The sequence below is a fragment of the Acinetobacter sp. V116_7 genome, assembly GCF_056735735.1.
The window spans coordinates 172,877-288,219 of the sequence record NZ_JBWZIF010000011.1 but is presented as its reverse complement, the minus strand read 5'-3'; the positions used below and the strand labels follow the sequence as shown (position 1 = coordinate 288,219).

At 37.3% G+C, this 115,343-nt stretch carries 110 protein-coding genes and 1 pseudogene (2 of these 111 running past the window's edge); 72 read left to right on the top strand and 39 right to left on the bottom strand.

Features of this window, described 5'->3' with window-relative positions:
- The 3 genes in view from kdpC to AC1PJP_RS02060 are tightly spaced (at most 38 nt apart) and all read left to right on the top strand, a layout consistent with a single transcriptional unit that may run on beyond the window.
- On the top strand, nt 1-366 hold the 3' portion of the coding sequence (gene kdpC, locus AC1PJP_RS02070; protein ID WP_479766444.1) for a potassium-transporting ATPase subunit KdpC. Its footprint begins 240 nt before the window's first position; 366 of the gene's 606 nt are visible here — the last part of the coding sequence; the start codon falls outside the window, past its left edge; the stop codon is at nt 364-366.
- A gap of 38 nt (nt 367-404) precedes the next feature.
- Nucleotides 405-3,059: an ATP-binding protein gene (locus tag AC1PJP_RS02065; RefSeq protein ID WP_479766443.1), complete on the top strand. Its 2,655-nt coding sequence runs from the start codon at nt 405-407 to the stop codon at nt 3,057-3,059.
- Between the two features lie 11 nt (nt 3,060-3,070).
- Nucleotides 3,071-3,787 carry a response regulator gene (locus tag AC1PJP_RS02060; protein ID WP_479766442.1) on the top strand — a complete coding sequence of 239 codons (717 nt, stop codon included), beginning with the start codon at nt 3,071-3,073 and terminating at the stop codon, nt 3,785-3,787.
- 74 nt (nt 3,788-3,861) lie between these two features.
- On the opposite strand, the gene AC1PJP_RS02055 is transcribed toward AC1PJP_RS02060, so the two are convergent.
- Entirely contained in the window at nt 3,862-5,286 is a 1,425-nt protein-coding gene (locus AC1PJP_RS02055) for a glutamine synthetase family protein (RefSeq protein ID WP_151988548.1), read from the bottom strand.
- Between the two features lie 406 nt (nt 5,287-5,692).
- Between AC1PJP_RS02055 and AC1PJP_RS02050 the strand changes: the two genes are divergently transcribed.
- On the top strand, nt 5,693-6,241 hold the full coding sequence (locus AC1PJP_RS02050) for a DUF2799 domain-containing protein (RefSeq protein ID WP_151988549.1): 549 nt from the start codon (nt 5,693-5,695) through the stop codon (nt 6,239-6,241).
- A 44-nt stretch (nt 6,242-6,285) separates the two neighbouring features.
- Here the strand turns inward: AC1PJP_RS02050 and coq7 are convergent, their stop codons facing one another.
- Together coq7 and AC1PJP_RS02040 are read right to left on the bottom strand one after the other, a co-directional pair.
- The gene (gene coq7, locus AC1PJP_RS02045) at nt 6,286-6,921 is read right to left on the bottom strand and encodes a 2-polyprenyl-3-methyl-6-methoxy-1,4-benzoquinone monooxygenase (RefSeq protein ID WP_479766441.1); all 636 of its coding nucleotides are present in this window, start codon (nt 6,919-6,921) and stop codon (nt 6,286-6,288) included.
- 3 nt (nt 6,922-6,924) lie between these two features.
- Nucleotides 6,925-8,247, bottom strand: coding sequence for an MFS transporter (locus AC1PJP_RS02040; protein ID WP_081402187.1), 1,323 nt, complete (start codon nt 8,245-8,247; stop codon nt 6,925-6,927).
- A 166-nt stretch (nt 8,248-8,413) separates the two neighbouring features.
- On the opposite strand from AC1PJP_RS02040, the gene AC1PJP_RS02035 reads away from it, so the two are divergent.
- The 6 genes from AC1PJP_RS02035 (at nt 8,414) to AC1PJP_RS02010 (ending at nt 21,252) form a co-directional block, all read left to right on the top strand.
- Nucleotides 8,414-11,146, top strand: coding sequence for an autotransporter assembly complex protein TamA (locus AC1PJP_RS02035; RefSeq protein WP_479766440.1), 2,733 nt, complete (start codon nt 8,414-8,416; stop codon nt 11,144-11,146).
- Nucleotides 11,147-11,172: 26 nt separating this feature from the next.
- Complete coding sequence (locus AC1PJP_RS02030; protein WP_049836994.1) at nt 11,173-15,678, top strand: translocation/assembly module TamB domain-containing protein; 4,506 nt, start codon at nt 11,173-11,175, stop codon at nt 15,676-15,678.
- 321 nt (nt 15,679-15,999) lie between these two features.
- Nucleotides 16,000-17,235, top strand: a complete 1,236-nt coding sequence (locus AC1PJP_RS02025; RefSeq protein ID WP_479766439.1) for a lactonase family protein — start codon at nt 16,000-16,002, stop codon at nt 17,233-17,235.
- Nucleotides 17,236-17,363: 128 nt separating this feature from the next.
- Nucleotides 17,364-17,726, top strand: a complete 363-nt coding sequence (locus tag AC1PJP_RS02020; RefSeq protein ID WP_004791531.1) for a hypothetical protein — start codon at nt 17,364-17,366, stop codon at nt 17,724-17,726.
- Between the two features lie 251 nt (nt 17,727-17,977).
- Entirely contained in the window at nt 17,978-20,617 is a 2,640-nt protein-coding gene (locus AC1PJP_RS02015; protein ID WP_004791533.1) for a bifunctional aconitate hydratase 2/2-methylisocitrate dehydratase, read from the top strand.
- 53 nt (nt 20,618-20,670) lie between these two features.
- Nucleotides 20,671-21,252, top strand: a complete 582-nt coding sequence (locus tag AC1PJP_RS02010) for a hypothetical protein (RefSeq protein WP_151988553.1) — start codon at nt 20,671-20,673, stop codon at nt 21,250-21,252.
- Between the two features lie 125 nt (nt 21,253-21,377).
- Here the strand turns inward: AC1PJP_RS02010 and AC1PJP_RS02005 are convergent, their stop codons facing one another.
- Nucleotides 21,378-22,835 (bottom strand): DASS family sodium-coupled anion symporter, encoded by a 1,458-nt coding sequence (locus AC1PJP_RS02005; RefSeq protein WP_151768799.1) that lies wholly within the window; start codon nt 22,833-22,835, stop codon nt 21,378-21,380.
- 661 nt (nt 22,836-23,496) lie between these two features.
- On the opposite strand from AC1PJP_RS02005, the gene AC1PJP_RS02000 reads away from it, so the two are divergent.
- Together AC1PJP_RS02000 and AC1PJP_RS01995 are read left to right on the top strand one after the other, a co-directional pair.
- Nucleotides 23,497-23,931: a hypothetical protein gene (locus AC1PJP_RS02000; RefSeq protein WP_198308631.1), complete on the top strand. Its 435-nt coding sequence runs from the start codon at nt 23,497-23,499 to the stop codon at nt 23,929-23,931.
- 119 nt (nt 23,932-24,050) lie between these two features.
- The gene (locus tag AC1PJP_RS01995) at nt 24,051-25,034 is read left to right on the top strand and encodes an ion transporter (protein WP_479766438.1); all 984 of its coding nucleotides are present in this window, start codon (nt 24,051-24,053) and stop codon (nt 25,032-25,034) included.
- Between the two features lie 32 nt (nt 25,035-25,066).
- Here the strand turns inward: AC1PJP_RS01995 and AC1PJP_RS01990 are convergent, their stop codons facing one another.
- Nucleotides 25,067-26,260, bottom strand: coding sequence for an MFS transporter (locus AC1PJP_RS01990; protein WP_447500031.1), 1,194 nt, complete (start codon nt 26,258-26,260; stop codon nt 25,067-25,069).
- A gap of 242 nt (nt 26,261-26,502) precedes the next feature.
- On the opposite strand from AC1PJP_RS01990, the gene AC1PJP_RS01985 reads away from it, so the two are divergent.
- Both AC1PJP_RS01985 and AC1PJP_RS01980 read left to right on the top strand, forming a co-directional pair.
- Nucleotides 26,503-27,300 (top strand): DUF4198 domain-containing protein, encoded by a 798-nt coding sequence (locus AC1PJP_RS01985; protein WP_479766437.1) that lies wholly within the window; start codon nt 26,503-26,505, stop codon nt 27,298-27,300.
- Nucleotides 27,301-27,586: 286 nt separating this feature from the next.
- Nucleotides 27,587-28,507 (top strand): LysR family transcriptional regulator, encoded by a 921-nt coding sequence (locus AC1PJP_RS01980; RefSeq protein WP_002122195.1) that lies wholly within the window; start codon nt 27,587-27,589, stop codon nt 28,505-28,507.
- Nucleotides 28,508-28,569: 62 nt separating this feature from the next.
- On the opposite strand, the gene AC1PJP_RS01975 is transcribed toward AC1PJP_RS01980, so the two are convergent.
- Nucleotides 28,570-29,022 (bottom strand): DUF441 domain-containing protein, encoded by a 453-nt coding sequence (locus AC1PJP_RS01975; RefSeq protein WP_479766436.1) that lies wholly within the window; start codon nt 29,020-29,022, stop codon nt 28,570-28,572.
- Nucleotides 29,023-29,273: 251 nt separating this feature from the next.
- Between AC1PJP_RS01975 and AC1PJP_RS01970 the strand changes: the two genes are divergently transcribed.
- On the top strand, nt 29,274-29,492 hold the full coding sequence (locus AC1PJP_RS01970; RefSeq protein ID WP_004791556.1) for a hypothetical protein: 219 nt from the start codon (nt 29,274-29,276) through the stop codon (nt 29,490-29,492).
- Between the two features lie 101 nt (nt 29,493-29,593).
- Nucleotides 29,594-30,298: a pseudouridine synthase gene (locus AC1PJP_RS01965; RefSeq protein ID WP_151988557.1), complete on the top strand. Its 705-nt coding sequence runs from the start codon at nt 29,594-29,596 to the stop codon at nt 30,296-30,298.
- On the opposite strand, the gene AC1PJP_RS01960 is transcribed toward AC1PJP_RS01965, so the two are convergent.
- The 3 genes from AC1PJP_RS01960 to AC1PJP_RS01950 form a co-directional block, all read right to left on the bottom strand.
- Nucleotides 30,291-30,734 (bottom strand): GNAT family N-acetyltransferase, encoded by a 444-nt coding sequence (locus AC1PJP_RS01960; protein ID WP_002122286.1) that lies wholly within the window; start codon nt 30,732-30,734, stop codon nt 30,291-30,293. The two genes, AC1PJP_RS01965 and AC1PJP_RS01960, sit on opposite strands and share 8 nt — an antisense overlap.
- 98 nt (nt 30,735-30,832) lie before the next feature.
- Entirely contained in the window at nt 30,833-31,141 is a 309-nt protein-coding gene (locus tag AC1PJP_RS01955; protein ID WP_004791563.1) for a type II toxin-antitoxin system RelB/DinJ family antitoxin, read from the bottom strand.
- A gap of 111 nt (nt 31,142-31,252) precedes the next feature.
- Nucleotides 31,253-32,161: a pseudouridine synthase gene (locus AC1PJP_RS01950; protein WP_216070601.1), complete on the bottom strand. Its 909-nt coding sequence runs from the start codon at nt 32,159-32,161 to the stop codon at nt 31,253-31,255.
- Between the two features lie 120 nt (nt 32,162-32,281).
- Between AC1PJP_RS01950 and tsaE the strand changes: the two genes are divergently transcribed.
- The 5 genes from tsaE to AC1PJP_RS01925 all read left to right on the top strand — a co-directional run bounded on the left by tsaE (nt 32,282) and on the right by AC1PJP_RS01925 (nt 37,265).
- On the top strand, nt 32,282-32,755 hold the full coding sequence (gene tsaE / locus AC1PJP_RS01945; protein WP_049836984.1) for a tRNA (adenosine(37)-N6)-threonylcarbamoyltransferase complex ATPase subunit type 1 TsaE: 474 nt from the start codon (nt 32,282-32,284) through the stop codon (nt 32,753-32,755).
- On the top strand, nt 32,748-34,697 hold the full coding sequence (gene mutL, locus AC1PJP_RS01940) for a DNA mismatch repair endonuclease MutL (protein ID WP_479766435.1): 1,950 nt from the start codon (nt 32,748-32,750) through the stop codon (nt 34,695-34,697). The genes tsaE and mutL overlap by 8 nt, the downstream gene beginning before the upstream one ends.
- A 6-nt stretch (nt 34,698-34,703) precedes the next feature.
- Nucleotides 34,704-35,648, top strand: a complete 945-nt coding sequence (miaA, locus tag AC1PJP_RS01935) for a tRNA (adenosine(37)-N6)-dimethylallyltransferase MiaA (protein WP_250375464.1) — start codon at nt 34,704-34,706, stop codon at nt 35,646-35,648.
- Between the two features lie 93 nt (nt 35,649-35,741).
- Nucleotides 35,742-36,263 carry an RNA chaperone Hfq gene (hfq, locus tag AC1PJP_RS01930; RefSeq protein ID WP_004791573.1) on the top strand — a complete coding sequence of 174 codons (522 nt, stop codon included), beginning with the start codon at nt 35,742-35,744 and terminating at the stop codon, nt 36,261-36,263.
- Between the two features lie 141 nt (nt 36,264-36,404).
- Entirely contained in the window at nt 36,405-37,265 is an 861-nt protein-coding gene (locus tag AC1PJP_RS01925; RefSeq protein ID WP_199944428.1) for a DMT family transporter, read from the top strand.
- A gap of 35 nt (nt 37,266-37,300) precedes the next feature.
- Here the strand turns inward: AC1PJP_RS01925 and nfsB are convergent, their stop codons facing one another.
- Complete coding sequence (gene nfsB / locus AC1PJP_RS01920) at nt 37,301-37,954, bottom strand: oxygen-insensitive NAD(P)H nitroreductase (RefSeq protein WP_238611603.1); 654 nt, start codon at nt 37,952-37,954, stop codon at nt 37,301-37,303.
- 139 nt (nt 37,955-38,093) lie between these two features.
- Between nfsB and AC1PJP_RS01915 the strand changes: the two genes are divergently transcribed.
- The gene (locus AC1PJP_RS01915) at nt 38,094-38,324 is read left to right on the top strand and encodes a hypothetical protein (protein ID WP_202724243.1); all 231 of its coding nucleotides are present in this window, start codon (nt 38,094-38,096) and stop codon (nt 38,322-38,324) included.
- Between the two features lie 7 nt (nt 38,325-38,331).
- Here AC1PJP_RS01915 and AC1PJP_RS01910 read toward each other — a convergent pair whose 3' ends face one another.
- Nucleotides 38,332-39,051 (bottom strand): UDP-2,3-diacylglucosamine diphosphatase, encoded by a 720-nt coding sequence (locus AC1PJP_RS01910; RefSeq protein ID WP_416696358.1) that lies wholly within the window; start codon nt 39,049-39,051, stop codon nt 38,332-38,334.
- Between the two features lie 15 nt (nt 39,052-39,066).
- Nucleotides 39,067-39,576: a peptidylprolyl isomerase gene (locus AC1PJP_RS01905; protein WP_004791583.1), complete on the bottom strand. Its 510-nt coding sequence runs from the start codon at nt 39,574-39,576 to the stop codon at nt 39,067-39,069.
- A gap of 168 nt (nt 39,577-39,744) precedes the next feature.
- Between AC1PJP_RS01905 and AC1PJP_RS01900 the strand changes: the two genes are divergently transcribed.
- Nucleotides 39,745-41,472, top strand: a complete 1,728-nt coding sequence (locus tag AC1PJP_RS01900; protein WP_479766434.1) for a glutamine--tRNA ligase/YqeY domain fusion protein — start codon at nt 39,745-39,747, stop codon at nt 41,470-41,472.
- Between the two features lie 114 nt (nt 41,473-41,586).
- Here AC1PJP_RS01900 and AC1PJP_RS01895 read toward each other — a convergent pair whose 3' ends face one another.
- The 6 genes from AC1PJP_RS01895 to exaC form a co-directional block, all read right to left on the bottom strand.
- On the bottom strand, nt 41,587-41,700 hold the full coding sequence (locus AC1PJP_RS01895; protein WP_081399129.1) for a hypothetical protein: 114 nt from the start codon (nt 41,698-41,700) through the stop codon (nt 41,587-41,589).
- A 159-nt stretch (nt 41,701-41,859) separates the two neighbouring features.
- Nucleotides 41,860-42,582 (bottom strand): glutamine amidotransferase, encoded by a 723-nt coding sequence (locus AC1PJP_RS01890; protein ID WP_151822627.1) that lies wholly within the window; start codon nt 42,580-42,582, stop codon nt 41,860-41,862.
- A gap of 166 nt (nt 42,583-42,748) precedes the next feature.
- A complete protein-coding gene (gene eutC, locus AC1PJP_RS01885; protein ID WP_479766433.1) occupies nt 42,749-43,564 on the bottom strand; it encodes an ethanolamine ammonia-lyase subunit EutC in 816 nt (271 codons plus the stop codon).
- Between the two features lie 10 nt (nt 43,565-43,574).
- Nucleotides 43,575-44,960 carry an ethanolamine ammonia-lyase subunit EutB gene (locus AC1PJP_RS01880; RefSeq protein WP_479766432.1) on the bottom strand — a complete coding sequence of 462 codons (1,386 nt, stop codon included), beginning with the start codon at nt 44,958-44,960 and terminating at the stop codon, nt 43,575-43,577.
- 14 nt (nt 44,961-44,974) lie between these two features.
- Nucleotides 44,975-46,411 (bottom strand): ethanolamine permease, encoded by a 1,437-nt coding sequence (eat, locus tag AC1PJP_RS01875; protein WP_479766431.1) that lies wholly within the window; start codon nt 46,409-46,411, stop codon nt 44,975-44,977.
- Between the two features lie 221 nt (nt 46,412-46,632).
- Nucleotides 46,633-48,144: an acetaldehyde dehydrogenase ExaC gene (gene exaC / locus AC1PJP_RS01870; protein ID WP_004791594.1), complete on the bottom strand. Its 1,512-nt coding sequence runs from the start codon at nt 48,142-48,144 to the stop codon at nt 46,633-46,635.
- A gap of 142 nt (nt 48,145-48,286) precedes the next feature.
- On the opposite strand from exaC, the gene AC1PJP_RS01865 reads away from it, so the two are divergent.
- Complete coding sequence (locus tag AC1PJP_RS01865; RefSeq protein ID WP_111854217.1) at nt 48,287-49,477, top strand: helix-turn-helix domain-containing protein; 1,191 nt, start codon at nt 48,287-48,289, stop codon at nt 49,475-49,477.
- On the opposite strand, the gene AC1PJP_RS01860 is transcribed toward AC1PJP_RS01865, so the two are convergent.
- Together AC1PJP_RS01860 and mdh are read right to left on the bottom strand one after the other, a co-directional pair.
- A complete protein-coding gene (locus tag AC1PJP_RS01860; protein ID WP_199942685.1) occupies nt 49,474-50,442 on the bottom strand; it encodes an alpha/beta hydrolase in 969 nt (322 codons plus the stop codon). The genes AC1PJP_RS01865 and AC1PJP_RS01860 overlap by 4 nt on opposite strands.
- Nucleotides 50,443-50,637: 195 nt before the next feature.
- Entirely contained in the window at nt 50,638-51,810 is a 1,173-nt protein-coding gene (gene mdh, locus AC1PJP_RS01855) for an iron-dependent methanol dehydrogenase (protein WP_479766430.1), read from the bottom strand.
- A gap of 230 nt (nt 51,811-52,040) precedes the next feature.
- Between mdh and AC1PJP_RS01850 the strand changes: the two genes are divergently transcribed.
- From AC1PJP_RS01850 to AC1PJP_RS01840, 3 genes are all read left to right on the top strand, one after another.
- Entirely contained in the window at nt 52,041-53,753 is a 1,713-nt protein-coding gene (locus AC1PJP_RS01850) for an AAA family ATPase (RefSeq protein ID WP_479766429.1), read from the top strand.
- A 43-nt stretch (nt 53,754-53,796) separates the two neighbouring features.
- Entirely contained in the window at nt 53,797-54,156 is a 360-nt protein-coding gene (locus AC1PJP_RS01845; RefSeq protein ID WP_005306564.1) for a 5-carboxymethyl-2-hydroxymuconate Delta-isomerase, read from the top strand.
- Between the two features lie 81 nt (nt 54,157-54,237).
- Nucleotides 54,238-55,089: an AraC family transcriptional regulator gene (locus AC1PJP_RS01840; protein ID WP_479766482.1), complete on the top strand. Its 852-nt coding sequence runs from the start codon at nt 54,238-54,240 to the stop codon at nt 55,087-55,089.
- 29 nt (nt 55,090-55,118) lie between these two features.
- On the opposite strand, the gene thiM is transcribed toward AC1PJP_RS01840, so the two are convergent.
- The 3 genes from thiM to AC1PJP_RS01825 all read right to left on the bottom strand — a co-directional run bounded on the left by thiM (nt 55,119) and on the right by AC1PJP_RS01825 (nt 57,548).
- Nucleotides 55,119-55,946, bottom strand: a complete 828-nt coding sequence (gene thiM, locus AC1PJP_RS01835) for a hydroxyethylthiazole kinase (protein ID WP_479754161.1) — start codon at nt 55,944-55,946, stop codon at nt 55,119-55,121.
- Nucleotides 55,947-55,980: 34 nt separating this feature from the next.
- Complete coding sequence (locus tag AC1PJP_RS01830; RefSeq protein ID WP_199944433.1) at nt 55,981-57,138, bottom strand: hypothetical protein; 1,158 nt, start codon at nt 57,136-57,138, stop codon at nt 55,981-55,983.
- A gap of 152 nt (nt 57,139-57,290) precedes the next feature.
- A complete protein-coding gene (locus tag AC1PJP_RS01825; RefSeq protein ID WP_013197392.1) occupies nt 57,291-57,548 on the bottom strand; it encodes a hypothetical protein in 258 nt (85 codons plus the stop codon).
- A gap of 319 nt (nt 57,549-57,867) precedes the next feature.
- Here AC1PJP_RS01825 and pepN point away from each other — a divergent pair, with 319 nt between their 5' ends.
- The 10 genes from pepN (at nt 57,868) to AC1PJP_RS01775 (ending at nt 69,990) form a co-directional block, all read left to right on the top strand.
- Nucleotides 57,868-60,474 (top strand): aminopeptidase N, encoded by a 2,607-nt coding sequence (gene pepN / locus AC1PJP_RS01820; protein ID WP_479766428.1) that lies wholly within the window; start codon nt 57,868-57,870, stop codon nt 60,472-60,474.
- Between the two features lie 585 nt (nt 60,475-61,059).
- Nucleotides 61,060-61,590: a Csu type fimbrial protein gene (locus tag AC1PJP_RS01815; protein WP_192454053.1), complete on the top strand. Its 531-nt coding sequence runs from the start codon at nt 61,060-61,062 to the stop codon at nt 61,588-61,590.
- A 73-nt stretch (nt 61,591-61,663) separates the two neighbouring features.
- Nucleotides 61,664-62,368, top strand: coding sequence for a fimbrial biogenesis chaperone (locus AC1PJP_RS01810; RefSeq protein ID WP_479766427.1), 705 nt, complete (start codon nt 61,664-61,666; stop codon nt 62,366-62,368).
- Between the two features lie 9 nt (nt 62,369-62,377).
- Nucleotides 62,378-64,837, top strand: coding sequence for a fimbria/pilus outer membrane usher protein (locus AC1PJP_RS01805; RefSeq protein ID WP_479766426.1), 2,460 nt, complete (start codon nt 62,378-62,380; stop codon nt 64,835-64,837).
- Nucleotides 64,828-65,850, top strand: a complete 1,023-nt coding sequence (locus AC1PJP_RS01800) for a Csu type fimbrial protein (RefSeq protein WP_151768637.1) — start codon at nt 64,828-64,830, stop codon at nt 65,848-65,850. Before AC1PJP_RS01805 ends, AC1PJP_RS01800 begins: the two co-directional genes overlap by 10 nt.
- Nucleotides 65,851-66,077: 227 nt before the next feature.
- On the top strand, nt 66,078-66,764 hold the full coding sequence (locus tag AC1PJP_RS01795) for a glutathione S-transferase family protein (RefSeq protein WP_192454050.1): 687 nt from the start codon (nt 66,078-66,080) through the stop codon (nt 66,762-66,764).
- Between the two features lie 7 nt (nt 66,765-66,771).
- A complete protein-coding gene (locus tag AC1PJP_RS01790) occupies nt 66,772-67,533 on the top strand; it encodes an SDR family NAD(P)-dependent oxidoreductase (protein WP_416684281.1) in 762 nt (253 codons plus the stop codon).
- 11 nt (nt 67,534-67,544) lie between these two features.
- Nucleotides 67,545-68,228: an SDR family NAD(P)-dependent oxidoreductase gene (locus AC1PJP_RS01785; RefSeq protein WP_479766425.1), complete on the top strand. Its 684-nt coding sequence runs from the start codon at nt 67,545-67,547 to the stop codon at nt 68,226-68,228.
- Between the two features lie 78 nt (nt 68,229-68,306).
- Nucleotides 68,307-68,864 (top strand): chorismate mutase, encoded by a 558-nt coding sequence (locus tag AC1PJP_RS01780; protein WP_479766424.1) that lies wholly within the window; start codon nt 68,307-68,309, stop codon nt 68,862-68,864.
- Between the two features lie 571 nt (nt 68,865-69,435).
- Complete coding sequence (locus AC1PJP_RS01775; RefSeq protein WP_479766423.1) at nt 69,436-69,990, top strand: TetR/AcrR family transcriptional regulator; 555 nt, start codon at nt 69,436-69,438, stop codon at nt 69,988-69,990.
- Nucleotides 69,991-70,059: 69 nt separating this feature from the next.
- Here the strand turns inward: AC1PJP_RS01775 and AC1PJP_RS01770 are convergent, their stop codons facing one another.
- Entirely contained in the window at nt 70,060-72,249 is a 2,190-nt protein-coding gene (locus tag AC1PJP_RS01770; RefSeq protein ID WP_311083745.1) for a TonB-dependent receptor family protein, read from the bottom strand.
- A gap of 497 nt (nt 72,250-72,746) precedes the next feature.
- Between AC1PJP_RS01770 and AC1PJP_RS01765 the strand changes: the two genes are divergently transcribed.
- Both AC1PJP_RS01765 and AC1PJP_RS01760 read left to right on the top strand, forming a co-directional pair.
- On the top strand, nt 72,747-74,981 hold the full coding sequence (locus AC1PJP_RS01765; RefSeq protein WP_479766422.1) for a TonB-dependent receptor: 2,235 nt from the start codon (nt 72,747-72,749) through the stop codon (nt 74,979-74,981).
- 94 nt (nt 74,982-75,075) lie between these two features.
- Nucleotides 75,076-75,759: a Fe2+-dependent dioxygenase gene (locus AC1PJP_RS01760; RefSeq protein ID WP_479766421.1), complete on the top strand. Its 684-nt coding sequence runs from the start codon at nt 75,076-75,078 to the stop codon at nt 75,757-75,759.
- Between the two features lie 41 nt (nt 75,760-75,800).
- On the opposite strand, the gene AC1PJP_RS01755 is transcribed toward AC1PJP_RS01760, so the two are convergent.
- Nucleotides 75,801-76,196, bottom strand: a complete 396-nt coding sequence (locus AC1PJP_RS01755; protein ID WP_416706705.1) for a Fur family transcriptional regulator — start codon at nt 76,194-76,196, stop codon at nt 75,801-75,803.
- Between the two features lie 287 nt (nt 76,197-76,483).
- The gene (pdxR, locus tag AC1PJP_RS01750) at nt 76,484-77,899 is read right to left on the bottom strand and encodes a MocR-like pyridoxine biosynthesis transcription factor PdxR (protein WP_479766420.1); all 1,416 of its coding nucleotides are present in this window, start codon (nt 77,897-77,899) and stop codon (nt 76,484-76,486) included.
- 98 nt (nt 77,900-77,997) lie between these two features.
- Between pdxR and AC1PJP_RS01745 the strand changes: the two genes are divergently transcribed.
- Together AC1PJP_RS01745 and AC1PJP_RS01740 are read left to right on the top strand one after the other, a co-directional pair.
- Entirely contained in the window at nt 77,998-78,414 is a 417-nt protein-coding gene (locus AC1PJP_RS01745; protein ID WP_479766419.1) for a cupin domain-containing protein, read from the top strand.
- A 23-nt stretch (nt 78,415-78,437) separates the two neighbouring features.
- On the top strand, nt 78,438-78,887 hold the full coding sequence (locus AC1PJP_RS01740) for a carboxymuconolactone decarboxylase family protein (RefSeq protein ID WP_479766418.1): 450 nt from the start codon (nt 78,438-78,440) through the stop codon (nt 78,885-78,887).
- A gap of 33 nt (nt 78,888-78,920) precedes the next feature.
- Here AC1PJP_RS01740 and AC1PJP_RS01735 read toward each other — a convergent pair whose 3' ends face one another.
- Both AC1PJP_RS01735 and AC1PJP_RS01730 read right to left on the bottom strand, forming a co-directional pair.
- Nucleotides 78,921-79,442 (bottom strand): hypothetical protein, encoded by a 522-nt coding sequence (locus AC1PJP_RS01735; RefSeq protein WP_322904811.1) that lies wholly within the window; start codon nt 79,440-79,442, stop codon nt 78,921-78,923.
- 114 nt (nt 79,443-79,556) lie between these two features.
- Nucleotides 79,557-80,279 carry a type 1 glutamine amidotransferase gene (locus AC1PJP_RS01730; RefSeq protein WP_479766417.1) on the bottom strand — a complete coding sequence of 241 codons (723 nt, stop codon included), beginning with the start codon at nt 80,277-80,279 and terminating at the stop codon, nt 79,557-79,559.
- A 268-nt stretch (nt 80,280-80,547) separates the two neighbouring features.
- Between AC1PJP_RS01730 and AC1PJP_RS01725 the strand changes: the two genes are divergently transcribed.
- From AC1PJP_RS01725 to AC1PJP_RS01700, 6 genes are all read left to right on the top strand, one after another.
- On the top strand, nt 80,548-80,772 hold the full coding sequence (locus AC1PJP_RS01725; protein WP_004791641.1) for a hypothetical protein: 225 nt from the start codon (nt 80,548-80,550) through the stop codon (nt 80,770-80,772).
- 149 nt (nt 80,773-80,921) lie between these two features.
- Entirely contained in the window at nt 80,922-81,296 is a 375-nt protein-coding gene (locus AC1PJP_RS01720) for a TonB C-terminal domain-containing protein (RefSeq protein WP_151988587.1), read from the top strand.
- 290 nt (nt 81,297-81,586) lie between these two features.
- Nucleotides 81,587-81,856 (top strand): hypothetical protein, encoded by a 270-nt coding sequence (locus AC1PJP_RS01715; RefSeq protein ID WP_005306505.1) that lies wholly within the window; start codon nt 81,587-81,589, stop codon nt 81,854-81,856.
- Between the two features lie 107 nt (nt 81,857-81,963).
- Nucleotides 81,964-82,164 carry a hypothetical protein gene (locus AC1PJP_RS01710; RefSeq protein WP_004791647.1) on the top strand — a complete coding sequence of 67 codons (201 nt, stop codon included), beginning with the start codon at nt 81,964-81,966 and terminating at the stop codon, nt 82,162-82,164.
- Between the two features lie 184 nt (nt 82,165-82,348).
- Nucleotides 82,349-82,858: a hotdog fold domain-containing protein gene (locus AC1PJP_RS01705; protein ID WP_479766416.1), complete on the top strand. Its 510-nt coding sequence runs from the start codon at nt 82,349-82,351 to the stop codon at nt 82,856-82,858.
- Between the two features lie 15 nt (nt 82,859-82,873).
- On the top strand, nt 82,874-83,446 hold the full coding sequence (locus AC1PJP_RS01700; RefSeq protein ID WP_479766415.1) for a lysozyme: 573 nt from the start codon (nt 82,874-82,876) through the stop codon (nt 83,444-83,446).
- 85 nt (nt 83,447-83,531) lie between these two features.
- Here AC1PJP_RS01700 and AC1PJP_RS01695 read toward each other — a convergent pair whose 3' ends face one another.
- A complete protein-coding gene (locus tag AC1PJP_RS01695; RefSeq protein WP_151988590.1) occupies nt 83,532-83,948 on the bottom strand; it encodes a carboxymuconolactone decarboxylase family protein in 417 nt (138 codons plus the stop codon).
- A gap of 110 nt (nt 83,949-84,058) precedes the next feature.
- Here AC1PJP_RS01695 and AC1PJP_RS01690 point away from each other — a divergent pair, with 110 nt between their 5' ends.
- From AC1PJP_RS01690 to AC1PJP_RS01680, 3 genes are all read left to right on the top strand, one after another.
- Complete coding sequence (locus AC1PJP_RS01690) at nt 84,059-84,373, top strand: winged helix-turn-helix transcriptional regulator (RefSeq protein WP_004791654.1); 315 nt, start codon at nt 84,059-84,061, stop codon at nt 84,371-84,373.
- 611 nt (nt 84,374-84,984) lie between these two features.
- Nucleotides 84,985-85,227: a hypothetical protein gene (locus tag AC1PJP_RS01685; RefSeq protein ID WP_192836952.1), complete on the top strand. Its 243-nt coding sequence runs from the start codon at nt 84,985-84,987 to the stop codon at nt 85,225-85,227.
- Between the two features lie 177 nt (nt 85,228-85,404).
- Nucleotides 85,405-85,668 (top strand): hypothetical protein, encoded by a 264-nt coding sequence (locus tag AC1PJP_RS01680; protein WP_192835162.1) that lies wholly within the window; start codon nt 85,405-85,407, stop codon nt 85,666-85,668.
- A 53-nt stretch (nt 85,669-85,721) separates the two neighbouring features.
- Here the strand turns inward: AC1PJP_RS01680 and AC1PJP_RS01675 are convergent, their stop codons facing one another.
- Nucleotides 85,722-86,576 carry a DMT family transporter gene (locus AC1PJP_RS01675; protein ID WP_199987717.1) on the bottom strand — a complete coding sequence of 285 codons (855 nt, stop codon included), beginning with the start codon at nt 86,574-86,576 and terminating at the stop codon, nt 85,722-85,724.
- A gap of 226 nt (nt 86,577-86,802) precedes the next feature.
- On the opposite strand from AC1PJP_RS01675, the gene AC1PJP_RS01670 reads away from it, so the two are divergent.
- The 5 genes from AC1PJP_RS01670 (at nt 86,803) to AC1PJP_RS01650 (ending at nt 89,504) form a co-directional block, all read left to right on the top strand.
- A complete protein-coding gene (locus AC1PJP_RS01670; RefSeq protein ID WP_004791662.1) occupies nt 86,803-87,672 on the top strand; it encodes a LysR family transcriptional regulator in 870 nt (289 codons plus the stop codon).
- Between the two features lie 152 nt (nt 87,673-87,824).
- A complete protein-coding gene (locus tag AC1PJP_RS01665; protein WP_004643213.1) occupies nt 87,825-87,956 on the top strand; it encodes a hypothetical protein in 132 nt (43 codons plus the stop codon).
- Between the two features lie 269 nt (nt 87,957-88,225).
- Nucleotides 88,226-88,513, top strand: a complete 288-nt coding sequence (locus tag AC1PJP_RS01660) for a hypothetical protein (RefSeq protein ID WP_005306484.1) — start codon at nt 88,226-88,228, stop codon at nt 88,511-88,513.
- An 87-nt stretch (nt 88,514-88,600) separates the two neighbouring features.
- On the top strand, nt 88,601-89,032 hold the full coding sequence (alaE, locus tag AC1PJP_RS01655; RefSeq protein WP_151828397.1) for an L-alanine exporter AlaE: 432 nt from the start codon (nt 88,601-88,603) through the stop codon (nt 89,030-89,032).
- A gap of 109 nt (nt 89,033-89,141) precedes the next feature.
- Complete coding sequence (locus tag AC1PJP_RS01650; RefSeq protein WP_192836950.1) at nt 89,142-89,504, top strand: NirD/YgiW/YdeI family stress tolerance protein; 363 nt, start codon at nt 89,142-89,144, stop codon at nt 89,502-89,504.
- A gap of 87 nt (nt 89,505-89,591) precedes the next feature.
- Here the strand turns inward: AC1PJP_RS01650 and AC1PJP_RS01645 are convergent, their stop codons facing one another.
- The gene (locus AC1PJP_RS01645) at nt 89,592-90,098 is read right to left on the bottom strand and encodes a GNAT family N-acetyltransferase (protein ID WP_151822971.1); all 507 of its coding nucleotides are present in this window, start codon (nt 90,096-90,098) and stop codon (nt 89,592-89,594) included.
- Between the two features lie 382 nt (nt 90,099-90,480).
- On the opposite strand from AC1PJP_RS01645, the gene AC1PJP_RS01640 reads away from it, so the two are divergent.
- The 3 genes and pseudogenes from AC1PJP_RS01640 to AC1PJP_RS01630 all read left to right on the top strand — a co-directional run bounded on the left by AC1PJP_RS01640 (nt 90,481) and on the right by AC1PJP_RS01630 (nt 92,192).
- Complete coding sequence (locus tag AC1PJP_RS01640) at nt 90,481-91,593, top strand: OmpW/AlkL family protein (RefSeq protein WP_479766414.1); 1,113 nt, start codon at nt 90,481-90,483, stop codon at nt 91,591-91,593.
- Between the two features lie 47 nt (nt 91,594-91,640).
- A pseudogene (locus AC1PJP_RS01635) lies at nt 91,641-91,727 on the top strand (hypothetical protein); the annotation flags it as partial.
- 36 nt (nt 91,728-91,763) lie between these two features.
- Entirely contained in the window at nt 91,764-92,192 is a 429-nt protein-coding gene (locus AC1PJP_RS01630; RefSeq protein ID WP_151768752.1) for a DNA breaking-rejoining protein, read from the top strand.
- Nucleotides 92,193-92,257: 65 nt separating this feature from the next.
- Here AC1PJP_RS01630 and AC1PJP_RS01625 read toward each other — a convergent pair whose 3' ends face one another.
- Both AC1PJP_RS01625 and AC1PJP_RS01620 read right to left on the bottom strand, forming a co-directional pair.
- Nucleotides 92,258-93,844, bottom strand: a complete 1,587-nt coding sequence (locus tag AC1PJP_RS01625) for an ATP-binding cassette domain-containing protein (RefSeq protein ID WP_192836949.1) — start codon at nt 93,842-93,844, stop codon at nt 92,258-92,260.
- Nucleotides 93,845-94,104: 260 nt separating this feature from the next.
- Nucleotides 94,105-94,548: a universal stress protein gene (locus AC1PJP_RS01620; protein WP_002115225.1), complete on the bottom strand. Its 444-nt coding sequence runs from the start codon at nt 94,546-94,548 to the stop codon at nt 94,105-94,107.
- Nucleotides 94,549-94,838: 290 nt separating this feature from the next.
- Here AC1PJP_RS01620 and AC1PJP_RS01615 point away from each other — a divergent pair, with 290 nt between their 5' ends.
- The 3 genes from AC1PJP_RS01615 to AC1PJP_RS01605 all read left to right on the top strand — a co-directional run bounded on the left by AC1PJP_RS01615 (nt 94,839) and on the right by AC1PJP_RS01605 (nt 96,122).
- Entirely contained in the window at nt 94,839-95,066 is a 228-nt protein-coding gene (locus tag AC1PJP_RS01615; RefSeq protein ID WP_004791683.1) for a hypothetical protein, read from the top strand.
- A 176-nt stretch (nt 95,067-95,242) separates the two neighbouring features.
- Nucleotides 95,243-95,416 (top strand): hypothetical protein, encoded by a 174-nt coding sequence (locus tag AC1PJP_RS01610; RefSeq protein WP_005306470.1) that lies wholly within the window; start codon nt 95,243-95,245, stop codon nt 95,414-95,416.
- Nucleotides 95,417-95,678: 262 nt separating this feature from the next.
- Nucleotides 95,679-96,122, top strand: coding sequence for an RDD family protein (locus tag AC1PJP_RS01605; protein WP_479766413.1), 444 nt, complete (start codon nt 95,679-95,681; stop codon nt 96,120-96,122).
- A gap of 55 nt (nt 96,123-96,177) precedes the next feature.
- Here the strand turns inward: AC1PJP_RS01605 and AC1PJP_RS01600 are convergent, their stop codons facing one another.
- Nucleotides 96,178-97,353 carry a benzoate/H(+) symporter BenE family transporter gene (locus AC1PJP_RS01600; protein ID WP_479766412.1) on the bottom strand — a complete coding sequence of 392 codons (1,176 nt, stop codon included), beginning with the start codon at nt 97,351-97,353 and terminating at the stop codon, nt 96,178-96,180.
- Between the two features lie 186 nt (nt 97,354-97,539).
- Between AC1PJP_RS01600 and AC1PJP_RS01595 the strand changes: the two genes are divergently transcribed.
- Nucleotides 97,540-98,013, top strand: coding sequence for an Lrp/AsnC family transcriptional regulator (locus AC1PJP_RS01595; RefSeq protein WP_004791690.1), 474 nt, complete (start codon nt 97,540-97,542; stop codon nt 98,011-98,013).
- 51 nt (nt 98,014-98,064) lie between these two features.
- Here AC1PJP_RS01595 and leuE read toward each other — a convergent pair whose 3' ends face one another.
- The 3 genes from leuE to aceR form a co-directional block, all read right to left on the bottom strand.
- Nucleotides 98,065-98,715: a leucine efflux protein LeuE gene (gene leuE, locus AC1PJP_RS01590; protein WP_049837344.1), complete on the bottom strand. Its 651-nt coding sequence runs from the start codon at nt 98,713-98,715 to the stop codon at nt 98,065-98,067.
- A 73-nt stretch (nt 98,716-98,788) separates the two neighbouring features.
- Nucleotides 98,789-99,778, bottom strand: coding sequence for a transaldolase (gene tal, locus AC1PJP_RS01585; protein WP_060466578.1), 990 nt, complete (start codon nt 99,776-99,778; stop codon nt 98,789-98,791).
- Nucleotides 99,779-99,909: 131 nt separating this feature from the next.
- The gene (aceR, locus tag AC1PJP_RS01580) at nt 99,910-100,803 is read right to left on the bottom strand and encodes an HTH-type transcriptional regulator AceR (RefSeq protein WP_479766411.1); all 894 of its coding nucleotides are present in this window, start codon (nt 100,801-100,803) and stop codon (nt 99,910-99,912) included.
- 90 nt (nt 100,804-100,893) lie between these two features.
- Between aceR and aceI the strand changes: the two genes are divergently transcribed.
- Entirely contained in the window at nt 100,894-101,328 is a 435-nt protein-coding gene (gene aceI, locus AC1PJP_RS01575; RefSeq protein ID WP_005073799.1) for a chlorhexidine efflux PACE transporter AceI, read from the top strand.
- Nucleotides 101,329-101,391: 63 nt separating this feature from the next.
- Here the strand turns inward: aceI and AC1PJP_RS01570 are convergent, their stop codons facing one another.
- Nucleotides 101,392-102,963: an acetyl-CoA C-acetyltransferase gene (locus AC1PJP_RS01570; RefSeq protein ID WP_199987710.1), complete on the bottom strand. Its 1,572-nt coding sequence runs from the start codon at nt 102,961-102,963 to the stop codon at nt 101,392-101,394.
- Nucleotides 102,964-103,198: 235 nt separating this feature from the next.
- Between AC1PJP_RS01570 and AC1PJP_RS01565 the strand changes: the two genes are divergently transcribed.
- The 3 genes from AC1PJP_RS01565 (at nt 103,199) to AC1PJP_RS01555 (ending at nt 106,850) form a co-directional block, all read left to right on the top strand.
- Nucleotides 103,199-104,590 (top strand): 3-oxoacyl-ACP reductase, encoded by a 1,392-nt coding sequence (locus AC1PJP_RS01565; protein WP_060466581.1) that lies wholly within the window; start codon nt 103,199-103,201, stop codon nt 104,588-104,590.
- A 74-nt stretch (nt 104,591-104,664) separates the two neighbouring features.
- Nucleotides 104,665-105,519 carry a MaoC family dehydratase gene (locus tag AC1PJP_RS01560; protein WP_005306450.1) on the top strand — a complete coding sequence of 285 codons (855 nt, stop codon included), beginning with the start codon at nt 104,665-104,667 and terminating at the stop codon, nt 105,517-105,519.
- A gap of 71 nt (nt 105,520-105,590) precedes the next feature.
- Entirely contained in the window at nt 105,591-106,850 is a 1,260-nt protein-coding gene (locus AC1PJP_RS01555) for a serine hydrolase domain-containing protein (RefSeq protein WP_479766410.1), read from the top strand.
- A gap of 47 nt (nt 106,851-106,897) precedes the next feature.
- Here AC1PJP_RS01555 and AC1PJP_RS01550 read toward each other — a convergent pair whose 3' ends face one another.
- Nucleotides 106,898-107,476, bottom strand: a complete 579-nt coding sequence (locus tag AC1PJP_RS01550) for a TetR family transcriptional regulator (protein WP_004791707.1) — start codon at nt 107,474-107,476, stop codon at nt 106,898-106,900.
- 125 nt (nt 107,477-107,601) lie between these two features.
- Between AC1PJP_RS01550 and amvA the strand changes: the two genes are divergently transcribed.
- From amvA to AC1PJP_RS01520, 6 genes are all read left to right on the top strand, one after another.
- The gene (gene amvA, locus AC1PJP_RS01545; RefSeq protein ID WP_479766409.1) at nt 107,602-109,080 is read left to right on the top strand and encodes a multidrug efflux MFS transporter AmvA; all 1,479 of its coding nucleotides are present in this window, start codon (nt 107,602-107,604) and stop codon (nt 109,078-109,080) included.
- 266 nt (nt 109,081-109,346) lie between these two features.
- Nucleotides 109,347-111,128, top strand: a complete 1,782-nt coding sequence (cpaA, locus tag AC1PJP_RS01540; RefSeq protein WP_479766408.1) for a metalloendopeptidase CpaA — start codon at nt 109,347-109,349, stop codon at nt 111,126-111,128.
- A gap of 22 nt (nt 111,129-111,150) precedes the next feature.
- Complete coding sequence (cpaB, locus tag AC1PJP_RS01535) at nt 111,151-111,783, top strand: metalloprotease secretion chaperone CpaB (RefSeq protein ID WP_479766407.1); 633 nt, start codon at nt 111,151-111,153, stop codon at nt 111,781-111,783.
- A gap of 123 nt (nt 111,784-111,906) precedes the next feature.
- Nucleotides 111,907-113,973 (top strand): DNA polymerase III subunit gamma/tau, encoded by a 2,067-nt coding sequence (locus AC1PJP_RS01530; RefSeq protein ID WP_479766406.1) that lies wholly within the window; start codon nt 111,907-111,909, stop codon nt 113,971-113,973.
- Between the two features lie 145 nt (nt 113,974-114,118).
- The gene (locus AC1PJP_RS01525) at nt 114,119-114,271 is read left to right on the top strand and encodes a hypothetical protein (protein WP_437118636.1); all 153 of its coding nucleotides are present in this window, start codon (nt 114,119-114,121) and stop codon (nt 114,269-114,271) included.
- A 26-nt stretch (nt 114,272-114,297) separates the two neighbouring features.
- A protein-coding gene (locus AC1PJP_RS01520; protein WP_479766405.1) for a phosphocholine-specific phospholipase C crosses the window boundary here: on the top strand, nt 114,298-115,343 show its 5' end (the start). The gene runs 1,183 nt beyond the window's last position; the window shows 1,046 of its 2,229 coding nt (coding positions 1-1,046); its start codon is at nt 114,298-114,300; its stop codon lies beyond the right edge, outside the window.

Sequence of the window (115,343 nt, the reverse complement as noted above, 5' to 3'; positions counted from 1 at the left end):
CCTTCAGCAGTTGCTTATGACCCAATGTCTATGGGCGCCACAAACTTAGCCCTTACCAATCCAGAGCTTCAAAAACAAATTGATGCTCAGATTCTTGCGGTAAAAAAACAAGACCATACGGGCAATACAGCTATTCCAAGTGATTTGGTGACTAAATCAGGTAGTGGTATCGATCCGCATATTAGTCCTGAATCTGCTCAGTTACAGGTTGCTCGAGTGGCTCAAGCGCGTCATTTAGATTCTAAAATTGTTGAAGAGTTATTACAAAAGCATATTGAACCGAAGCAGTTTGGTGTATTGGGGCAAGCTCGTGTTAATGTATTAGAACTCAATATTGCTTTAGATCAATTACAATCTACACATTAACTTAAAAATAAAGTTGTTAGTTTACCGGATGATATCAAGTGCAAAGCAATCGCGAAAATCAGGCTGAGGCCTTATTAAATCATGTCAACAGATATCAAGCCGGTCGACTAACAGTCTTTTTAGGTGCGGCACCTGGTGTTGGAAAAACCTATGCCATGCTTGCCCGCGCCAAAGAATTATTTCAACAGGGCACAGATGTTGTTGTGGGTATAGTTGAAACCCACGGAAGAATAGAAACACTAAAAATTTTGGAAGGCTTACCTGAAATTGCTAGAAAGGAAATGCAATATCAGGGGCATACATTAGAAGAAATGGACTTGGATGCTATTCTGCTTCGGCATCCAGAAATTGTTTTGGTCGATGAGTTGGCTCATCGCAACGTCCCAAATAGTCGTCATGAACGACGTTGGCAAGATGTCAATGAATTGCTAGATGCAGGTATTGATGTATTTACCACCATTAATATTCAGCATTTAGAAAGCCTAAATGATGTGGTCTACCAGATTACGGGGATTCGAGTAAATGAAACGGTACCAGATCGGGTGTTTGATCGTATTCGAGACATTCGCTTAATTGATTTACCCGTCAGTGAACTGATTGAAAGGCTCCATCAAGGGAAAGTTTATGTGCCAGAGCAAGCGAATCTGGCATTGCAAGGCTTTTTTAGCATTTCAAATTTAACAGCATTACGTGAACTGGCAATGCAATGCGTTGCAGAGCATGTCGATTCAGATTTAAAAGAGAGCTATGCCTCTAAAGGTTTGAAGTCTATCTCACTGCAAAACGAACTGATGATTGCGATAGATGGACAAGGTTCTTCTGAATATTTAGTACGGGCAGGTTGTCGGCTAGCTGAACGCTATGGGGCAACATGGACTGTAGTGAATGTTGCTAAAAGTTTGAACTTTGGACAGAGTTCAGGAAACTCATATAAAAAAGAATATATTGAGATTGATCGTGCATTTGAATTGGCTCGGCAACTCGGTGGTCGAACAGAGGTTTTATATGGCCATCGAGTTGCGTCAGTATTAATGGATGCCGCCGTTGATCGAGGTATTTCCAATCTAGTCATTGGTAAAAGTATTTCGCCGTGGTGGTTAAAGTTATTTAAGAAAAATTTAGCTCAGCAATTATTAAATCAAGAAAACTCGATTGCTTTAACGATTTTGCATCCAGAACAGGGCACTAAAAAGACAACTCAACTTGAAAAGCCATCATTTTTATCATTAAAAGAAAGTATTTTTGTTTTAGCAGTTACATGTGCCAGTATTTTTATCGCTCACTTTGCCGAAGTTCTATTAGGTATTGAAGACTTTTCCGTCATTTTCATTATTTCAGTTTTAATTGTAGCAACGAAAACGAGAATGCTCGCTGCGGTAGTAGCTGCTCTTATTTGTTTCTTGGCCTATAATTTTTTCTTTATTGCTCCACGTTTTACCCTACAAATTTCAGCACACCAAGGTGTAGTTACTGTTGTGGCTTTTTTTGCGGCAGCTTTAATCGCTGGGCGTTTGGCCTCTCAATTACGTCAACAGGTTTTATCTTTAAAAGCTGCAAATGCTTACACTACAGTAATGCAAGATTTAGCGCGTAAGCTTTCTAGTGCAGTAAACCTTGAGGAAGTTATGCAAACAGGCCGAATGACTTTAGAAACCCAACTTCAAACTAAGGTGTGGATTTCTATTCAAGATAGAGTCATTTCATCTGATATAGAGCTAAGCGATAAAGAAAAAGTCGCGGCAGATTGGTGCTTAAAACACAGGCAGCCGTGCGGACGTTTTACCGATACTCTTAGTCAATCGAACTGGTGGTTTTTACCACTTCTAGAGCAGAAAAATAGCCTAGGTATTGTGGGGATTTACTTTAAGGATGATGTGGTTTCTCTAAATTTTGAGCAAAAGAAACTGACGGAAAGTGTAATTGAGTATATTGCACAAGCAGCACTGCGAACTCAATTGGTCAATGAACTTGAACAAGCAAAAGTCACCAGTGAAACAGAGCGATTACGTTCTGCTTTATTATCTTCGGTATCGCATGATTTACGTTCACCGCTTGCTTCTATTATTGGTGCAGCAGACACACTTGCCCATTTTAAAGCTGATATGTCAGAACAAGACCAACAGGATTTACTCGAAACCATTCATTTAGAAGGCGAACGCTTAGATCGTTATATTCAAAACCTACTTGATATGACACGTTTGGGGCATGAAGGTCTATCTTTAAAAAGAGACTGGATTGGTGTGGATGAATTAATTGGTTCTGCAACCCGCCGTTTAAAGCGCTATAAACCAGATACTCAAGTGTCGGTTGAATTACCTGAACAAGCGATTAGTTTATATGTACACCCAGCACTGGTAGAGCAAGCTATTTTTAATGTTTTAGAAAATGCGGCAAACTTTTCACCTCCAGATGAACCAGTCATGATTCGTGCTCATCTTTCATCAGAAGATGAAGTAAAAATAGAAATTGAAGATAGGGGGGCAGGAATACCTGAAGACGAAAGAAACCGTATTTTTGATATGTTTTACACCATGGAGCGCGGAGACCGTGGAAAATTTGGTACAGGTTTAGGGCTTACAATCGTAAAAGCGATTATTGGTGCTCATATGGGTGCAATAGAAGCATTTTCAGGGCGCCAAAATAAAGGTACTTTAATTCAAATCAGATTACCCATTCATCCAGTAAAAGAATAAGTTGTAAAGTCATGATAAGTTCAGAAACATCACCTGTTGAAACACGTATTGTGATTATTGATGATGAGCCTCAAATCCGTAAATTTTTAGACATCGCTTTAAGAACACAAAAATACAAAACCACGCTCTGTGAGACAGGTTACAAAGGCCTAGAAACTTTGGCGACACAAGGTGCCGACTTGGTTATTTTAGACTTAGGCTTACCCGATTTAGACGGGAAAGAAGTACTCCAAGAATTACGTAGCTGGTCGAATGTACCTGTTATTGTGTTATCTGTACGTGCCGATGAGTATGAAAAAGTTGCTCTGCTCGATGCTGGCGCAAATGATTACATGACCAAGCCTTTTAGTGTGCAAGAGCTTTTGGCGCGCATTCGTGTCATTTTAAGAAACCAACCGATTCAGCAAGAAGTACATGTATATGACGATGGTTATCTCAAAGTTGATGTTACGCAACGTTTAGTGTGGGTTGAGCAACAGCCAATTACGTTAACTCGAAAAGAATTTCAACTTTTGACACTATTAATGCGCTACCAAGGTCAGCTTTTAACACAGCCACAACTTTTAAAAGAATTATGGGGGCCAACCCATCAGGAAGATACTCACTATTTACGTATTTTGGTGGGTAAGTTGCGAAGCAAACTAGGGGATAACGCGATTCAGCCACGTTATATTGCTACTGAGCCGGGTGTTGGGTTACGTTTTTTAGCTCAACAGAAAAATCATTAATGAGATATAAAAAACCTTAGGGTATTTCTCCCTAAGGGTTTGCAAAGTGATTTATAGTTTTTTGCTTTTTTTATTTAAATATCCCAATGTTGTTCTGCTTCAGTCATTTGGCTGTAAATATTTTGATATTCAGCTTGTTTCACTGTGTACCAATGCTCTACAAAGTCGGCCCCTAAATATCCTTTTAAAATAAGACTTCCTTTAAATATTTTTAAGGCTTCTGGTTGGTTGTTGGCTAATAAAATATGCTCGTCTTGAAATTTTAAAAGATGTGCAGGTTTTGGCAGCGGTAACTTATGAGATAAGCCATAAGACACGCCAGCTAAAATAGTCGCTGTAACCAGATAGGGGTTACAGTCGGCTCCAGCAACCCGATATTCTAAACGTTGATTCTGTACATCTGAGCATGGAATTCGGATTGCGACATTACGATTATTGGTATCCCAATTGGCTTCTAATGGCACATGATGACCAATTTTAAAACGTCTATAAGAATTAATATTAGGCGCTAAAATCGCCATAGATGCAGGCATTAACTCAATGAGTCCACTAATCGCGTTTAGTAATTTGACGGAAAGCTCATCTTTTTCTACTTCTGAGCTAAATATATTTTCATGGTATTGATTAAGCAGACTCATATGAAAATGCATGCCACTGCCAGCCTTTGCTAAGTTGGGCTTTGCCATGAAACAAGCAGTTAAGTCATGCTTTCTTGCGACTTGCTTTACAATTCTTTTTAAAGCATTAATTTGATCGCAGAGCTTTAAAATATCATGACTATGTTGGAGGTTTAATTCATATTGTCCAGGTGATGACTCCGCAACAATAGCGGTAATTTCAATAGATTGAAGTAGGGCTGCTTTCTCAACTTCATCTAGGACCTGCTGATAGTTATTCGGCGCATCAATATCGAAACATTGGTTTTCTATGCAGGTTTCAGACTGATGCTGAGGTGAGAAAAGATAAAACTCTAGTTCGGCAGCCATGACAGGAAAATAATTGGTAGCCTGTAACTGATTTAATAGTTTTTTTAATATATTGCGTGGTTCATAGGGACAATCTGAACCATCTTCTTCTTGCATGGATAGGTAAAGCTGAGCATTCAATTCAGGAAATAATGCACTGGGTTGTAAGCTGCCTAAAATGGGCAGGCAAAGTCTGTCTGGTTCACCAATATATTTTCCTAAACCTGTCTCTTCAATCACTTTTCCATCAAGGCTCATAGCGTAAACAGAAAGTGGAAAATAGCATCCATTAGAGAGATTCTTTAAACTTTTAACATCAATTCGTTTACCACGAATATGTCCGTTTAAGTCGTGCAGACAAATATCAATGTGTTGGGTATGAGGATATAAATTTAAATATTCATCAACCTCTTTTAAAAAAAGCTCGGAATTGAAAATATGAGGTTGTGTTGGAGGAATAAAATCATCTGATATTTTAAATGCCTTAAAGTGAGGATTTTGTAAGTTTAAACTTGGGTAAATATGCGTACTCATTATAAAAAACCTTGCTGGTTATTTAGCTAAAATCCTACCTTAGCCTTGAAAGTTAATCGCGTAAAAAAAGAGTAAAATGATTAAACAGTAACTTATGAGTGGTTTTAGTTTTTTATTTTAATAATCATAAACTTGTAATTAATTTTTGAAGTAATTGTTTTAAGTAAAATTAGTGTATAAAAGTCGTTTAAGAGTGAGCAAATTTCTGCGAATTTGCTTTTTTAAATTAAACAATATTAACAATTATGACCTTTCAATTTGGTGAGAGGGTCAAACTGATTTAAACTTAAGACTTATCCAGTGAATCACTTATTTTTGAAGTTTTGAATAGAGCAGGACCTTTTAGGGTGTTTACTGGAATTTTATTTTTGCGTTTTTTTAAATTTATTTTTTGAGTTCTCTTAATATGAAAAATATCGGTTTAGCCATTCTAGCAATCAGCCTTTCAGGTTGTGCTGCAATGAGCGTAGAAGAATGTAAGACTGCGAATTGGTCATTAGTGGGTGAGAAAGATGGTTCGAAAGGTTCATCACCACGTTTAGATCAATATTATAAAGCGTGCGGAAAAGCTAACGTTGTTCCAGATCAAAAGTCATATGAACGTGGATATAAAGAAGGTCTAAGGTATTATTGCCAGCCAACAAATATTTTTTATAGCGCTTTAGAGGGTAGTGGCAATATCAATGTGTGCCCAGTTGAGCAGCGTAATCGTTTAAGACCTTATTATCAGGCAGCTTCCGACTACTATAATGCAAAAAATGAATATGATCGTTATGACGAAAAGTTTAAGCAATATTCTGAGAGTGCTTATAACGAAAAATTAAAGCCAGAAGACCGTGAACGTTATCGTAAGCTTTTAAGAGAATTACAAAATGATCGTGACCGTATTAATCGAAACTATTGGAACTCAATTCGAGATATTGAACGTTTTAAATACGATCATGGCTTAAAATAATATTTAAAAAAGGATTGATCCGAATTAGATCAATCCTTTGTTTTTTAAAGGTAATAACTAGTTTTTGTCATTAGCTTTGAAATCGCAGTCATCGTAATTTTTACTGCATATGGTAATTCAACACCACCTGCTTCAAGCGCTGTATGGCGATGATGTAATTCATCTTCATTCATTTGCTCTAAAATTTTACGAGAACGATCATCTTGAGCAGGTAACTGGTTTAAATGATCTTGTAAATGAAGGCTGACTTGACGTTCAGTTTCGGCCACAAAACCTAAGCTATATTTGTCACCCGCAATACCAGCAAGTGCGCCCATGCCATACGAAAGCCCATACCAAATTGGGTTTAATAAACTGGTATGACTATTTAGCTCTTTTAAACGAACTTCACACCACGCTAAATGATCTTGTTCTTCAATTGCTGCTTGTTGCATTTCTTTGCGTACATGTGGCAATTTCGCCGTTAATGCTTGTCCATGATAAAGGGCTTGTGCGCACACTTCACCACTATGGTTAACACGCATTAAGCCTGCAACATGACGAGCATCTTCTACACCTAGTTTTGCTTCAACCGATTCGGCCGGATTTTGGCGCTGTGCTGCTGTTGCACCCGGAACAAGACTACGTAATGCTTGATCAAAAGAGTTAATGAGCTGATCAATTCCAGTATAGTGGCGCATAAATTAGTCCTCCAAAGAAAGATGTGCTGTGGCAAGCATTGGTTTTAGACGTGCTAGAAGCCAAATACTAAAGATTGCACTAAGTACAGCTGTAATAATAAATAGTATTTTAATATCAATTTTTAAAACACTTAAGATTAAGATTGAAAAAATTGCAGATGAAACCATAAAAACGGCATTTAAAATGTTGTTTGCTGCTACAACACGAGCACGATGTGAACGTGGTGAATAAGCCTGCATCATGGCATATAAAGGAACAATATAAAAACCACCGCTAATTCCCAGTAAAGTCACCGCTAACATGACGTGATAGTAAACCCAACCTTGGGTAAAAATATCTTTTAACGTGAGTAATGCGCCAGTTCTTTCAGGTACAAAAGCTAAACTGGCAGCAAGGTAAAGCGCAAAAAGGGTAAGGCCAATCGCACCAATTGGTACCATTTTAATATTAATTTCTGAGCCACCAATTTTACGGCAAAGAAGAGACCCGACGCCAATACCGACTGAAAAGAAAGTCAGCAGAAGGCTAACAACATTTTCTGATGCATGCAGATTTTGTTGGGTAAGCTGTGGAATTTGCGTTAAATAAGTAGCGCCATAAAACCAGTACCACGAGTTACCTAACAAAATGGTGAACACTAACGGTAAGCTTTTAGCATATTTAATCGTTTGAAAACTTGTGCGAAGAAAATTCCAATCAATCTTTAAATCGGGAGCAGCAACTTTCTGTGGCAAGATGAAGCGACTACATAAATAGCCAATGCAAGCAATAATTACAACAGTAAGACTAATCCACAATAAGTTCCCATGCGATGATGCAATTACAGCACCACCTAAAATCATCCCGAATAAAATTGCCATTGATGTGCCTGACTGAAACAGAGCATTACCAGACATTAATTCTTGTGGTTTTAAAATTTCAGGCAAAATTGCGTACTTGATAGGACCAAAGAACGTTGAATGTGTCCCCATCAAAAATAAGGCAAAAAGAAGTAACCATAAGTGCCCCAACAGGAAACCCGCAGTACCGATGAGCATAATAATAATTTCTAAAATTTTTATGCCACGGACGAGTTGAGAGCGCTCATATTTATCTGCAATTTGTCCAGCAGTGGCCGAAAAAAAGAAATAGGGCAAAATAAACAAGAGAGCTGCTAAATTATTGAGAGTACTTACAGGGGCAGATTGCTGTTGAATCAAGCCATAAGTAATCACTAATAATAAAGCTTGCTTAAAAACGTTATCATTTAATGCGCCAAAAAACTGGGTAAAAAACATCGGTACGAACCGACGTGATGTCATCAGGTGCTCATCTTGTTTCATCATGTGCAAACTTCATTGTGTTTTATAAAAAAATGTGACCGATTGTTAATTTGCATCGAAAACCATGTATGATATTTTTAACGCTTGATTAAATGAAAAATCAATGGTTTTGAGTGAGTTTTACACTTACCTTGGTGCGTTTTATTAAAAAATAAGTCTAGAGTTTTCTATGCCTTCTAAAATTAAGTTTAAACAGTCAACTCTCTCTCATTCTATGCATTTAATTTTAAAAATGCAGGGGATTCCTAAACTTATTTGTAGCAGCTTGTTGTTCACAGTTTGTGTAACACAAAGTTTTGCTCAAACTTCAGTTGATAGTGACACTTCAACTTTAAATCAAACGGTGCCTGATGCATCAACTGAACAATCAGTTCCAGTGAATCAGCAAACAACTGCTCCAATCACAGATATTGCTACTCTTGTGACCCAAGCTCAGCAACAACAAGATAGCTTGGCTATATTGCAACAACAAGAACAATTTCCAAATCAAATTGATGAATTTAAGCCAATTACGCTTGATAATCTTGATGATTTACCGGACATGCCTGTTGATCAAAACATGGCAAACGAAATTTATAAAGTCGCTGAAGAAGCTAAAAGTGAGGCGCAAAACTTCCAAAATGGTACTCAGAAGCTACCCGAAGTTACAGTCAGTGATGCAACTCAGTCTGAATTAAATCAGATTAATCAAGCGCCTGTAAATATTGATCAGCTTATGCAAGAGATTAAATCTGATAGTCAGATTGTAGTCGAAGCCAATGAAACTGGAAAAACTTTACCTGAGTTAACTCCGGAGGCTGAGCAGCCACCTGAGCAAGCTGGTTTCTTTAAACGTATTTTAAATAAAGTGCGCCCGCCACGTGCAATTCCGATGGAGCAAGTGCCGCGTATTAGTGCAGATGTGGAAGGTGCTTCAGATGCACTGGCTAAAAATATTAAAGGGAAACTATCAACCTTCACCCAAGAATCATTCGAAGATTTTAATGCAGCTTTACCTCAGCTCAGAACATTAAGTAATCAGGCAGCTCAAGCAGTTGGTTATTATAATGCTGAGTTTAAATTTGAAAAATTAAGTCCGAGCCGAGTTCGCGTTAAGGTTACTCCAAATGAACCAGTGCGAATTAATGAGCAAAATATCGAATTTACTGGTGCTGGTGAAAAACGCCCTCAGTTTCAGGTTATTCGCTTAATTCCTGATCAGGATGTTGGGGATATCTTTAATCATGGTTTATATGAAACCACGAAAACCCGAATTGTTAACGCAGCCACTGATAACGGTTATTTTGATGCTTATTGGCGACTGCACGATGTGAAAGTGAGTCAGCCAGAAAACAAGGCTGATATCAATTTGCGCTATGAAACAGGTGAGCGCTATAAATTAGATAAGGTTGAGTTTCGCATGAGCGATCCATCGAAACCCTTGCCTTTGAACCAAAATATTTTAGAAAGTATGGCGCCTTGGAAAGAGGGTGATGACTATGCATTTTGGCGTGTAAATACTTTAGCAAATAACTTAACCAACTCTCGTTATTTTAACTACACCTTAGTTGATAGCATTAAACCCGATCCAATTGAAAAACCACTTGAACTACCACCAGATTTGCAAGCTTTAGTCGATGAGCAAAATATAGATGTGGATGAGTCTAATTTACTTTCACCTGAAGAAAGACAACTTGCTAAAGCACGTCAATTAGCCACATCTAATAAAGAAGTTACACAAAACGTAGTAGATGAAAAACAGTTTGCTGGAACACAAAAAGTAAAAGAGGGAGAACCTCAAACAGCAATGTTGCAAAGTGCTCCAAGTCAGCAAGATGATAAAGAAACTGAACAAGATCGTTTACAAGCTCAAGCACGTGAAACGAAAAGAATTCCAGTTATTGTGACTTTAAATGCAGATAAGCTAAATAGTTTAGAAACGGGTATTGGTTATGGGACCGATACAGGTGCACGTTTACGTAGTCAGTATCGCCGCTCTATTGTCAATAAATATGGTCATTCTTTTGATGCCAACTTAGAAGTCTCACAAATTCGTCAATCTATTGATGGCCGATATAGTATTCCCTATAAACATCCGTTAAATGACTATTTTAACATCGTGGGCGGTTATGAGCGTGAAACTCGTGATGACATTGGTCCAGATGTAAGTTTGCTTACTGAATCCGCTGTTGTTGGTGGTGAGCGAATCATTAAGCGTCCACTAGGGAACTGGCAACATACTTTTGGTGTCCGCTACCGTTTAGACCGTTTAACCCAACAGGGTAATGTTGATATTTCTGAGCTACCAGATGCATTTAAAACTGCGGCATCAGAGCAAGAAGCATTATTATTTAGTTATGAAACATCTAAAACTTCGAGTAATACACGGTTAAACCCAACGAAAGCTTTTAAACAAACCTATAAATTAGAATTAGGTAGTGAGAGTTTACTGTCCGATGCCAATATGGCTATCGCAAGTGCAGGTTGGAGGTTTATTTATTCTCTTGGTGAAAATGATGATCATCAATTCGTTGGAAGATCTGACCTTAGCTACATTTTTACCGACGATTTTGACAAAGTTCCGTACAATCTTCGATTCTTTACTGGTGGTGACCAGACAATTCGTGGTTTTGACTATAAGAGTCTTTCCCCAGAAGTAGATGGATATAAAATTGGGGGACAAGCTTTGGCTGTAGGTTCTTTAGAATATAACTATCAGTTTAAGGACGGTTGGCGAGCCGCTGTTTTCTCAGACTTTGGTAATGCCTATGATAAAGACTTTAATAATCCAGCAGCTTATAGCGTTGGGGTTGGAATTCGCTGGAAGTCTCCAATCGGACCAATCCGTTTAGATGTCGCTTCGGGTATTTCAGATGAAAACCATCCGATTCGTTTACATTTCTTTATAGGCCCACAACTTTAAAAATAAAATTTTATTAGGTTTATTTTATGGCGGATGTAGAACAGCAGCCAACTTCGGCACCTCGCTCACCTAAGAAGCGGCGCATTTTGCGTAGTTTCCTGCTGACGATATTGATCATATTTTTATTATTAGCGTCTTCGTTAGTCATCATGATGTCAACAGATCGCGGAAGTCGTTTTTTATTAGATCGGGTTTTAGAAGCTCAGAAAATAATTAAATATGAATACGAAGGCGGAAACTTACTGCGCGGAATTATTCTTAAGAATGTTTTGGTGCAATTAACGGAAGTTGATGTTTCATTAGACAGAGCTGACGTAGGCTTAGGTTGGCGCTCTTTATTATTAGAAAAAGAAGTGCATTTAAGCCATGCAGATGTGCGTAATTTACGTATTATTAATAAAACTCCGCCTTCTGGTAAGGCATTCGAATTTAAGCCAATTAAATTACCATTTGTTCTACGTGTCGATGAAGCTGATGTTGATCATTTAGAAATTAAGCTAGCAACCTCAGATGTAAATTTTCATGATGTACATTTGCAAGATGCACTTTGGTCAGAGACTAAACTGGAATTTGAAAAATCCAGTATGGATATGGGGTATCTTTCAGTCCACAATGCTACAGGAAAAATGGATTTCAGTGGTAAATATCCATTAGATGCTACAGCAGATTTAAGAATCCCATCTTTAAAAAGTTTAAATATTCAAAATATTAAAGTCGTAGCACGCGGAAGTTTAGATACTTTAAAAGCTGGGGTTGCAACAACAACTCCCGATTTGTTAACGGGTTGGGTGGTATTGCATCCTGTTCGTGATGAAGTTCCAATGCAAGGTGAGTTACTACTAAAAAATTACCACTTACCTTTATTGGTTGAACAAAAGCTATTTGCCAAAAATGGTGTGATCAAGTTTCAAGGTGATATTAAACAACTTAATTTGGCCGTTGATACAGATTTAAAAGGTGAGAATTTACCTGAAGGTCAATACAACGCTTTAATGAATACTGATTTGGTTCATCAGTTAAATATCACTGATTTTAATGGCCAAGTCATGAAAGGCGCTGTTAACCTGAAAGGTTTAGTCAGCTGGAAAGATCATGTTACTTGGGATATCAAAGGCCGTTTAGACCATATTAATCCGAAGGACAAAGCCATTCCTCAGGTTGTACAAGACTTTTTACCGCCAAGTTTAGATGCTGCTGTTGCCTCAACTGGTTCTTTGGAAAAAGGTACTGAAGTATTTGCTAACGTTGATTTTGACCGTTATGAGTCTTGGAAGCTTAAGTTTAATCAGGCCCCTGAAAAAAATAATAAACCTCAACCGATGCTCATGAATGTAGCTTGGACGAAAATAGATCGTGCAATGCCTTATATTGGGTGGTTAAGTAGTGACAGTGGTCAGGTCGATTTAACGTTACGTGATGGTCAGCAAGATATTAAAGTTGCAACAAAAGTATATCAGCATGAAAAAACTTTATTGCCAGCAGGACAATATCTAGCCAATCTGAATGTTAAAGATAATATTTTAAATGTTCCTAATTTTAGTTTTGCTGCTGAAAAAGGTAGCTTAACTGGTCAGGCTAAAGTGTTTCTTCCGACTGAAAAACGTCAGTTGGTTTGGAATGCATTATTAAATGCAAAAGATTTTAATCCACAAAGTATTCATGCGGCAGCACCTGTTAATCTTTTAAATGGTTCGATTAAAGCGAATGGTTTTGCTAAACCAAATCAGCAAATCATTCAATTTGAGAAAATTGATTTAACTGGTCGACTGGCTCAAGCAGGTCAAGAGACTGTTAGTTTGGGTGGGAAAAGTACTGCAGCACTATTATTCCATGATGTAAAAGCTGGTGGTGGCTTTAAAGGTTTTGCAGTTAATTATGATGGATCTTTAAAAGCCCTAAAACAGGCAAATGGTTTATTGAAGTTTTCTATAGCGGGCACACCAGATTTTATTCGAATTAACCAGTTACAGCATGATGGTGTCGCTGGGAAAATCTATGCAACAGGTTCTGTAAATTTGAAAGATCGCATTGCATGGGATATTAATAGTTCGTTGGTGCGCTTTAAACCTCAATATTTTACCTCAGCTGTAAAAGGTGAAATTTCAGGTAATCTGAAAACTCAAGGGGTTTGGTCAGATCATTTAAAACGAATTAATATTCAACAACTGAATCTTGCTGGCTTTATAAATAATAAGCCTGTTAGAGGTAAGGGGAATCTATCTTTATTGATGGACTCTAACCAAAACGGCTTTTTACCTCAGCAATTTGAAGCAAATAATTTATTTTTAGTGTATGGCCAGAATCAGCTACAAGCGACAGGTAATGCTCAAAATCTAAAAATCAAGCTCAATGCACCAGCACTTTACGAGTTATACCCAGGATTACGCGGTCGAGCTTATGGTGATCTGAATGTACAATCACAGCCACGTTTAAAAGCAACAGCAAATATTGCCGTAGATGATTTTGCTTTTAATACTTTAGTGAGCGTGAAGAGATTGAGTATTCAGGGTGAACTTCCAACATCGGAAACAACGCCAACTCAATTAACCGCAAAATTAGATAATTTACGTAGTGGAAATAGACAAATTCAGTCCGCTGAAGTGAATCTGACAGGAACAAGAAAAGCGCATTTATTGAAAGTACTTGGCAATAATAGTATTTCTAAGTTCTATGTTCAGTTAGCAGGTGGGTTTAACCAGAACAATGATTGGTTAGGTCAAATCCAAAAAGGTAGTTTTGATTCAAGACGTATTCGTCTTGCACAAAATCAAAATGCTCCGGTGATTTATTCTTCTGCAAGATCTGAGCTATATGTAGGTCAACATTGTTGGCAAAGTGCGAATAGCCAGCTCTGCTTTGATCAGCCAGTACGAGTAAGTAAGGCTCGCGGTAATATTTCGTTTGTAACCCAAAACATGGATTTAAGTGACTTCGCGGCATTTATGCCAGAAGGCTTGGCGATGACTGGGCAATTAAATGGTTATGCTAAGGCTGCGTGGGTAAATGGTGGACATCCAAAACTTGATGCACGTTTAATTACGCGTAAAGGTGAAATTGGTTTGGCTGCTGAAGATCCACAAGATCCTGCAACCACGCTGGCTTATGATGAGCTGGGTGTTATTGCAAAAAGTGTATCTGAAGGACTGTTATTCCGTGTTGATGTGAAAACACCTGATATTGGTACGGGTTATGCGAACGTCATTATCAATCCATTCCAGCCATCAATGCCAATGCATGGTGAAGTCGCATTTAATGATGTTCAATTAAAAGTCTTAAAACCATTTATTCAAGATGTCCGAAAGCTGAGTGGTACCTTAGCTTTAGCAGGTAAAGTCAACGGTACATTAACTCAGCCACAATTTACTGGTGAAATGCGTTTGAAAAATGGCGCAATCAGTATGATTTCGCTTCCAGTTAATTTAACGAATGTTCAGGTTTACTCATCAATTCGTCAGGACATGGCAACAATTGATGGTGCGTTTAACAGCGGTCAAGGTGTAGGGCTTTTAAAAGGTAGTTTTGAATGGAAAGATTCGCCACGTCTTCAATTAAACCTCAAAGGTGATAATTTACTTGTACGTCAGGCTCCGTTAATTACTGCAATTGCTAATCCAAACCTTACACTTGATATGTATCCTTTCGATAAGCGTTTAAGCTTAAAAGGATCGGTAGATGTTCCTCGTGCACGTATTTCAATGCCAGAAACAACTGCTCCAGTCATTAACACCTCATCAGATGTTCGCATAGTTCGACAAGGCCAAGATCCGCTTGCAATTTTACGAGCTGCTAAACCTTGGGATATTCGAGCTGATATTGCTGTTAATATTGGAAACCAAGTGATATTTCAAGGCTTCAATAGTAATATTCCATTAGTTGGTCGTTTAAATTTAAGCCAACGTGGCTACGAGACTGCAATGCGAGCGAATGGAGCAATTGGTGTCAGCCAAAAAGTGAAAATCGAAGCCTATGGACAAAGTCTAGATTTGAATCGAGCAATTGCGCGTTTTAATGGTCCATTGGCAAATCCGACTTTAGATATCGATGCAAACAAAAATGTTCAGGGTAGTATGGTTGGGGTACGTGTTACAGGTACTGCAACATCGCCGAACATTCAGGTTTACAATGATGCCGGACTATCTGAGCAAGAAGCATTGAACGCACTCGTTACGGGTCGTATTAATGAAGGTTCAAGTGGTTTAAGTAATGCAGAAGGATTTAAGTCCGATGTAAATAACACCATTGCTGCTGCAGGGATTAGTATGGGCTTGGGTGGTACACGTGCTTTAACGAATCAGATTGGACGTACTTTCGGTTTGAGTGGCTTAGCTCTAGATGCACAAGGTACGGGTGAAGATACGCAGGTGAGCTTAACGGGTTATATCACACCTGATCTATTTATTCGTTATGGTGTTGGCGTATTCACTCCAGTGAACAAACTGACTTTACGTTATCAAATGAATCGACGTTTATACTTAGAAGCAAGTCAGTCTTTAGAAAGAGCGATCGATCTTTTCTATAACTGGCGTTTCTAGTAGATGGAAATTAAACATTAGAAAGTACCTTTGTACCTATAATGATTTGATTAGTCTCAAGTAATAATGAAATAAAAGCTCACTTCTTAGTGGGCTTTTATTTTAAACATTTCTATAGGATTTAAAAAAAATTGAATATTTATCGATATAGAATATCGATTCTCTTAAAAAGAACCAAAGCTTGCAGAGGCTTTTAATTAAAGAAAACTCACTTGAAAATTACTATTTTATAAATTAGTTTTCAGAATCATTAAATGAAACTAAATTGATAATACCTTGCTGATAAGTGCAAATAAGGTGGTTTTTCCCAAGGATATAGCAGTGAAAATAGATACTTCTGTTGAAATTAAATATGACAAGGAAAACGATACAAATATTAAATATCGTGGGTTAATTCAAAAACTAACAGCAACATTGTCGATGACGCTTTTGTCATTTGGATGGGGCTCTACCGTAAATGCTGCACAACAACAAATTGCTTTGGTAGGAACATGGACATCGATCCCTAACGCACCACTTGCGCAAAAACCAAAACAAGCCAGTGAAGGTTTGTACCAGCTTAAAGTGAATAGCGACGGAACCTTAACTCCTGTTAGTGTCTTGAAAATGAAAAGCCCTTCTTGGATTGTGAAATCGAAAGATGGCCGCTTTGCCTATACCACTAATGAAGAAAATGAAGGGGCGGTGACTGCATTATCAATTCAAAATGGAAAGGTGGATGTGTTGAACACAGTGGATAGCCATGGTGGACATCCAACACATGCATCAATCAGTTTAGATGGTAAATTCCTATTTGTGTCGAACTATTCAGCATTTGATAAAGGTCGTGGTGGGGTAGCTGTTTTTCCAATTTTGCCAAACGGCCATTTAGGTGAAAAAGTACAAAATATTGTTTTTAGCGAGGGTTCTGGTCACGTCAAAGGTCGGCAGGACAGTGGTCATGCGCATTCGACCACATTTAGTCCAGATGGTAAGTATCTATATGCAAGCGATCTTGGAAATGACAAAGTCTATACTTTTCACTATAACCCGAATAAACCTCAACCACTCCAAGCAGACAATAGCCGAGATGTGACTTTTAGGCATGGTTCTGGCCCACGTCATATGGTCTTTTCACCAAATGGCAAACATGCGTACGTTACCGCAGAAATGCGAAGCGAAATTGTGACATTTAATGTGCAAGATGGTCATTTGAAAAAAGTGGCTGAGTTAAAACTAATTCATGAAGATAAAACACCTGAATTTAAGAGCGCGAGTGGAATTATTCTTAGTCCAAATGGCAAATATGTGATTGCTGCTAACAGAGGGGCAGACAATAAACTTTTGGTATTTAAAATTCAGCAGAATGGATTACTAGCTAAACCAGTAGTTTATAAGGCCAATGGTATTGAACCACGTGCTTTTTCATTCGATGCATCGGGTAAATATCTGTATGTAACCAATGTTTATAGTAATAATATTAGCTTGTTCCGTTTTGATGCCAACAAAGGCACCTTAAAACCCGCTGGTGATGCAGCAAAAATATCAACACCGACTGATATCAAATTTTTTAATTAACTCAAACTCGCATTTCTAATGCTTGATATAAAAAAAGACCGAGGGGAAATCATCTCGGTTTTTTTGACTGTTTTTGCAAAAATGATGATTTTCCGTATGATATGGGCAGCAATAATTAGTGTAGTGAAATGATGAAAAAGATTTTATTGATTGCAGTGAGTTTATTTTTTGTTGGTTGTTCAGAGAAGAAGCCATTAACACCTGAAGAGCAATGGCATGGCTTTTGTACTAGCGTAGGAAATGCGGCTAGAAGCATTGTTTTTGATCGTCAGCAAGCAATTGAAAAAACTCAGGCCGTTGAGCATGCAAATAAAATTGAAGATGACATTACCAAAAAGTTCATTCTTAATATTATTGACAAAGTCTATGCGATTCCAAAAGAAGAATTAACTCAAGATTCTCAAGCACTCCAAGAAAAAGTTAGAAAGCAAGCGATGGATGAATGTTTGATAACGCCTCATGACAAAATGCCAAAATATAAATCGTTCTAATTGTGTAAGGTTATTGAATTTCCTCTCTTGAGGGGTGTTTTTGCTCAAAAACAATCCAAATTTGGCTAATTTGTTCGTTATTTATACATGGGTATTTAGATACAAAATAATGGGCATCACGGAGAAACACCCCGTTTTCATTAACTTTTACCTTGAACTCTAGTAAACTTTTGTAGTCCATATTACTTGTGAAGCTTTTTAAGAAAGCTGGAATTTGCAAGTAATTTTTCAAAAAAAGAGGAATGAACACCGTGCTAGAAGCTTACCGCCAACACGTTGAAGAACGTGCCGCACTCGGAGTCCCACCGAAGCCACTTGATGATGCTCAAACAGCTCAGCTTGTTGAACTATTAAAAAATCCACCAGCAGGCGAAGAAGCGTTCTTGGTTGATTTGCTTGAAAACCGTGTTCCTGCAGGTGTTGACCAAGCAGCTTACGTAAAGGCAGCGTTCTTGGCAGCGATTGCAAAAGGCGAAGCAACTTCACCACTCGTTTCTAAAGAACGTGCAGTTTACTTACTTGGTACAATGCTTGGTGGTTACAACGTAGCACCACTTGTTGAGCTTCTTGACGATGCTGAACTTGCAAACCTAGCTGCTGAAGCATTAAAGAAAACACTTCTTGTATTTGATGCATTCCATGACGTAGCAGATAAAGCAAAAGCTGGTAACGCTGCAGCTAAAGCTGTTTTACAATCTTGGGCAGAAGCAGAATGGTTCACTAGCCGTCCTGATGTTCCAGAAGAAATCAAAATCACTGTGTTCAAAGTAACTGGTGAAACAAATACTGATGACTTGTCTCCAGCTCAAGATGCTTGGAGCCGTCCAGATATCCCATTACATGCAAATGCAATGTTGAAAAACGAGCGTGATGGTATCAACCCTGAAAAACCAGGTGAAGTTGGTCCATTAAGCCAAATCAAAGAACTCATCGCGAAAGGCAACCAAGTTGCTTATGTTGGTGACGTTGTTGGTACAGGTTCTTCTCGTAAATCTGCAACTAACTCTGTACTTTGGTTCTTCGGTGACGAACTTCCACATATTCCAAACAAAAAAGATGGTGGTGTGTGCTTAGGTTCTAAAATCGCTCCAATTTTCTTTAATACAATGGAAGACGCAGGTGCATTACCTGTAGAAATCGACGTTGCTAACATGAACATGGGCGACGAAGTTGTATTGAAAATTGACCACGCTGCTGCAAAAGTTACTGCTTTTAAAGATGGCGTACAAATTTCAGAAGCAGAACTTAAAACTCCAGTACTTTTAGACGAAGTACGTGCTGGTGGTCGTATTAACTTGATCATTGGTCGTGGTTTGACAACTAAAGCACGTGAAGAATTAGGTCTTGCACCTTCTACATTGTTCCGTACACCTGTACAACCTGCTGACACTGGCAAAGGCTTCACGCAAGCTCAGAAAATGGTTGGTCGTGCATGTGGTTTAGCTGAAGGTCAAGGTATCCGTCCGGGTACTTACTGTGAACCTAAGATGACTACAGTTGGTTCTCAAGATACAACTGGTCCTATGACTCGTGACGAGTTAAAAGACTTAGCTTGCTTGGGCTTCTCTGCTGACTTGGTAATGCAGTCTTTCTGTCACACTGCTGCGTATCCAAAACCAGTTGACGTAACAACTCACCATACATTACCTGACTTCATCATGAACCGTGGTGGTGTATCTTTACGTCCAGGTGACGGTATTATCCACTCTTGGTTAAACCGTATGTTACTTCCAGATACAGTAGGTACTGGTGGTGACTCACATACTCGTTTCCCAATCGGTATTTCTTTCCCAGCGGGTTCTGGTCTTGTTGCGTTCGCAGCTGCAACTGGTGTTATGCCACTTGACATGCCAGAGTCTGTACTTGTTAAGTTCAAAGGTAAAATGCAACCTGGTATCACTTTACGTGACCTTGTACATGCAATTCCTTACTACGCAATTCAAGCGGGTGACTTAACTGTAGAGAAGAAAGGTAAGAAAAACATCTTCTCTGGTCGTATCCTTGAGATCGATTTGTCAGAAATGGAAAATGACTTGACTGTTGAGCAAGCATTCGAACTTTCTGATGCATCTGCTGAACGTTCTGCTGCTGGCTGTTCAATCACACTTTCTGAAGAGAAAGTTGCTGAATACTTACGTTCTAACATCACCATGTTAAAGTGGATGATCGCAGAAGGTTATGGCGATGCTCGTACAATGGCGCGCCGTGCTGAAAACATGCAGAAGTGGTTAGACAACCCAAGCTTGTTAAAAGCTGATGCTGATGCAGAATACTTAAAAGTTTACGAAATCGATCTTGCTGACATCAAAGAACCAATTCTTTGCTGCCCGAACGATCCAGACGACGCGAAACTTCTTTCTGACGTTCAAGGCGACAAAATTGATGAAGTATTCATCGGTTCTTGTATGACGAACATCGGTCACTTCCGTGCAGCTGGTCAGTTACTAGATAAAGTACCTGGTGGTTCATTGTCTACTCGTTTATGGTTGGCTCCACCAACTCGTATGGACGAGCACCAATTAATGGAAGAAGGCTTGTATAACATCTATGGTCGTGCTGGTGCGCGTACAGAGATGCCAGGCTGTTCATTATGTATGGGTAACCAAGCACGTGTAGCGCCGAACACAACATGTGTATCGACTTCTACTCGTAACTTCCCGAACCGTTTAGGTCAAGGTGCAAACGTTTACTTAGCGTCTGCTGAGCTTGCATCAGTAGCTGCGGTTCTTGGTAAATTGCCAAGCCCAGAAGAATATCAACAGTACGCGTCGCAAATCGACAGCGCTTCTGCTGACATCTACAAATACTTAAACTTCGACAAGATGAGCGAATATACTAAAGAAGCTGATCAAGTTGATACTAAGAAAATCCAAGCTGCTCAATTGACTTAATTTGTTGATTTAGCTAAAAATAAGGGCTGATTAATCAGCCCTTATTTTTTATAATGAAAAGCATTTTAAATATAGAAAAAAATATTTTTGAATTAGAAAATATTTTGAATAAAAAACAAAAAATTGAAGAGTTGGAAAGCTCAATTCAGCAATTATTCTCCATAATATTAAAAGATTACCCTTATCTAAAATTACCGACGTTTTCAATAATTCCAACAAGGGCTCTAGAGTTTATTGTTTGGTATCAAGACCCAAATGCCATTACTGAAACCTTATTAATTAAGCAAAATAGTTTTACTGCCTATTTATGGAGATGTGATGATGGAAAATGGTATTTAGATGATTTATATTCTGAACCGCGCGAAATCGCCTCTAAATTAATCAAAAATATACCTGTCTTTTATTCAATTCCTGAGAATCCTAAAGAGGTGAAGCATTTACTTGAAATTGGAATAATGCATTTTAACGAGATTTTATTTCCCATTTTTTCAAACAGAACATTAGAGGACAGTAGAGAAGTATTGACATGGGATGATCACTTTTTATTAGTGGGTACCCAATTGACCAATCTTAAACTTTATAGTCATGAAGAGTGGAATGCCTTGATCGATAGAGAGAATTCTTATTTAAATTAAAATTAGGCAAAAGATTTTTAAGATTAAGAGATATCTATACTGATGGTAATATTATTTATACATTGGCATTTAAATTTAGAGAAACATTCCTATTAACATAACAATGTTCCTCCATATTTATAAAATCACCAATAACCCAACACTTTCCACCAAAGTCCGCCAATCACCACAAAGATGATGATATTAACCACGCTCATGACAAAGCCAGCTTTCCACCATTCACCAAGTGTGGTGTAGCCTGAGCCAAACACAACAGGGGAAGTGCCAGTCGCATAATGGGTTAAGGTCATCATGATGCTAGAAGCTGCTGCCATCATTAAAGCAAAGAGCATTGGCGGTGCACCAAGTGCAAGTCCTGCCGTATAAAAGGCTGCAAACATAGCGGTAATATGCGCCGTGGTGCTAGCAAACATATAATGTGCATACAGATAAGCAAGCATTAATAATAGACAAGCAGGCATCCAGCTTAGACCTAAATGACCAATACTAGTTTCTAAAACACTCGAGAACCACGTGATTAAACCAAGCTTATTTAAATAAGTTGCCATCATGACTAATGCTGCGAACCAAGTAATTGTATCCCATGCGTTCTTTTGCGTAAGAATATCATCCCAAGTTAAAACACCTGTAAGTAGCAATAATCCTAAACCAATAAAAGCAGTCGTCGTTGGGTCAACAGCCCAAGCAGAGCCCAAAATCATGGCGGGAATCCCTGCCCATAGCATCAATAAAATACCGAATACACCAAGCATGATGATTTCATTTTTACTGACTGGGCCCATTTCTTTTAATTTAGTTTTAGCAAATTGAGCTGCATTAGGCGTTTCTTTGACTTCGGGTGGATACATCAAATACATAATCAAAGGCATAATAATTAAAGCAATCAAACCAGGTAATAACATCGCCAATGCCCAAGTGCTCCAACTTAATGAAATTTCACTATTGGTCGCCTTTGCCACTAAATCAACTACTAATGGGTTAGGGGCAGTTGCCGTAATAAACATTGCAGAGGTAATCGGGTTGGCTTGGTAGTTAACCAATGACAGATATTTTCCCATCCGACCTTCGGTACCTTTAGCAGGATCAGAATCATAACTAGTAGAAATTGCCAGTACAATCGGATGAATTATTCCACCACCACGAGCCGTATTGCTTGGAGTTACAGGGGCGAGAATGAGTTCTGAAAGTACCATGCTATAGCCAATCCCAATGGTTTTCTTGCCCCAAACTGCGATAAATAAATAGCCTAACCTTGCACCCAATCCAGTTTTTTGCAAACCTTTAGAGATCATAATGGAGATACCAATCAACCAGATGAGTGGGTTAGCAAAGCTACTAAGAGCATCTTGAATTGCACCGCTTGGGCTCGTGTTAGTCACACCAGTAATAGCGACTAAAGTGATTGCAATAATGGCAATGGCACCAATTGGCATCGCTTTACCGATGATTGCGGCAATTACACCGACAAACATCGCTAACAAATGCCAAGCATCAGGATCAACACCATTTGGTACAGGAATAACGAACCAGATTAACAATGTAATAAATAAAGAAATAAGTGTAGGGAGGGCTTTAAATCCCATGTAATTTCCCCTTGTTTTCGTATGATTAAAAATTAAAGTTCTTTATGAGTAAATCGCTAAAGACATAAGTATTAAAGTTCTATTATCGATTAAATGATTCAAGAATTCAAAAAATCACAAGCAATAAGTACTAGCCTTCATTTCTATGAAAAACGTCATTCTTTTAAGTTAAATATTTCTTAATTTAAACCTAAATTATTAAGTTTTACTGAACTTTTAACTCTGAAATGGATGTCAGAATGATAAATTCTCTGTATAGATATCAGTCTAATAAATAGTACTTAGTATGGTTAATTTTAAAAAAAGCTATAAAGATATCTAATTAAATTAATATATTCTAATACTAATTTTTAGAAAATATTAAAGATCAAAAAATAAATTATATATCTAGATTAAGATATAACTGATGTAAAAAATTATTAAATAAAATAACTTAGATATAATATTGGATAAAAATTGGTCTTTCTGAGTTGTTGATTTTATTGAAAGCGTGAAATGAGTCATGAGTTTGTTTAAAAACGTTAAATATATCATTTTAAAATTTGATATATATAAAATTGAATATAGTAGTAGTAATTAACTGGTTTTTTGTTTTAAAATAATTAAACGAACTTAAAAATAATTAAAAAAAATATGGGTGTTTTATATAGGGAATTTGAGAATGCTAAAGACAATAGTTGAATTTAAATTTGATGATTATCAACTATATGAACAAAAAATACACTCCAACGAAGGAGGAGTTTTAGTTCAAAAAACTGAAGACATCGCGCAATATATTTTTAGTATATTGAGAAATAGATATCATTTAAATGTAGAACTATATAGTGAAAATTGGGGATGGCAAATTGAAATTCCATTGCCTGAAATAACGATGTATCTGGGAATAAGTGTCTATGAAGAATATAGAAATGGATTCGCAATTTTTATTTCACCGAATACACCTATTTTAAGAAAGTTTTTATTTCGAAAAATTGATATTACCCATCATATTATGGTGCTGCAAAATTATATAAATATTATCTTAAAATCACATCCAGGAATCTATGATGTGATGTGGTGGAAAGAAAATGAATTCCGATGTGTAGCGGCGAGCTAAAGTAGAAAAATATAAAATTTTAATTACCGAAGCGTGTTAAGGAAAATTTATTAAAGACTATATTGGTGAATAGACAGTGAGAGCTTACTATATCTTCAATATCAAGTGGTCAGATCAATATGCAAAATTCAGCGTTGAAGGGATTGCGTAAGTTTTTCTATAATAATCTTCATAATCATGACTATGAAACTACGGTAAGTAGATGTATTAATTATTTTTTAGTTGTTTTAATTGTTGGTAATGTTGCTGCCGTTTTATTAGAAACAGTAAATGATTTGTACACAAGCTATCGTGTTTGGTTCGACTATTTTGAAGTTATTTCAATTGCAATTTTTAGTATTGAATATTTATTAAGATTGTGGAGTGTTGCAGATCGAGATACGACACAATCTGCATGGAAAATTCGCTTGAACTGGATGAAAAGCGGGGAGGCAATTATTGATTTGATGGCAATTTTACCTGCCTATCTCAATTTCTTTGTACGAATTGATCTTCGTATGCTCAGAATCTTACGTTTACTACGCTTATTAAAATTAACGCGGTATTTTATCTCACTACAGATATTGTTATGCGTGATCAAACGTGAGAAAGGTTCTTTTCAGGCTGTTATCTTTATTTTAATCATTATGATTATTATGACCGCTTCTGGAATTTATGTGGTTGAAAACAAGGCTCAGCCAGAAGCTTTTAGTTCAATACCTAAATCTATGTGGTGGGCTGTAGTGACTTTAACCACAGTGGGTTATGGCGATGTAACACCAGTGACAAGTTTAGGAAAGTTATTGGGGGCACTCATTACAATTTTGGGTGTTGGTATTGCAGCTTTACCAGCTGGTATTTTGGCATCGGGGCTTGCAAATGAACTTAACCAGCGTAATCAACGTCTAGAGCAAGAATTTCGTGAATTACTTCAAGTACGAGGTATTGATATTTTACATGATGAAGTTGAAATAGAACGAATCCGTCAAAAAGTAGGTCTACCCAAAGAGCAAGCGCATAACCTGATTGTTCAAATTATGCGAGAAAAAGTATTAGAGCAAGAAGAGTTCGTTAGAGAGAAAAAATGTTATTGCCCACACTGTGGCGGAAAGCTAACTGATTAGAAATAACAAGTTAGCATCTTCTTTGATTAAATTTACTTACTGGCTTTTTCAACAGCAAATGCAATAAGTAAAATGATAAGACCACCGAGACTCAAAACAAAACCTACCCAGATTGGCGCGATCCAACCCATTTGGTGGCTGAGTACCCATCCACCTAAAAATGCACCTAATGCATTGGCCATATTAAAGGCAGAGTGGTTAAGTGATGCTGCTAATGTTTGGGCATCGCCTGCAACATCCATTAGGCGGGTTTGCAAAGCTCCGCCTAATCCCATTACAGTGAGACCAATCAAAAATAATGAAGCAATAGCACTATAGATATTACTCATTAAGAAACTAGCAACAACAAAAGCGATTGCTGAACTAATTAATACACCTACAATCGTTTTGTTTAGGTTTTTATCTGCAAGCCATCCTGCTGCTAAGCCACCAATAACCATACCGATACCCCAGATAGCTAAAGCGATAGGGACAATTTGGATATTAACTTTTGTATATTCAGTCAAAATTGGTGAGACATAGCTATAAACAGAAAACATGCCTCCAAAACCGATAGCACCTACCGCTAGTGTTAACCACATATTGATATTTTTAAGACCAGCTAATTCTGTTTTTATACTCGCAGTAGCTTGGACTGGAATATTGGGTACAAAGAAACCGACAGCAATTAAAGTAACGAATGCAATGGTTGCTGAAAACTCAAAACCAGCTCTCCAGCCAAAATTTTGACCTAACCACGTTGCGAGAGGAACACCAATTACAGTTGCCACTGTAAGACCCATCATCATTTGGGCAACCGCAGAAGCTCTTCTTGATGGACCCGCTAGTTCTGCTGCAACTAAGGCACCGACTCCAAAATATGCTCCGTGTGGTAAACCTGCAATGAAACGTGAGATTAAGACAGTTTCAGGTGTATGAGCTAAAGCAGTACAGGCATTAGCTACACCATAAAAAAGCATTAAGCCGAGTAATAAAGTTTTTCTCGGAACTTTGGCTCCGAGAATAGCAATGATAGGAGCACCAATAACTACACCCAATGCATAGGCACTAATAAAATGGCCAGCTTCAGGTACTGTAATATTTAAATTATTTGCAATTTCCTGAATCAGTCCCATTGCGACGAATTCGGTAGTTCCAATACAAAAACCACCTACAGCGAGTGAGAAAATTGCTAAAAAGAGAGAATAGTGTTGATGTGTAGAAAGGGGAGATTGCGGGGACGCCATAATAAGTTAAGGGGAAACTCAAAAAAGGGAAGTATAAGGGAAAAGAGAACAAAATAATAAAAAACTGAAATATTGAGAAAATGATTACGTATTTAAATGAGGTAAATTTAAGCCTTCACGTTTTGGTTTATAAATAATAAAAAATAACGAATGATAATAAGAATTATTTTTATTTGTGTATACTGTATTCGCTTATATTTTGTCTGATTTTTTCACTTTGCATACAACAGGATTTTGTAATAATGAATAGATTTCTAATGACGTCACTTGCATTGATATGTACAACGGGCTTTGCTCATGAACCTTATGTAGCGCCTGTAGCTTATAAAACTGACCAGACTCAAGTACCTGTAATTGCTGGTTATGCTGAAGAAGCATTAAATAGTGAATATCCTTTAAAGGATGCCAAGCTTACTGTAATTACACCTAAAAATGAGCTTAAAACCGTTAACTCAGAAGCTGTGCATAAGTCTGTAACTGTTTTTGATATAGATCTACCTGAAGAAGGTACATACATTGTTCAAACTCAGACGAGTTACCCTTTAAAATATGTATTTGACCAAAAAGAATGGCATCTATTTTTTGATATGCCAGCTGATAAAGCTCCACCGAAAGCAGAACGTGAATATTTGATTCCGACTGACCTTAAAACAAAAACAATTAAAACAGAACAAGTAACACGTGAGTGGATATTGCAGAGTTATCTTTCTAAGGGAAAAATTTCAGATATTCAGCTTCCTAATACACCGATTAAAGTTAGTTTTTCTGTGCATCCAAACCAGATTAAAGCTGCTCAACCAGTTAAATTAGCTATAACTGAAAAGGGCCAGCCTTTAGCTTATGCTGAAGTTAATGTAAGAGAAAAAGGTGCAACTGACAAACAAGTGCAGCAGTTTAAGGCTGAAAAGAATGGTCAGGTTGAGCTTAGATTTCCAAAGGCTGGAGAGTACTTAGTAGAAGTAACAGCTCCCCTAAACTTGAAAGTAAAACCTAAAAACCAGAGTTATACGATTATTAGCTTAAATGTATTAGCACAATAGTTTTTAGTTTTTTATAAAAATAGACCTAATAAAGGTCTATTTTTGTCTTATGCTTTTTAACCACTTTAAAAACTTTATGAAATCGTTTTAATTTCCCTTCATTTTTGAAGATACCTAAATTCATCCCATGTAAAAATAGTGAAATAAAATTCATGTTGAGACAAACTAACTAATTTTGTGTTAAAGTGAATAAAATTCATTAATGAAGATTTGTCGAAAATTTTATGGAAAAGCAAACATGAGCTTTACCCATTTATAGATAAATCTCTTTTTTAGGCTTGGGCCCATGTTAGAAATACGCCACCTTAAAACTCTAGTTGCTTTACGCGAGCATGGTTCATTAGTTTCGGCAGCAAATGACCTTTGTTTAACGCCATCTGCCATTTCCCATCAATTAAAAGAATTAGATCATTGGTATGGGGTAGAGGTTGTTAATCGTCGAAGCAGACCTGTTAGTTTTTCTAATGTTGGACAGCGCTTATTAAAGTTAGCCGATGATGTTTTGCCCCAAATTCAGATTACCCACAGTGATATCACGCGTATTGTGCATGGACAGACAGGCAGAATTATTTTTTCATCGGAATGCCATAGTTGTTTTGACTGGTTAATGCCTTTATTAAATCAGTATCGCCAGCAATACCCAGATGTCGATTTAGACTTCGCTTCAGGTTTTGAAGCCAATCCGCATGAACTCTTACAAAATGCAGAATTTGATTTACTGATTACAGCTGACCCAATTGCTTTAAAAGGAATTGAGTATTTTCCAATTTTCGAATACGAATCACGTTTAGTCTTATCAAATACGCATCCTTTGGTACGAGCTGAAAATATTACAGTTCAAGAGTTGGCCGAAGAAGTTTTAATTACTTATCCGGTTGATAAGCACCGTTTAGATATTATGTCTAAACTTTTCATTCCTGCGAATATTCAGCCTAAACAAATACGAACAACAGATTTAACCCAAATGCTTATTCAACTTGTTGCAAGTGGACGAGGTATTGCTGCTTTACCTGATTGGGTGGTAAATGAATATGAACAAAAGGGCTGGGTCACAAGCCGTCGTTTAGATTGTGTTTCTCCTACAGGTTTAAGACGTACTTTATATGCGGGTTATCGAACTGAAGAAAAAGAGAAAAGTTATTTTGAAGGATTTTTAAAGCAGTTAGAAAAGTTCTCTTTAAAACGAAATGCCTATTATTCTGGCTAAAAATAAAAATTTAGCCTAAGTGTTAGAAAGGTGCTTAATTGCACCTTTTTTATATCGACTTCTTATTTACCAATAAATAAAGAGAGTAAGCCTGCTGCAATCAGAGGACCGACTGGTACACCACGCAGTAAAGCAACACCAGCAACCGTACCAATCAGTAAACCTGCCACCACATCAGGTTCGCTTGACATTAGTTTTACTCCACGACCACCCAACCAAGCGACTAATAAGCCAATTGCAATAGCCAAAAGTGATTTAAAACTAACAAATGACTTTAAAATACTCTCCCCACTGAGCTTCCCACTGGCAATGGGAGTAAGTACACCAATCGTTAAAATAAGAATTCCTAAATTAAGACCGTGAGCTTGAATATAGGGGAAAAACTCATTTAAAGGCGTAATTTTAACGACAATGAGCACACCAGCTGCAATCGTTACAGCTGCATTTTGACTTAATAAGCCGCAAATTAAGAGAACGAGTAGAACAACTAAATTAACATCAAATTGGGCAAGCATGGGGAGTGCGGAGGAAGTAAATAAATGGAATTGTATAATATTTAAGACAGGTAATGTGAACGCTTTAAAAGATATAGCCGATTTTAAATCTTATTTTTAAGAATAAATGATTGTATATCTCTCAATCCTAAAGAGTTTTAATTTCTGGTTACGCTTGGAAACAATGTTATATAAATTAACAAGTTAAAAATTTTAGTTTTTAAAAATTGTGATATAAAAATAGTCATTACTCATGAGTACAGGATAGATTTATGGACATTATAGATATCAAAATCAAAGATCAGTTTGATCAGATTCATGATGCAAAAGCGCAACTAAAGAAAAATTTAGTTGAACATGAGAATGAATCGTTAAAGCTGAGCCAACGTATTGAACATATTATTGTTGATAATGAAATTATTTTGCCTACTACCGAATTATTATTTGAAAGTGAACAGAATGAAAATATTTATCGAGTAGTCGAAGAATAGTGTGCGAGTTACATGAAGTAAATGTAAAGAGCTGCTCGTAGCGTTTAGTAAAAAGTGGAAACTACGTTAAAATAACAGCTTAGTTCTAATGAGAAAACTTCATGCTGCTGGAAAAAATTTTACAATCACAAGGGTTTGGTTCACGTAAATATTGTCAGCAGTTAATAAAAAACGGATCTGTAAGTATTGATGGGGAGGTTGCAGATGATCTCAAAAAGCAATTCTCTCCAGAAAATTTAGAGTTTTCTCTCTTTGGTGAAACTTATCAATATCGAGAAAAAGTTTACCTTGCTCTAAAAAAACCAAAAGGTTTTGAGTGTTCACACCAGCCCCATCATCATCAAAGCGTATTTAGCCTTTTACCAGAAATCCTGATTCAACGTGGTGTGCAGGCTATTGGTCGCTTAGATCAAGACACAACCGGCTTACTTTTACTTACTGATGACGGTAAATATCTTCAAGCTTTAACTCATCCTCGTAAACATGTACCAAAGGTGTATCATGTTACGACTATAGATCCGGTTACACCTGAGCAAATTGAAATGTTGAGCCAAGGCGTAAACTTGCATCAAGAAAAAGGTGTTTTTGCTGCAACAGATGTGGAGATATTAGAAACGCATCAATTAACCATGACGATTCATCAAGGTGTTTATCATCAAGTAAAAAGAATGATTGCAGCTGTAGGAAATAAGGTAGAAGCATTACATCGCCATCAAGTAGGGCAATTGGTTTTACCTGAACTTGAAGATGGTGAGTGGGTTTATTTATCTGAACAACAAAAACAGCTCGCTCAAAATATTATTTGAGAAAACAATGGAAGGTTTGGAACTCACTATCTCGAATAAATCCCATTTGTTCATATAAACGATGAGATTCATGGTTGTTACTTTGAGTTTCCAAACTAATCCGCAAAGCATTTTCTTGTTTTGCAAATAAGATTGCTGTATCGATTAGCTGTTTAGCAGAACCTTGACGGCGGAAAACGGGTGTAACATATACATCATCTAAAATATAATAAGTTGAACAGGCAACTGAAGAAAAACCTAAATAGAGTAAAATAAAACCCGTGATTTTATCGTCTTTAATATGAATGAAGAACACACTTTCTCTATTCTCAAAACGTTGTTTAAGGAAGTGAAGTGATTCATTAAAATTAGAAGAGGCCCCATAAAATTGGCGATATTCATCAAATAAAACGGCGAGTTGCTCTAAATCTTCAAAAGTCGCTCGTCTAACGATCATTTGGCACTCCTTGTAACTTATCATTATGTTTTTACAAAGAGAGCATAACGAAAAAAAGAGCTTTTTGACGTTAAAACTTGTTTATAAATGCAACAGTGTTAAGTTTTGTCGCTTTCACCAAGAAGTGCATTAAGTTCTTCAAATAAATCTTCATGGTCATCATCTTCAGTTAAAGTTGATGGATTTTGGTTCAATGAAGATGCTTTTGCTTTTCTCAGCTTTAATAATTGTTCCATATTAATATTCTGATTTTCGATAGCAAAAGGAATAGATTTAGTTAATACGACCTGTTTAAAAAAAAGTCGTACTGCTTGGGCAGGGGTAATTCCCAGTTGTTTAAAAACAGCAAAAGCCTGCTTTTTTTCTTGGGAGTCAAGTCGAACCTGATAAACTTCTGTTTTTCGCATGAATAACAAAACCAAATGATTTTTAATTTTTAGGAATTTATTTTAAACCATCGCAATGTAATTTCAATGCTTTTTGGCATAAAAAATAATCTTTTTGTCATTACGGCTACATTACAATGTCAATTCAAACTCAGAATTAAAAGACATTCCCTCTTTTGTGAGGGGGTCTATAAATGAAATGTGCTTAGCTAGTAGCTGTAATGGTTCCGAGAAATCATCTTCTGCCTTGTGTTGAACTACTGGATAAAATGGGTCATTTTTAATCGGAATTTCTAAGTAATTAAGATGCACGCGAAGTTGGTGCTGTTTGCCCGTTGTCGGTGTTAAGCGATATTTGGCCCAAATCTGGTTATGCTCGATGAGTTCAATATAGGTCTCGGTATTTGTTTTTGCATTTTCTATAACCCGCATGGTGTAAAAAGGATGACCTTTATCTAAATGTAAATGTAGTGTCTGAGGAAAATTTAAATCTTTTTTATAAGGTGCAATAGCGTGATAAATTTTATTGACTTGGCGCTCTGCAAATAATTGTTGGTATATACCACGCGACTCAACCCGTTTGCAAAATAGAACAACACCAGCAGTTTCACGATCTAGACGATGAATAGGGGTTAAAAATTCATTGCCTGTTTGTTTTTTTAGTCGGACTAAAAGCGTTTCTTGAACATATTGTCCAGTCGGGCTAATCGTTAAAAAATGGGGTTTATCGACTACCAGTAAATCATCATTCTCAAATAAAATCCGATGTTCAAATGGAACATGTGGTTCATAAGCCAGAAATCGATAATAAAAAATATGGGTATTACTTTGGTATGGACTGTCTAATGTTAGTTTTTGTCCATTTGCCCCATAAATAAGACCATCCTGAAATCGTTGTTGCCACTCTTGCACTTTAATATGTTGGAAATGTTGGCATAGATACTCATAAATAGTTTGAGTATTCGTGTGTGCAGGAAGATAGACTTGGCTTGCGCTCACACCATCAATCATAGGTGGCAAAAAATCGTTCGGACTAGACATAAAAAAATGTAAATATGTAAGGAAATTGATATAAAAAAAGCCAACTTCTAGGGCTTAAGTAGGCTTTTAAGGCAGGGCAATGTTATCATATCGATTATTTCGAATCATGTTATGTGTGCTATGTCGTATTCATTGAAATTGGTCTTAAATCATGAAGAAGATACTGAGCGTTTAGCTCAAGCTTTGGCGCAGCATGTTCAGTCGGGTGTAATTTATTTAATTGGGGATCTAGGTGCGGGTAAAACCACACTTACGCGCTATTTCTTACAGGCTTTGGGCCACAAGGGCTCTGTTAAAAGTCCAACTTATACACTCGTTGAACCCTATAAAATTAATGATAAAGAAATTTTTCATTTTGACTTATATCGTCTGAATGATCCGTATGAACTTGAATTAATGGGAATCCGTGATTATTTAGATATCACAGACGCATTATTTTTATTTGAATGGCCATCAAAAGGTGGCGATGAAATTCCAGAGGCCGATATCATTATTGATATTCAAAAGTCAGATGATGAGTTGAGCCGTTTAGTAACTCTAACTTTACCTACAGAACATTTGTATCAGACTTTGCAGGAACAGCTTCATGACTGATGAAAAGCTAACACAACGTCGTATCCATACATTAGACGCAGCGTTAGCCAACCAGATTGCTGCTGGTGAGGTAATTGAGCGTCCCTCATCTGTTGTTAAAGAATTATTAGAAAACTCTATCGATGCCGGTGCAACTGAACTCATTGTGCGAATTGCTCACGGTGGTTCGACCCTAATAGAAATTATTGATAATGGGCATGGTATTCATTCTGAAGATTTAGCATTAGCGGTCATGCGTCATGCCACAAGTAAAATTAAAACGGCAGAAGATTTACACGCTATTGTAAGTTTAGGATTTCGTGGGGAGGCACTTGCTTCGATTGCTGCTGTTTCAAGATTGACATTGACCAGTAGCCAAGATGAAAGTGGGATCGGCCATCAGGTTGAAGTAAACGGCACAGCATTTGATCATCAAGAAGTACAAGCTGTTGCTGCTCAAAAGGGAACCCATATACGTGTTCAGGACTTATTTTTTAATGTTCCTGCACGGCGTAAATTCTTAAAAAAACCAACCACTGAATTTGGCCATATCGAAGAGATTGTTCGCCGTCTGGCCCTAACACATTTCGATATACGTTTTGTGCTTGAGCATAATGATAATATTAGAATTAATTTACCTATAGCGGATAGCGGCGAGCTCCGTTTTCAGCGAGTTCAACAATTATTAGGTTCGCAATTTGTACAAAATGCATATTGGATGGATGCTGAAAGTATTAGCATGCGTTTATCGGGTTGGCTCGGCCATCCTTCTGATGCACGTGCGCAGGCTGATATGCAATATGTCTATGTAAATGGACGTATTGTAAAAGATAAAACAATTTCGCATGCGTTACGCATGGCATATGACGGTATTTTACATGGTCATCAACATTCATCTTATCTACTCTTCTTAGAAGTCGATCCTGAAAATATTGATGTCAATGTTCATCCTACAAAACATGAAATTCGCTTTTTAAATCAAAGAGAAGTGCATGAGTTTGTAAGGCATTATGCAAAAGAAACTCTATCGCAATTTCAGACAGCGAGTGCTGATTTAGCTCAAGCGATGAAAGTAGATGAACAATCAGATTATTCAGTACAGCCGCAGCCGAAATATCAAGAACAATTTTTATTGCACCGAGCAAATGAAACTTTAAATGCAGATAGTGAGCCACAGACTCAGCACGCACCAACAGAGTTATTAACCGATTTTAATGCTAGTCGTCCGCAAGCTGTTCACTATGCAGATCAAACACCAAAATATAATGGTTCTGCTCAATTAAATAATGCGTTAAAGACATACTTGGCACCTCTACGTGACCAACCTGCTACTTTTTCATTAAATGAAAATATTGAACCATTAACTAAAGTTGATGAATTTCCTTTAGGTATCGCAATTGCTCAACTTCATGGAATTTATATTCTAGCGCAGAATACCGAAGGGCTTATTATTGTTGATATGCATGCGGCACATGAGCGTATTTTATTACAACAAATGAAAAATGCTTGGGATAAACCTGAATTTTGGACATCTCAGCAGTTACTTATACCTAAAGTCATTTCTATTAGCCGTATGCAGGCTGTTAGGGTAGAGGAGTTAAAACCTCAACTTGAGCGCTTAGGTTTGGAAATTGATTTATATGGCGATGAGCAAGTTATTGTTCGTGGTGTGCCTGCCATATTACAAAAAGCAGATTTTGAAAATCTTATTCCAGAACTTTTAAATGATTTAGATCCAAATGATGAAGCCCAAGGGTTACTTCAAAAAAGAGACGAGTTATTAGCTGGAATGGCATGTCATGGGGCAGTACGTGCACATCGACAACTCAGCCTTTCAGAAATGAATGCTTTACTTCGTCAAATGGAACAAACTGAATTTGCGAGCCAATGTAACCATGGACGGCCAACTTGGCGTGCGTTTCCATTATCTCAATTAGATAAATTATTTGCTCGAGGAGAGTAGTTTTACATGTCAAATCAATTGCCCGTCATCAATTTAATGGGACCAACTGCGAGCGGAAAAACCGCTTTGGCATGTGAATTATACGAGCGTGGAAATTTTGAGCTAATTTCTGTTGATTCTGCACTCGTCTATAAAGATATGGATATCGGCACGGCTAAACCAACGCGTGAAGAGCAAGCGCTCTATCCTCATCATCTGATTGATATTATTACGCCTCTTGAAGTTTATTCAGCTGCTCAGTTTGTTGAAGATGCATGTAAGTTAATTGATGATATGCATTCACGTGGTAAAACTCCTATTTTGGTAGGAGGCACGATGTTGTACTTTAAAGCATTATTAGAAGGGTTGTCTGGTAATTTACCGAGTGCGGATGCAAATGTCCGTGCAGCAATTGAAGAAAAAGCTTTAAATGAAGGGTGGAAGGCCGTTTATGATGAATTGGTTTCTGTAGATCCTGCTGCTGCTATAAAATTTAATGTGACTGATAAGCAAAGGATTATTCGAGCATTAGAAGTTTATAAGATTACGGGCGAACCAATTACTAAATTGCAGGCAGAACAACCAAAAAACGTACCATATCGATACATATTTCATAATTATGCTTTACTTCCAGATCGGGTAGAATTACATAAACGCATTGAGCAAAGATTAAGCAAAATGTGGGATATCGGTTTTTTGAGTGAAGTTGAAGCTCTAATTGAAAAATACGATTTAGATGAAAATTTACCCTCAATGCGTTCAGTGGGTTATCGACAAGCACTAGAATTTCTATTAAAAAGTGACTTAAGTCTCAAAAGTAAACGTGAAATGGAGGATAAAGCTTTATTTGCAACACGACAACTTGCCAAACGTCAATATACGTGGTTACGTTCTTTGCAAGAAATACACGATTTTAAAACTTACTTGACGATAAAGCAGGCGAAAGAAGACTTGCGAAACTCTTATGGATAAAGCAAAATTTGCACACTGTCTTTTTATAATTTTTAGTTGAAAAATAAAGATAGTTTTTTTGCGCTGATTTAAAAATTTTTTTTGGAGTTAAAAATGTCTAAAGGTCAAACTTTACAAGATCCGTTCTTAAATTCTCTCCGTAAAGAACGTATCCCTGTTTCTATTTTCCTTGTGAACGGTATTAAATTACAGGGTCATATTGAATCTTTTGACCAATATGTTGTTTTATTAAAAAATACAGTAAGTCAAATGGTTTACAAACACGCTATTTCAACTGTTGTTCCAGCACGTAACCCACGCCCAGCAGGCGCGCAAGGTACAGGCTTCCCAGCACAAGGTGGCACACAAGGCGGCTTCGGTGGTCAACCTACTGGTGGTTTCGGTGGCGGTCAAGGCGGTGGCTTTGGTGGCGGTCAAGGCGGTGGCTTTGGTGGTAGTCAAGGCGGCTTCGGCGGTCAAGGCGGCTTCGGTGGTCAAGGCGGAGGCTTCGGTGGTCAAGGTGGCTTCGGTGGTCAAGGCGGTTTTGGTGGTCAAGGCGGTTTCGGTGGTCATCAAGGTGGTTTTGACAACGATACTAAATTTGAAGATGGTCAAGAAGACGAAAATAATCGTTAATTGGAATCTAAAAAGAAGCCAGTCAGATAATGACTGGCTTTTTTTATGTTTATTTATAAATTAATTTAAAATATTTAATTCAACAGCAGTCGTAATGTGATCATTATGGCTGATATATCTAAATAAATAGAGTTTTAATCGATGCTATTAATATTAGCTGCTGCTTTAAGCAGTGTTTTGGTGTCCATCCTATTAAAAAACTTAAAGAAAAAAGGTTACCAGCCGCTACAAATGATTGCATGGAATTATGCGAGTGCAAGTCTTCTTTGCTTTTGGTGGTTTCAGCCGGATATTCAACATATTTCAATAGAAAAGACGCCTTGGTGGTTAATTGTTGCACTAGGAATGATTTTGCCCAGTATTTTTCTATGTTTAGCTAAATCATTAGAATATGCAGGAATTGTTAAAACTGAGGTTGCACAACGACTTTCCGTGGTACTTTCTTTACTCGCCGCTTATTTCATTTTTAATGAGCAATTTAATGCATTAAAGCTGTGGGGAATAGGTCTAGGAGTTTTTGCAGTCTTACTCGTCTTATTTGGACAAATGAATACTTCTTCGAATCATCAATCTCGAAAAGCAATTGTTGCTCTATTAAGTGTTTGGTGTGGATATGCCGCGGTAGACATTCTCTTAAAATATACGAGTAGTTTAGGTCTTCAATTTACACTCACGTTGAATCTTATTTTTATTACATCTTTTATATTATCAATTTCATATTTATTGGTGCAGAAAACCCAAAAATGGCAGCTTAAAAGTGCTATAGCTGGTTTAGTATTAGGTGTGATTAATTTTTCAAATATTGCTTTATATGTGAAAGCTCATATCCTTTTAAAGGATTCACCTGCAATTGTTTTTGCAAGTATGAATATTCTCGTTGTGTTATTAGGAATTGCAAGTGGCGTTATTTTATATAAAGAAAAATTAAAATGGCCTACCACTTTGGGTATTTTATTGGGGATCAGTGGTGTAATTTGTTTAGCTAGGGCAATGAGTTTATAGTTCAAGAGAGTTGAATCTCTTGAACTATTTTCATTTTATAAATAGGTAAAAATAACTTCATCTGGTAGGCGCGATTTAGGAAGTTTTGCATTGAAATCGTTTTCACTGCGATAACCTAGAGAAACAATGACTGAACTACGCAGGCCTTTTTCAGTTAACCCAAGCTCAGTATTTAAAATATCTTCATCAAAGCCGCCCATTGGTGTTGCATCAATTCCTTCTAAACCCGCAGCAAAAAGTAGTTGCCCTAAAGCGATGAATGTTTGATTTTCCATCCACCCAAATAAATTTTTCTGCTCATTTCGATAGAATTCAACATAGCCATGGCGAGTATCTTTTTGGCCGAGCTTTGCTTTTTCATCTTTAAAACGACCGCTTAAATCATCTTGTTCAAGTAATTGATTTAAGTATTCAGCTGAAATATCTGTTCTTGTGCAAAAGATAAGTGTGTGTGATGACTCGAGTACTTTTGGAGCGTTGTAGGCATATTTACCTGTTAAGGCTTTTGCAATTCGTTCTTTAGCTGCCTCATTATCTGCAACTACGAAATGCCAAGGCTGAATATTTACTGAAGAAGGGGTAAAACGTAAAATTTCTAATAATTTATTAAATTTTTCTTGAGGAATTTTCTTTTCAGAATCATATGCTTTTGTTGTATAGCGACTTTTAACAGAATTCAATAGGTCCATAGGTGTGCTCCATATCAATCTTATGGCAATTGAGAGAATTTAATCTTTGCCATCATACGCTATTTTATTCAAAAACATTTCGTATGTAATTCGATAAAGAAATATAATGTTTATATAAAATTTTAGTAATTTATTGAAAATGATTGATTTACTGCCAACAGATGCAAAGAGTAAGCTGCGAGAAATTAGAATTGTTAAAGCCTTTATCATTCTTATATTTGTATTGAGTCTTCTTATTTTATACATTGATTATCACGATCATGCACATATAAACTGGAAATTTATATTTATTGCCAGCATGTGTGTGATTTACGATTCTGATTTAAATAAAAAAATTAAAGAATTGAAAGTTGAAATAAAAAGTGACTAATTTCTAGTTAATAATTCCAGACAATCAATTCGAGCTGTTGAGTATTTGAGGATGGATCAATTTCCAAAATATAAGCCTGATCTTCACGCCAATCGCCAAGAACAATTCGTTGTTTAGCTTGTACCTGATGAATTGAAGGGCGGTGAGTATGTCCATGAATTAGTATATCTACATTTTCTAAAGCAGAATTAACAGCTTGTTCATTTACATCCATAATTTCATAGCTTTTTTGCTGTTTATCAGCGGAACTTCTTTTGCGAAAGCCATTCACTAGTTTAGTGCGAAAACTGAGAGGAGTTCGGCGTAAAAGAGCAACTAAGAGCGGATTTCGAATAATCCTTTTAAATCTTTGATAAGAAATATCATCTGTACATAATGCATCGCCGTGTTCTAGACGATATTGATGTCCTGCGATATTGAGGGAATAAATGTCAGGGAGTAAGACGCCATTAAATTTATTGAGGAAAACCTGATTAAGCGCAAAATCACGATTACCGACTTGAAAGTAAACCCGATTCCCTTTTTGATTAAAGTTTTTTAAGGCCTCAACAATTTCATCAAGCCATGGTGCTGAATAGTCATCTCCAATCCAGGCATTAAACCAGTCGCCTAAGATGTAGAGTTGAGTATTTTTATGCTGGTAATGCACCAATAAGTCTAAAAACCCTCGAACGAGTCGAGGGTGTTCAGGTGACAAATGTAAATCTGAGATAAACAGATAAGTCACAGCTTTATCCTAAAATTATTCAGAAATAATTTTAGCAGATTCGATTACTACATTTTCTAAAGGAACGTCAGCGTGATAACCGCGGTTGCCAGTACGAACACCTTTGATCGCTTCAACAACATCTAAACCTTCAACAACTTTACCAAATACAGCATAACCCCAACCTTGAGCAGTTTTAGAAGTATGGTTCAAGAAAGAGTTATTTTTTACATTGATGAAGAATTGAGCAGATGCTGAGTGAGGAGCTTGAGTACGCGCCATTGCAATCGTACCTTCGTCATTGCTTAAACCGTTATCAGCTTCGTTTTCAATTGAATCGCGTGTCGCTTTTTCTTTGAAGTTTTCATCCATACCGCCACCTTGGATCATGAAACCATCAATGACGCGGTGGAAAATAACGCCGTCATAAAAACCGTCACGTACATATTCTAAAAAGTTTGCTACTGTTTTAGGTGCTTTTTCAGCATTCAGTTCAAGAACAATACGACCTTTATTGGTGTTTAATTCGACTTGAGGAAAACTCATTACATTAATCTCCTAAACATGGGCTTATGACCATGGGTTTTTGGTTGAGAGAAGCATAAGCAAACTGTAAACTACAAGGCAAGTAAAAAACGTTAAAATCTTTGTGAAAAATGAAGATAGCGTTTAAATTTTTCGAAATTTTATCTACAAAGAAGTGATTGATACACTATGAAGCCTAATGATGTTGTCTCGAGCCTGCCAAATAACCCGACACCGAATACTCATGCCTCTGTCGATTCTGCGCAGCAAGAACAACAGGCTGGCTTAGATTTCGTTCGCCAAGTCATTACTGAAGACTTGGCTGCTGGGCGTGCAAAGCAGATCGTAACGCGTTTTCCACCAGAACCAAATGGCTATTTACATATTGGTCATGTAAAAGCAATTTGCCTAAACTTTGGTGTGGCTGAAGAATTTGATGGGTTATGTAATTTACGTTTTGACGATACAAACCCTGATGCTGAAGAACAAGAGTATGTTGACGGTATTGCTAATGATGTGAAATGGCTTGGTTTTAACTGGAATGGTGAACCACGCTATGCATCGGGTTATTTTGATCAATTATATGCATGGGCTGTTCAACTCATTGAGCAAGGCGATGCTTATGTTGATTTACAATCTCCAGAAGAAATTAAGTTAAACCGCGGTAGTTTTGTTGAACCTGGTAAAAATTCACCATACCGTGATGCATCTGTTGAAGAGAACCTTGCGCGTTTTGAAAAAATGCGAAGTGGCGAATTTAAAGAGGGTGAAGCGGTTTTACGTGCCAAAATTGATATGGCAAGTCCAAACGTACACATGCGTGATCCAATTTTATACCGTGTATTGCATTCAGAACATCACCAAACAGGTGATAAATGGAAAATCTATCCAATGTATGACTATGCTCATCCATTGTCTGATGCGATCGAGGGGATTACTCATTCACTTTGTACATTAGAGTTCCAAGATCACCGTCCGTTTTATGACTGGATTGTAGAAAAGGTAAAATCTCCAGCGGTTCCACATCAATATGAATCTTCACGTTTAAACGTGGACTACACCATTACATCAAAACGTAAATTACGTAAATTGGTGGAAGGTGGTCATGTGAATGGTTGGGATGACCCGCGTATGCCGACTGTAGTGGGTATGCGTCGTCGCGGTTTCACACCTGAAGGCTTACGTGAGTTTTGTAAGCGTGTAGGTGTATCAAAAACTGACGGTATTGTAGATGTTGCAATGCTTGAGTTCTGTATTCGTCAATCTTTGGAAAATACAGCTGCGCGTGGAATGGCTGTTTTAAGTCCACTTAAAGTGACTTTAACTAATTTACCAGAAGATATGGATCTTAAACATGCTCGCCATCCTAACGTGGATATGGGTGACCGTGTGATTCCTTTAACTAAGGAAATCTATATTGACCGTAAAGACTTTGAAGAAGTACCACCAAAAGGCTTCAAGCGTTTAGTTCCTGATGGTGAAGTGCGTTTACGCCATGCTTATGTCATTAAATGTGATGAAGTTATTAAGGATGCTAATGGTGAAGTCATTGAGCTTAAATGTTCAATTGACCCAGAAACCTTAGGTAAAAACCCTGAAGGCCGTAAAGTGAAAGGCGTAATTCACTGGGTATCTGCAACAAAAGGTATTCCTGCTGAAGTACGTATTTATGATCGTTTATTTACAGAAGCAGATCCTGAAACAGGTGATGACTTCTTGGCGAACTTAAATCCGGATTCATTACAAGTGTTAGAAGCTGTAATTGAACCTGCTTTGGCACAAGCGAGTCCAGAAGATCGTTTCCAGTTTGAACGCGAAGGTTATTTTGTTGCTGATCAACACGATCACTCACCTGAAAAACCAGTGTTTAACCGTATTCTCGATTTAAAAGATAGCTTTAAGCCTGAGAAAAAGTAAGACGCATAAAATGTTTTTGAGCAAATAGCAGATATAAAAAAGCCCAACTTAGTTGGGCTTTTTTATATCTATTTTCTTACATATATTATGCTTTATAGTGCTTTTGCAAATAAGCTAAGCTGGATTAACCACGTAGAAATAAAGAACAATGATGATAAGAAGAATAGATGCTAGCGTTAAATAAGTGTTCACTGTATTAAAGCTTTTAAGAAATTTCAGGATTTCCATAGTAAATCAGCGTTTATTTTATGTTACAAAGTTAATAAATTAATAATACACGGAAATTAATTATAAAGGTTCCCAAAGACAGATTAATAATCGATCTTTGGGTGAAAAATAAGCATTTAGTTTTATGGATATACTTTAACTAATATATTGAATTAAAGATTAACCACTATATCCAATTCGTTTAAGGAATTTTTGAATAACATCAAAAGCAGCATGTTCGAGGTTTTGAGCATATTGCTGATTTTCTTTGCGAAGTTTTGGAATTGAAATATTTGCATGGCGAAGTTCACATGTATGACCAATGAGCCATTTTTCAAAATGTTCTTCAGTCGTTTCAATGTGGAACTGCAAGGCAAGAATATTATTACCGACTTCAAATGCCTGATTGGTATAAACATCGGAACTTGCTAAAAGCACAGCATTTTCAGGAAGATCGAAAGTGTCGCCATGCCAATGTAGAACATGAACATTGTTAAGCAAACCAGATAAAACCTGATTGGCACGTAAGCTTAAGCTGAGTGGACCCCATCCAATTTCTTTTTGATGTCCTGCATATACTTTTGCGCCAAGTGCATGAGCAATAAGCTGTGCACCTAGGCAAATACCAAGTGTAGGCTTGTCAGCTGCTAAACGTTGTTTGAGTAAAGCGATTTCATCTTTTAAGAATGGATAATCATCAGTTTCATAAACTCCGATTGGACCGCCTAAAATAATAGTTAAACCTTCATGTGAAAAAGCAGGGGTTAAATCATCAACACCTGCCTCAAAATAACGGACGCGAAATCCGAGTTGATAAAAGACATCTTCTAATGAACCTAAGTCTTCGAAAGCAAGATGCTGAATGGCATAAATAGTTTTTGGGAAGGCGTTTGTTGTGCTCATACAAATGATTCATAGAAGATCAATAGGTGGAGTATAGCGATAAATATAAAGAAGAAAATATCTGTATAAATCGTCAATACCTGAAAATTGATATTTTTCGTTAAAATGATGTTGTTATGCAAAGGATTATCTATTTATGAATAAATCCCTAAACATATTTTACTGTTTAAAATAATAGCTTTTGAGTTCCCTCAAGACCTATATCTGAAAGTTGATGCTCATCTTTTAAATTAACTCCTGAAAAGCCGAGCTGTTTTGATTTTTTCATTAATGTCATTAAACGTTGTACCGCAACAGGAATACTTAAGCCTGCAGACCGGACATTAGAAATACAATTACGTTTAGCATCAAGACAGCCTGAATATGCATTCCACGTGTAGTAAATTCCCATACTGTCAGGAGAGCTTAGACCAGGGCGCTCACCGATGAGCATCACTAGCATGGGTGCCTTAAAGATCTCAGCAACCTCATCACCTAAAGCAACCCGACTGCCTGTCGCCAGTGCAATAGGCGCAAGAGTCCAGTTTTCTTGCTGAACTTGCTCACTTAGCGCGGTAATGAATGGGATAGCATTCGCTTCAATTGCTCTTGCAGAGAGCCCATCACCGATCACAATACAAACATCGTATTGTTGAATGTCTTCTGCATACTTCTTAATTAAGACATCTTTTGATTGATCTGAAAGCTGACGTCCTAAATCAGGACGTTTAAGATAGACTTCCTTATTAGAGGCGTTGCTTTGAACATGAAGACTTTGCAGCTGTCTTTGCGCTAATTGCTCAGATAAATAGGTAACATCCATGTCTTGATAAACCGCATCTTTTGCTTGTGCATGCGACAACTGAAATTCAAGTAAGGCTTGTGTTGGGATGCTACAACCTGCACGGCCCAGAGCAATACGAGCATCAGTAAACTGTTTAAGTTTTTCCCACTGGTCTTGATGAGTAAAAGATGGATATTGAATATCACGGTTCAGTTTCATAGCGTTCTCCCTAGTTCATGAGCAGACGAGAGAATTGGTCAGGCATGTGGTCTGCCCAACAGATTTGAGAGTTTTGCTGTTTAAAAATACCTTGCTGTTCAAGCCAAGCTGAAAACTCAGGAGCGGGTTTTAAACCGAGGAGTTGTCTTAAATAGAGGGCATCATGGAATGAAGTGGTTTGATAGTTGAGCATGACATCGTCTGAACCCGGAATTCCCATAATAAAGTTAATGCCCGCAGCACCAAACAGAGTAAGGAGAACATCCATATCATTTTGGTCAGCATCGGCATGGTTGGTGTAACAAATGTCGCAGCCCATTGGGACACCAAGCAACTTACCGCAAAAGTGGTCTTCTAGTCCCGCACGTATAATTTGTTTGCCGTTAAAAAGATATTCGGGACCAATAAAGCCAACGACTGTGTTCACTAAAAGCGGATTGTATTTACGGGCTACCGCATAGGCACGAGTTTCCAATGTTTGCTGATCAACGCCGTGATGTGCATTGCTGGATAAGGCACTGCCTTGACCCGTTTCAAAGTACATAACATTTTGTCCAATGGTTCCGCGTTTAAGTGCGAGCGTGGCTTCATATCCTTCTTGTAGTAAATCGAGTGAAATTCCAAATCCTTCATTTGCCAGTTGGGTGCCAGCGATTGATTGAAACATTAAATCAATTGGCACATTTTTTTCTGCCAGTTGAATGCCTGAGCTGATATGGGTAAGTACACAAGATTGTGTTGGAATTTGATATTCCTGAATGACATGATCAAGTAGTTTTAGTAGCTCTGACAAATTATGTAGGTTATCCGTCGCTGGATTGATACCAATCACGGCATCACCATTACCATACATCAAACCATCTAAAATACTGGCAGAAATACCGAGTACATCATCGGTAGGGTGATTAGGTTGTAAACGGGTAGAAAGATGACCTTTTAAACCAATGGTGTTACGAAACTGGGTAACTACTTCACATTTACTTGCAACATAAATTAAATCTTGATTGCGCATAATTTTGCTGACAGCAGCCACCATTTCTGGAGTTAAACCTAACGCTAATGCTTTTAAGCTTTGGGCAGTGGCTTCTTCTCCAAGTAACCAATTTCGAAAATCACCTACTGTAAAGTGTGAAATAGGGGCAAAGGCTGCTAGATCATGTTCATCAATAATTAGTCGTGTAATTTCATCAGTTTCATAATCGACCACAACTTCGTTCAAAAAGGTTTTAAGTGGTACATCGGCCAAAGTCATTTGTGCCGCAACATGTTCGGTTGCGTCTCTGGCCGCTACACCTGCTAATTCATCGCCAGAACGTAACGGCGTTGCTTTTGCCATCAAGGTCTTCAAGTCAGCAAAGTGATACTGTTGATTGGCGACAATATTGCGATAACTCATAGTTCCATCCTTTTTTATAGTTCTTGTTCTGCGGCTTTAATATTTGCAAACTCTTCTTCTGGTGTACCTTTAACTAAATGATAACGACTATAGAATAAAAAGTAAGCAATAAATACGACATAAATAGCGGCAGCAATAAACCAAACTTTTGGATTAACAACAAAGCCTGCGACCACAGCAGCGACTGCTAGAACTAAGGCAATACTTGAAGTAACGATTCCTCCAGGAGTTTTATAAGGACGAGGCATGTCGGGTTTAGATAGGCGTAGTTTGATATGGGATAAAAGAATCAACACATAAGAAATGGTGGCACCAAAAACCGCGATTAAAATCAGTGAATCACCTTCTTTGGTAAGTGAAAGCAAGAACCCAATAATGCCCGGAATAATAATTGCGAGATAAGGGGCTTTGTTTTTATTAGTTAACGAGAGTGAAGTAGGTAAGTAGCCAGCACGAGAGAGTGCAAAAATTTGACGGGAATAAGCATAGATAATTGAAAAGAAACTCGCGATTAAACCTGCTAAACCAACAAAGTTAACAAAAGTCGCAAGCCAAGTGTTGGTTCCATAAACTTTAACCAGAGCATCGACGAGGGGAGCGCCAGAGTTTTGTAAAGTACTTGCACCTGCTGCGCCCGCACCCAAGAATAAAATGAGCATAGCAAATGCCGTTAAGATGAGCATTGCACCGATTAAACCGCGTGGGAGAGATTTCGCTGGATCTTTTGCTTCTTCGGCGGCTAATGGCACACCTTCAACTGCAAGGAAAAACCAGATTGCAAAAGGAACAGCGGCCCAAATGCCTAAATAGCCATGAGGTAGAAAACGACTTGCGCCAGCTGCTGCTCCAACAGGAATATCTAACAAATTTTGTGCATTAAAGTGTGGAATCATTGCCACAATAAACACAACCAGAGCAACAGCTGCGACAAGTGTAATTGCGAACATAATTTTTAAGGCTTCACCAGCACCTTTCAGATGTATGCCCATAAAAATGGCGTAGCAGGCGAGATAAATCATCCAGCCATTAATGCCAAATAGAGATTCGCAATAACCGCCAATAAATACTGCAATCGCCGCAGGGGCAATTGCGTATTCAATTAAAATGGCTGTTCCTGTTAAATAGCCCCCAAAAGGACCAAAGGCAGCACGCGCAAAACTATAACCGCCACCTGCTGTCGGCATCATGGTGGACATTTCTGACATAGAAAGACATAGGCACAGATACATGATTGCGGCAAGGGCAGTGGCAATAAATATACCACCCCAGCCGCCTTGGGCTATGCCAAAGTTCCAGCCAGCAAAATCACCCGATATCACATAAGCTACGCCTAAACCAATCAGGAGTAACCAACCAACCGTACCTTGTTTGAGTTGACGCTGAGCAAAATATTCTGCTGATGAGACTTCTGTACTTGAAGAAATGACGGAAGCTGTTTCTGGTTGATTCATACAATACTCCTGCGAGTGGGTTTGTATGAATCAATGCAAAAGCAATGCCTAAATGAAGCACTTCAGAGAGTAGATGGAGTTTTTTTTATTCTAAATGATAAAAATTCAAGCTTAACAATCGTAAATAAAGAAGCCAGCAATCTAAATTACTGGCTTCTTATATAATTAGTCATCTTACTTCTTTCTAGTGTTGATAGTTTGGTATCAACTTGGTGCGAAACTTAGAAGAAGCCCATTGGCTTAGTTGAATAACTCACCAACAAGTTTTTAGTTTGTTGATAATGATCTAGCATCATCTTATGGTTTTCGCGGCCAATACCAGACTTCTTGTAACCACCAAATGCAGCATGTGCCGGGTAGATGTTATAGCAGTTTGTCCAAACACGGCCAGCTTCAATAGCACGACCAGCACGATAAGAAATGTGAGCTGAACGTGACCATACACCTGCACCTAAACCATACATGGTGTCATTGGCAATTTTAATTGCATCGTCAAAGTCTTTGAACGTTGTCACAGCAAGTACAGGTCCAAAAATTTCTTCTTGGAAAACTTGCATGCCGTTGTGACCTTTAAAAATAGTCGGATCGACATAGTAACCATCGCCTACTTCTTTACGACCACTACCGCCTAGTAAGAGTTCTGCACCTTCTTCCCGACCAGTGTTAATACAACGTAAGATTTTCTCTTGTTGTTGTAGAGATGCTTGAGCACCAATCATCGTTTCAGTATCAAGTGGATGACCAGTTTTAATACGTTTTACACGCTCGACGGCCATTTCCAAGAACTGATCAGCAATGCTTTCTTGTACTAAAGCACGAGAAGGGCAAGTACATACTTCACCTTGGTTTAAGGCAAACATGGCGAAACCTTCAAGCGTTTTTTCTAAGAAGTCATCTTCTTTATCCATGATATCTTCAAAGAAAAGGTTTGGTGACTTACCACCAAGTTCTAAGGTGACTGGAATAATATTTTCAGTCGCATATTGCATCACCATTTGTCCAGTTTGAGTTGAACCTGTGAACGCGATTTTTGCAATACGTGGGTTTGTCGCTAAAGGACGGCCGACTTCTGAACCGAAACCATTGACAATATTAAGGACACCCGGTGGTAAAATATCTTGGATCAGTTCAGCCACTAACAAAATACCGACTGGAGTTTGCTCAGCTGGCTTAATCACAACACAGTTACCAGCTGCTAAAGCAGGTGCAAGTTTCCATGCTGCCATCAAAATCGGGAAGTTCCATGGAATAATTTGGCCCACTACACCGAGTGGTTCGTGGAAATGATACGCAATGGTATCTTCATCAATTTCAGAGATGCCACCTTCTTGAGCACGAATACATCCAGCGAAATAACGGAAATGGTCAATCGCAAGTGGAAGGTCGGCTGCTAAAGTTTCACGCACTGCTTTACCGTTATCCCAAGTTTCTGCAACAGCAAGCATTTCAAGATTTGCTTCTAAACGATCAGCAATTTTTAAAAGGATATTCGAGCGTACTGTTGGTGATGCTTTATTCCATGTTGCTTTCGCTTTGTGCGCTGCATCTAGAGCGAGTTCAATATCTTCGGCACTAGAGCGTGGAATACGTGTAAAAGCTTTTCCGTCAACAGGAGATACATTGTCAAAATACGCACCCTTTACAGGTGCAACCCATTCACCGCCAATAAAATTTTCGTATTGTGATTTAAATTGAACTTTTGAGCCTGGTTGATTTGGATCGATATAGCGCATATAAATATTCCTTTGCTTTTTAGGACTAAAGACTAACAAGAACCCTGTCAGTAGGTACTTTCGTACTTTGTATAATTAGGATATAAAGAAGAAGGTTGGAGAAAGGTTGGAATAGAAATGTGGATATATAAGGAATTTACAAATGTTCACAAAAAAGGATTTATTGCAGCAACGGACGTTGATTGATCAACTGCGCACGCAAAATAGTCTCTCTCCTCAGAATGCTGCCAAACTCGGCCAAAGTATTGCAAGCTCATGGGAACGGTCAGCTTCTGCTGCGATTCCTAAAGAGCGTTTTGCGGCTCCTTTAGTCGAAAAAAAATCTGCTTCACAAAATGCTTTAGATATGGCTTTAAGTCAGTGTGCTGACGATTTACGTCATATTGCAGAGCAATCTTCAATGGTGATTGCTGTCGGTGATATCGGTAGTACCATTATCTGGACGGCACCAAGTCCTCAAATGCAAAGTGCTGCTGAACGTGTACATTTTGTGCAGGGTGGTCAGTGGCGTGAAGAATTTGTGGGCACAAATGCCTTAGCTTTATCTTTAAAAACTCAACAATCAAGCTGTGTTTTTTCAAATGAACATTACATGGAATCGATCCATGAGTGGGTGTGCTATGCCGCACCGATTATCGATCCATACTCAAAACAAACCCTTGGTGTCGTTGATTTGTCAACGACTTGGAAGAACCATAATAGTTTAGGAATATTGGCTGCTGAACGTTGTGCATCCATTATTCAGTCTGCTTTGCTAGAGCAGCAGCGCCAGCAATTACATATTCGTGCATTTTCGACGCCACAAGTTAAATTTAATGGCAAAAGTTTATTATTAACACCGCGTCAAATTGAAATTTTAACCATATTGGCGTTATGTCCACATGGTTTAACTTTAGAGCATCTTTATCAGGCGCTCTATGGTGAACGTAAAGTCAGTATGGGTACGCTTAAAGCTGAAATGTCTCAACTACGAGATATTTTGGGCGGTTTACTTGGTTCACGCCCATATCGTTTGCTGGTGCATGTTGAAGCTGATTTTTTACAAGCGGAACAAGCACTCGATGCAGGATATGCAGCCTCGGCTTTGCAGCTTTACACAGGTGTATTTCTGGCAAAAACGGAAAGTCCGTTTTTATGTGCATGGCGTGACTGCCTTGAATCACGCTTGAGCGATGCAATTTTTAAAACGCAAGAAACTGATTTATTGCTTAAGCATTTAGCTCATTTCCCTGAAGCAATTGATGCGGTAGAACGTCTTATGGAGTTAGTACCGAGCGAACATCCCGCGCATCAATTGCTGATGAAATACCTTGACTCACCTAAGCTGAGTTAAGTGATTTTTTGATCCAGCCACTGAAACAATTGTTGATAGACTTGTTCTCGTACTGGCTGGGCCGAAAGGACTAAATCATGTAACCCATTGTGAATAGAGACAACAGAGACATCGCCTTTGATTTTTTTACCAAATTTTTCAATGTCTTTAACATCTAAAATTACATCGCTTTGAGTCGCATCTGTTCCCCATTTTTTAGGGTTTTTAGTCTGGTGAGAATGCATAATCAGTGCGGGAACATTGAGTTTAACCCCGCGATGTATTTCTTTTTGTGCCGTATGAATCGCATGTAGAAAGCTGAGTTGAACCGTAGGGGCAGAGGTAGGTTTCCAGTCCAGATTAAAGTCCCATTCGCCCTTGAGCTGTTTGTGAAGGCTCGCGGTGTACCATTTGTTTAATTGACTTGGGAATTTAACTTTTGGCAGATATTTTCCTACTCGACTGAGTACTGGAATACCAAATTTTTTCTCGACCAAGCTTAAATTAAAATCGTAAAACGGGCTGTTTGCCCAAAGTCCTTTAATCAGAGGGTGGTTTGGGTTATGGGCAGCATAAAGCGTTGCTGTCAAACCGCCAGTCGAATGCCCTGCAAGCAAGACTTGTGTGTGCTGTTCTTTGCCAATAATCTCTAATGCTTGTGTAATTTCGGCATCGTATTCATTTAAATCAAGAACATTATAGAAAATTTGATGAGGCAGCTTTGAACGGCCGTATTTCCTTAAATCCAAGGCATAGAAGTCATAACCATGAGCATTGAATTGCTCAGCCATTTGGGTTTGAAAGAAATAATCTAAAAAACCATGAATATAAAGCACGGCTTTTTGAGTCGATTGAGCGGCCTTTTTACGTATTAAGGTAGCTACAACTTTTCCTTCGTAATCATTAGGAAAGTTGAGTGTGAGCTGTTCGTAGCCAGCACCTAAAATATCTGGAACATAATTTTGATTAGCTGAAGATGTATTCATTTTTATCGAGCTATTGTAATTAAGACATGCTGAGTATCCTTCAATGAAATGGGCGAATTGTCAATCAGGTTTAGAGAGGGTTGGAATATAGTTTCTAAAAAAAGGGAATACCGCTGGAGCTAAGTATTCCCGAAAAAAGTAAGTCAACGGTCGGAGGGATTTGACTTACTAGAGGGATATGCCATTACATCAGTATTAAAGTGCTGCTTTAAAAATCTCCACAACTTGTGCATGGTTTGCTTTACGAGGGTTGGTCAACATACACGCATCTTTTTGAGCATTATCTGCCATCACCGCAAGGTCTTCAGTTTTCACACCTAGCTCTGTTAAACCAGATGGAATACCAATAGACGAAGACAGTTTACGAATGGCATCAATAGCAGCATATGCAGCTTCCATCACTGTTAATCCATGAGTTCTTACACCCATTAACTCCGCGATTTTTGCGTAACGATCTGGGCAAGCAATTAAGTTAAATTCACACACGTGTGGTAACAAGATTGCATTACATACACCGTGAGGTAGGTTGTAAAAACCGCCCAACTGGTGAGCCATGGCATGAACATAACCTAAAGATGCGTTGTTAAATGCCATACCAGCCAAGTACTGTGCATAGCTCATTGCATCACGCGCTTCGATATTTTCACCATTTGCGACAGCAGGTTGTAACCACTGGCTGATCATCGTAATCGCTTTTTCTGCACACGCATCGGTAATTGGATTTGCCGCTGTAGACACATATGCTTCAACTGCATGGGTTAACGCGTCCATACCTGTTGCCGCTGTTAAACCAGCTGGTTTTGCAATCATGAGTTTCGGGTCATCAATGGCAATAAGAGGGGTACAACGCCAGTCAACAATCGCCATTTTTACGTGAGTGTCTGTATTGGTAATAATACAGAAACGGGTCATTTCAGATGCAGTACCGGCTGTTGTGTTCACTGCAATCAGTGGTGTCATTGGCACTTTGCTTTTATCAATACCTTCGTAGTCACGAATATGACCACCACCAGCAGTGACTAAACCAATCCCTTTTGCACAGTCATGAGATGAACCGCCACCTAGAGAGACAATAAAGTCACAGCCATTTTCGTTATAGGCATTTACACCGTTATGAACATTAATATCGGTTGGGTTAGGTTCTGCACCCGGAAAAATATGGCTCGCAACGCCTGCTTCAGTTAAATAGTTTGCGATAAGATCTGCGACACCAAATCTAAATAAGCCTTCATCGGTCACAATTAATGCTTTTTTTGCGCCGAGGTTTTGTGCCTTTGTACCAATTTCTTTGGCACATCCTGGTCCAAAGAGTGATACGCATGGAATATAAAAACCGTTTGTTTGATCTGCAATATTTTTAAAAGCCATGGAGTGATTCCTTCTTCCATAAATCCATTGTTTGTTATTACAGGTGAGCCTCACCATGGGCCTAGTATTGTGATGTGAAGATTATTTTCCTACCTACCAAAAACCTACCAAATATTATTTTATTGTTAATTGTTGATTTATAATAATTTTACAGAAATTCTGGCGCATTCATTTAATTTTTTTTGGAAAGTCGTTAAGCTATGGGCTGTTGAAGATGTACTTATGAGATTATGAAACAGGAAACTGCGCTTAAACTGCTTAAAGCAGGTGAAAATGTCTTTTTAACCGGTTCGGCTGGTGCAGGGAAAACCTATACACTTAATCAGTACATCCAATACCTAAAAGCACGTAAAGTGCCTGTGGCAATTACGGCATCTACAGGTATTGCTGCAACACATATGAACGGCATGACCATTCATACATGGGCGGGCATCGGTATTAAAGATCAGTTGACTGACGATGACCTAAAACGTATGAAAGAGCGTAAATATCTCAAGGAACACCTTGAAAATGCGCAAGTTCTCGTCATCGATGAAATCTCGATGCTCCATGCTAAGCAGCTTAACTTGGTCAATCAGGTTTTAAAATATTTTAAAGAAAGTGATGAAGCTTTTGGCGGTATTCAAGTCATTGTTGCTGGAGATTTCTTCCAGTTACCACCCGTTGGGCGTAATAGTGAAGCCAACCGTGACAAGTTCTGTTTTATGTCTGATGCATGGGTCGAAGCCAAATTCCGCGTATGTTATTTAACAGAACAACACCGTCAAGATGATGAAATTCTAAATCAGATTTTAAATGCCATTCGTGCGCAGAATATTCAATCAGATCATTTACACGCATTACGTCAATCACGCTCGCATGATATTGGTGAGACCTTTACTCGTCTTTATACGCACAATATGGATGTCGACAATATCAATTATCAGCACTTAAATGAAATTGATAATGAAGGGCATCAATTCAATGCCGTTTTAGATGGTAATGAAAAGTTATTAGAAACTTTAAAATCTTCGGTTCGTGCTCCAGAAGAACTCACCTTGAAGAAACATGCAAAAGTCATGTTTGTCAAAAACAACTTTGATATGGGATATATCAACGGGAGTTTAGGCGAAGTGATTGGCTTTGAAGAAGATGATGAAAATGGGTTACTGCCAAAGGTAAAACTAACTGATGGCACGACATTGTTAGTTGCCCCTGAAACATGGTCAGTTGAAAATGAAGCAGGCAAAGTGATTGCAAGTTTTCAACAAATTCCACTTCGTTTGGCATGGGCGATTACCATTCATAAAAGCCAAGGCATGACTTTAGAAGCTGCTGAAATTAACCTCACGAATACCTTCGAAAAAGGTCAGGGTTATGTAGCATTGTCGCGTTTAAAATCTTTAACTGGTCTTAAGTTGTTAGGGATTAACGAGCAAGCTTTAGAGCTAGACAGTTTAGCTGTCAAAGCGGATCGCCGTTTCCAAGAGCTTTCTAAAGAAGCTGAAGACAACTTTGCAGATGTAGATTTAAGCGCTCAACACAAAGCCTTTATTCGTCATTGTGGCGGCACCTTAAATGAAACTGAGATTTCTCGTAATGAGAAAAAACTCGCAAAAGGTGGAAAGCAAAATTATGCTGCAGCAACGCTAGACGAGACACGTGCGTTGTTTGAAGAAGGCTACGAAATTGAAGACATCGCGCATGAGCGTGGTCTGACACCAGCAACCATCATTAATCATTTGGCTCGGCTTCATAAAGAACAAAAACTGGATATTTCAGTTGCCCATCCTGGTGAAGAAGTGGTCGAAGAAATTCGTAAAATTTATAAGAAGCTGAAAAAACGTCAAAATCCAGATCATTTTTCTGATGATGGTTCGATCAAACTAAGACCAATTGTTGAAGCAACCAGTCCTCGAATGGGATATGATCAGGTTCGATTAGCTTTATTATTTATTGAGTAAAGTTTAATTAGCTTAATTACTTATTACATAAATTGAGGTGGCTATGCCGCACGTTGTAGTTGATTATTCAGAAAACTTAACTGGATTAAACGCAAAACAATTACTTGAAGAAATTAATACCACACTGATTGAGACAGAGCTATTTAGTCCAGAAGACATTAAAAGCCGTGCGCGTAAAGACGAGGTTTTCCTCATCGGTTTAGGGGCTGATCAAGCTTATATTCATGTAAAAGTTTATATTTTGTCTGGAAGAACTGACGAACAAAAACAGCTAATGGGTGATCAGCTATTAACGGCGCTCAGCAATAAAAATTATTTACAACAAGAGTTTAATAAAGAAATTCAATTGTGCGTTGAGCTTGTTGATATGCCAAGAGAAGATTATTTCAAGCAAGTTGTATAACACTAAAAAGCGCAATTTCGATCAAGAATAGAGATCAGCACTATGTAAAAGTAGTGCTATCGAATGAACAGACATAAATGTATGGCTGTATATATCCAAAAGCTGCAACTGGTTTGCGATTATATTCAAAGACATTTAGATGAAGATTTAGATGTTGACCGATTGAGCCAGATTGCGGCCTTATCTAAGTTTCATTTTCATCGTATTTTTGCCATTCATATTGGTTTAAATGTGATGAAGTTTATTCAACTTTCTCGTTTAAAGCGGGCCTCTTTTCAATTGGCTTTTGAACCTGATCTCAAGATTATTGAGATTGCATTACAAGCAGGGTTTGACAGTCCAGAGGCATTTACTCGTGCATTTAAGCGTTCATTTGATCAAACTCCTCGGGCTTTTAGAGATAAACCGGACTGGGAATCTTGGCACCAGAAGTTTGTTTTTACACTTCCAAAAAGTGAGCTAAAAATGAATGTAAATATTGTTGAGCGTCCTGCTGAAAAGATTGCCTATCTCTCTCATTTAGGCAGTCCAGATAAAGTCTTTGAAACCGCTGCGCGTTTTATTGCTTGGCGCAAAGAAACAGGTTTGTCGCCTGTGACCAAGTCTAGAACTTACGGTATTCCGTTTGCTGACCCTGACCAGACTCCGTGTGATGATTTTCGATTTGATATTGCTGGTTCAATTGAAAAGGCTGTACCCGAAAATAGTTACGGCGTACAAACAGGGGAAATTCCTGCCGGTCGTTATGCGACTGTAAGACATTTGGGTAGCCACGACCAGATTAAAGATAGTGTTTATTACATCTTTAGAAACTGGTTACCTGAGCAAGCCGAAGAAGTAGGGGAATATCCAGTTTTCTTTCACTATCATAACTTTGTGCATGATGTGAAAGAGTGTGATCTTATTACAGATATCTACTTACTTTTAAAATAAGAGTAGTTGGATAAAGGCATAACTTGCGGTTATGCCTTTAAACCTAATAGCTTTATATTTGCATATTGCTCAATCAGGTTATCATCTAACATATGGATATAGTCCATAAAAATGGTACTAAAACTTCCCATGGTTTGTGCCTGATTGGCAGCAAGTTTACCTGCAATTGCAAAATGTACATGGGCCGAAAGCGCTGCAATGGTTGGAGTCGTTACCGCACTATATGCAGCAATTAATGCACCTAAAGCACAACCAGTTGCTGTAATTTTGGGTTGTAAGGGGCTGCCACCGTTAACTTGGATAACGACATCGAGTTCTTTAGATAAAATGTAATCTGACTCACCTGAAATTGCGATACAGTCGGTATGTGCTAATAGCGCGTAAGCTTGTCGATAGGCATCATCACTGCTTAGGGTACTATCAACACCTTTAGATTGAACTTGATTACCTGCAAGTGTACTGATTTCTGAAGCATTACCACGAATAACACTCGGCTTAAACTGTAGAAGCTCATCTGTCATTTGACTGCGCCAAGCTAAAACTGGCCCATAGCCCACCGGATCAAGTACCCATGGAATGTTATTAAGCTGTGCTGTTTTTGCAGAGATTTGCATGGCCTGCATTTGCTCTGAAGTTGGGGTGCCTAAATTAATGCTTAAAGCCGATGAAATTTTGGTAAAACTTTCTGCTTCATAAGGATTATCAATCATCGCAGGTGAAGCACCAGAAGCGAGTAACACATTGGCTGTATAGTTAGCTGCAACGCTATTGGTAATACATTGCACAAGAGGCGTTTTTGCCTGCATGCTTTGCCAAGCTTCAATGACCTGTTCAATCAAACTAGATGTCGATGTCATATTATTATCCCTAGTAAGCTAAAGTGATATAGATTTAGTGGGTAAAATAGTGGTCCTGATGCTTACATTTTTGGCAAATCAAAGAAACATAATCTGCCGCATCATAATCAACGGTTAAATCATTTGAACCACAATGCATACAACGTTTGACAGAATAAAAATTTAAACGTGGTTCAATTTTGCGCCATGCTTTCCATACAGGTTGTACAAATATCTGTTCGTCATAACCTAAGAAACGGTTAAGCAAAATATAACTCATTTTACTATAGGGAATATTATGAGGACGAGGCAGCATGGAGGTTTCCCACTTTTCAGTTAAGGCTCTCTCACGATATTGCTCTAATGTTTTCTTTAATAAATTGGTGTTAATAAATTTATCATTGCGAGGCTGCAATGCTTTTTGTTTATAAAGGTATTCGAGTGCCGTCTGAATTAGATAATAGATCTGTCCAATCGCCAATGATTCCATTAAGCGGTAGCAAAAGCTTTGGAAATTTGAATTCCCAGCAATCTGGATGCCCCAAGTTCGACAATAAAATTGCATGAACTGAATAATTTCTTGATAGAGCACCTGAAAAAGTACATCTTTAACTTCATCTGCACTACGAAAGGGAACGCCGTAACTTAAATTTTCATAAAACCAGTTCCGCAGTTGTTGAGCCACACTAAATAAACTTGGATCGCTGTAGCCATCTAAACGAATATTTAAATAAAAACACTGTGGATCTTCAGTTTGATCATTTGCATTCAAAATGCCATCTTTATGTAGCTGTTTAATTAAATAGCTCTGAAACATCCAGTTAGGGGTGATGTGATGATATTTAATTTTGTCCCAATGAATATATTCATCATGAGTGATTTCTTCACGTGCATATTCATCTAAAAGACTCAGCAAGAAAAGTTTATGTAAGAAGCTGAGCTGTTCCAGACTGCGTTGTGGCTGTTCTTTTGATTTAAATTGACGTTGTTCTTGTAAACGGGTTTGCTGTAAAAGCTTTTTCCGTTGTTTTGTGCATGTCTCACAGTGGCACGTCATTTTTTCATCTTTAAATATGCGGTGCTGACAATGACTGCATTCATGAAATTGAATGTCTTGTTCAAATTGCTCGGCATCTACCCAGTACATTGAAGCTTGGCAGAGAGGACAATGGCTACTTTCATCCAGTTGTTTCTGTAGAATTTGTAAGGCCATTTTGCTCCGAACATAAAATAAAAAATGATGGGGGCTATTATACACAGCCGTACTGTATATGGCTGAGATTGCGAGTTCCGTTTGTTGTTAAAATAAAAAGACCTAAAATCTATGTGGGAATTTTAGGTCTTCATCTCGAGTTAAATTGTTGATTAAACAGGGCACGGCAAGTTCTCATCATTCTGTCCAAGTTTTTTGGCATTAATGAGTGCCTGTACTTTTTTACTTGGTAATTTTACTTTGCCTAGTGCATCGTAAGTATTCACAATGGAGCTAACCTCCTGAGTGGTCATAGAAATACCTTCCGCAGTTAAGAACACCGCAATCACATGGTGATCGAGTCCAGCTGCGTGTAAATCATGAATCGCTTTAATATTTTCTAAACGATGAAAATGTGCTTTTAATTCCATATTGACACCTCTTGCTCTTATTGAAATACCCATATTGGTCTATTTAAATAGGCAAGAACCATGCCCAAAATGTAAGCTGACTCTAAAAAATGTTAAAAGCTAAAGGTGTTTTATTTTTATTGTATAGATTGCTTATATAAACAACGATTATCGTAAATTTGGTCTAATCTGTGCTAATAAAACCCGATTCTAATTTGAAATGTATCAATGAAGTCCCATTAATTTTATAAAGGTAAGCAAATACAGTATGTATGACTTGGCTTATGATATTTCATGGCGACTCATACTGCCGTTTTAGACGAGTATATAAGGAATAAAGATGAATATTGCGGCGCAGCCTCCAGTTCAGGCAGATCAAACAGTTTATTTAAAAGATTATCAAAAACCTGCGTTTTTAGTTGAATCAATTAATCTTGATATTCAAGTATATGATGATAAAACGATTGTTGATTCAACGTTGGTGATGAAGCGCCAAACTGAGGGCGATCTGGTTTTACTTGGTCGTGATCTTGAGTTGCAATCTGTTCAGTTAAATGGACAAATTTTGACTTCTGCACAATATTCACTCGATAGTGAGCAATTGGTGATCACTAACGCACCAGCTGAAGTCATTTTACAAATACAGGTCATTATTCATCCTGAAACCAATACTCAATTAGAAGGTTTATATAAAGCCGATGAGTTGTTTGTAACCCAAAACGAACCTGAAGGTTTCCGCAAAATTACGTTCTATCCAGACCGTCCAGACGTACTTTCAGTCTTTACTACACGTGTAGAAGCAGACAAAAAATATCCAGTGTTACTTGCCAATGGTAATTTGCTAGAAACAGGTGAAGTTGGCGAAAACCGCCACTTTGCCATCTGGCAAGACCCGACTAAAAAACCAAGCTATTTGTTTGCTTGTGTCATTGGTGATTTAGCTGTACTTAAAGATCGTTATACGACGTCTGAAGGGCGCGATGTTGCTTTGGAAATCTATGCGATTGAGAAAGATATTCCAAAATGCCATATCGCGATGGAAGCATTAAAGCATTCTATGCGTTGGGATGAAGAACACTATGGCCGTGCCTATGACCTCGACAACTATATGATTGTTGCGGTAAGCCAATTCAACATGGGTGCAATGGAAAATAAAGGTTTAAATATCTTTAACACGTCATGTGTACTTGCCGACGAAGAATATACAACCGACGCAGCGATTATGCGTGTGCAGTCTGTGATTGCCCATGAATATTTCCATAACTGGACAGGGAACCGTATTACTTGCCGTGACTGGTTCCAACTTTGTTTAAAAGAAGGCTTAACGGTATTCCGTGATCAATCTTTCTCAGAAGATTTACAATCTGCTGCGGTTCAACGTATTGATGATGTCGCTGTGCTTAAATCTCATCAGTTCCCTGAAGATGCAGGTCCATTGTCGCATCCGCCACGTCCAGACCACTTTGTCGAAATTAATAACTTCTATACAGCAACTGTTTATGAAAAAGGTGCGGAAATTAATCGCATGATGTCGACTTTACTGGGCAAAGAAAAATACCGTCAAGGAACTGATGAGTATTTCCGCCGTCATGATGGGCAGGCTGTAACTGTAGAAGATTGGGTTGCTGCTTTAACTGCGGGTTCAGGTGTAGATTTATCTGCATTCTTAACTTGGTATAATCAACCAGGTACACCAAAGCTTGAAGCAAAAGGTGAATATGATGCAGTAGCACAAACTTACCGTTTAAGCTTTAAACAAAGTCTGAAAGCACATCCTAAATACCCAAATTTAAGAGCTGTTCCGATTCCTGTAGCTTTGGCGCTATTTAATGCTAAAACAGGTGAGCAATATACATTGCACAGTGACAGCCTATTCGTAAACGATGTTAAAGATGGCGTGTACTTGTTTGACCAAGCTGAGGCAAGCATTGAATTTACTGGCGTGACTGAGCAACCAGTGGTGTCGCTACTGCGTAATTTCTCAGCTCCTGTAAATCTTGTATTTGATTATACCGATGAAGAATTAGCATTCTTAATTCAGCACGAAACGAATGGTTTTAACCAATGGCAAGCCACACAAACCTTGCTTGAACGTATCTTGCTAGAAGACCATTCTGCCGATGCGTACATTCAAGCTATTCAAAGCACTTTACCTGAGCTAGTTGGTCGTGACCCGCTTTTAGCATCGCGTTTATTTGATGTGCCAAGTGAAGGTTATTTAGGTAGTCGTATCGATCAGAACTATGCACCATCCGATATTCATGTCAAACGTGAAGCCTTGCTGAATCGTTTAGCACAAGAGCTGGGTTCATTCTGGAAAGATACTTACCTTACGCTTGACCCAGACTTGCAAAAAGAATTTTCTTTGGCAATGGGTGTGCGTGCGTTAAAGAACATTATGCTGATGATGATGGCTCGTCAGGGTGACCAAACTGCATTTGAACTTGCACACGTGCAATATCAAAACACAGGTAATATGTCTGAACGCTTAGGGGCGTTACGTGTATTGGTTTGGCAAAATGCGCCTCAAGCTCAAGATGCACTTGCTGATTTCTATGACCGCTTTAAAGATGAAGCCTTGTCTTTAGATCAATGGTTCATGATTCAGGCAGCAAACCCAAATGCGACAGCAGAAACAATCGAGTACCTGACTCAACATCCTGACTATGATTTAACAACGCCAAACCGTATTCGTGCGGTGAGTGGAGGGTTGTCAAATAACCCTGAAAATACTTGGGGCTTTGGTGTAGCTCACTTTATTAACCTTGCACAATATCTAGATGAAAAGAACCCAATTTTAGGTTCACGTCTGTTACAGGTATTGTCGCGTTGGTACACACTTGCTGAACCGCAACGTACTCAAGTGCAACAGGCTTTACAAGCATTACAGCCTAAAGTGAAATCGAAAAACGTTTCTGAAACTTTAAATAGTATGTTAAGCGTTTAATTATTTAAAAATACTTAATAAAGGTCTCGTAAGAGGCCTTTACTTTTTTATATATGTAATAGTTATTCAACGTTTTAAATAAACAAAAATATCCTTGTTGTAGTTCATCTGTAGCTCTAAGTTGTATCATTTTATTGTTTTATAAATTATAAAACTTAATATTTTTTGAAGATGGATCTTTAAGAAATAATATAAAATGAAAATTAAAGAGATAAATAATATAAAAATAAATAAATTAAGAAATAATATCTAATTTTTTAAGGTGAGCTCGATTCTGTAATATTTATTTAAATTTAATTTAATATTTTATCTAATAATTTTATTAAATTTAGTTAAATCATATATTTATGTTTTGTAATTATTGTTTTTTGTATCCATAGAATAAGTTTAGGTAAATTTGTTTTATAGATTGGAAATAAAAATAATAACGTGAACATGCATTTTAATTGTTTTTGTGTATTATATTTAAAATAGGATAAAAAAATAAGCTTTATAAGGAGCCCTTAAATAGAAATGATTGTAAGAATAAGTGGCAAATTTTTTATATCTATTACTTTTAACAATTTCATTTAAAAGGTTTTAACTATGAAAAAGACTTTTTTTCATTTATCACTCATTGCTGTAGGGGTATTTTCCCTCAATGCAGCAAATGCAGCTACAGCAACAGGTACATTAACTGTTAAGGCAACCGTAACGAATAGTTGTGTCTTAAATACTTCTGCAACCGGAACGACAACAAATGCAGTTTTAGACTTTGGTACATTAAGTTCACTTACTAGCAATGTCGATGCAGATACCACAACAACAGGTGGTACCTCAATTAAAGTTCTTTGTAATAATACTGTGCCATGGACTTTGTCATTTGATGGTGGTCAGAATGTTTTATCAACTCAACGTCGCATGATTGGTGGTGCAACTAGCAACGAATATATCCCTTACAACCTTTTCTCTGACACAGGACGTGCCACAGCAATCGGTATTGCAACAACTGCCTATAGTGGAACTGCAACTGGTAATGTTCAAACAGTGAATGTTTATGGCCGTATTCCTGCCGGCACAACTTTACCAAGTGCTGGTAGCTATGTTGATAGTGTAACTGTAACGGTAACTTATTAATTTGTATAAATTAAAAATACATTAGCCCTTTTAAAAGGGCTAATACATTAAAAAAGTTATATTTGAGCAAATTATGAAAAAAAATATTTTTATTATTACGGGATTATTCTTATCTTTATCTAGCTCTATTAACGCCGCGACAATCCGTCTTTCGCCTGTGAATGTAGAAATATTAAGTAATCAAAATGCTTCATCAATTAGTTTATTTAATCAGTCAAATGAAAGTACTGATTTGCAGATTCGCGTATTTGAATGGACTCAAAAAAATGGACAAGATCAGTTAACACCTACAGATGAGATTGCCATTAGCCCACCATTTTTAAAATTACAGTCTAATGATTCGTATAACTTACGTGTAGTCAGAATTAATCCAACACCTATTTCTGGTGAAAAAACCTATCGTATTATTATTGATGAATTACCAAAACCAATAGATAGCCGTAAAGCTGCTCAGGGCGTAAATGTATTACTTCGCTCATCATTACCCGTATTTGTAGTCAATAGAGATGCAATCACTAAACTAAATTGGAAAATTGATACAAATCAGGAAGCGCCTTCTTTAAATATTAGTAATATTGGAAACCGACATGCGCTCTTAAATAATTTAATGCTTGTTGATACAACAGCGAATAAAAGTTACCCGATTAAAGTAAATACCGTAAATGGTTATATTCTTGCGGAGCAGGCACGAAGCTACTCGATTAGTAACTTTACCTATCAGCCAAATCATAAATACAGTGTATCTCTGACAGTTAACGGTAAGAAAACCACACTTTAAGAGGCTTATATGAAATACATTATAGGTGTCTTATGTGTTACGTATTTTCCTGCGTATTCTTTTGCCGAACAGTTACAAGATTATACGAATACTGCGGTTCCTAGTGTTCCTAAATCAGTTGGTAGCAATAATAAATATACACAATTAGAGACGAATGAGCAGGATCAAGATGTTAATTTCATTAAATTATTTTTAAATGTTTCTATTAATTCTAATGCATCTGAAGACTTAGTTGCTGCGAAGCAATCTAAGGATGGAAAGTTATTTATCCGTTCAGGTGTGTTAAAAACTTTAAGACTAAAAATAGATGAGCAGCTTCCTGATAGCCAATGGGTGTGTATTAACGAGCTAAAAGGAATCCAGTTTAAATATTTAGAGAATGAACAGGCTCTAAATTTACAAGTTCCATCGAGCATGTTAACTGGTTACTCAGTTGATTTAAGCGGCCAGAAGGTCACCAGCCCTCATTTGCTGAAAATGAAGCCCTTAAATGCGGCTATTCTGAACTACAGCCTGTATAACACTATAACCAATGACGAGAATGTTTTCTCAGGTTCGGCAGAAGGGATTTTTAACAGCGCAATTGGTAACTTTTCTTCGGGCGTTTTATACAACGGTAGTAATGAAACGAGTTATAGCCATGAAAAATGGGTGCGCTTAGAAAGTAAGTGGCAATATGTAGATCCTGAAAAAGTCAGGATATATACCTTAGGGGATTTTATTTCCAATAGTTCTGATTGGGGGAATAGTGTACGTTTGGCGGGTTTCCAGTGGTCGAGTGCTTATACTCAACGAGGTGATCTTGTCACCTCGGCACTGCCGCAATTTTCAGGCTCGGCAGCACTTCCTTCAACACTAGATTTATACGTTAACCAACAAAAGATTTATTCAGGGCTTGTGCCATCAGGTCCATTTGACATTAAGCAGCTCCCATTTATTTCAGGCAATGAAGTGACTCTTGTGACTACTGATGCAACGGGTCAGCAGAGCATTACTAAACAGGCTTACTATTTTTCATCAAAAATTCTGGCAAAAGGTATTAATGAATTTTCAGTAGATGTTGGGGTTCCACGCTATAACTATGGACTATATTCAAACGATTATGATGATGCCACTTTTGCTTCGGGTGCGATTCGATATGGTTACAGCAACTCGCTGACCTTAAGTGGTGGCGCAGAGGCTTCGACAGATGGTTTATCGAACCTGGGCACTGGTTTTGCCAAGAACCTATTTGGCTTTGGGGTGATTAATGCTGACATCGCAGCGAGCCAGTATAAAGATGAAAACGGTTATTCTGCTTTGCTTGGATTAGAAGGACGCATTAGTAAGAATATTTCGTTTAATACCAGTTACCGCAAAGTATTTGATAACTACTTTGACCTTGCCCGTGTGTCTCAAGTTCGATATTTAAAAGATAACCAGATAACTTCTGAGCCGCAGAACTACCTGAGCTACAGTGCATTGGCAGATGAGATTTTTAGGGCAGGGATGAGCTATAACTTTTACGAAGGCTATAGCGCCTATCTGGGTTATAACCAGATCAAATATAGCGACAATGCTAATAAATTAGTATCTGCCAATTTAAGCGGAACTCTGAACAATAACTGGGGCTTTTATGCATCAGCTTATAAAGATTATGAAAATCAAAAAGACTATGGCATTTACTTTGCGCTGCGCTATACACCATCTACCCGAGTTAATGCGATTACGAGTGTTTCTAGTGACAACGGCAGTCTAAGGTATCGCCAAGAATTATTCGGTTTATCAGAACCTCAAATCGGTTCATTTGGATGGGGTGGCTATGTTGAACGTGATCAGGATGCGCAAGAGAATAATGCTTCAATTTATGGCTCTTACCGAGCTCGGGCAGCTTATCTGACAGGTCGATATAACCGAATTGGAGATAATGACCAAGTTGCAGTTTCAGCGACAGGATCATTGGTTGCGGCAGCAGGTCGGATTTTTGCGGCCAATGAAATTGGAGACGGCTACGCAGTTGTGACCAATGCTGGGCCACAAAGCCAAATTTTAAATGGTGGAGTAAATCTAGGAACAACAGATAAATCTGGAAGGTTTCTTATTCCAAGCCTCATGCCATATAGAGAGAACCATATTTATTTAGATCCATCGTATCTGCCTTTGAATTGGAGCGTGAAGTCTACAGATCAGAAAACAGTTGTAGGTTATCGCCAAGGTGGTCTTATTGACTTTGGTGCTCATCAGGTCATTTCTGGATTAGTGAAACTTGTTGACCAGAATAATTCACCTTTATTACCGGGCTATACGGTTCGAATTAATCGTCAGCAAGATGGTGTAGTTGGCTACGACGGTGAAGTATTTATTCCAAACCTATTAAAGCAAAACAAGCTTGAAGTCGATCTTCTGGATCATGGTTCATGCCAAGTTGACTTCACATATAACAGTAATCAGTACTCAACTAAAAAATTGGGACCTTATGTATGTCATTAAATATTATGAATAAGGCTCAAATAGAGAGCTATAAGAAATTTTCATTGTCTTTAAAATACTTTATAGGTATTTGCTTATTTTATCTTGTTTATGCATTTTTTAGTCCAGCACATGCTGCTTGTACGGTAGCTGGAACCACAAATAATACGTTTACCTACACAGCAGCAAATATTAATAGTGATGCAACTGTAAACCTTTCAGGAACAATTACTTGTACGAATGGAGGAATAATACCTCAGATATCTCCATTTATGTGTATGAAGACAGTATTTACAGGAGCAACTACTGCGAATAATAGTGTGACTTTACCATATACGGTCACTGCAACTGTAGGTGGAGCAGGTTCTTCTACCACCAACCAAACCTCCAATGTTTGGTATGGTCCAGTGGTAACACTTGCTTCAAATAATATTCTTAGCTACTCAGTAAATGTGAAAGTACCAGCTCGAACGGGGTCACTCATTGCCTACCCTAAAGGAACCTATACAGCTACGGTTCAACTATTTTGGGATATGGATCTTTTAGCGGTGTTATGTTTAGGTGATTTACTCAGCTGGGACTCTGGAAATGTAACTTTAACAGCGAACTTTGTGGTACCAAGTATGTGCCAATTAAACTCAACCTCAACAGTAGATTTCAGCAATATTAATGATATTAGTACGACTAAGCGGGATTACACAGCGCAAGGAGCAGTAAATTCGACCTGTAATTATGGAACGCCATATAGCATTTATTTAGGAGATGGAAACAACCGTATTGCTGGTGGATTCCGGCGTATGACTAATGGTAATAATGAATATATTCCCTATCAGTTATATAAAGACTCTAACTATAGTGCGGTATGGGATGCTACAGGTGGCGTAACCAATGTTGGGGGAGCAGGGGGAGTATCTGGTACGGGAACAGGTAGCGCTCAAAGCACACCTGTCTATGGAAAAATTCCGCAAGGTACTTCCATTGCAAGTACACCAGGAAGCTATTCTGATAGTGTTGTTGTGACAGTGACTTATTAATTTATCAAATATACGCGGTTCTATTTTAGTCGTATGGTTCCGCGTAATTTCAATTATATTCATTAAAATGGCTAAACATAAAACGATATAAATCAATTAATTTTGGAATTTTAAAACTTATTCGTCATCAAAAACAGTTTGACTTAAAAATACATTCTGTATATTTATTGGTTAGTTCTAAAAAAGAACTAGTAAGTAAAACAGGCAATTAAAATAAAGGTGAACAAATGTCGGATATTATTTTGCATCAATGGGAAATTTCCCCATTTTGTCAGAAAGTTTCAAGAATTTTGAAATTTAAAGGAATCTCATTTGAAACAGTTAACTATAACGGCATTCTGGGAGCTAAGGTCCCTTTGCTCAGTAAAGTGGGTAAAGTACCTGTAATTGACCATAATGGACAGCGAATACAAGACAGTACCCGAATTGCTCGCTACCTAGAAGAAACTTACCCAGATACACCACGGCTTTATCCAGAAGATCCAAATCAAAAGGCACTTGCAGAGTTGTGGGAAGACTGGGCAGATGAAGCTCTCTATTTTTATGAAGTCTATTTACGTGTAAATGACCCAGATGCGCTAGAAGAAGCAATTCGCATTAGCAGTATTGGCCGCCCAGCGTATGAAAGACCAATGGTAAAAGGATTTATTTTAGCCGAGTTAAAAACACAGCTTTTCTTTCAAGGTTTAGGCCGAATGAAAGCTGAAAATGTTGAAGCAGAGTTTATAAGGCACCTCGACCGTATCGAACAAGTTTTATCGCAAAGTGAATGGTTAGTTGGAGACTCTCAGACAATTGCCGACATTGCTGTGGTCGCTCAACTTGGTGAAGTGGTTCGCACAAGCAAAAAATTTGGTAAAGAAATTTTGGATCGTCCGTTTATTGCTTTATGGTATAAAAAACAAACAGGGTGAAATGACCATGACATTAGCAACATCAGATAAAAAATTAGATTGTGCAGTTGTTATTGGCGTTGGGGCATCACAAGGTATTGGCGCAGCCGTCTGCCATCGTTTTGCAAAAGAAGGTTTAAAAGTTTATGTCGCTGGGCGCACTTTCCAGAAAATTGAAGCAGTGGCTGCCGAAATTCATTCGAAAGGTGGGGACGCTGTAGCGTTCCGTTTGGATGCAGAAGATATAAAGCAGGTACAAGCTTTATTTGACACAATCACCAGTCAAAATGAGCGCATTACTGCTGTCATTCATAATGTGGGGGGAAATATTCCCTCAATCTTTTTAAGAAGTCCGCTGTCGTTTTTTACGCAAATGTGGCAATCCACTTTTTTATCGGCTTATTTAGTTTCTCAAAGTTGTCTGAAAATCTTTAAAGATCAAAACCACGGTACACTTATTTTTACAGGAGCGAGCGCTTCTTTGCGCGGGAAACCTTTTTTTGCAGCTTTTACCATGGGTAAATCTGCTTTGCGGGCTTATGCACTCAATCTAGCTCAAATCTATAAATCACAAGGCATACATATTGCTCATGTGATTATTGATGGAATGGTCGATGGCGATAGAGTAAATAAAGCATTATTTGGTCTGGGGCGGTTAGCCCGCCTTACACGTGGCACGGGTGGCCTCAATATTGATGCAATTGCAGAAAACTATTGGATGCTTTATCAACAAACGCCGAAGCTTTGGACACATGAACTCGATTTACGCCCTTACCAAGAAAAATTTTGAGAGAGACTAAAATGCTAAAAAAAATATGTCAGAGATTTCAAAAAAAGCAGGGCTGTGTTGTCGTTGCTGGTCATGATTTACACCTAATCGAGCGTGATTTTGTAATTCTAGATAAAAACGCACAATTTCCATTACATCTTTATCAGGTTGTACATGATTCAGCTGTGCAAAAAATCCAAGTTCACTCCATCAACGATGGCGTGACAGCAGTTCATTTGAACTTAGTAAATGCAGATCATTTAAAAAGCTTGGTGCGTTATATTTCCAATCAAAGACATACAATTGAACTCTGTGTGTTTCAGCCGAACTTTTCATCTTCGCCAAATATTGAGGCTTTATCTTTAGAAGAGATTGAGCACAATTGGCAGACCACAGGTTTAAGTGCAGTAAGTGTAGCGCAAGCTGTGATTAAGCCGATGTTAAAGCAGCAGCGGGGCACTGTTATTTTTCTTGGCGCACCATTTAACAACTCGACCCATTACGATGTGTTAAGCCAAAGCATGTTTGCAGGTATTCGTGCTTTAGCGCAGTCATTAGCAAGAGAGTTTCATCCTAAAGGCATTCATATTAGCTATTGCATGGTTGAAAAATGGGATGGACAGAGCCAGCATTTTATTTCATCTGTTAAGCAAGTGTGCCAACACATCTATCAGCAGCCTAATTCGGCATGGAGCCAAGAACTCAGCCTATCTTGAAATTTTACTTTCGCATGTTGTTAAAATACAGTACTGATCTGGAATGACGACAGAACAATAATTTCGATAGGTATTTACATGACAAAAATTAAGAGTGCTCAGCCAGCTGTTAAAGTGGTTTGTACGTTGGCAGCTTTCATGTGTGTTTCTTCATTAGCGCAAGCATATCAATATGATCAAACTGCTCGTTTAATTAACGAGCGTTTATCTTATATGAAAGATGTCGCGGGTTATAAAGCAGAACAGCATTTACCGATTGAAGATTTAACTCAAGAAAAGAAAGTTCTTGATCAATCACTTTCAGAAGCGGAATCTTTTGGCCTAAATAGTGAAACAGTTAAGCCATTTATTGTGACTCAAATGAATGTTGCCAAGGCCATTCAATACCGATATCGTGCAGATTGGTTGTCGAGTCCAGAAACTAATTGGAAACCACAAGATTTAGCCGAAGTACGTTTAAAAATTAGTACACTAAATACTGAGCTTTTAAAAAATATTACCTATGAACTCAAGAAAAATAATAACAAAGCACCTCATAGCTGTAGCTATATGTGGTCTGTACAGCATCCTCAACTTAAAGAGGCCGATAAAAAAGCTTTATGTATGACATTAAATAAAATTAAGTTAAGAGAATGAAAAACAATAATTATTTAACCATTTTCCACTCAATATCACATTGACACCCAAAATCTCTCCGATTATCCTTTGCCTGCTGGCCACATTGCCAGTCGGTTTTAGCAGACCGTTTTCATCTAGGACATCAAAAAAGTAATTTTTTGGTGTCGAACTCGTTCGTCTCCCTTCGTAGCGGTAGGACGGAGGAGGGACGCCCTCGGGCGTGCCGGTTCCTAGATGACTGGTCTGCTAACCCTTCTTCGTTCTGCCACCATAATCATTTAGCAGTGATTTGGCAGAACTTCTATTTCATCTAGGAGTTCGCTCATGCGTACTATTTCATCTCTCTCATTGGCAGTCCTTGCCAAAATCTTTACGTCTATACCTCACTTGCATTTAAAGCAGTTTAATCGACTATAGGTTTTAACCTTTAGAACATTACGACTAAAAAATCATATCAACAATAAAGCCTGAGATATGTAAGGCAGGATTTGTGCTGCCTTGATGTGCCTGTTTTTAGCACTCAATTTAAGAGTGACGGCATTTTTATCTCATTTATATACAACAAAAAATTATTTTAAACGGTATGTCTATGCCAACTTTAGAAGCATCATTTAAAGCACTGCGAGGGCTGCACGCGGCAAGAAATTTATTTAATCAATATGGCTTTAATAATGTCGGTGTAGACCGAATTGTTAGCGATGCTAAAATACCCAAAGCCACTTTTTATAACTGCTTTTCATCTAAAGAAAAACTTATTGAGATGTGTCTGACTTTTCAAAAAGATGCGTTAAAAGATGAGGTGTTTTCCATTATCCATTCGTACCGTGAACTTATGGTTTTCGATAAGTTAAAGAAAATTTTCTTTTTACACGCTGATTTAGACGGGTTTTACCATTTGCAGTTTAAAGCCATTTTTGAAATTGAAAAACTTTATCCCACCGCCTATAAGGTCGTTAGTGACTATCGAAATTGGTTCATTAAAGAAATTTATAAGCTGATTTTAACCGTAAAAGTTACCGCTACACTTGAAGACGCCTACATGTTTTTATTCGTGATTGATGGGGCAATGGTTCAACTTTTAAGTGCAAATAAGATCGATGAAAGAGATAAGTTATTAGAATATTTTATGTCGATGCTTACTTAAATTGGCGAAGACTTTAATGCTTAAAGAAAAGCCCTCCGAAGAGGGCTTTTTGTTCAATTTAATTGGGTTTTAGAAGTCAAAAGAGGTTTGTAGATAGAAAGTACGTGGCAGTCCTACATATTTGCCGCCAGTAGAGTCTGTTGAGCGCGTAAAATATTGCTTATCAAAGACGTTTTTGATTCCGCCAGCAATTTTTAAACCTTTAACTTGTGAACTTAAGTCATAAGAGGTACGTAGCGCAAAAGTGGTATAACCCGGAATATCTCCATATTTACCATCAGCAGTTTCTTCTGTTTGATAGACATTACTATCAGGAAGATCTGGTGAATGCTGCTTAGACTGCGCAAACATGTCAGCATTTAAAGACCATTTATCCACGGTATAACCTAACCCAACATTACCGACATGACGTGAGTAAAATGGTAGGTCTTTATCTTTAAACTGACCAGCTTCAGCTACTGCTTTGGTGAAAGTATAGTTGCCGTATACTTTTAAGCCTTCTAATGCATCTGTTAATTGACCGAAATCATAGCTAATACCCGTTTCGATACCTTTATGGCTGGTTGCCCCTAAATCTGTCCAGATCCCGTTATTACCAGCATCACGTACTAGAGAAAGCTCTTTATCAAAGTCTAGATAGAACACTGTAAATTCAGCATTTAAACCATTGCCTAGATATTTGGTTCCAATTTCATAGTTATTCGATTTTTCAGGATGTAAGCCTTCGGTTGTTGCCGTTGCGGTTGTTCCTTCAAGACGTGCTAATTGGCTGTATTGCTGTGGACCGAAAGATACACCAGCGTTTGCAAATATATTCCAATTTTCATTTGCCGAGTACATCACAGATAAACTTGGCAAAAATTCGTCTGAATCAATTTTTGGATAAACAGTATTAGGTTGTCCTTTGTTATAACCGGTGAAGTTATTATAGGTTTCAATTGATTCGAATCGAACGCCCGGTGTGATGGTCCAACGGCCCAGTTCCATACGGTTGTCGATATATACCGCATGCGCTTTTGTACCACCTTCGCTGCTGCTACGTGGGGCAAAATCTGGAGCTGATGAATCTGCTGCATAAGATGCAGTACGTCCAGCAAACTCAGAACTTTCTTCTTTTAAGTAGCGATAGCCTACCGTTACTTCATTTTGAGTATTACCTAGTTGATAAATACGAGAGTAACGCGGTTCAATTGCATAGACTTTATAATCACGTGGAGCAGAGTCGAGGCGCTTGTCACCACTCGCTAACACGGTCTCAAGATTACTTGTGCGGAAAGAATCAATATAATAGCTCAGAACTTCGAAGTTATTTTTTTCATCTTTATGGTTATAACGTAAAGAGACATCAGTACGTCGACCTGCAAAATAGTTTTTTTCACCAGAAGATTGATAAGGATTTTCTGCATATTGGGCTTGAGTTAAACCCTCTGGCATTTCGCCTCGACCTTCATAATGATGCAGATTTAAAGCAACTGAATCTTTATCATTAAATTGATAAGCAGACTTTAACATTACATCATCGATATCAATCTTGTTATTTGCTTCTCGATAATTATTTCCTTTAGTCCCTGAATACAAGAGAGCAAGGCCTAATCCATTGTCTAAAGTTCCCCCTATAAATAGATTAGGGCTGAACTTTACTTGGTCAGTGCCAGATGCGTATTCTGAAGTTAGGCTAACAGTTCCACTAAAATCTTGAGGAATTGATCGGGTCGCAAAGTTAATAATTCCGCCTACGTTTTGAGGCCCAAAACGGACAGATCCTGCACCACGCACTACGTCAACTGACTCAATATTACCAATTGAAACAGGTGCTAAAGATAATTGTGGCTGGCCATAAGGTGCAAATGAAAGCGGAACACCATCAACAAGAACAGTTGAGCGAGGTGATAGGCGAGATGCTAAACCACGAACCCCAATATTGAGAGACACATCACTACCACCTGTTCCACTACTGTCTTGCGCCTGAACTCCGGGAACTTGTTTTAGAGCTTCTCGAATTGAGGTTGCTGCTGTTTCATCTAAACGCTTGCGGTCAACAATAGTTCGAGCGCCAGCATGTTTGTGAACAGTTTCAGCATTTGCTTCTTCTAACCAGTTACCTTGAGCCTTAATGGTGATGGTCGGTAAAGCACTGGTCGTTGTATCTTCGGCATGTGCAGGAAGTGCTAAATAAGTACAAGCCAGTCCGATTGCATAGCTTAGCGTAGAAACTTTGAACTTGAAATTTGGGAGTGAAAGAGGGGTTGAGCGGTCCATGTTGATGTATCGACATCCTAAACGATAATTATAATCATTATAGCGAAAAAGTAACAAAATTTTATAAATTGGTTTATGTTTTTTCTCGGAATTTTAAACAATTTCTAAAAAATTAGAATTATTAGAAAATTCAAATTACTGCTAATGATTTAGATACAAGCAATAAAGATCTAACTAGACAAGGATGTTAATAAAAGGGAAATTTTCATGTGTAGAGCAGCGTACAACTTCTGTTTAAAGACACAATAAGTATAAACATACTAAGGTACACAAAAGTTGGTTGTTGCTATCGTGATATGGATAAGTCAGTAATAAGTTGACTTTAAAAGACATTTGTGTGAAAAGGGAAATAATTTAATAAATATTTTTAATAAAAATCAATAAATTATTAATTTTTATTGAACATTTGTTATAGGATTTTTATATTAAATTATTGTTTTATTAATCAATAATCATTATTATTCGCGCTAATATTTACATGAACACACAAAATACATATGGAATTTATTAAGTCTCGCAAGAAGATTGCTAAATCAGCAATAGCCTCTTCATTATCAATTGTAGCTACAACAGCAATGGCTGCTCAGGAAAATTCTGTACCACTTCCATTAATTCATGTTCAAGCAGACGCAGAAGTTGCACAAAGCCTTAAAGTTGATCAATCTGCTAATTCTAAATTCGTAGCACCTCTATTAAATACTCCAAAATCAGTTTCAGTAATTTCAAAACAACTTATTGAAGATACGAAAGTAAATACATTAAGTGATGCACTTCGTACTGTGCCAGGAATTACCTTAGGTGCAGGTGAAGGCGGTAACCCGAATGGAGATCGACCATTTATTCGTGGTTACAACTCAGAAAGTTCAATGTATGTTGATGGTATTCGTAACTCATCATCACAAAACCGTGAAATGTTTGCTATTGATCAAGTTGAAGTGACTAAAGGTTCTGCTTCTTCTATGGGTGGTGCAGGTTCTGTTGGTGGTAGCATCAACATGATTTCTAAAGTGGCTAAAAAAGGTGACTCTTTAGAGGGCTCTGTTCAAGCAGGTACGGATAACTACCAACGTATTACCTTAGATGGTAATAAAGACTTTGGTAATGGTACGGCTGCTCGCGTTGTCTTAATGGGGCACAAAAATGAAAAAGCGGGTCAAAGTGATGGTGCTGAATACAAGCGTGTAGGTATCGCGCCTAGCATTACATTTGGATTAGATACACCAACACGTGCAACTTTAAGTTATTACTATTTAAGATCTGATGACACTCCGGATTCAGGTGTTCCATATAATTACGATACAACTAAAAAGGCTACTGTTGGTAAACCTGTTGATGTTAAACAAGGTATTTACTATGGCTTAAAAGGTCGTGATTTCCAAAAACAAGAAAATCATATTGGTACTTTTAAAGTAGAACATGATTTAAATGAAAATCTTACGCTTAGTAATACTTTGCTCTACAGTAAATCAAAAAATGATTATCTTTGGACTCAACCAGATGATTCAAAAGGTAATGTGGCAAACGGCAAAGTTTGGCGTCGTATTAACTCTCGAATTACAGACACTGATATCTTTACCGATCAATTATCTTTAAGAGGTAAGTTTAATACTGGAGCTATCAAGCATAGTTTCAATGTTGGTGCAGAATACAGCGATCAAGAGTCAGATAAAGGTAGTTATTCAACTACATACCCAGGTTATGCGGGTTCTACAACAGGTGGTTTTAATAGTGATTGTGCTATAAACGATGCTTGGTGTACTTCATTAACAAACCCTAATTCTAAAGATGTATGGCTAGGGGACCGTATCGCGAATAAAGCAACGACTACAACTAAAACTAAAACGACTGGGGTTTATCTATTAGATAATATTGAATTTAATCCTCAATGGTTATTGGATCTAGGCCTTCGTTGGGATAAGTTTGATACAGAGCAAGTAACAAATGCGACTGGCGCAAAAATTGAAAGTAATAAAGATTTTATTACTTACAATGCTGGCATCACCTTTAAACCTACTGAAAACGGCAGTATCTATGCGAGTTATGCAACTTCAGCAAACCCTGTAGGTGTAGATGGTGGTGATGGGTCTGAGTCTATTGGACAGGCTTATATGGACCTTAAGCCAGAAGAAAGCCAAACCATTGAACTTGGTACAAAGTGGAATGTTTTAAACGAAAAACTTAATTTGACTGCTGCCATTTTCCGTACAGAGAAACAAAATACACGTATCCAAGTAGACTCAAGTACTTATACAAATGGCGGTGACAGTAAAGTTGATGGTATTGAACTTTCAGCAAATGGTAATATCACTGATAAATGGGCTATGAGTGCAGGCTACACCTACTTAGATAGTGAAAATACTGATCCAGGACCAAGTTGTAGTCGTGCTGGTGTGTGTACTCCTGAAAATGCAGCTAAAGGTAAGCAACTTCCAAACGTACCTAAAAACTCAGCAACTTTATGGACTACATATAAAGTATTGCCACAAGTTACTGTGGGTGCTGGCGCTTTCTATGCTGACAAAGTATATGGTGATGCAGCTAATACAAAATGGGTTCCATCATATGTTCGCTATGATGCAATGGCTCGTTATGACGTTAACAAGAATGTTAATTTGCAACTTAACTTAAATAACCTTTCTGATAAGCGTTACTTTACTAAAGCGTATGCTTCACACTATGCGACTGAAGCAGAAGGACGTAGTGCAGTATTATCAGTTAACTTTAAATACTAATAAGTTTAAAAATTTATTAGTCTAAAAAAGTAATCTAAAATAGCCTCAATTTGAGGCTATTTTATTAATTAAAGCTATTTTTAAAGGTATCGCCGTGATTCACCATATTCCTAATGTACTTAGTAAAGAGCAAGTCCAGTTTTTCCGTCAAGAAATGGACAAGGTAGAGTGGGTGAATGGGAAAGTCACTGCTGGTACACTTTCAGCTACAGTAAAACATAATCAACAATTGTCTGAAGATCATCCTTTAACCCATCAACTGAGTAATATTATTCTTGATGCTTTAGGAAAACATCCATTATTCCTATCTGCTGCAATTCCACTGAATATCATACCGCCTTTATTTAATCGCTATGAAAATCATGAGTCTTTCGGCTTTCATGTAGATAATTCAATACGGCTAATACGTGGTAGTAATCAGCGTTTAAGAACAGATTTATCTTGTACGGTTTTTTTAAGCGAGCCAGAAGAATATGACGGTGGGGAACTCGTAGTTGAAGATACTTACGGATATCACGAAATTAAATTGCCTGCTGGTGATATGATTTTGTATCCATCTACTAGTCTACATGAAGTGACTGCTATTACTTCAGGCTGTCGTATAGCATCTTTTTTCTGGGTACAGAGCATGATTCGTGATGACGCAGATCGACATATGTTATTTAATCTAGATCAAGCTATTCAAAACTTACGTATGCAACTAGGCGATGATCATAAAGAAGTTTTGAACTTAACAAATACTTATCACAACTTAATTCGTAAGTGGGCTGAGGTTTAAATAACAACAAAAGTGCTTAAGTAGCGTAATTATTTAATACGCTACTTATAAACATTTACTTCAATATTTAATGCTTTTTCATCAATTTTTTTCAATAAACACTCTAATAATTCTTCTACTTTTTCATCATATTCGAAAGGATGAGATTTCCCTGTTTTTGTATTAATCAGATTTAAACTAATTTTATTAGAGGCTAGTCTATAAATTCCTCTATTACTTTTACCCAAAACAACTCTTTTAATTAATTTTCTATGTTCAAGTTCCGCTAAAGTACGATATGTAGTGGCTAGACTAATTTTTAGGTTTTTCTTTTGGGATAACAGATATATTTCTTCTGCAGTTATTCCTTTATCGTTCTCATGTAAAAAACGGAAAATAGCAACACGCGAAGAGGTAGCTGATAAACCATTTTCAATTAACTCTTGATGATAATCCATTTAGTTCCTCTGCTAATGGCTTATTTACATTTAAATTGATTAATAAGGCTTTTTTAGTAGTGGGTAAAAAAATCTATTTGAAAACCAATGATATTAGTCCTAATTGTAAACCATTTGGTACAAAAAGTATTATGATAAAAAGTAAAAAATCTTGATTAAAATAAAAAAGTTAGAAGCCCATTTTTCCAAATAAAACTATGAGATGAATCATATTAAAGTACGACTTCATACGAATAAAAATTAGTGTAAAAAGTCATATTGACTGTGCAATTAAACTTTAAAGATTTTTATGACTGAACTTTATGTTGTTCGATGATTTCCACTAACTTTTCACAGGACTGATTTACCTTTGATATGGGCGATGTTGCAACTCCTAGCATTAAACCTGAAACAGCATTTTTAGGGTCTTGATACCAGAGTGATAATGGAGAGGGAGCCAGATTGAAAGCTAATGCTTCATTAGCAATTTTTTGATCAGATAACGAGGACGGTAAGTTAATAAGAACTGATAAGCCAGCCGTATATGTTTGCAAATTAAAGCTTTTTAAGCACTTTATTAATTCATCGCGCTGAGCATTATAAGTTCTTTTTGTTCGTCTTAAATGTCTTAAAAAATGTCCCTCATGCATAAACTCTTGAATTGAAAGTTGTAAAGATGGAGACGGAGCTGGTGCTAATGTTGCTGTCGTTTCTGCAAAATGATTAATCATGTGAAAAGGCACCACTGCAAATCCAATTCGCAATTTGGGGCTGATCGTTTTACTAAAGCTTCCCAAATGAATAACTCTTCCTGCAGTATCTAATGAAAATAAGGCAGGTGCTGCTCGGCCATCTAATTGTAATTCTCCTAAATAATCATCTTCAATAATCCAGCTTCCATTCTGGTTAGCCCAATCAAGTAACTTCAATCGTCTGGCCAAAGAAAGAGACATTCCTAAGGGTGCCTGCTGTCCCGGCGTGACTAATGCAAGGGATGCATCCGGTACATTTTTTATTGCAAACTCAACATCTATCCCATCTTTATCAACCGGAATTGGACATGTTTGCATTCTTCCAACCTCAAGTGCATGTTTGGAAAATGGGAAACCCGGATCTTCAACCCATGCCTTTTCCCCACTTAATCCCAGAACATGTAATGTAAGACCCAACCCACCAGAGAAACCAGAAGTAATAAATACTTGGTCAGCAGTACATTGAATTCCTCTCGATAAAGCTAAATAAGCAGCAATTTCTCGGCGAAGAACATATTCACCCCGAGCGTCAGGGTAGCTTGGCCACCCACTTGACTCATTACGCACAGAACTTGATCTAATTTTTGAAAATAACTTTGCAGGAAAGATTTCTTTTGAGGGAACACCTAACTGAAAAATGCCATGTATAGATGTCATATCTAAATACATCTGTGTAAACGAACTATTTTTATGAGCTTCTTGAGTAGAGATTGGCTTAACTGCTTGGTAGGCAACCCGTGTACCTTGCGATCTAGACGCAATGATAAATTGACCATCGGCAAGTCTTTCATATGCAACTTTTACAGTACCTCTAGATACACCGAGTTGACTAGCTAAATCGATCCATGAGGGTAAACGATCACCCAGTTGTAGCGTTCCAGAAATAATGGCTTGTTCAATTCCAAGGCGTATTTGTTCTGCTAATGGTGTTTTTAATTTGCGATCTAAATTAATTTTGAGCTGCTGGTACATTCGTGGTACAGCCTTTTAATGCATTTTTGGTTCATGAATTTATACTACGGATCTATAAAATAAAAACAACTCCCTATCTTTATGTAGGTTTAATTTGAATGGAAATGATCAAAAAAAGATTCTTTTTAGGCTTAGGTTTAATGCTTGCATGTATTGCACCGTCTATGGCACATGAGCCAGTGGAAAAAGTTAAGCCTAATTTTGAGCATACAATTCCCAATATTCCGGGTAAGTCGCTTATTGCTTTAGAAGTCGATTATCCACCTGGTGGTGCTTCTATTCCTCATACCCATGCGAAATCATCTTTTATATATGCCTATGTGGTTGAGGGGAGTATTGAGTCTAAAGTGAATAATGAGAAGCCAAAAATTTATCAAGCAGGTCAGAGCTGGTTTGAAGAGCCAGGAGCAGTTCATTCTATTAGTCGCAATGTGAGTAAGACCAAACCAGCAAAGTTATTGGCAGTATTTGTTGTAGATACTGATGATAAAGAATTAGTTGCCCCAATAAAATAATTGAAAGTGAATAGGTGTTTATTATGGCCCAACGTATTGATTATAATCAGGTCACTCCAGCAGGTGTGAAAGCTCTAGGCGGTGTCTATAGCTATGTAATGCAAAGCGGTTTACCGACAGAATTAGTAGAGTTGGTTTATCTACGGATATCGCAAATTAATAATTGTGCATATTGTTTGGACATGCATACAAGAGACTTAATCAAAAAAGGTGTTGCCATCGAGAAACTAGCTTTAGTTCAGGCTTGGCAAGAAGGTGGTCATCTTTTTGATGAAAAGGAGAGAGCGGCTTTAGCTTGGGCTGAGTCAGTAACTAAAGTCTCTACTACGGGAGTACCTGATGATGTTTATCAACTAGCTCATTCTGTATTTAATGAAAAAGAACTGGTTGATTTGACAATAGCTATTAGCTTGATGAATGCATATAACCGTATGGCCATTAGTTTTAGAAATACGCCACAAGCTGCTAAGTAATATTCAAAAAGCCCTCTTGCGAGGGCTTTTAACTTATCTAATAGAAGGTTGGCTTAAGATTTTGTAGACCTTTTCTTTATATACATCATTCGAAATCATGCCTTTATCGCGCTGTTGTTTTAGCGACTTAAACTGCTGACCATTAATTTCTCTTTGAATGCCAACATTATCATGATTTCTAATGTAGTAAAGACTACGCTCATGATTACTCATATTGACTGTTTCTTCAGCGGAGTAAGAAGGCTTAGTTTCCTTTTCTTGATATTGTTTTGCAATTTCAAAAAAATCTACATTTTGATGATTGGTGCCAGAATTAGAAAAATCTTTTGGTTGCCCATTAAATTTATGTTCTTGAGAATTTGCGTTTACTGCAAGCATGCTCTTATGCTGATTAAAGTTAGGAGGGGTATATTCTTGTTTCATTTGAAATGTGTTTGTTTCAGAAAAAGCTACGGGAGAAAAAAGACTAATATTTAAAGATAAAAAAATTAATAACAATCTATTCATTTCTTTTGAAGTCCAATTGAAATTGAGTAAATCACTGTATTGTAACATTAAAGTTGATTTTTTTGGAGATTGAATTTTGAGTGAATTTGATCATCTAGTCAATAATAAGATCTATAGGTGAGTGTAAAAGCCAACTTAAGAAGGCTTTTTACACTCATTTTTTTAATGTTGTTTTGAGTATTCTTCTTTCAGTTTATCCAGAAAAATAAAGAGGTTTTGATTCATCTCTTGGTAATCGTGATTTCGTAATTCTTCACGACTATTCACGAATTTATAATGGTGAGCCTGATTTAACTCGGCTTCTGAGTGTTGAATCAGCAATTCAACGACTTCTGACGTTAATTCCATGTGACATTGCAGTCCATACACTAATTTTGAATATTCAATAATTTGTCTTGGACAACCTGCACTAAAAGCGATGATTTTTGCGTTGGGAGTTAAACCCGGCATATCATTATGCCAATGCCCAACTTCGGTCATTTTTCCTAAGTGTGAAAACTTAGAGTTTGTTAAGCCATATTCTGTAAGCATAATTGGAAATTTGCCAATTTCTCTTTCAGGGCTATGCTCAAATTTGGCCCCTAAAGCTTGACCTATCAATTGAGATCCTAAACATACCCCGATAACTACTTTATTTGCTTCAATCGCTTTTTTAATGATTGATTGTTCAGCTAATGAATTAAAGTGAGGGCACATCTCTAGTGTCGTATCTGGATCTTGTGGACCACCCATCACAATAAGGAAATCTATATCTTCAGCAGAAGATGGCAAAGCTTCATTTAAAAACACTCTTGAATATGTAATTTTGAAGTCATTATATTGAGCCCATATTTCATATGCACCGGGTGCTTCAAAATCTTCATGAACAATAAAATGTAGGCGCATGTTAGTCCTCAAAATCTAAGCGTTAATTAATAGATCATTCGTGATAAATCGAGGATAGATTAAGAGCTGTAGACTTTATCTAATACATCCAGTTTCTAAAAGTTATATGGTCCAGATGTATGAGTTTTTATATGATTTAAATAGAGTTACTCATTTTATTGATGCGGGTCTTATTGGTTTATTATTAAGTATTACTAAATAGTTGCGGTGTGACAATAGCTGTTCAATTTGTTAAGTTGTGTGGTTTTTATAACGGTAGTCAAAATTTATGAAGACATTTCTACTTATATCTTTATTGGGTTTTGGGCTGATTGGCTGTGCTTCATCTCCATATAATTCTCAAGAAAACTATTTAAATAACGCTCCAACTGTTCCAGTTAATAAGGCATTTAATAGTTTTAAAACACCTGAACACGGAATTTTTACTGATCAAGATGTCTATAATGTGCCGGAAAATTCAAATATGAATTTTCGTTATGAAGTCCCTTTTTAAAGAAAAATAAAACATTAGTTTAAACAAAGGTAGATCAGGATGGCCGACTACCTTTGCTGACTAGGGATAATCAGTGATTAATACCGCCTTCGGGTAGTTTTTTAAAACTTAAACTGTTAAATTTTAATTATTGAAAAAAGGTATTTTAAATGAAAAACTTCACTATTATTGCTTCTTTATTTTTATTAGTTGGGTGTGCGACTGGCCACAAACAGGTTGCTCCTGTTCAAGTGACCGATAATAAAATTACTTCAGAAGCTGAAAAATATAAAAAGCAATATCAAAAGAAAATTTATAAAATATGGGATATTCCAACGTCTTCTACAGGGATGAGTGCAAGCGTTAAAGTATTTTTAACTGACAGTGGAGAAATTGAGCAAATCATCTTTTTAGATAAAGAAGAACAAAAATTTAAAACAAGTATTGAAAAGGCGATCTGGCGTGCAAGCCCATTTGCTTTGCCTTCAAATCCTGAAGTAAGAAAGCAAGCTAGAAAATTCAATATGAAATTTCAGGCTAAATAAGTAAGTTCTTCTTCAGCATGGGGGGCAAATTTAAAACTTTTAATGTATATAAATTTGCTCTCTTATTTCATGAAACAGCGGAGTAGTTAGTTTAATGGATATATAGATTTCATTGAAAAAAGTAAAAACAACATATCATTTTAAATTGAAAATAAGACAGTTGAATGATAGATAAAAAAATATAAAAATTAGTTACATTGCTATCAAAACATAACATAAACAAAACTTTAAATAGGCGTTAAATTAATATAAAAAAATGCTATGAGCCCTAAAATGTGACAAGAAAAAGTATGAGTCAAGCAAACAAACTCCATAGTGAAAGTAAGGCAACCACAGTTGTCGCGTGGGGCGTAATTTTATTTGGAATTGTTTTGGGAATAGCCTTTATTTTGTCATATGGGCAAGTTGAAACAAGAAACGATAATTTAGACATTATTCAAGTTTGGTCTAAAGAAATGGTTACAGTCGGTCTTTTCATTATATTTAATGGACTACTGTTTGGTTACTTACTTTTAAAAATTAGTAGTATTTTGAACCATCTTGAAAATAACAAAAACTAAAACGTATCCGAAAGTGTCAGTTACACAAATGATGATTGTTTGGTGTTGAATGTAGCCGTTAATTATTTAAGCATGGAATGACACAAGTTAAGTAGAGGATGAATCTCATGATAGATGAAGAAAAACCCTTAAATTTTGACGATGATGAAGAGCCTCTCGATTTTGCTGATGAAGAGTTTATCGATGATAAAAAAGAGGATGAATTGTATAACAGCATTACCAAAGATGGTTCGAGTGTAGATCCTGCCGATGATGGTGAGCGTCACATTCGCCCTGAAGATGGTGATCCCATCGAAATTGAAGAATAAATTAAAGCCCAATTCAATATTGGGCATTTTTAATATTTGGGATTTCTAGTCAAACAGCACGGTACGTTCGAGGTTATTTAATCATTATCATTAATGACTCAAAAAATTGAAAACTAAGCAATGAGTGTAGAGGTGGGTACATATATATTTATTGAATGATTAATTCTCGAATTGAAGTAAAACTATGAGTAATTATATTTCTACATTTACCAACAAAATCAAAAATAAAGCACTTCCACCGGTCAATGATGTTCTGCTCGCGTTTAAGACTTTGAAAAATGTACCAGGCGGATTAACGCTATTATCAAAAGTTGTTAGTCGAGTTGCTCCATATTTTCAGACTGTAAATCCAATGATTCAAAAATTAGATTTGAACCTGTGCGAAGCTTCAATCAAAAAAAATAAATCAATCGAAAATCATATCGGGACTGTACACGTTATTGCCATATGTAATGGGCTGGAATTTGTCATGGGTGTATTAGCTGAAGCATCAGTACCTCAACATTTAAGATGGTTACCTAAAGGTATGAACGTAAATTATGTAGCGAAGGCAGATTCTGATATTAAGTTAGTGGCAACAATTGATAACAAGTGGAAAGTTGGAGATATGCAAGTAAAAGTTAATGCTTATAGAGCGGATGGGCAGCCTGTAGTTCAAGGGTATATTACGCTTTGGGTTACAGAGAAAAAGTAAATAACAGGGCATTAAATGCAAAAAATATTGGATTATCTCCGCAAATTTTTTACTGCTAAGCCTCAGCAAGATGCAGCAGTGGATCAGATTGCTACAGCAATTGATCATGGCGATGAATTGATAGGTGTCGCTGTTGATAAGATGTCTCTTAGCCTAGAAGGTGTAAACCTAATTTGTAATTTTGAAGGATTAAAACTTAGTGCTTATGACGATGGTACTGGGGTATGGACTATTGGATATGGCACGACGCGATATCCTAATGGCCAGCGTGTAAGTGAAGGAGACCGATGCTCTCTTGAACAGGCTAAAGCTTATATGCAGCATGATTTAAAGATATTTGAGCGCGCAGTAAATAGTGCTGTAAAAGTGCCTTTAAAACAGAATCAATTCGATGCATTAGTCTCTTTAGCTTATAACATTGGAGTTGGGGCTTTTAAAAATTCGACCTTACTCAAAAATTTAAATTTAGGTGATTATAAAGAGGCTGGAAACCAGTTTGATGTCTGGGTCAATGCTGGTGGTAAGCGGTTGCAGGGGCTAGTGAATCGCCGAGCAATCGAAAAGAAATTATTTTTATCACCAAAATAGTGCTTTCAATTTTTATTAAACTTTGTCAAAAATTCATTAAAAGCCCCAAATAATTAGGGCTTTTTCATGTTAGGAAGAAAATAGATTAACTTTTATCACCTAAAGTGATTCTAAGCCGGTTTAAAGCCCCCATGAGCGAAATGCTGGTCGTTAACTCTACAATCTCTCTTTCACTAAAATATTCAGCTAAATGAGCTTTTATAGTTTCAATTTTGTCAGATAGAAAAGTGACTGCCTCCGCAAGTTCAAGAGCAAGGTGCTGCTTCTTTGAAAAGGCATTCGAATGTTTATAGCCCGGAATTTTATCAATCACTTCTTGGCTTACTCCCATATCTCTTAATTCCTGAGCATGAAAAGCGCAGCAGTAAGCACAACCGTTGATTTGTGACACATACAATTCAGCTAAAGCAATAATTTGAGGGTCGATGCCTGAGGTACGAATAGATGCATGTGCTGAGTACAAATGATTAATCGTTTTTTTAGCAACTTCTTTATATTCCATAATATAGGCCAGTCTTTTGGTGATAAAAAACTATTATTTACCACTAGGTATAGATTGTAAATTAGGCACTATTTTGTTATATAGGTATATTTTTTATACCTAATTAAACAATGAAAGATAATATTTCTGGCTGTTCTGTAGAAGAGGCAATGACAGTATTGGGTGGCCGCTGGAGAATGTTAATTATTTCATTTCTCATCGAAAGACCTATGCGCTTTAATGAACTCAGACGCGCAATACCTAATATTTCTCAAAGAATGTTAACTTTAGAATTACGTTTTCTTGAAGAAGAAGGGTTTATTAACAGAGAAGTTTTTGCGGAAGTTCCTGTTAAAGTTGAGTACTCACTAACAGAAGATGGCAAGAAATTAAATGGTTTAGTTGATGTGCTAAAAGAAGTGGGCACTTGGCTAAAAGTAAGATAAGGCTAGTTAATTTTATAGTTTGATTTACGTTGTTTCAGATCGCACAGAGATCGCATGTCATCATTTTGATAGTATCATTTATACAAATTTTAGGCATAAAAAAAGCCTGATGCTACGAATCAGGCTTCAGTATTCATCGACAATAGGAGTTGATGAACAAGACCAATCTAACAGACCTGATCTATAAAGGCAAACCCATGGCCGACCAGACAGTTCATATAAGTATAAGTTTTCTCAAATTTTAGGCATTAAAAAAGCCCTTGCTCGAAAGCGAAGGGCTTAGTCGTTCATTGATCTAGCAATGAACTATATAAGGCTCATCTCATACTAAGTTCAGTATAGCTGAAATTGAAGCAACAAAGAAGAAAACATTCTAAATATCTTCATCACTCTATTTAAACTCAATTTATTCATTCCTATAGCAACTTACATGTTTGATAAATCAATACACAAAATTTGCACTTTGCATTTTTGAAGGCATGTTATTTGTGTGTAGCCCTAAGTGGATCGGTTTAGGGAATAAACAATAGCCGTCTATAGATTATTCAAAATTAAGCTTTATATGAATCAATTGAAGAGTGAGGACGCTAGAGGGAAGTAAGGAAGTAGAGATGAACTTGATTAGATTAGAAGAGCTTTCATTGGTAAGTAATGCTGTTTTGACACCCCAATTAAACAATTGGCCGTGTGTACGATCTGAAAATATGCGTGATGCTTCCTATAACAAGTCTAGAGATAACTTTTCGGAACAATCTGATCAAAAATTTTATAAAGAATGGCTGAGACAACAAAAGAAAATACTTAAAAGTATTCCGAGTAATGCTGTTTTACTCAACAGGAAAGATCCTATTTAGATGAGGTTTAAGGTACGTTTATAAAAAATGCATTACAAGGATGAGCATCTGTTTTACAAAAAATCTAGTTTTAACCAAATATACACACTTAAACAATTAGTTAAAAAAGTTTCAGTAATCTAGCCCGATAGCATGTTAAGTTTTTCTCAATCATAAAAATTTAGAAAGGATTAAAACATGAAATTTTCCTACCAAGATCTTGCCGGAAATAATGTTGAAGTAGAATGTGAAAGTTATACTCATATACCCTCAGGAACAGCAGCAAAATCTACAGAAGGGGGTAATTATCATCTTAATGAAAACTTCAGTTTCTTTAAGAAAACTGAAGCTGATTCTATGCCTATCTATCGATTTGCTATTGACCGTAATTCTAATGTTTTTAATAGTGATGAGCTTCCAGCATTAGCTCAAATTGGTACAGACTGGAAAAATTTAGATTAAATTTTTATTCAAAATAAAACCCTCAGTTGAGGGTTCTATATTATTTCTATGAGTTAGTTCTTTTTAAATACAATCAATAAGCCTAGTAAAATTGCAATCATTCCAATTAAACCTGCCAGAGGTAATGTATTTTTTAAAATTAGAAAATCTAAGAGTGCAGTAACAATGGGAACCAAATAGAACAAGCTTGTCACGTTGACAATATTGCCCTGACTTAAAAGTCGGTAAAGTAAAAGCTGCGCAACTACAGAAATTAAAATTCCAAGAAATAAGACTGAAATAATTAGTTGTGAATTCCACGTTATTTCAAAATCTTCAAAGGGAACTATAAATAAGCAAACTGCAAGGCTAACTACATATTGTAGTGGTAGGACATCTGTCGGAGCCTGTTGAATGTTCTTTTGCATGATAGCCCCAAAGGTTATACAGATGAGGGCAGCCAAGGCAAAGAATATGCCGATTGGCGCAATAAACGACATTGTTAGGCTTTTCCAGACTAAAAGAATGAGTCCAGCTAAAGCAATGAGTAAACCGAAAAGCCTTTCTTTTTGTAAATTCTTTTCTAGAAGGCAAAGCGTTAAAATAGGTTGTATTCCCATAATTGTGGCCATTAAGCCAGGCGTGACCCCATGAGCCATCGCTTTAAAATAGCAGATTGAATAACCTGCAATCATGAGTAGGCCCGTTAGTAAAACTTGCTTACGGGTTCCATGCTTCGGTAAGAGCCGTTTTCTAAAAATAGCCAGTAGCGACAGAGCAATTAAAGCAGTAGAAAACCGCAGAATTAATAAGGCTATGGGTGAGGCATTATCGAGTCCCCAACGAGTAAAAATTGCGGCACTTCCCCAAAGTAAAACGAAAATAGATGTCGCACTTTGTGATGCAAGCATCTGTTTATTTAGGCGCATAAAACCTCCTCCTAGTGCGTAATATCTAAGAAATACGAAGTGTTGAAATTGATAGTAGGTGTCGCTATTAACGTTTTATTCAGACATTAATCAATTCACGGAGAGCTTTCTTTCAGAAATATGAATTGTTTTAACTTCTTCTAATTTCAGTATGGGAGAGAGAATAAATAAAGAAAAGCGCATAATTCTTTTATATACTATTTGAAAATCGAATAGATAAATCGTAATGAATATAAAAAACTTACAGATTGATTGGTTAAAGTGTTTTGTCACAGTCGTAGATACAGGCTCATTGTCGAATGCAGCACCTGAGTTATATCGTTCTCAGTCTGCGGTTAGCATGCAACTGAAAAAACTAGAAGAAGCGCTGCATTGCCAACTTTTAATACGAACACATCGACAAATTGAATTAACGTCGCAAGGACAGCTACTTTTAGGTTATGCGCGCCGAATTCTCGACTTACATGCAGAAGCTCAAATGGCATTTCATGGAGATGAATTAAAGGGCCGTATACGCCTTGGAGTACCTGATGACTATGCTGCTAAATATTTAACACCAGTACTCAAACGTTTTGCGCCACGTTACGGAGGTGTTGAAATTGAATTGATTTGTGAACAGTCGACTTCTTTAATTCCACGAGTAGAAAGTGGTGATATAGACTTGGCATTAATTTCAAGAGATAACGCTCGTCAAGGAACATTGTTATTTCATGAACCGATGGTATGGGTTGGCTCTCCACAATTTGAACTCTGGCGAGAAGATCCGCTTCCAATTGCAGTTTACGAAAGTACCAGCCAAGCTAAAAAGAGTGCTATTCATTCTTTGGCATTACAAGGTCGCCGTTACCGTGTGGTATACAACAGTTCAAGTTTGGCTGGTCAAATTGCAGCAGTTGAAAGCGGTTTAGCAATCGCTGTGTTCACACAATGCAGTGCACCTGAGCATTTAACCATATTAGGTGCAGATCATGGACTTGGGCCATTAGAGCCGATGGAGGCTGCTGTTTATCGGAGTAGATCTTCTTTAGAGTCAAAAGCTGTAGATCACCTATATGAATTACTCATTAAAACGCTCAGACACTCAGTTAATGTTTAATGTTCAAATCTTAAGTTGATATTTCAAGGTCAAACTAAAGCGCTTTACATTTTTGCGTTAAATCTACAAAAAAGCCTAGAAACCTATGCTGATCGTAAAACTAATAAAAAGTATTTATTAACTCACTATCTGAATAATTCATGAGGTGAAATATGACAAAAATTATGGCTACCTTGGGTTTAGCTGCCATTATTTCTTTAAGTGTGAGTGCTTGCCAAGGTGAAAACGACACAAAGCAGCAAGATAAAACAACTACTCCTCATTCAATGGACAAAGATTCATAATCCAAATGAATTTTGAAACCCATCGTAAGATGGGTTTTTTTATATCTTTTTATTTTAATCTTAAAGTGTGATTTGTAACTCGAAATATTTATTTTTAATGGCACTGTTCAAAATATGTTGACTAATATACTTGGTTTTAAATATATTTAATTCAACAGGAATCACTTTAAATATAACTCTATATTTAAAGTGAATTGGTTACACCATCAGATCAGAAATTTAACCTTTAAATTTGATTATAAAAATATTAATTAATCAAGGAGGTAAGTATGGACGCTAAATTTCATTCTGAAAATGAATATGGTTTTATTCTAGATATTTTGAACACTTATATGGTGATAAAGAAGACATTAAAAGATGATCATTATCCTTATGATTCATTTGGTTATCTTCTTGCTCTTTATCAACCGCTCAAAGTTTATATCCCTCAGCTTCCTCATCCAAAAATTTATATTGAGATTGGTGGAATTTCATATGACAGAATGATTGTTGGGCAAACAGAGGATGAGTCAGAAGCCATAAATATTTTATTGAATTTAGGCCAACTTGTTGCTTAACAATTAAATGATATTTTAATGCTGAGTTTAATTTACTTAAGAAACACGCTTTCTTAAGTAAATTCATGACAAAACTAAAGGCTATAAATGGTTATTGCAAAAGTGAACTTAATGAAATTCTTTGCAGATACATTTGCAATGGTTCTATTTTCGTTAGCCATAGGTACTTTTGTTGAACTAGTAATTACGGGTCTGACACTTGAACAAACATTTAAAATACGTGCTACCGCAATACCTGTTTCTCTACTGATTGGCCGACCATATGGGTTTTATCGCGATTGGATTTTTAAAAAAATATGGGTAAGACATAAAACAGCTGTACAAAGCTTTTTGCTAGACACATTCACTAATTTAACATTCCAGATTCCACTTTATATTTTGATACTTGCTTTTAATGGAGCAACTTTAGTGCAGATAGTTACGGCTGTCAGTTCTATTCTTTTAATTGTTAGCGTTTCTGGAAGACCTTATGGAGTCTTTCTAAATTTTTGCCGTAAATTATTTGGTGTTTCTACATGACATGATTAAAGAAACTCTCTTATAAGATACAAAAAACCACAAAAGCTAAATCTATAACTTTAAAAGAATTTGTTTATATAACTAAGAACATTAAAATTAGGTCATGGTAATGAAAAAAATATTCTTAGCAACCTTCGCTGGATTGGCTTTATTGGGTAGTAATGCGGTATTGGCTAAACCCGATGCTACCTTAATAAAAGAAGCGACAAAAAATGTAGTCACAGTATCTAAAGCAAAAACTTTGGCTGATGAATCTGGAGTAACTTTGACGGGTACGATCGTAAAGCATATTGCTGGTGATCATTTCGAGTTTAAAGATGCTACGGGTTCGATTGTAATTGATATTGATGATGACTTGTGGAAGCCTCTACAACTAAAAGCTGGCGATAAAGTGCGTGTTGTAGGAGAGGTGGATACACATCGAGTTAAGCCTACCGATATTGAAGTTTTTAAGATTGAGCGTATTAAATAAAACTAGATTATTTATATCAATATTGTTCAAAGTAAAAAAAGAAAACTCCTATTTTAGGAGTTTTCTTTTGAAAGATAATAATTTTTATTATTGTGTTGCATTAAATGCCTCATGATAGCTTACATAGCCTTTAGCAAAATGACCTGAGAAGCTTAAGGCTTGGAAATACTCACTCGGTACATTAGGCAAAATTAGCTCAGGATAGTTTTTAAAACCAAAGCGGCTGTAATAGTTGGGATCACCTAATAAAACACATCCTTTTGCACCTAAGTTTTTTAATTTTTCTAGTGATTTATTCATCAGAAGGGAACCAATACCCAGCCCTTGTTTATCTGGATGAACTGAAATAGGGCCTAAACCATACCAACCTATTTCCCCTGAACTGATTTGAACTGGAGAAATAGCAACATGTCCAATAATAGAACCATCTTCAACTGCCACGAGAGAAATAGTCAGTTGTCCGTGGTTTCTTAAACTATTCACAATAAAATGTTCGGTATGACTCGTGTGCTCGGCATTTTGAAAAGCTGCTTTAGTTAAGTGTTCGATGGCTTTTATATCTTCAACTTGCTCATCACGAATAATAATATTCATTAAAAATTCTTCCAGATTTATTGATTAACTATACGATGTAAATTCTTTAGTTAAATTCCCTTCGTTGGTTTTTATGAAATGTCTATGAACGAAAATTAAATGTCTAGTTAGATTCTAATTTAAATAACTCAATCATGATAGCTAGCCCATATAAGACAAATTTTATTTGGTTATTTTACCGTTCGTTAAATTGTTTTTAATTTTAATTATGTCATTCGTCAGAAAATTTAGATAACTATTTCATGTAATTAATTAGATAAATTGATAGATTTATCTAAATTAATTTTGTTTAAAAATTATACCGATTGATAAAAAAGGCAACTTGGCTATATTCCATATCTATATTGCAAAATCAGCAATATATTTCTAGGATGGAATAAAAATGAAAAAAAGAGTAATAAAAATAGCAATATTGAGTTCATTATCTGTAATCACAAGCATGAGTTATGCGCAGGAATTTAAAAGATTCTCTGTCTCTGCTGGTTGGCTACATGTAATGCCACAGGGTAAAGCTAATCCATTTAATATTAATACCGCTGTTAAAAATGGAACCGCAGCTAAAGTCGGTACTATTTCAACAACTAGTTTTTTAAATTCGGTTGATCCTAATGCCACAGAAGTAGACTTAGGTGGAGAAGTCTTTAATCAAAAGGAGTTTCTAGAGTTAGCGTTAAAAGATGAGTACATGAGGGAGATTATTCTTGATGAGAACGGTAATATCAAATCTGAAGTTTCCGGTATTGCGACGATTCAAGGAATCGAAAACTGGCAACAAAATGAGACCGGGCTTGAGGTTGATGATGTAGATACGTTGGGGTTAACCTTTAACTATTATCTGAATGATAATGTGTCTTTACAATTCATTGGCGGAATTCCACCTAAAGTTGATGTTAAAGGAAAAGGTGAAATCTTTGCACCATTAAGTGGAGTCGCAATGTCTCCTAATGACCTAGTGAAATATCTTTTCCCAAATGGAATTACTTTAGGTCAGGCCATTCCGATTACCAACTTAGGCAATAAATCTAAAGCTGCAACTATTCGAGCATGGACGCCAACCATAGAAGCAGAATATCAGTTTGGTAAAAGTGGGGTAAATAAGTTTAGACCCTATGTTGGAGTGGGTTTAATGTATGCTCATTTTAATGATATTAAACTCAACGATGGAATTCGTTCTGATTTAGTGTCCGCAGGCCATATGATCCAAAACGTGTTAGATGGCAAAGCTGGAGCGGCTTTAGACCGAAAAGAGTCGAGCGGAAAAATGGTCGTTAATGTCGATGCAGATGATGCGATAGCGCCTATTTTTACCGCTGGTTTTACCTATGATTTTAACGATTCATGGTATACGGTAGCTTCTGTGTCCTATGCAAAGTTAAGTAATAATGCCCAAATTGATGTCGTCAATCAAAATACGGGAACTCGCTTAATACATGCCACAACAAAAGTTGATATTGATCCACTGATTACCTATTTAGGGGTAGGTTATCGATTCTAATATTTTTTAAAAAGGGTATCTCGGAGTTAATCATATTTAAACTTTGAGATACCTTATTTGTTACTAATTATAAAAAACAACTATTACTTGTTAAACTCATACATAAAGTAAAATTTTATAAAAAATATTTTTAATATAATAAATTAAAAATATTTTTTGAGGATGGAAAATTGAAAAAAATCATTAAAACTTTATTATTATCTACTCTAATTTCAACTGCATCATTCACAGCTTTAGCTAAAAATGTTGAGCAAAAAGTTAATTTTTTACAAGGTTCTACTCATACCACATTAACTGGGAAATTTCAGGGTTATGATGATGTGAGATATAGACTTTATGCAAAGAATGGACAAATATTGAAATTCAATATTAATAGTCTTGGTAATTTAGCCTATGTTAATATTTTTGCCCCAGGTAAAAAGCCAGGTAAGGATAAGGCATTATTAATTGGTTCAACTATAGGATCTAAAGGAGAACTTACTTTACCAGTTGATGGTGATTATATTGTTCAGGTTTACCAAATGCGAAATAGTGCTCGTAAAAATAAAACTGTGAAATATAGTTTAGATATTGAAATATTAAATAAAGTAAAAAAGTAATGATTGCTAAAATTTACTAGCTCTCAAAAGAGAACTAGTAAATTTGAAAAAGATATCAATAAAGATTAATCGGTTAAAGAAAAAGACTCATGAATAGCACAACTTTCAACAAAAGTTTGATCATGTGAAATGAGCAATACAGCGCCTTCATAGCTTTGAATAGCGGTAGCTAATAGTTCTCTAGATTCAATATCTAAATGATTTTCTGGTTCATCTAATAACAAGAGTTCAGGGGGAGGATGTATTTGGCTAAGCGCTAATAAGGCTACTTTGAGTTTTTCACCACCACTGAGCTGAGATAAAAGTTGTGTACCTTTATCACCTCGAATTCGAAGTTGACCTAATAGATTTCGCCATTCTAGTTCTGAAAGCTCACTATTCATGTGGGTTAGATTTTCAATCACCGTCATTTCATCACATAAAAAGCTAAAGTTCTGGTCCAGATAAAAGCACTCTACAAATAAGTGAATGCTGTCACATGGCTGTTTGTTTTGAGCATGAATTGCTTTAAGTAGTGTCGATTTGCCAATACCATTTTGACCCGTTATGTGAATTTTTTCGGTTGCCTGAACCGCTAAATCTATGGGTTTTTGCGTTCCATATTTCAGTTTAAGTTTTTTTATGCGAAGGATTTCTCCAGATTTCTTATGAAAAGTAGGGAAGACAAACTGTTGTGGCTTGACTGTTTCAAGACGCATTTTTTTGTCTATTAAATCATTTTGACTGTTCGAAATTTGTCGTTGGTGCTGAGACTGTATGGCAGCAATACTTTGGCCTGCTTGTTCTTTCTTAAAATCGAGCAAAATTTTGGCTTGAGAATTTGATTCGCGTAATTTATTTCCAGCACGTTCACGTTTTTGAGCTTTCATTAATACTTCATGCTGCTTTTGCCTCATGTTTTTAACGTCGCGTTGGCCTTGCTGAACAGATTGCTCCAAAGCTGCAACATGAGTTTGATATTGGTCATAAAACTTTTCATAGTTTCCCGTTGTGTGATGTAAACCATGTTCATTCAAATGATAAATATGGTCTAATTCATTCAGCAAATTACGATCATGACTAATGATAAGCGCACCAGCTGGGTGTTTCCTCAAATGATCAATTAACCATTTTCTAGATTCCTGATCTAGATGATTACTAGGTTCATCAAGTAGCAAGTAATGATCTGATTTTAGAAATAAACAGCTTAATGCCAATTTAGTTTTTTGACCTTCGCTTAGGTTTTTCACTGGAAAGTCTAAATCTGTTGGTAAACCCGCAGATTCCAATAAATTATTCCATAAGGCAGGGAGGTCCCATTTACCTTCTAACAAATCATAATCATCAAAGTTGGCGACACCTTGTTCAACTCTTTTAAACGCGTGATAAACATCTAAGATATCTAATGCTTCGGCAATGGTCTGGGCTGATAAACGATGCAACTGAGCTAAATATGCATGCTTTACATGCCAAGATATTTGCCCCGATGTCAAAATTGAATCTGATTTAAGCGTCTGATTTAACATTTGCATAAGCAAAGATTTGCCTTGACCATTACGGCCAATTAAAGCAGATACTTGATGCGATTCAAGGCTAAAATTTATTTGTTGAAACATGACTTTAGATGAAAATTCTAAAGAGAGTTGTGCTATTACACATGCCTGCTGAGTCATAAAAAACCTCATAAATACAGGATGTACAAAATAGGAAAAGTAGTTTTAAGCAGAAACGTTAAATCACAAAAAATAGTCTATTTTGCACATCAAAAAAAAGAAAAATTGATGAGAAAAAAGACTTACTTCATTGGCGTGACTCACGAAATTGGAAGAATAAGAAACTATTCTAGCTGGGTTTTTGATTAGTGTAAAATTTATGCAATCTATTTTATTAAAAAACCCAATCCAACGATTGGGTTTTTTTGCATCTAAAAAGTTTATTCTTTTACAACCAATACCTGAATTTTGGTACTGTTTAAAACATCTTGAGCAAAGCTACCCAAAATAAGTTTTTGGAAGCCTTTACGACCATGAGAGCCAATCACAATCAAATCAGAACCTAAGTCTTCTACAGCTTTCAAAATACCGTCTGAAGAGATTTCACCTTGGATGATTTGAGTTTCAGCATCAATACCTTCTTCAGCACATAAAGCTTTTACTTTAGCGAGTGTTTTTTCTGCATTTGCTCGTGCTTCAACAAAATAATCTTTTACAACAGGTGAGATGTAATAAAAATCTACACCGCTAAAAGGATCTACCGCAACTAAGCTAATAGCGGTCAATTTGCTCCCAAATGCTTTTGCAATATGAGCTGCTTGTCTTGCTGCCGCTAAAGAAATTTCCGAACCATCGACTGGTACAATAATATGTTGGTAATTCATAATGTTATTCCTCTTATTTACAGTTGTTATATGTATGAAGCATTTATTAATTAAAGATTAACATATTTCATTCACGGTAAACATCTATTCAGTCATAGGAAAGAAAAATTAAATAAATTTATTTTAAATCATATATTTGTATTTATTTTTTTGTTGATTGAGATGGCGTTTAGGTGGCATTGCTAAAAAATCGATAATATTTACATGAAAATTACAAAAAATTACTGTTCATATTTCTGTCATATAGAAAACGTATAACAAAATAGTGAATTAAGGGGAGAGTGAGGAAGATGGCTGATTTAACAGCAAAGAAAGTTAATAAACTAATTGAAGAGTTCCGTCAAACAGGTAAAGAACCCGAAAAGTTAGTTATTGGCTATAAAACTTATGCCAGACTGATGACCGAAGATAAATTTGCAGAAAAAGTTGTCCCTTCACTTGAAGATTCAAAAGAACGCTTATATAAAAATCTAAAAATTAAACTCGTCACTGAAAAACATTACTTTGAAATTAAATAAAAAATTATGTGAACTACATCACTTGTTATTAAAGCAAAGTAACACTAAATAAGTTTAATAACATGATTATTGTATGATGATACAAATTAATAGTGTAGCCAACATTTGAAAACAGCAATCGTTTATAAACTCGATAGAATAAATTGCTTTTATTTTAAGTAGTGGAATAAATTGAAATGCCGACATTCAGTGTAATTATATTTTATGTGTTAGCTATATTAGGCAGTGTAGCTATTGTTTATGGAGTAATCAGTTTAAGTGTTTTTTTGATTGTTATTGGATTAGCTCTATTATTTGCAGCATTATTATTAAAGAAAGAGTTTAAATTAGATATTTTATTTTGGAAATAAATATAATATGAGTTTGTATTTTAATTTCCTGTAAAATTTTCTCAATAGAACTGAAATTAAAAAGTTCAGTTCTAAAAATATGAGTTTTTATGATGAATAGTGATGCAATAACGTTCATTAGATCAGAATTATTACAATAAAATATAAAAGTAGAATATTTTAAATTTATTTAAGTATTTAAAAATAAAAAAGTTTCATTTAGGATAAAAGTAAAATTGTAAAAGCGTTTTTAGCTATTAAACAATAACAAAGCGAGGTAAGCATGACTTATAAGTATGAGTATGCAGGGTTCTGGTTAAGATTTGGTGCAATGATCATTGATACTCTTATTCTTTTTTTGGCTGTTATTCCTGCAGCATGGATTTTTTATCAAGGGGATTACGACTTAGTCTTTGCCACAGGTTTAAGTACTAAGCCACAAAATTATTGGTTCGATTTGATTGTGAACTATGCATTTCCTTTATTGTATTCAGTTTTATGTTGGCTGTATTTTGCAGGAACGCTGGGTAAACGATTGATGCGATTAAAAGTTTTAGATGAAAAAACAGGTAATAAGCTAACAGTCACGCAGAGTATCATTCGATATATTGGCTATATTCCGTCAATTTTAGTGTTTGGTATTGGTCTTTTTTGGGTCGCATTTGATGCTAAAAAACAAGGTTGGCATGACAAAATGGCAAAATCAGTGGTAGTAAGAGAGCTATAAAAATAAGACTAAAAGCGTTCATAGCATTGAAAAAGGGGCTATGAACGCTTTTTTATTAACTTTTTTTAACCTTAAATTTAAGAACTACAAATACAATAAGACCGACAATAAGTCCCCAAAAGGCTGAGCCAATACCAAAAAATTGAATGCCCGAAGCACTGCATAAGAAGGTAAATAATGCAGCTTCACGGTCTTCAACAGGGCCAAAGGCAAGCGCAATGTTATGGCTTATGGTACCAAGTAATGCGATGCCAGCTAAAGCTACAATAAAAATATGAGGAAAAGACATGAGCAAGCTTGTCAGTGTTGCTGCAAATAGTCCCATCAATGCATAGAAAAAACCAGAGCTTATGCCAGCAATATAGCGTTTACTTGGGTCAGGATGAACCTGATCGTCAAGGCATACAGCTGCACTAATCGCAGCAATATTAACGCTATAGCAACCAAAAGGTGCAAGCAAAACTTGGGTTAAACCAGTCCAGCCAATCAGTTGGTTAACATGTGGTTCATAGCCATAACTTTTAATCATGGCAATACCGGGTAAATACTGCGAAGCCATACTAATCACAAAAAGAGGTAAGGCTAAGCCCAAAAGAGCCGACCAGCTAAAGACAGGATTAATCCAAACAGGTTTAGCCAAAGACCAGTGAAGCGTAGGCATATGAAAGTCTAAAAACACAGGGCAGAGCACAACACCAGCAAGAGCTGTGAACACGATGCTATAACGCGGCCATAATCTTTTTGTAATGATATAAATGACGAGTAAAGATAAAACGAATACCCAATCATTTTGCAAACTTGCGAAAAGTGAAATACCAAATTTAAGTAAAACGCCTGCAAGCATGGCACTGGTCAAGCTTTGCGGAATATAGGAAAGCGCTTTTTGAAAAATTCCAGAAAAACCTAAAATCGCTGTCAGTACACCAACCACTAAAAAAGCACCAATTGCTTCATTTATGCTATATCCACCACCAGTTGCAATAATTAAAGCGAGACCAGCGGTTGACCATGCAGTTGCTACAGGGTATTTAAATTTCCACGAAAGAATAAGTCCTGATAAACCAAGACCCAAACCTAAAGCCCAAAACCATGAAGTGATTTGTTCAGGTGAAGCACCTAAAGCTTGGGCAGCCTGAATCACTAAAATAGCCGAAACACTAATACCAATAAGAAAGGTAATGAAACCCGCGAATACGGCTGGAATAGAAAAATCTTGAAGAATCTTTTGCATAGCTAAATGTTCTAAATCCCTGAAAAATTAATATGTTTCTGCCTTTGTTTTCAGCTCGCTAAATCTAACAATTTTTTTAAAGAAGGTGCTTTCTATTTTTAGCCTAAAATGGAAATAATATTTTTAAAATATTGAATAATGATATTATTCCTTCCATAAATAACACTAAATTTGGAATATTGTTTTATGGAAGAGCAAGCTGAAAATTTATCACCACTCGAATTGAAAATTATGCGTGCATTACAAGAAAATGGACGCTTAAGTAATGCCGAATTGGCTAAGCTTGTAGGCATAAGTACGTCATCTTGTTGGAATCATACTCAGCGTCTTTTTAAGATTGGGGCGATTTTAGATGTACGCGCTAGGATCAATCCAAGCATGGTGCAGCGTGATACGGTGGTACTCGTTGGTGTGGTTTTAGACCGCTCAACCCCAGACAGCTTTCAGGCATTTGAACAAGCATCAGGTGATTTGGAAAATGTTTTAGAGTGTTATCTGGTGGCGGGAGAAGTCGATTATTTTCTAAAAATTCGTGTTAAAGATTTAGCTGCGTTTAACCGATTCCATAGTGAAAAGATTATTGCCTTACCTGGAGTAAGACAAGTCAGAACATTTTTTGTGCTCAATGAAGTTAAAACAGATGGAATGCTGGCATTTTAACAGCTCATCATGTTTTAACTTTATAGTGCAAAAACCGATAGGTAAAGATGATTAGATTGTTGAGGTTGCTAGTTTTAGACCAAATCCGAAGAATAGAATTCCGACTAAAAAAATACTACTCGCAGCAATTTTATGGTTTTGTTTAAAAAATGCTGAAAGTTTAATTCCAGAGAAGATTAATGCAGTTAAATAGCTAAAACTAATCACCTGCAAAATAACCGCTAAAATTAAAAAGCTTAGAGCGGGGTAGGCATAGTCGGGTTCAACAAATTGAACAAAGAAAGATAGGAAAAATAAAATTGCTTTAGGGTTAAGTAAACTAATACTGAGTGCTGTTTTATAAGGATGAACTTTATCTAAAGCGGGTAAATCAGCCATTTCTGGTTGTGGTTGATTACGTTGTTTCCAGCGTTGAATACTACCTTGTAAGAGTTTAAAGCCTAAATAAGATAGGTAAAGTGCACCTGTTAATTTAAGAATAACAAATACCCATGGAAATGCTTTAAGTAGAGACGCAGCTCCTAGTACGGTACACAGCATTAAAATGAGATCGCCGGTAAAAATACCCAATGCGCCCATATATCCGGTTTTAATCCCGTAACGTGAAGCAATTGACATCACATAAAGAGAGTTGGGCCCTGGCAATAACACAATTAGGAATGTACCAATAATATATGTTGTTAGATCTGTTATGCCGAACACGAGAAACCCAATAAAAAACCGATTTTTGCCATGATAACAAAAATCGGTGATTTTGTATGAAAAGTGCAGTTTTTTAAGGTTTAATTTCCGCATCAATTCCAAAAGATTGACGTAATAAAAAACTTAATTGGTCACGAGCTTTAATAAAGCCATCAACACCACCTTGTAAAAGTTGGAATGCCATTAAGTCATGATTAAGTTCATCTTTAAAACTTTGTTCATTTTGAGCTGGTCTCACAATAGCCTCTGCTTGCTTTGATTTAGTCGCATCAAGAGCTGCATCAACTGTACGCGTATCTTGCTCAAGCTGGGTAAGTAGACCAGGAGAGATCGTTAGCAAATCACACCCTGCAAGTCCAAGCACTTGATCAATGCTACGGAAGCTCGCACCCATCACTTGAGTTGGAATATTTTGCTGTTTGTAGTAAGTGTAGATTTTTTTAACTGAAACTACACCCGGGTCTTTTTCGATTGGGTAAGCGTCTACACCTTCGGCTTTTTTGTACCAGTCTAAAATACGGCCTACAAACGGAGAAATTAAAGTAACTTTTGCATCTGCACATGCCTGAGCTTGATGTAAACCGAAAAGGAGAGTGAGGTTACAAGCAATTCCTTCAGCTTCGAGTACTTTAGCAGCTTGAATACCTTCCCAAGTTGACGCAATTTTAATCAGAATACGTGACTGATCAATACCATAACCTTTGTAAAGTTCACATAATTCATGTGCTTTTTGAATGGTGGCTTCAGTGTCATATGAAAGTGCAGCATCAACTTCTGTAGAAACACGGCCTTCAATGAGTTTTAAAATTTCTACGCCAAATTTTACAGTCAAAATATCAATGGTTCTTTCGATTAACTCATCGTTACTATAGCCTTCTTCTTTGGCTTGATAATAAGCATCTTCAATCAGCTCTTTACTTTCAGGTTGTTCTGCTGCTGCCGTAATCAATGAAGGATTTGTCGTCGCGTCTAATGGACGAAATTTACGAATTGCATCAAGGTCACTACTATCGGCAACAACGGTCGTTAATGTTTTTAATTGGTCAAGTGCTGTATGAGTCATTGATATTCAACATCTTCAGTAATAAATCTTATGCTTTCTTTTATAGCACAAAGTCTATTCATGCTGTCGATATATCAATTGTTATATTTCAAAGAAAAACGTTTAGGTTCTGCATCTCAATTGAAATAATTTTAAGGTGCCTGTTGCATTCGTTGCTTACGGATATATTCAATTAGAAATCTAGCAGCCGCACCGAGTTCACTTTCACGGCTCCACACTAAGTCGACGTAATATTCAAATCTTGGAGTGAAATCTAATAAATCCAATACTTTAAGATTGTTTTTTAGTTCGGGGTTTTCTTTAAACATTTCTTGAGGAAGAACACCCCAACCTAGATTGCGTAAAATCATTAAACAAGCAGAGTGGTGGTTGTCTGTACGCCAGTAATGTTTCGAAAATAGCAATTCAGGTTTTAAAGTCTCATCTCGGCTTGCAACTACAATTTGTCGTGTAGTAAGGATTTGTTCATAAGAAACCTGATTTTGACTTGCAAGGGGATGGCTATTTGAAATAACCGGAATTAGAGCCTCACGTTTAAGTTCTACAAATTGTTCTCTGTTATCTAGGTGTTCGCGTTCAAACATCAATGCAAGTTGGGCAGACCCATCTAATAACATTTGAAGTGCATCTTCTTGAGGGGCAGACACAATATTAATTTGTAAGTCTGGAAAACGACTTTCTAAAAGACAAATATAGTCGGTCCAATTGGTGTGTAAAAGTTCAGAGACAATCACAAGAGTTAAATTGGCTTCTAACCCTGTACTTAACGCGTGTGCATGTTGTTTCCATTGATTCATCTCAATTAAAAGCTGAGATGTCTTTTCGTATAACACCCGTGCTTCGTCAGTTGGGACAGGTTCACGACCTTTACGGTCAAATAAAGTTAAGTCCAGATCAATTTCTAAGTTGGCAATAGACATGCTTACAGCCGAAGGAACTTTTCCAAGTTTACGTGCTGCTGCTGAAAAAGAGCCGGTTTCAATCACGGCCTGAAACATGAGTAGTTGTTCTTGATTAATATTCATCTGTCAAAAAAACTGAAAGAACCTGATTGGATTAATCAATATTATAAAAATAAAATGCACATTATCCAAGTTATTATTGAGTATTTAAAAATGTTGATTTCCAAGAGAAGGCTCATTCATGCAATCAGTTATGAAGGAATTTTATTGGTCATCATTGCGATTGCATTAAGTTTTATTTTTGATATGCCGATGGACGTAACCGGAACACTCGGTGTGTTTATGGCAGTTGTTTCAGTTTTCTGGAATATGATTTTTAACCACTATTTCGAAAAAGTAGAGCATAAATATAATTGGGAAAGAACGATTCCTGTACGGATTTTACATGCGATTGGTTTTGAAGGTGGCTTGTTGATTGCAACTGTACCGATGATTGCATATATGCTTCAGATGAGTGTCATTGATGCACTTATTTTAGATATTGGTTTAACTTTATGTATTTTGGTTTATACCTTTATTTTCCAGTGGTGTTATGACCATATCGAAGACAAATTTTTCCCAGATGCTAAAGCAGCATCACTTCATTAAAAATTAAGTTGTTAAACTAAAAAAGCACCCATCAGGGTGCTTTTTTAAAGGTGAACCGTAGAATTATTTCTCTACGATTGCTACAACGCCTTCACCACCTGCTGTACAGATCGAGATTAATGCGCGGCCTGAACCTTTTTGATTAATCAATTTAGCAGCAGTTGCCAAGATACGCCCACCAGTTGCAGCAAATGGATGGCCTGCACCTAGAGATGAACCATTTACGTTCAATTTAGAACGGTCAATTGAACCTAAAGGTGCATCTAAACCAAGACGTTCTTTACAGAATTTTTCATCTTCCCAAGCTTTCAATGTAGACAACACTTGAGATGCAAATGCTTCATGGATTTCGTAGAAATCGAAATCTTGAAGTTTAAGGTTTGCACGCTTAAGCATACGAGGCACTGCATAAGCTGGAGCCATCAATAAGCCTTCTTTAGGGCCATTTTTACCAATAAAGTCAACAGCAGCTGTTTCAGAGAAAGAAAGATAAGCTAAAACTTCATGACCGTTTTCTTTTGCCCATTCTTCAGAAGCAAGTAACACAACAGATGCACCATCAGTCAACGGAGTTGAGTTACCCGCTGTCATTGTTGCAGTTTCGCCTTTACCGAAAACAGGCTTCAATTTAGCAAGTTTTTCAACTGTGCTGTCTGCACGTAAGTTGTTGTCACGGTTAAGACCTAAGAATGGAGTGATTAAGTCGTCAAAGAAACCACGTTCATACGCAGCTGCAAGTTTTTGATGGCTGCTAGCAGCTAACTCGTCTTGCGCTTCGCGAGTAATACCCCATTCTAAAGCAGTAATTGCTTGGTGTTCACCCATTGAAAGGCCAGTACGTGGTTCACCATTGCTTGGTGCATCAAGAAGCTTTTTAAAATCAATTTTTGTTAAAGCTTTAAGGCGATCTTTACCAGTTTTAGCAACATTGAGCTCAAGTAAAACTTTACGTAAGCCATCACCTACAGCAATCGGCGCGTCAGAAGTTGTGTCTACACCACCTGCAATACCTACATCGATTTGACCAAGTGCAATTTTGTTTGCAACAACAAAAGCTGCTTGTAAACCTGTACCACAAGCAATTTGAATGTCATAAGCAGGAGTTTCAGGAGCAAGATCTGTGCTCAATACAACTTCACGAGTCATGTTGAAGTCACGGCTATGTTTTAAAACAGCACCCGCAACGACTTCACCAATACGCTTACCTTGTAAGTTAAAACGCTCAACCAAACCATTCAATGCTGCTGTCAGCATGTCAGAATTAGACGCTTTAAAATAAGCAGTATTTGAACGTGCAAATGGAATACGGTTGCCACCAATAATTGCAACGCGGCGAACAGTGTTTTGGCTCATGGTTTTATCCTGTTGAACAGAAGTTTTGGTTTTTGTTGCTTTTGGTGCTGCAACTACATTATTAGAAGATGTAGATGGGGGTGCTGTAGCAGCGCTCTTATTACGAGGGCTACGTGCAGGTGCAGTCGTTGAACGAGTACGTGTCGTTTTTGGAGTATTAGTTGCTGCTTTAGGAGTTGTGCTGTTACGCTTAGCCGTGTTAGAAGCCGGCTTTGATGTATTTGACACTTTTTCCTCAGCAGAATTCTCGACTGCTGGATTTTCTTGAGTTGTCTTGCTCATAAGGCTTTTCCAAGCATATTAACGATATTCTTATAAGCTACATTAACACAATTCAAATAGACCTGTATTGACTAGAATGACATTGTAGATAGCATTCAGGTCAAGACATCCAAAGATGAACTCAAGTATGATTTGGAGTAACTCTAATGAACGACTGATTTCATATTGTTGCTATTCATCTCATAACATAATGAAGCCTGTCGTAGAAAATTCATTTCTTTGAGAGATAATAATCATGACTGATCAATACCAAGCATTTACACAATCTCCTATTGGTAAATTTGTTGTTAAAAATCTGGGTTTACCATCGCCAGTTGCATTAGAGCGTTTTGAAAGTGCTCAGCCAGTAGTGAATGGTGCAGTATTGGTTGGCGCAGCGCCGTCAAGTGTATTGTCTGGTGCGATTGCACAAGTACTTAGTAATATTCATGCTGACAGCTATGTAGGCAATAATGTTGCATTACAACAAGAAGCTGCAAAAGTTGGTTTAAATTTACGCCCATTCAATGCAGGCGACAAAGAATCAAAATTCAAAGCAGTCGTATTTGATGCTTCTGGCATTCAAAACTCAGAACAGTTAAACGAACTTTATAAATTCTTTAACCCGATTGCACGTCAAGTTGCGACTTCTGGTCGTGTTATTGTCATTGGTACAACTCCTGAAACTGCAAAAACAGTAAAACAGGCAATTGCTCAGCGTGCACTTGAAGGCTTTATCAAATCTGTAGGTAAAGAATTTAAAAAGGGTATTACTGCCCAAGTTGTCTATGTTGATGAAGGTGCTGCTGCAAACCTTGAATCAACTTTACGTTTCTTGCTTTCTCCACGTTCAGCTTATGTGTCTGGTCAAGTTGTTCGTGTGTCTAAAGCAGATGTGGTTGATGTTGATTGGGCAAAACCGCTTGCTGGTAAAACTGCATTAGTAACTGGTGCGAGCCGTGGTATTGGTGAGGCAATTGCACATGTGCTTGCACGTGATGGCGCTCATGTTATTTGTTTAGATGTACCACAACAACAAGCTGACCTTGACCGTGTGGCTGCTGACATTGGTGGTTCTACATTGGCAATTGACATTACTGCTGCTGATGCGGGCGAAAAAATTAAAACTGCTGCGGCAAAACAAGGCGGTTTAGATATTATTGTTCATAACGCAGGTATTACACGTGACAAAACTTTGGCAAACATGAAGCCAGAGCTTTGGGACTTAGTAATTAACATTAACTTGTCTGCTGCTGAACGTGTAAATGACTACTTGTTAGAAAACGATGGTCTAAATGCAAATGGTCGTATTGTTTGTGTATCATCTATTAGTGGTATTGCTGGTAACCTTGGTCAAACAAACTATGCTGCATCTAAAGCTGGTGTGATTGGTCTAGTTAAATTTACTGCGCCTATCTTAAAAAATGGTATTACCATTAACGCAGTAGCACCGGGCTTCATCGAAACACAAATGACTGCTGCGATTCCATTTGCAATTCGTGAAGCTGGTCGCCGTATGAACTCAATGCAACAAGGCGGTTTACCTGTTGATGTAGCAGAAACAATTGCATGGTTTGCATCAACTGCTTCTACAGGTGTAAACGGCAACGTTGTACGTGTATGTGGTCAAAGCTTGTTGGGCGCTTAAGCACTTTTAGCTAAAAAGGGGTGCTTGTGCATCCCTTTTTTATTCAAGAATCTATAAATTATAAAAGGTTAGGTATGAATACTCGTCATTTTAGCCAGCTACCAAAAGCGGCATTAGCTTACCCAAAAGTGGTACAAGGTTTAATTTTTAAAAAGCCGAAAGGTCCAAAAATCTTACCGCAAGTTGAATATGTAGTAGATACTCTAGAAATTGATCAGAGTCATCTCAAAGCTTATAACGAAGTATGTGGCTTTCAAAATAATGGCTTTGTACCGGCAATTTATTTGGCTGTGCTTTCTCAAAGTTTGCAAATGCACATGATGACAGCAGAAGCATTTCCATTTCCAATTTTAGGTTTAGTTCATATTCGTAACCAGATTAAACAAACCAGACCAATTGGTGTAACTGAAAAACTAACCTTGTCATGCAAATTTGGGGAATTAAAACCGCATGATAAAGGTGTTCAGTTTGACTTTATTACCACGGCAAAAGTTGGCAATGAAGTGGTGATGGAAGGCTTAACGACTTATTTATCTCGCCAAAAAGTTGAGAAAAGAGTGGGTGAGAAAGCCAAAGAAGAACAAGCGCCAGCTTATGTTCCAAAGGCAGAGTGGGATATTTTAGAAAACACAGGCCGCCGTTATGCGAAAGTGTCTGGTGATTTTAACTTAATTCATATTCATGCCATTACTGCAAAAGCATTTGGTTTTAAGCAAGCAATTGCGCATGGTATGTGGAGCAAAGCTAAAGCACTAGCGAATCTTGAATTACCAAATGCTTATGAAGCAGATGTGTGGTTCAAGCTGCCAATGTTCTTGCCATCAAAAGTTGAGTTTTTAACGGCCAATGCAGATAAAAAGACTGATTTCTTGATTCGTAATGCGAAATCGCAAAAACCGCATGTTGCAGGAACTGTAAAAGCATTATAAAAATATCAGCAGCCTGAACAGATGTTTGGGCTGCTTTTGAGCAAAATAACAAAAAATGCAAGGAACTTCATGTGATTAAAGAAATTTTACTGGCCGATACCCATAACTATCACGGTATTTTAGATGAACGTTTTATTGATTTAGCTCACCAATTTAGCCGTCTTCAAGATGCTAGAACAGGACAAGGTGGTGCTGCATTAGCGGTTTATTTTAGAGGCCAGAAAGTTGTAGATATCTACACCGGTCTAAAATCACAAAATGAAGCTTGGCAACCTGACACTTTGGCAGTTTGCTACTCTACAGGTAAAGGCGTACTCGCAACTTTAGCGCATATTTTAGTAAGTGAAGGTTTTTTAGAATACGACAAACCGATTGCGACTTATTGGCCTGAGTTTGCTCAAAATGGTAAAGAGCAAATGACTTTACGTCATGTGCTAAGTCATCAAAGCGGCATGTTTGATGTTCGAAATATTATTGAAAGTGCGAGGGAAATGCTCGACTGGTCACATATGTTAAATGTGATTGCAGCGACTAAGCCTAGATTCCTTGCCGGAGAGGGCAATGCGTATCAAGCTTTAACATTTGGTTGGCTTGTGGGTGGTGTGCTTGAAAAAGCGACTGGTCAATCTTTAGATCAGCTCATGCAAAAATATCTCGTTGAGCCTTTGCAGTTAGACGGCGCTTATTTTGGTACGCCTGCAAGTGAACTGGAACGTGTAGCACGTTTAATTATTCAACCAAAACCTGAAAAAACAGCGGCTCCCCAAGTTGAAAAACCTAAAAAGCCTCAAGCACGCAAGAGTTCACTCTCTGAAAAAATGATTACGTGGACTGGACAAGACCCGCAAGATTTTCAGGATGCCATGATTCCAAAAGGAATGAAGCATTTTAGTTTCTTTAGTGATGAAGGGTTACAAGCAGTCATTCCAGCGGCGAACGGCACGTTTACTGCAAATAGTCTTGCTAAAATTTATGCGATGCTGGCAAATCAAGGCGAATGGGAAGGGCAGCAACTCATTCGCCCAGAAGTATTTAAAGAATTCAGTACCATTCAAAGTTATGCACGTGATCGAGTCATGCCAATTCCAATGAATTGGCGTTTAGGGTATCACCGCATTATTACTATGGGTAAACGCGCTAAAAATGGCTTTGGACATATTGGTTACAATGGTTCAGGAGCGTGGTGCGATCCTGAGCGCGACCTGAGTTTTGCCTATACTCATAACTTCCAGATTGGTTCAATCACGGGTGATTATCGTTTGTGGGGGCTTACTCAAGAAGCCTTACGTTGCACTGACCAAATTTTAAAAGGCCGTAAAGGCTGGTTCTAATTTTAGTGTTTTAAAGCTGGTATTCTAATTAATGCCAGCTTCTATATTTATAATAATTCTAGGCGAATAATTGCTTCAGTATGGCGCTTGAAGTCTTCTTCAGCCAAACCTTGTAAACCAAGTTGATAAATACCTTCTAATCCGCATACAAAGGCAATGAGTCGCCAAGCTATGTCTGTTGAATTAGATATATTTTTAAATTCACCTTCTTTTTTACCACATTCAATTGCTTGCACAATTGTTTGATGCCAATTCTGCATGGCAAGGTTATAAGCCTTTCGTATTTCAACATCTTGTTCAATTAAGAGTTCAGCCTCATTCCATAAGCGTAAGTAGGGCTGAAGTCTATCTATGTTTTCTGCGCCTAATAAGATGAATAGCCTTTGAAATTGGCTAGTGGTTTTTAGAGTTTGTTCAATTTCATCAAGCTGTTCCATGAGCTTTAAAAAAGCTTCAGCTTTTAAATGAGATGCCGACGAAAAGTGGTGGTGAACTTGTCCGGTAGAGGTTTGTGCTTCTGTTGCGATTCGGCGTACCGTCATGGCTGTAAAACCTTCAGCCAAAGCAACTTGCATGGCTGCTTGCAGAATCATTTCTCTGCGTTGATCGCGATTAAGATAGGCCATGTTTCTTTCACCTGACTGAATTCGACACAAATTACATTAAAACTAAAAGTTGGACAAGTGTCCAATTGTGTATATAATAACCATGATTTGAACACGTGTCCAAGTTTTGGATATTGAAGAGCGTTATGCAAAAAAAATGGTTAATCCTGACAATTATCGTCCTTATATATTTACCAGTTACGATTGATGCAACGGTGATGCATGTTGCAACCCCATCTTTAAGTGCAGCATTGAATTTAACTGCCAATCAGCTTTTATGGGTCATTGATATTTATTCACTGATTATGGCGGGTTTGATTTTGCCGATGGGTGCACTGGGTGATCGTATTGGCTTTAAAAAATTATTATTTATTGGAACTGTAATTTTTGGAGTCGGTTCCTTAGCTGCGGCTTTTTCTCCAACAGCTTACGCGTTAATTGCTTCCCGTGCTGTTTTAGGTCTAGGGGCAGCGATGCTTATTCCTGCCACTTTATCAGGCATTCGTAATGCTTTTACCGAAGAAAAGCAGAGAAATTTTGCACTTGGTCTTTGGTCTACAGTGGGTGGCGGCGGAGCAGCTTTTGGTCCATTAGTTGGTGGATTTGTACTAGAACATTTCCATTGGGGAGCAGTATTCCTCATCAATGTCCCAATTATTTTAGTGGTTCTGGTCATGATCGCGATGATCATTCCAAAACAACAAGTGAAAACTGATCAGCCAATTAATTTAGGGCAAGCTTTAATTTTGGTTGTAGCCATTTTAAGCCTCATCTATTCAATCAAATCGGCGATGTACAACTTCTCGGTGCTTACGGTTGTGATGTTTGTGATTGGTATAAGTACTTTAATCCATTTCATTCGAAGCCAAAAAAGAACGACCACGCCAATGATTGATTTGGAGTTATTTAAACATCCAGTGATTTCTACCAGCATTGTTATGGCTATTGTTTCCATGATTGCTTTGGTTGGCTTTGAATTACTCTTGTCTCAAGAGTTGCAGTTTGTACATGGGTTTTCACCATTACAGGCAGCCATGTTTATTATTCCATTCATGATCGCGATTAGTTTAGGTGGTCCATTAGCTGGAATCTGTTTAAATAAATGGGGACTTAGACTTGTATCTACTGTTGGTATTTTAATAAGTGGATTTAGTCTATGGGGGCTTGCCCAGCTTAACTTTTCGACCGATCATTTTTTAGCGTGGACGTGTATGGTCTTTTTAGGCTTTAGCATTGAAATTGCCTTATTGGCTTCAACTGCCGCCATTATGTCATCCGTCCCACCTCAAAAGGCAAGTGCAGCAGGTGCGATCGAAGGTATGGCCTATGAGCTTGGTGCTGGTTTAGGTGTCGCTATTTTCGGGTTAATGTTGTCTTGGTTTTATAGCCGCTCAATTATTTTACCAGCAGAGCTTCCATCGAACTTAATTGAAAAAGCGAGTATCTCGATTGGTGAAACCATGCAATTAGCTTCTAACCTTGAAAGCCCTTTGGTAGGGCAATTAATTGCAGTTGCTCAGCAAGCTTTTAGCTATGCGCATAGTTGGGTGCTTACAATCTCCGCCATTTGTTTCTTCCTTTTAACTGTATTTGTCTGGTTTAGCTTTCCAAAGAAAGTAAATTAAGAAATTCAAAATAGAGGATAAAAAGAGAGATGATCTTTCTTTTTATCCTTAAATATCTTTTTTAATATTTTCTTCATATCGAAAATTGGTTATTTAATTCTCATAAATAAACTATTCTTTAATAGGTTTCATGTTTTTATTTTAAAATGATTCAATATTCATGTAATTGAAATTTAATGAAAAATTTTTTGATCGAAAATTGACTGTAAAAAAATGGTTTGTTAACCTGCTATGCGAAAATCTAAAAACAAATAAAAGAGGCAGCTGTGAATTTTAAATTAAAAACATCACTCATTATTGGAGCAATTGTTGCGTCTTCACTTGTATATGCCGCAACTGTACTTTCACCAAATCAGAATAATAATAGTGGATCAATTCCATCTGGTTATTCAGATTTAGAATTTTCTTTAGCAAATGGGAATTGGGTCAAAAATCTCTCTTTACCGGCAAGCGCTAATAATTCGGACAAGATTACAGTTCGTTCTAGTGCCGCTTATAGTAGTTATTTAGATACTTCTAATACGAATATTCCGTTAGAAGTGTTGAAGATAAATAGCGGAGATGTTTATCAATTCATCTTTAATAGCAGTCAAAATAAATGGATTGCTCAGTTAGCGACGGTTAGTCCTACCAATGGTACTAACTATGAGGTTGTACCTTTAACAACCGCATCAATGCAAAAAGTACTCATTCAAAATGACAAATGGGCACAAACCATTGCTTTACCAAGTGACGTACGTGACGGAACAACCGTACAAGTTGCTTCTACAGCAAGTGCAAATTCGGATATTGATAAAACAAATTTACTTTTCCCGAGCAGTTTTACATTAAAAAATGGCTCTGAATATTGGTTTAAATATTATTCTGCTTTAGGAAAATGGGTTCCAGAATATATAAAACCACAGAAGCGAAATGTTCAGCAAATTGGAACATCTTTAGCGGCAGTAAATAGTCCACTTACCGAAGTTTCATTTGGAGATGGAAATTGGGTTTCCAATTTCACTTTGCCGACCACTGCAAGTGATAGGGATAGAATTATTATCAAGTCTACAGCGACTTGGTCTGCAAAAATTAATAATACCAATATTAATAGCCAAGCGACTTTAACGCTTAAAACAGGTGATCAATATGAGTTTATGTATGTAAGTGACAAAGGATATTGGCAGCTGATCTCTTCACCAACAAAGGTGATTGATTCTACAGCAACAATCCCTGCAACTTTACCGAATATGACTCAGCCCACTTTAAAGGTGAAACTGTCTACATCAAATTGGCAGCCGACCTTGCAGCTACCTGCTAAAGCTCAAGTCGGCGATAAAGTTGTTATTGTGTCTAATGCATCGGCAGACACCTATATTAATGCCGCTAATGGCTTGTCTACTGCAATTAAAAATGGTGAAAATCGCCGTTTTATTTACACCGCTCAAGGCTGGACAGTAGATAGTTATACAATTGATATGTTGTTGGTTTCTAGCCCAGAGGTAAACTCAATTTTAGGAGAAAGCGCTGCAAAACTTAGAATGATTGAAGGCGTAAATTTAACGAATTTAACTGCTGAAAATTCGAATGCGCGTTTTTACTTAAGAGATGTAGGTTACCTAACTTACAAAATTCCTGCTGCCACGTTAAAAGAAGCAATCTCTATTGGACGAGATGACACGACGGTACAAAATGAGCGAAAACGTGTATTGGCAGACGGTGTTTATTATCAAGGTAATGAACCAGGTGATGGCGGTTGTGGTTGGGCTTGGATTAATGCTTCTGCATATAACATGATTGGTGCAAATGATATTGCAGGTTGTTCTTTTGCCGCTATGCGTCATGAAGTCGGGCACAATCTTGGCCTGTACCATAATGGTTCAACCAATATTGGTTCAGGTTTTGCCCATCCATTAGGAAGTACCGCAATGGGTGGTAATAATATTAATTTTTACTCTAGCCCGTATCTATATAACCCTAAATATGGTGTACGTTTAGGTGTAGAAGGAAAAATTGATGCTGTCAGTGTCATTAACTTAAATGCACAGAAAATTTCTCTATATAACTAATCTCTATTTTTAGCTGTAACGAATGAACAAAAATAAATTGTTAATAGGAACTGCTATCGCTTGTGTGGCGTTAGCAGTTTTAATCTGGTTTGCTTTTTCACAGCAAAGTTCTTCTGCTTTAACGTCGCCTTTAGAAAGTCGGCAAGAGTCTGGGCCAAAAATAGCAGATAATCAAAATGGTTTGGTCCGTCAAAATATGCTGAATTTGAGTCCTTCCGAAAAAGAAAGATTGTCTCAGCAACAGATTGTTTTTAATGAAATAGAAAAAGATCAGCTTCCTTCTAATATTAATTTTCCGCTGCTTAAAAATGCTAAAGGTATGGTCATTAAATATGATCCAAATGTGATTGAACTTAAAAAAGTGGGCGACACTGTTAAGTTCCAAATGTTGGAATATGGCATTAATCGCACGGGCAAAATAGTAGAGATCGAACCTGTTGACCAAGATATTGTTCGATGGACTGGAAAATTTGATCAGGGCGATCCGAACCAGAATTTCTTTACCATTACTCAAAGTCAAAAAGATCACTATACGATCATGCAGATTTTTACCGAGAAAGGAAATTATTCGGCTGAAATTAAGGATGGTGTCGGGCTGGTCCAAACCATGGATGAAGGTGTAACTGATCAAGAGCTACATCATGATCATCCTTAGATAAATAAATGGTTCTGGTAGAGAAAAGAAGCCAGTTCGCAGTTTATCTGTACGGATATGAGCTTTATGCGTTCACACTCTTTTAAAAACAAAGTATGCTTATGCCTGTAAAAAGGAGCATACATGTATCAAGTACTTGCTAGAAAATACCGTCCACGTAATTTCAATGAGTTAGTGGGGCAAAACCATGTTTCTCGTGCATTAAGTAGTGCATTGGAACGCGGTCGTCTTCACCATGCTTATTTATTTACAGGAACGCGTGGTGTAGGTAAAACTACAATTGCACGTATTTTAGCCAAGTGTTTGAACTGCGAAACGGGTGTGACTTCTACACCATGTGAAGTCTGTGCAACGTGTAAAGCGGTAAATGAAGGTCGCTTTATTGACCTGATCGAAATCGATGCTGCTTCAAGAACGAAAGTAGAAGATACACGTGAACTTTTAGACAACGTTCCTTATGCACCAACACAAGGTCGTTTTAAAGTTTACCTGATTGACGAAGTGCATATGCTATCGACGCATTCTTTTAATGCGTTATTAAAAACACTAGAAGAACCACCAGAACACGTTAAGTTTCTGTTTGCTACGACTGACCCACAAAAGCTACCGATTACGGTTATTTCACGTTGTTTGCAATTTACTCTACGACCTTTAGCTGTCGATGAAATTACCAAGCACCTTGGTGCTATTCTTGAAAAAGAGCAAATTAATGCAGATCAAGATGCAATTTGGCAAATTGCTGAATCTGCTCAAGGTTCATTACGTGATGCTTTATCTTTAACTGACCAAGCGATTGCTTATGGTCAAGGTTCTGTACATCATCAAGATGTTAAAGAAATGCTTGGCTTGATTGATCGTACAATTATTTATGATTTGATTTTAGCGATTCATCAAAACCAACGTGAGAAAGTAAGCCAGCTTTTATTGCAATTTAGACATCAAGCGCTAGATGTTTCACTTGTGCTTGATCAGTTGATTTCAACATTGCATGAATTGGCAATTTTGCAATATCTACCTGATTTGAGTTTGAAATATAGCGATGAAATCAATCGCAAAATCATGCAGCTGTCTAAGCTGATTTCTGCTCAAGATTTGCAGCTTTATTACCAAATCGCATGTAAAGGTCGTTCAGACTTGCAACTTGCCGTAACGCAAGAGCAAGGTTTTGAAATGTGTGTTTTACGCTTATTGGCATTCCGTCCCTTAGCGCCTAATGAAATTTTAGTATCAGAGCCTGTTCAACAAAATGGACAAGCAGTGGTGAATCACCAAGTACAGCAACAAGTTCAAGATATTGCTCCTGTAAGTGCTGTTCAGCCTGTTGAAGTTATTAGTCAACCCGCTATGGTTGAACCTGAACCTGAACCTGAACCTGAACCTGAACCTGAACCTGAACCTGAACCTCAGTCTAATCAGGATTTAATGGTATTTGATCCAAATCATCATGAGTTGATTGGACTTGAGTCAGCAGTTGTTCAAGAGACTGTTAGTGTTCTGGAAGAAGATTTCATTCCTGTACCCGAACAAAAGTTAGTACAAGTTCAGGCAGAAGTCCAAACTAAAAATATTGAACCTGAACCAGCTTTCACTGCTGAACCTATGGGTTTATTTGAAACGCCTAACGCTGAATTTTCGCTGGCCCAAGATACGCCTGATCTTGCTTCTGAACCTATTATTGAACAACAGTCATTTGTACAAGCCGAAGTAATGGTTCAAACAGAAACAGTTGCGTTTGTGAAAGAGTCTAGCGAAGCTGATAACGGACAGCTGATGCCTCAAGATATCTTGAAGCTGGCTCCTCAAGTTTTAGAAGGTGAGTGGACACTTGAAAAATGGGAATATTGGTTTAGAAACAGTCAACTTTCACCCGCTGTTCAAGAACTCGCGCAGCATGGTGTGATGACTGGTGAAATTGGCGGCAATACTATTTTCCATATTCCTCAAGAATATGAAAATATGCTGACCCAATTGCAGCAAGGCCTTATTGATGCATTAAATGAGCAATGGCCGAATACTCAATTTACAGTTGAATATGGTGCTTTGAATACATCTACACCATATACCATTCAAAGTGCGCGTAAAGAAAAAGCCTTTCACAGAGCTGCTGAGCTATTACAGCAACAGCCAGTCATTAAGAGTCTTATAGAGACCTTTGATGGCGAACTACAAAATATTCAATTAAAGCCTTAAATTTAACTGAGTTTTGATCTGGTGCAGAATATGAAAATAATAGAATTTTCATATTTTTCACTGGATTGAAATATTTGGGTCATGTCACTGTCATTGTACTTTTCTATGTTAGCCATTTTAGATTTTAAATGGATTGTATACAGCAATGAAAAGGCAATGCACTGGAATAACTTCTTTTAAATATTCATATTTTTTATTAATCGGCGCGATTCTGCTGAGTGGTTGTAACGACTCATCAAATGATAATTCAAATACACCAGATACAGGTAAAAAGCCTGTAATGCGCTGTGCTCCATAAACTTAAATAATAAAAAGAACCTGATCATGATTACACGTCGTAAATTTTTAAATTATTCTTTAAATATGGGTTTTGGTGCAGCGGCATTGGCAGCGTTCCCATCTAGTATTCAAAAAGCTTTAGCAATTCCTGCAAACAATAAAACTGGCACCATTCAGGATGTCGAACACGTTATTATTTTAATGCAGGAAAACCGATCTTTTGACCATTATTTTGGAACATTAAAAGGCGTCCGAGGTTTTACTGACCGTTTTACAATTCCTCTACCAAGTGGTCGCCGTGTCTGGGAGCAGCTTAGAAGTAATGGGCAAGTTTTAACGCCTTTTCACTTAGATGGTACAGCCAATAATGCGCAGCGTGCAGATGGTACGCCACATACGTGGAATGACAGTCAGCTGGCTTGGGACAATGGGCGTATGGCGAATTGGCCAGCCCATAAAACTGATATATCCATGGGTTATTTTAAAGAAAAAGAAATTCCATATCAGTTTGCACTTGCGAACGCCTTTACGATTTGTGATGCCTACCATTGCTCTATGCACACCGGAACAGATGCAAACCGCTCTTTTCATTTAACGGGTACAAATGGGGCGACACCGACCAAGCGTTCATTTGTAAACAATGAGTGGGACTGGATTGATGGTAACCCTGCTACGGCAGATCGCGGTTACACGTGGAAGACTTATGCTGAGCGTTTAGAAGAAGCAGGGGTAAACTGGATTTGTTATCAAAATATGCCAGATGAATGGGGCGATAACATGCTTGGGGCATTTCGTACGTTCAGAAAAGCTAATATTGCATCTGGTTATCCTGTTGCAAGCGGTGGTGAACCAAACAAACCGTACGCTGATACAGGACAAAAACTACCATACAAAGCCTATGATGCTGCGACCGATAATGCCAAAAATCCACTCTATAAAGGCATTGCAAATACATTGCCGGGCAATAAACCTGAAGAATATCTCGATGCTTTTAAACGCGACATTCGTGAAGGTAAGTTACCTCAAGTGTCTTGGATTAATGCGCCATCGATTTATTGTGAACATCCAGACCCTTCAAGCCCTGTCCAAGG

Excerpts from the sequence above, each read along its gene's own strand:
- AC1PJP_RS02005 (WP_151768799.1), bottom strand. The coding sequence starts at position 22,835 with ATGGGATTTAAAGCCCTCCCTACACTTATTTCTTTATTTATTACATTG.
- AC1PJP_RS01985 (WP_479766437.1), top strand. The coding sequence starts at position 26,503 with ATGAATAGATTTCTAATGACGTCACTTGCATTGATATGTACAACGGGC.
- AC1PJP_RS01825 (WP_013197392.1), bottom strand. The coding sequence starts at position 57,548 with ATGGAATTAAAAGCACATTTTCATCGTTTAGAAAATATTAAAGCGATT.
- AC1PJP_RS01705 (WP_479766416.1), top strand. The coding sequence starts at position 82,349 with ATGAGTAATTATATTTCTACATTTACCAACAAAATCAAAAATAAAGCA.
- AC1PJP_RS01755 (WP_416706705.1), bottom strand. The coding sequence starts at position 76,196 with ATGGATTATCATCAAGAGTTAATTGAAAATGGTTTATCAGCTACCTCT.
- AC1PJP_RS01600 (WP_479766412.1), bottom strand. The coding sequence starts at position 97,353 with ATGCAAAAGATTCTTCAAGATTTTTCTATTCCAGCCGTATTCGCGGGT.
- AC1PJP_RS01710 (WP_004791647.1), top strand. The coding sequence starts at position 81,964 with ATGATAGATGAAGAAAAACCCTTAAATTTTGACGATGATGAAGAGCCT.
- coq7 (WP_479766441.1), bottom strand. The coding sequence starts at position 6,921 with ATGCGCCACTATACTGGAATTGATCAGCTCATTAACTCTTTTGATCAA.
- AC1PJP_RS01965 (WP_151988557.1), top strand. The coding sequence starts at position 29,594 with ATGCTGCTGGAAAAAATTTTACAATCACAAGGGTTTGGTTCACGTAAA.
- AC1PJP_RS01725 (WP_004791641.1), top strand. The coding sequence starts at position 80,548 with ATGAAGACATTTCTACTTATATCTTTATTGGGTTTTGGGCTGATTGGC.
- cpaB (WP_479766407.1), top strand. The coding sequence starts at position 111,151 with ATGAACAAAAATAAATTGTTAATAGGAACTGCTATCGCTTGTGTGGCG.
- AC1PJP_RS01895 (WP_081399129.1), bottom strand. The coding sequence starts at position 41,700 with ATGGAAATCCTGAAATTTCTTAAAAGCTTTAATACAGTGAACACTTAT.
- AC1PJP_RS01610 (WP_005306470.1), top strand. The coding sequence starts at position 95,243 with ATGCCGACATTCAGTGTAATTATATTTTATGTGTTAGCTATATTAGGC.
- AC1PJP_RS01865 (WP_111854217.1), top strand. The coding sequence starts at position 48,287 with ATGTTCACAAAAAAGGATTTATTGCAGCAACGGACGTTGATTGATCAA.
- AC1PJP_RS01765 (WP_479766422.1), top strand. The coding sequence starts at position 72,747 with ATGGAATTTATTAAGTCTCGCAAGAAGATTGCTAAATCAGCAATAGCC.
- thiM (WP_479754161.1), bottom strand. The coding sequence starts at position 55,946 with ATGACATCGACATCTAGTTTGATTGAACAGGTCATTGAAGCTTGGCAA.
- AC1PJP_RS01740 (WP_479766418.1), top strand. The coding sequence starts at position 78,438 with ATGGCCCAACGTATTGATTATAATCAGGTCACTCCAGCAGGTGTGAAA.
- AC1PJP_RS01845 (WP_005306564.1), top strand. The coding sequence starts at position 53,797 with ATGCCGCACGTTGTAGTTGATTATTCAGAAAACTTAACTGGATTAAAC.
- nfsB (WP_238611603.1), bottom strand. The coding sequence starts at position 37,954 with ATGGACCTATTGAATTCTGTTAAAAGTCGCTATACAACAAAAGCATAT.
- AC1PJP_RS01615 (WP_004791683.1), top strand. The coding sequence starts at position 94,839 with ATGGCTGATTTAACAGCAAAGAAAGTTAATAAACTAATTGAAGAGTTC.
- AC1PJP_RS01640 (WP_479766414.1), top strand. The coding sequence starts at position 90,481 with ATGAAAAAAAGAGTAATAAAAATAGCAATATTGAGTTCATTATCTGTA.
- aceI (WP_005073799.1), top strand. The coding sequence starts at position 100,894 with ATGTTGATTTCCAAGAGAAGGCTCATTCATGCAATCAGTTATGAAGGA.
- AC1PJP_RS02030 (WP_049836994.1), top strand. The coding sequence starts at position 11,173 with ATGGCGGATGTAGAACAGCAGCCAACTTCGGCACCTCGCTCACCTAAG.
- AC1PJP_RS01675 (WP_199987717.1), bottom strand. The coding sequence starts at position 86,576 with ATGCGCCTAAATAAACAGATGCTTGCATCACAAAGTGCGACATCTATT.
- AC1PJP_RS01990 (WP_447500031.1), bottom strand. The coding sequence starts at position 26,260 with ATGGCGTCCCCGCAATCTCCCCTTTCTACACATCAACACTATTCTCTC.
- hfq (WP_004791573.1), top strand. The coding sequence starts at position 35,742 with ATGTCTAAAGGTCAAACTTTACAAGATCCGTTCTTAAATTCTCTCCGT.
- AC1PJP_RS01780 (WP_479766424.1), top strand. The coding sequence starts at position 68,307 with ATGACAAAAATTAAGAGTGCTCAGCCAGCTGTTAAAGTGGTTTGTACG.
- AC1PJP_RS01745 (WP_479766419.1), top strand. The coding sequence starts at position 77,998 with ATGGAAATGATCAAAAAAAGATTCTTTTTAGGCTTAGGTTTAATGCTT.
- AC1PJP_RS01970 (WP_004791556.1), top strand. The coding sequence starts at position 29,274 with ATGGACATTATAGATATCAAAATCAAAGATCAGTTTGATCAGATTCAT.
- eat (WP_479766431.1), bottom strand. The coding sequence starts at position 46,411 with ATGAATCAACCAGAAACAGCTTCCGTCATTTCTTCAAGTACAGAAGTC.
- AC1PJP_RS02020 (WP_004791531.1), top strand. The coding sequence starts at position 17,364 with ATGATGAAAAAGATTTTATTGATTGCAGTGAGTTTATTTTTTGTTGGT.
- miaA (WP_250375464.1), top strand. The coding sequence starts at position 34,704 with ATGTCAAATCAATTGCCCGTCATCAATTTAATGGGACCAACTGCGAGC.
- AC1PJP_RS01805 (WP_479766426.1), top strand. The coding sequence starts at position 62,378 with ATGAAATACATTATAGGTGTCTTATGTGTTACGTATTTTCCTGCGTAT.
- AC1PJP_RS01810 (WP_479766427.1), top strand. The coding sequence starts at position 61,664 with ATGAAAAAAAATATTTTTATTATTACGGGATTATTCTTATCTTTATCT.
- AC1PJP_RS01980 (WP_002122195.1), top strand. The coding sequence starts at position 27,587 with ATGTTAGAAATACGCCACCTTAAAACTCTAGTTGCTTTACGCGAGCAT.
- AC1PJP_RS01595 (WP_004791690.1), top strand. The coding sequence starts at position 97,540 with ATGGAAGAGCAAGCTGAAAATTTATCACCACTCGAATTGAAAATTATG.
- AC1PJP_RS02050 (WP_151988549.1), top strand. The coding sequence starts at position 5,693 with ATGAAAAATATCGGTTTAGCCATTCTAGCAATCAGCCTTTCAGGTTGT.
- AC1PJP_RS01850 (WP_479766429.1), top strand. The coding sequence starts at position 52,041 with ATGAAACAGGAAACTGCGCTTAAACTGCTTAAAGCAGGTGAAAATGTC.
- pepN (WP_479766428.1), top strand. The coding sequence starts at position 57,868 with ATGAATATTGCGGCGCAGCCTCCAGTTCAGGCAGATCAAACAGTTTAT.
- AC1PJP_RS01800 (WP_151768637.1), top strand. The coding sequence starts at position 64,828 with ATGTCATTAAATATTATGAATAAGGCTCAAATAGAGAGCTATAAGAAA.
- AC1PJP_RS01690 (WP_004791654.1), top strand. The coding sequence starts at position 84,059 with ATGAAAGATAATATTTCTGGCTGTTCTGTAGAAGAGGCAATGACAGTA.
- AC1PJP_RS01680 (WP_192835162.1), top strand. The coding sequence starts at position 85,405 with ATGAAATTTTCCTACCAAGATCTTGCCGGAAATAATGTTGAAGTAGAA.
- AC1PJP_RS01565 (WP_060466581.1), top strand. The coding sequence starts at position 103,199 with ATGACTGATCAATACCAAGCATTTACACAATCTCCTATTGGTAAATTT.
- AC1PJP_RS01790 (WP_416684281.1), top strand. The coding sequence starts at position 66,772 with ATGACATTAGCAACATCAGATAAAAAATTAGATTGTGCAGTTGTTATT.
- AC1PJP_RS01950 (WP_216070601.1), bottom strand. The coding sequence starts at position 32,161 with ATGTCTAGTCCGAACGATTTTTTGCCACCTATGATTGATGGTGTGAGC.
- AC1PJP_RS01955 (WP_004791563.1), bottom strand. The coding sequence starts at position 31,141 with ATGCGAAAAACAGAAGTTTATCAGGTTCGACTTGACTCCCAAGAAAAA.
- AC1PJP_RS02055 (WP_151988548.1), bottom strand. The coding sequence starts at position 5,286 with ATGAGTACGCATATTTACCCAAGTTTAAACTTACAAAATCCTCACTTT.
- AC1PJP_RS01735 (WP_322904811.1), bottom strand. The coding sequence starts at position 79,442 with ATGTTACAATACAGTGATTTACTCAATTTCAATTGGACTTCAAAAGAA.
- AC1PJP_RS01905 (WP_004791583.1), bottom strand. The coding sequence starts at position 39,576 with ATGAGTTTTCCTCAAGTCGAATTAAACACCAATAAAGGTCGTATTGTT.
- AC1PJP_RS02000 (WP_198308631.1), top strand. The coding sequence starts at position 23,497 with ATGCTAAAGACAATAGTTGAATTTAAATTTGATGATTATCAACTATAT.
- AC1PJP_RS01720 (WP_151988587.1), top strand. The coding sequence starts at position 80,922 with ATGAAAAACTTCACTATTATTGCTTCTTTATTTTTATTAGTTGGGTGT.
- AC1PJP_RS02060 (WP_479766442.1), top strand. The coding sequence starts at position 3,071 with ATGATAAGTTCAGAAACATCACCTGTTGAAACACGTATTGTGATTATT.
- AC1PJP_RS01525 (WP_437118636.1), top strand. The coding sequence starts at position 114,119 with ATGAAAAGGCAATGCACTGGAATAACTTCTTTTAAATATTCATATTTT.
- AC1PJP_RS01685 (WP_192836952.1), top strand. The coding sequence starts at position 84,985 with ATGAACTTGATTAGATTAGAAGAGCTTTCATTGGTAAGTAATGCTGTT.
- AC1PJP_RS01605 (WP_479766413.1), top strand. The coding sequence starts at position 95,679 with ATGACTTATAAGTATGAGTATGCAGGGTTCTGGTTAAGATTTGGTGCA.
- alaE (WP_151828397.1), top strand. The coding sequence starts at position 88,601 with ATGGTTATTGCAAAAGTGAACTTAATGAAATTCTTTGCAGATACATTT.
- AC1PJP_RS01625 (WP_192836949.1), bottom strand. The coding sequence starts at position 93,844 with ATGACTCAGCAGGCATGTGTAATAGCACAACTCTCTTTAGAATTTTCA.
- eutC (WP_479766433.1), bottom strand. The coding sequence starts at position 43,564 with ATGAAACTGAACCGTGATATTCAATATCCATCTTTTACTCATCAAGAC.
- AC1PJP_RS01670 (WP_004791662.1), top strand. The coding sequence starts at position 86,803 with ATGAATATAAAAAACTTACAGATTGATTGGTTAAAGTGTTTTGTCACA.
- AC1PJP_RS01530 (WP_479766406.1), top strand. The coding sequence starts at position 111,907 with ATGTATCAAGTACTTGCTAGAAAATACCGTCCACGTAATTTCAATGAG.
- AC1PJP_RS01645 (WP_151822971.1), bottom strand. The coding sequence starts at position 90,098 with ATGAATATTATTATTCGTGATGAGCAAGTTGAAGATATAAAAGCCATC.
- AC1PJP_RS01960 (WP_002122286.1), bottom strand. The coding sequence starts at position 30,734 with ATGATCGTTAGACGAGCGACTTTTGAAGATTTAGAGCAACTCGCCGTT.
- AC1PJP_RS01665 (WP_004643213.1), top strand. The coding sequence starts at position 87,825 with ATGACAAAAATTATGGCTACCTTGGGTTTAGCTGCCATTATTTCTTTA.
- AC1PJP_RS01900 (WP_479766434.1), top strand. The coding sequence starts at position 39,745 with ATGAAGCCTAATGATGTTGTCTCGAGCCTGCCAAATAACCCGACACCG.
- AC1PJP_RS01840 (WP_479766482.1), top strand. The coding sequence starts at position 54,238 with ATGGCTGTATATATCCAAAAGCTGCAACTGGTTTGCGATTATATTCAA.
- AC1PJP_RS02035 (WP_479766440.1), top strand. The coding sequence starts at position 8,414 with ATGCCTTCTAAAATTAAGTTTAAACAGTCAACTCTCTCTCATTCTATG.
- AC1PJP_RS01880 (WP_479766432.1), bottom strand. The coding sequence starts at position 44,960 with ATGAGTTATCGCAATATTGTCGCCAATCAACAGTATCACTTTGCTGAC.
- AC1PJP_RS01775 (WP_479766423.1), top strand. The coding sequence starts at position 69,436 with ATGCCAACTTTAGAAGCATCATTTAAAGCACTGCGAGGGCTGCACGCG.
- AC1PJP_RS02040 (WP_081402187.1), bottom strand. The coding sequence starts at position 8,247 with ATGATGAAACAAGATGAGCACCTGATGACATCACGTCGGTTCGTACCG.
- AC1PJP_RS01550 (WP_004791707.1), bottom strand. The coding sequence starts at position 107,476 with ATGGCCTATCTTAATCGCGATCAACGCAGAGAAATGATTCTGCAAGCA.
- amvA (WP_479766409.1), top strand. The coding sequence starts at position 107,602 with ATGCAAAAAAAATGGTTAATCCTGACAATTATCGTCCTTATATATTTA.
- AC1PJP_RS01830 (WP_199944433.1), bottom strand. The coding sequence starts at position 57,138 with ATGGCCTTACAAATTCTACAGAAACAACTGGATGAAAGTAGCCATTGT.
- AC1PJP_RS01560 (WP_005306450.1), top strand. The coding sequence starts at position 104,665 with ATGAATACTCGTCATTTTAGCCAGCTACCAAAAGCGGCATTAGCTTAC.
- AC1PJP_RS01860 (WP_199942685.1), bottom strand. The coding sequence starts at position 50,442 with ATGAATACATCTTCAGCTAATCAAAATTATGTTCCAGATATTTTAGGT.
- tsaE (WP_049836984.1), top strand. The coding sequence starts at position 32,282 with ATGTCGTATTCATTGAAATTGGTCTTAAATCATGAAGAAGATACTGAG.
- AC1PJP_RS01730 (WP_479766417.1), bottom strand. The coding sequence starts at position 80,279 with ATGCGCCTACATTTTATTGTTCATGAAGATTTTGAAGCACCCGGTGCA.
- mdh (WP_479766430.1), bottom strand. The coding sequence starts at position 51,810 with ATGGCTTTTAAAAATATTGCAGATCAAACAAACGGTTTTTATATTCCA.
- AC1PJP_RS01695 (WP_151988590.1), bottom strand. The coding sequence starts at position 83,948 with ATGGAATATAAAGAAGTTGCTAAAAAAACGATTAATCATTTGTACTCA.
- AC1PJP_RS01975 (WP_479766436.1), bottom strand. The coding sequence starts at position 29,022 with ATGCTTGCCCAATTTGATGTTAATTTAGTTGTTCTACTCGTTCTCTTA.
- AC1PJP_RS01785 (WP_479766425.1), top strand. The coding sequence starts at position 67,545 with ATGCTAAAAAAAATATGTCAGAGATTTCAAAAAAAGCAGGGCTGTGTT.
- AC1PJP_RS01620 (WP_002115225.1), bottom strand. The coding sequence starts at position 94,548 with ATGAATTACCAACATATTATTGTACCAGTCGATGGTTCGGAAATTTCT.
- AC1PJP_RS01650 (WP_192836950.1), top strand. The coding sequence starts at position 89,142 with ATGAAAAAAATATTCTTAGCAACCTTCGCTGGATTGGCTTTATTGGGT.
- AC1PJP_RS01660 (WP_005306484.1), top strand. The coding sequence starts at position 88,226 with ATGGACGCTAAATTTCATTCTGAAAATGAATATGGTTTTATTCTAGAT.
- AC1PJP_RS02010 (WP_151988553.1), top strand. The coding sequence starts at position 20,671 with ATGAAAAGCATTTTAAATATAGAAAAAAATATTTTTGAATTAGAAAAT.
- AC1PJP_RS01700 (WP_479766415.1), top strand. The coding sequence starts at position 82,874 with ATGCAAAAAATATTGGATTATCTCCGCAAATTTTTTACTGCTAAGCCT.
- aceR (WP_479766411.1), bottom strand. The coding sequence starts at position 100,803 with ATGAATATTAATCAAGAACAACTACTCATGTTTCAGGCCGTGATTGAA.
- mutL (WP_479766435.1), top strand. The coding sequence starts at position 32,748 with ATGACTGATGAAAAGCTAACACAACGTCGTATCCATACATTAGACGCA.
- pdxR (WP_479766420.1), bottom strand. The coding sequence starts at position 77,899 with ATGTACCAGCAGCTCAAAATTAATTTAGATCGCAAATTAAAAACACCA.
- AC1PJP_RS01995 (WP_479766438.1), top strand. The coding sequence starts at position 24,051 with ATGCAAAATTCAGCGTTGAAGGGATTGCGTAAGTTTTTCTATAATAAT.
- AC1PJP_RS01915 (WP_202724243.1), top strand. The coding sequence starts at position 38,094 with ATGATTGATTTACTGCCAACAGATGCAAAGAGTAAGCTGCGAGAAATT.
- exaC (WP_004791594.1), bottom strand. The coding sequence starts at position 48,144 with ATGCGCTATATCGATCCAAATCAACCAGGCTCAAAAGTTCAATTTAAA.
- AC1PJP_RS01795 (WP_192454050.1), top strand. The coding sequence starts at position 66,078 with ATGTCGGATATTATTTTGCATCAATGGGAAATTTCCCCATTTTGTCAG.
- AC1PJP_RS01715 (WP_005306505.1), top strand. The coding sequence starts at position 81,587 with ATGAGTCAAGCAAACAAACTCCATAGTGAAAGTAAGGCAACCACAGTT.
- AC1PJP_RS01570 (WP_199987710.1), bottom strand. The coding sequence starts at position 102,963 with ATGAGCAAGACAACTCAAGAAAATCCAGCAGTCGAGAATTCTGCTGAG.
- AC1PJP_RS01815 (WP_192454053.1), top strand. The coding sequence starts at position 61,060 with ATGAAAAAGACTTTTTTTCATTTATCACTCATTGCTGTAGGGGTATTT.
- AC1PJP_RS01925 (WP_199944428.1), top strand. The coding sequence starts at position 36,405 with ATGCTATTAATATTAGCTGCTGCTTTAAGCAGTGTTTTGGTGTCCATC.
- tal (WP_060466578.1), bottom strand. The coding sequence starts at position 99,778 with ATGACTCATACAGCACTTGACCAATTAAAAACATTAACGACCGTTGTT.
- AC1PJP_RS01770 (WP_311083745.1), bottom strand. The coding sequence starts at position 72,249 with ATGGACCGCTCAACCCCTCTTTCACTCCCAAATTTCAAGTTCAAAGTT.
- AC1PJP_RS01890 (WP_151822627.1), bottom strand. The coding sequence starts at position 42,582 with ATGAGCACAACAAACGCCTTCCCAAAAACTATTTATGCCATTCAGCAT.